Below are 114122 nucleotides of genomic sequence, written 5' to 3'. Positions count from 1 at the left end.
AGTACACCTGGCCACCGAACTAGCGACCGTCCCAGCCCCGCCCCCGCCCCGCCCCAGCCCCAGCCCGTCCCTCCCGCCCCACTGACCGAGGAGCCCCATGACCCTCTCGCGCGACCAGGCCGAGTGGTTCCGCCAGACCTTCGACCGGCTGACCGACAACGTCGAGAAGGCGGTGCTCGGCAAGCGGCACGTCATCCGCCTCGCGCTGACCTGCCTGCTCTCGGAGGGGCACCTGCTGCTCGAGGACAACCCGGGCACCGGCAAGACGATGCTGGCCCGGGCGCTGGCCAACACGGTGCAGGGCAGCCACGCCCGCATCCAGTTCACGCCCGACCTGCTGCCCTCCGACGTCACGGGCGTCACCGTCTACGACCAGCACCGCGGCACCTTCGAGTTCCACCCGGGCCCGATCTTCCACACCATCGTGCTGGCCGACGAGATCAACCGCGCCTCGCCCAAGACCCAGGCGGCCCTGCTGGAGGTCATGGAGGAGGGCCGGGTCACCGTCGACGGCGAGCCCCGCCCCGTCGGCCGCCCGTTCATGGTCGTCGCCACCCAGAACCCGATCGAGCAGGCCGGCACCTACCGGCTGCCCGAGGCGCAGCTCGACCGCTTCCTCATGAAGACCTCGGTCGGTTACCCCGACCACGCCTCCACGGTCGCGCTGCTCGTCGACGCCGGCACGCGCGACCGCGCCTCGCTGGTGACCCCGGTCATCACCGCCGAGGTGGTCGCGCAGATGAGCGGGCTCGCCGACCAGGTGTACGTCGACCCCGCCGTCGTCGGGTACGTCGCGGACCTCGCCGAGGAGTCCCGGCGCCTCCCGCACGTGCGCCTCGGCCTCTCGGCGCGCGGCTGCCTGGCGTTCATCCGCGTCGCCAAGACGTGGGCCGCCGCGGACGGCCGCGACCACGTCGTGCCCGACGACGTGAAGGAGCTCGCACAGCCGGTGCTGTGCCACCGCCTGCTGCTCGACGCGGAGGCGCAGTTCGGCGGCGTCACGGTCGACACCGTCATCGGCCGGCTGCTCGACGCGGTCGCGCCCCCGACCGACCGGGTGGCCTGAGACCGGTGCGCGCCCTGCGGTCCCTGCGCCACGCCCTCGCGGTCGTCGACCCCCTGGGGTGGGCGGTCGCGTGCCTCGGCGTGCTCGCCGGGGTCGTCGCGGTCGTCGCGGGCTGGCGCGAGGCCGGGGTCGTCGCCGTCGCCTGCCTGCTGCTGCTCGTGCTGGCCGCGCCGTTCGTGCTGGGGCGCACCCGGGTGCGGGTGGACGTCACCGCGGAGCCGCGGCGGGTGGTCGCCGGGGCCAGCGTCGCGGTGGGCGTCGTGGTCACCAACACCGCGTCCCGGCGGCTGCTGCCGGTGACGCTCGCGCTGCCGGTCGGCGCGTCGGTGCACCGCTACGCCCTGCCCGCGCTGCGCCCGGGGGCCGCGCACCTGGAGGACCTGCTGCTGCGCACCGAGCGGCGCGGCGTCGTCGCCGTCGGCCCCGCCTCCACCCGCCGCGGCGACCCGGTCGGCGTGTTCTCGCGCGACGTGGTGTGGACCGACGTCCAGGAGGTGCTCGTGCGGCCCGTGATGGTGCCGCTGGAGTCCCTCGGCGCGGGGCTGCTGCGTGACCTGGAGGGCGTCACCACCGACGCGGTCACGTCGAGCGACCTCGCCTTCCACGCGCTGCGGGAGTACGCGCCGGGCGACGACCTGCGCCACGTCCACTGGCGCTCCTCGGCCAAGGTGGGTCAGCTCCTGGTGCGGCAGTACCAGGACACGCGCCGCTCCCACGCCACCGTCGTGGTCGACGACGACCCGGCCGCGTGGGGTGACGACGACGAGCTGGAGACCGCGATGGGCGTCGCCGCCTCGATCGTCGCCCGCGCCACGCTCGACGACTTCGCGGCCACGTTCGTGTGCGGGCGCCAGGTGGTGACGGGCACCGACGGCAACCAGGTGCTCGACGCCGTCTGCCGCGCCGCGACGGAGGGCCGCGGGCTGCTCGCCGGCGCCCAGGAGGCCGCCCGGGTCGCCCCCGACACCAGCCTGCTGTTCCTGCTCGGCGGCACCGGCACGTCGTTCGCCACGCTGACGCGCGCGGCCGCGACCCACGGCCCGCAGGTGCGCCGCCTCGGCCTGCTCGTCGACCCCGCCGCGCGTGCGCACGTGCGCGAGGCGGGCGACGTGCCCGTGCTGACCCTGGCCCGCCGCGACGACCTCGCGCCGCTGCTGCGCTGGGGGGCGTCGTGAGTGCGGCCCGGCGCTCGCGCCTCACCCGCGGCGACCTCGGCGAGGCCGCCCTGCTCGTCGTGCTCGTCGTCGTCGCCCTCTCCGGCCTGGCCCGCACCTTCACGGGCGCCCAGTTCCTCCTCGTCGGCACGGTCGGGGCGCTGCTGGGCGCCGGGTCCGCGCTGCTGGCGCGCCGTCACCGCTGGCCCCCCGCCCTTCCGGTCCTGCTCGCCGCGGCGGGCGTCGTGCTGCTCGGCGGCCCGCTCTGCCTGCGCGCGGCGGGGGGCACGCCGTACCTGCCGGTGCCCGGCACGCTCGAGCAGCTGGGCGACGCCGTCGTCGGGGGGTGGCGCGACGCACTGACGACCCTGCCGCCGGTGGACGGCGACGGGCCGCTGCTGGTGCTGCCGTTCGTCCTCGGCACGGCGGGCGCGCTCGCTGCCGTGCTCGCCGCCGGGCTGCGCCGCCCGCCGCTCGCGGTGCAGGCCGTGCTCGTCCTCGCCGCGCCCCTCCTCGTGCTCGGCGTGGTGCTGCTGCTGGGCGTGGCCACGCCGGCGTCGGTGCTGCTCCAGGGCGGCGCCGTCGCGGCGCTCGCGCTCGGCGCCGCGGGGCTGCGCGCCCGGCGGGGGGCCGCCCGTGCGGCGGCTGCCGCTCCCGTCGTACCGACCGTGACGGGCGGCACCCGCCCCGCGGCCGGGCGGCTGCGGCGCGGCCTCACGGCGGCCGCCCTCGTCGCCGTGGCGGGCGGGCTCGCCGTACCGGTCGGGTCGTGGGCCGTCGGCGACGACGACCGCTTCGTGCTGCGCGAGCACGTCTCCCCGCCGTTCGAGGTGGGGCAGTACCCCTCACCCCTCGCCGCCTTCCGCCGGTACGTCGAGATGCCCGAGCCCGACGCGGCGAACCGCTACGAGCAGGTGCTGATGACCCTCGACGGCGCGCCCGAGGGCACCCGGGTGCGCTTCGCGGCCCTCGACTCCTACGACGGCGTCGTGTGGGGGGCGGCGGACCGGGCGGCCGGCACGGACGGCGTCGGCGTGACCCGCGCGTCGTTCCAGCGCGTCTCCACCTCGATCGACAACCCCGTCGAGGGCGAGCGGGTGGACGTGCGCGTCGAGCTGGGGGAGGGGTACGACGGCGTGTGGCTGCCGACCGTGGGGGCGCTGACCGAGCTGCGGTTCGCCGGCCCTCGCGCGGACGCGGCCGCGGACTCGTTCCGCTACAACCTGGCGACCTCGACGGGCGTGGTGCCGAGCGGGCTGGCACCGGGTGACGCCTACGTGCTGGAGGCCGTCGTGCCGCCCGCGGGGGCCGACGGCCTCGACGAGGACGACCTGCCGGCCGCCCCGGACCCCGCGCTCGCGTCCGCCGCCTCGTTCCTGGCCACCCAGGCCGTGCAGTGGACGGCCGGCGAGGCCGAGCCCATGGCCCGGGTGCTCGCCGCCGCGCGCCACCTGCGCACCGTCGGCAAGTACACCGACGGCGTGCTCGAGGCCGAGAAGATCTACACCGCGGGGCACTACCGCGGCCGTCTCGGCGAGGGGTTCGTCGACGACGTGGTGATGGCCGGCAACGACGAGCAGTACGCCGCCACGATGGCCCTCGTCGCCAACGCCATCGGCGTGCCCGCCCGGGTCGTCGTCGGCGCGGTCGTCCCGGCCGACGGCGTGGTGCGGGGCGAGCACGTCGAGGCGTGGGTCGAGCTGCAGGTGGCCGACGGGTCGTGGCGCACGCTGCCGACCGAGGCCTTCATGGACTTCGACCGGCCCGCCGAGCGCCCGCCGCTCAACGAGCAGGAGATGTCGGGCACCGTCGTGCCGCCCCCGGCCCCCGTGCCGCCGCCCTCCAGCCTCGCCGACCAGACCGACGCCGAGCTCGACGCCCGCGCAGGCTCGCCCGAGGAGACCGGGTCCGAGCTGCCGGCGTGGGTGCTGTGGGCGCTGGGGATCGTCGGCGGGCCGCTGCTGCTCGTGGCGCTGTGGTTCGCGCTCGTGCTGGGGGCCAAGGCCTGGCGCCGGCGTCGCCGCCGGGGCGCCCCGCGGGCCTCGGCTCGCCTCGTGGGCGCGTGGCGCGAGCTCGTCGACGCCGCTCGCGACCTGGGGACCGGTGTGCCCGTGGCCGCGGGCGTCACGCGGCGCGAGCAGGCCCGGTCGCTGCCGCTGCCGGCCGCCCCGGCGCTGGCGCGCACGGCCGACGGCCACGTCTTCGGTCCGACCCCGCCCGCCGACGGCGTGGCCGCGGACTACTGGGACCAGGTGATGGTGGTACGCCGGGAGCTGCGGGCCGGCGTGCCCTGGCACCGCCGCCTGCGCGCCGCGGCGAGCCTGCGGAGCTTCCGCCGCACCTGACGGCTCCGGCGGCAGGGATCAGGCGCGTCGCGCCAGCAGCGCGGAGGCGCAGGGGAACTCGGCGACCTGGAGCTCCAGCGACGCCCAGACGCCGCGCACCGTGTCACCGTCGCACCCGCGGGCGGAGGCCACCTCGCGCAGCCAGACGCCGGACTGGTCCACGAGCCGCGGGTCGTCGAGCAGCAGGGCCGCGGCGAGCGCGCCCACGACGTGGGGCACCTGGTCCACGATGGCCTCGAGCGCGCCGCGGTTGGCGCTGCGGTCGGCCCGCATCCGCGCCACCACGTCGCCCGCGACCGCGGCGTGCGATGCCATGAGGGTGTGGGCCTCGCGGGGCCCGGGACCGGGCAGGTCCTCGGCGGGCGGGACGGAGGTCGGCAGCGCTGTGAGGACCGCGCCCGTGTCGTCGTCGGGCCCGACCCAGGCGGTCGCCCCGAGGCGGCGGGCGCGGTCGCCGGCCGCGTCGAAGGCGGAGCCGCCCACGACGACGGGCACGCGGACGGCCCGGGCGGCCTCGACGTGGCGGCGCACGTAGACGAGGGAGGAGGAGAGCGAGGCGCTGACGAGCACGGCGCGGGGCCCGGTCTCCATCAGGGCGCCCTGCAGGGCGGCCGTCGACACGTCGGCGCCGAGGTAGTGGACCTGGTGGCCCTCGTGCTCGAGGCGCGCGCTCAGCATGAGGGCGGGCAGGGCGTGCCACTCGCGCTCGGCGCACAGCACCAGCAGCGGACGGCCGCCCCGGGAGTGCGCGCCGTGGCGGGTGCGCTCGCGCAGGCTGTGCACGACGAACTCGCCGACCGCGGTCGCGGCGTGCTCGCGCGCGACGGTCCACTCGGCGCGTTCCCACAGCCGGCCCACCCGGCGCTGGGCCTCGCCCACGAGCCCGTCGAGCACCTGGGGGAGCGTGGCCCCGGCGTCGAGCGCCGCGAGGGCGACGTCGCGGGCGGCCGGGGCGTCGCCCGCGTCGACGGCGGCCCAGTAGCGCTCGGTGGTCGCCGCGCCCAGCGCGTCGGCCGAGCCGTCCTCGAGCCCGGCGGCGGTGGTGGTCACGTCGTCACCTCACCCGCGGCTGCACGGCCACGACGGCGACGTCGTCGCGGTCGTGGGCGTCGCCGTCGACGAACGCGGAGACGCTCACCGCCAGCCGCTCCACGATCGCGCTGCTCGGCGCGCCGCCCAGACCCGCCAGGGCGGCGGCGATGCCGTCCTCACCGAACATGTCCTCGGCGCCGCGCGCCTCGGTGATCCCGTCGGTGTAGCAGACGAGGGTGTCGCCGGGCTGCAGCACGACCCGGGCGGAGGTGTAGGCGGCCTCCTCGAAGACGCCCAGCGCCGGGCCGTTCGACTCGACGTACTCCAGCCGGCCGTCGCGCCGCAGCACGATCGGCGGCGGGTGGCCCGCGTTCGTGAGGTCGAGGTCGACGGCGCCGTCGGGGCGCCGGCGCAGCCGGCCGCAGACGGCGGTCGCGAAGCTCTCGATGGCCGACTCCGCGTCCGCGACGAGCACCTGGTTGGTGAGCCCCAGGATCCGGTCGGGGGCCCGGTCGACGAGGGCCGCGGTGCGCACGGCGGAGCGGATGCGCTTGGCCGCGACGGCCGCGACCACCCCCTTGCCGACGGCGTCGCCGAGCAGCAGCGTCGTGTCGTCGTCCGGCCCGTGCACGTCGATGAAGTCACCGCCCACGGTGACCTCCTCCTGCGCCACGCGGCTGTACGACGCGAGGTCGAGACCCGAGGTGGCGGGGATGGGCGGCGGGAGCAGCGAGGTCCGCAGCGTGGCGGCGACGTGCCGGTTGTCGGCCACGACGACGCAGACGTCGAGGGTGGCCGCGACCCGGTGCGCGACGCCCTCGAGGAACGTCACGTCGTCGGGGCCGAAGTCGTGCGGGCCCCGGCGGGCGAGCGTCAGGAGGCCGATGGCGCGACCGCGGGCCACGAGCGGCACGTTGAGGAGCCCGACGGCGTCGAGCTGCTCGAGCTGGGCGACGAGCGGCGTGCGGCCCAGCAGACGGGCCAGCACCTCGACGCGGTCGGGCGTGTCCGGCGGCAGCACCCAGTGCTCGGGGGAGCGGCGCGCGAGCAGGCCCCGCAGCACCACGGCCTGCTGACGACCGATCGGGTAGCCGTCGTGGTCCACCGGTGCGTGGCCCTCGACCCGGCCGGCGGCGGTCCAGCCCTGGTGGGTGTGCAGCGTGACCTGCGCGAACTCGGTGACGTGGCGCACGAGGGTGTCCGCGACCAGCTCGACCGCGCGGCCCGGGTGGTGGACGCTCGCCGTGACCTCGGCCAGCTGCTCGAGGAACGCGGCGCGCCGCCCGGCCAGCCCGGCGCGGTCGACGCCGTCGAGGTCCGAGCCCGCGGTGAGGAGCCCGGGAGGGGCCTCGCTGCCCGCGGTCACAGGGGGATCCGAGCCGTGAAGGTGGTGCAGCCGGTGCGGTCCAGCGCGAGGTCGGCGCAGATGGCGGCGACCATGGCCAGGCCCCGCCCCCGCAGGCCGTCGGCGGACACGGTGCCCCCGGGGATGTCCGGTCCCTCCCCGGCGTCGACGACCCGCAGGTGCAGGCTGTCGGAGGAGAGGAGCCAGGCGACCTCGATGGTGCCGGCGAGGCGCGGGCGGCCGTGCTCGACCGCGTTGGTGACCAGCTCACCCGCGACGATGATCGCGTCGTTGAGCACGGCCGTCGGCACCTCGAGCGCCCCCAGGTCGTCCCTCAGCGCCGCGCAGGTCCGGCGTGCCGCCTCCGGTGCGTGCGGGAGGTCGAGCACGTGCCAGGACGGCGCGGCGTCGGGGAGGGGGGTCGGTAGTGCCATGGGGGAGCGCCGCTCAGGCGGTGACCTGCTCGTAGGGGATCTTGCACACCGTGAGCACGCGCTGCGGCACGGTGCCCTCGACGGCGACCAGCGTGACGCGGGCGCCGTTCTTCTTCGCCATCACGGTGGCGCGGGCCAGGACGCCGACGATGATGCTCGGCAGGAACGTGACGCCGCGCAGGTCGATCGTCAGGTTCTCGGTGAACGTGGCGCTGGCCTGCTCGATGAGGTCGTTGAGCGCGCGGTGGTCGGCGGCGTCGATGTCGCCCGAGAGCACGAGGGTGCCCGGCTCGGTGGTGGCGGAGAACGATGTTTCGGTCACGGGGCGACGATACGCGACGCCCCGAGCGGGCTGCCTCCCCTCTCGGGGTGGGGCGGGACGAGCCCGGGAGCACCAGCCCGGGAATAGCGCCGCCGAGCAGGCCGTTCCCCCCGCGATGAGCGACCACCCCGCCCCGCGCCTGTCCGTGCTCGACCTGGTGCCCGTCCGCACCGACCAGACGAGCGGGGACGCCGTGGCCGCGTCGCTGTCGCTGGCCCGGGTCGCGGACACGGCGGGCTACGAGCGCTACTGGGTCGCGGAGCACCACAACATGCCGGCGGTCGCGGCCACCAACCCGCCGGTCCTCATCGCGATGATCGCCGGGGCGACGCAGCGCCTGCGCGTGGGCTCGGGCGGCGTGATGCTCCCCAACCACGCGCCCCTGGTGGTCGCGGAGCAGTTCGCGCTGCTGGAGGCGGCGTACCCCGGACGGATCGACCTCGGTCTCGGCCGCGCCCCCGGCTCGGACCCGGTGACGAGCTGGGCGCTGCGCCACGGCGGCCCGGCGGGCACCGACGACGAGGCGGTGGCCCGCTTCGCCGAGCACGTCCGCAACGTCGTCGCGATGCTGTCGCCCGAGGGGGTGGGCCTGCAGCTGTCCGGCCGCACCCACGCGCTGCGCGCCACCCCCGTCGCCCGCTCCGTGCCGACGACCTGGCTGCTCGGCTCGTCCGACTACTCCGCGCGGCTCGCCGCGCAGCGCGGCATGCCCTACGTCTTCGCCCACCACTTCAGCGGCGAGGGCACCGAGCGGGCGCTGCACCTGTACCGCTCGACGTTCGAGCCCTCGCCCGAGCTCGCCGCGCCGCGCACCTTCCTGACCGTCAACGCGGTGGTCGCCGCGACCGAGGAGGAGGCGCGGCGCCGCGCCCGCCCGCAGCAGCTCGCGATGCTCGCGCTGCGCACCGGCCAGCCGCTGCGCCCGCAGCCGACCGTCGAGGAGGCGCTCGAGGTGGAGCTGCCCCCGGCCCACCAGCAGCTGGTCGACGCGATGCTGGCCCGCTGGGTGGTCGGCGACCCCGCGCAGGCCCGCGCGCAGGTGGCGGCGCTCGCGGCGGCCCACGGGGTCGACGAGGTGATGGTGCACCCGGTCCCGGGGGAGACCGCGGGCACGCCCGCCGGCTCCTCGCCCGCGCGCGAGGAGACCCTGCGCCTGCTCGGCGCCGGCGCCTGAGGCGCCCGGAGGCGCTCGGAGGCACCCGGTCGGGGGCCGGTCGAGGCCCGACGGACGGATTAGGAATCGTTGGGCAGCTCACCTAGACTGGTGCGTCGGCCCAACGTGGGTCTGCTTCGTGGTGCCTCGCGGCTGTCCGGTTCTCCGGGATGAGGTCCACCGAGCGGCTGCACGAGGTCCACTGCCACCCCGGCCCGTCCGGGACCGGCAGGCGGTTCCCGGGCCGGCCGACCGATCGCCCCCACGGGGTCGGGCGGTGCAGCAACGGTAGACGAGACGACCACGGCCGGTACGCCGGCACGACGGATTGTGAGGACATGGCCAAGAAGGAAGGCGTCATCGAGATCGAGGGCTCCGTCATCGAGGCTCTCCCCAACGCGATGTTCCGCGTGGAGTTGAGCAACGGGCACAAGGTCCTCGCGCACATCAGCGGCAAGATGCGGCAGCACTACATCCGGATCCTCCCCGAGGACCGCGTGGTGGTGGAGCTCTCGCCGTACGACCTGACGCGCGGCCGCATCGTCTACCGCTACAAGTGACATCAGCCGAGACACGTTGAAAGGACCTCCTCGTGAAGGTCAAGCCGAGCGTCAAGCCCATCTGTGACAAGTGCAAGGTGATCCGCCGGCACTCGCGGGTCATGGTGATCTGCGAGAACCCGCGTCACAAGCAGCGTCAGGGCTGACGGACGGGCCCCGCGCCCGCCAGCAGCACCAGCACCACCCACCACCGTGTTCGCTCAACCCGCGCCTGGCGCGGGGGATGCACCTCCGGAGCAGAGGCCGGAGCCCGGTGGCCCGACAGATCGGGCCGACCGACCGGGGCGCGACACGACCGACACCTCTGTGCACATCGAAGGGAAACACCACGCATGGCACGCCTCGTTGGTGTCGACCTCCCGCGCGACAAGCGCGTCGAGATCGCACTCACCTACATCTACGGCATCGGCCGTACCAGCTCCCAGCAGATCCTCGCGGCCACGGGTGTCGACCCGAACGCCCGCGTGCACACGCTGGGGGACGAGGAGCTGGTGAAGCTCCGCGACGAGATCGAGGCCAACTACAAGTTCGAGGGTGACCTCCGACGCGAGGTCCAGGCCGACATCCGCCGCAAGATCGAGATCGGCAGCTACCAGGGTCGCCGCCACCGCATGGGCCTCCCGGTCCGCGGTCAGCGCACCAAGACCAACGCGCGCACCCGCAAGGGCCCGAAGCGCACCGTCGCCGGCAAGAAGAAGGCTCGCTGATCCCCCCGGGATCGCAGCCCTCCCATCACGAGCTCACCAGACCTTTCAGGAGATAACGCATGCCCCCCAAGGGACGCGCTGCGGCTGGCGCCAAGAAGGTGCGCCGCAAGGAGAAGAAGAACGTCGCCGCAGGCGAGGCTCACATCAAGAGCACGTTCAACAACACGCACGTCACCATCACCGACCCCACGGGTGCGGTGATCTCGTGGGCCTCGGCCGGCACCGTCGGCTTCAAGGGCTCGCGCAAGTCCACGCCGTACGCGGCCCAGATGGCTGCCGAGGCCGCTGGTCGTCGGGCGATGGAGCACGGCATGAAGAAGATCGACGTCTTCGTCAAGGGCCCGGGCTCGGGCCGCGAGACGGCGATCCGGTCCCTGGGTGCGATCGGCCTCGAGGTCGGCACCATCCAGGACGTCACGCCGCAGCCCCACAACGGATGCCGGCCGCCCAAGCGCCGCCGCGTCTGACCCGACACCAGAGACCTAGGAGAGACTGAGACATGGCCCGTTACACCGGCCCCATGACCAAGAAGTCGCGCCGTCTTGGTGTCGACCTCGTCGGTGGCGACGCCGCGTTCGAGCGCCGCCCCTACCCGCCCGGCATGCACGGCCGTGCTCGCGTCAAGGAGAGCGAGTACCGCGCCCAGCTGCAGGAGAAGCAGAAGGCGCGCATCAGCTACGGCGTGCTCGAGCGGCAGTTCTACAACTACTACGTCGAGGCCTCGCGCCGCACCGGCAAGACGGGTGACAACCTGCTCGAGCTGCTGGAGTGCCGCCTCGACAACGTGGTGTACCGCGCCGGCTTCGCCCGCACGCGCCGCCACGCCCGCCAGCTGGTGAGCCACGGCCACTTCCTGGTGAACGGCAAGAAGGTCAACATCCCGTCGTACCAGGTGGCGCAGTACGACGTCATCGACGTGCGCGAGAAGTCGCTCGAGATGACGCCGTTCATCGTGGCGCGCGAGACGCACGGCGAGCGCGTCGTGCCGGCGTGGCTCGAGGCCGTCCCGAGCCGCATGCGGATCCTGGTGCACCAGCGCCCGGTCCGCGCGCAGATCGACGTGCCCGTGCAGGAGCAGCTGATCGTCGAGTTCTACTCGAAGAAGTGACCCGGTCGGTGCGGGGCAGCGACCGAGTCGCCGCCCCGCACCGCTGTGTCGTCCCGTTCGTCCCTCGCTCCACGTCGTTCGGCCCCGTCAAATAGTGGGTGGGTCCGGAAAGGAATCAACCAGTGCTCATCGCTCAGCGCCCGACTCTCACCGAGGAGACGGTCGGCGACTTCCGCGCCCGATTCGTCATCGAGCCGCTGGAGCCGGGCTTCGGCTACACGCTCGGCAACTCGCTGCGCCGCACGCTGCTGTCCTCCATCCCGGGGGCGTCGGTCACCAGCATCAAGCTCGACAACGTGCTCCACGAGTTCTCCACGGTCGAGGGGGTCAAGGAGGACGTCACCGAGGTCATCCTCAACCTCAAGGGCCTGGTGGTCTCGTCCGAGCACGACGAGCCCGTCACCATGTACCTGCGCAAGTCGGGTGCCGGTGACGTCACCGCCGCCGACATCGCGCCGCCGGCGGGCGTCGAGGTGCACAACCCCGACCTCAAGATCGCGACGCTGTCCGACAAGGGCAAGCTCGAGATGGAGCTCGTCGTCGAGCGCGGCCGCGGCTACGTCTCCGCCGTGCAGAACAAGGGCGCCGACAACGAGATCGGCCGCATCCCGGTCGACTCGATCTACAGCCCCGTCCTCAAGGTGACCTACAAGGTCGAGGCCACCCGTGTCGAGCAGCGCACCGACTTCGACAAGCTGATCATCGACGTCGAGACCAAGCCGTCCATCCGCCCGCGCGACGCCATCGCCTCGGCCGGCAAGACGCTGGTGGAGCTCTTCGGCCTCGCCCGTGAGCTCAACGTCGAGGCCGAGGGCATCGACATCGGCCCGTCGCCGGTGGACGAGCAGCTCGCGGCGGACCTCGCCCTCCCGGTCGAGGACCTGCAGCTCACGGTGCGCTCGTACAACTGCCTCAAGCGCGAGGGCATCCACACCGTGGGTGAGCTCATCGCGCGCTCGGAGCAGGACCTGCTCGACATCCGCAACTTCGGCGCCAAGTCGATCGACGAGGTCAAGGCCAAGCTGGTCGAGATGGGCCTGTCCCTCAAGGACAGCGCGCCCGGCTTCGACCCGGCGACCGCCCTCGCGGCGTACGGCGACGACGACGACGACGCGTTCGTCGAGGACGAGCAGTACTGATCGACCCGTGACCGCACCGGCCCTGGGGCCGGTGCGGTCGACCCTGCTGCGGCGGCGACCGCCGCCGCAGCACCGTCTACCCCGGTACCTCGCACGGCCGGGGAGGAGAGAGAAGAACCATGCCCACCCCGAAGAAGGGTCCCCGCCTCGGCGGCAGCCCGTCCCACCAGCGGCTGATCCTGTCGAACCTGGCCACCCAGCTCTTCGAGCACGGCCGGATCGTCACCACCGAGTCGCGTGCGCGCACGCTGCGCCCCGTGGCGGAGAAGCTCATCACCAAGGCCGTCAAGGCCCACAACGGTGAGAACCCGTTGCACCAGCGCCGCGAGGTGCTGAAGTCGATCCGCGACAAGGGTGTCGTGCACGCCCTCTTCACGGAGATCGCCCCGACCTTCGCCGAGCGCCCGGGCGGCTACACCCGCATCACGAAGCTCAACCCCCGCAAGGGCGACAACGCCCCCATGGCGGTCATCGAGCTCGTGACCGAGGCGTACGTCGCGAAGGCGACGACCGGCCCCGCCACCACCGGTGCGGCCACCGCCGCCCCGGCCGCCCCCGCGGAGGAGGTCGAGGAGGCGCCCGCCGCCGAGACCGACGTCGAGGGCACCGAGGCCACCGAGGGAACCGAGGAGGCTCCCGCCGAGGAGACCACCGAGGAGACCACGGCGGAGACCGAGGCCACGGACGAGTCCGCGGACGACGCCAAGGCCTGAGCGCACCCGCTCGAGGAGCAGCCCGTCACCCCACCGGGGTGGCGGGCTGCTCTGCGTCGCGGGCTGCGTCGCCGGCTGCGTCGCGGGCTGCGTCGCGGGCTGTGCCGGGGGGTCTACGTTGGGGGGTCATGAGCACCGAGAAGGCACCCGCCGAGCAGCTGAGGACCGAGAACCCCGACACCGAGCCCACCCTCGAGGGCGACGCCCGCGAGGCGGAGGCGGGTCAGCACGTCTCCGGCGCGGAGGAGGAGCCCGACGGCGGCGCCGGGCCGACGCCCGGCGCGGACGACGTCGCCCCGACCACCGAGGACCCCAGCGTGGCCGCGGCCCAGGAGGAGTCCGCGGGCGAGCACATCATCGACGAGCGCCAGTAGGTCGCGCTCAGCGCGAGGTGCCCGGGCCCCAGGCCCGCTCGAGGGCCCGGGTCGCCTCGGCCAGCGACAGCCCGGCGCGGCGGGCGGCCGCCGCGTACCCCCGAGCGGCGGGGTCCGCGTCGCCCGCCGCCGCCGTCGACGCGACGAACGTGCCGGACCGGCCACGGGTGACGACGACCCCGTCGGCCTCGAGCTCGCGGTAGACGCGGGCGACGGTGCCGGCCGCGAGGCCGAGGTCCGCGGCCAGCGCCCGCACCGTGGGGAGCCGCTCGCCCGGCGGCAGTTCGCCCGCCGCGACGCGGCTCGCGAGCTGGGCGCGCAGCTGCTCGAACGGCGGCGTGGCGGACGACGGGTCGGGCGGGTCGAGCGGGGGCGCGGGCACGTCGCCACCCTAGGCCCGTCGTGTGGTGGGGTGGGTCCATGCAGCAGCCGGCCGACGCGACGCAGCCCGCACCCCCGACCCCGCCCGCCGCGGACGGAGGGCCCACCACCCCCGGGACGGTCGCCCTCGTGGCGGGGGAGTCCCTCGTCGACGTCGTGCGGCGCCCCGACGGCACCGTCGAGGAGCGGGCCGGCGGCAGCGCCGCGAACGTGGCCGTCGCGCTCGTCCGCCTCGGCCGGCCGACCTGGTTCGCGACCGCGCTGGCCGACGACCGGCTCGGCGGCATCCTCGCGGCGCACCTCGGCCGTGACGGCGTGCGCCTCGCCGCCGACCCGGAGGTCGTGGGACGCACCTCGAGCGCCGTCGCGACGATCGACGCGGACGGCGCGGCGTCGTACGAGTTCGACCTCGAGTGGCGCCTCGGGGCGGTGCACGTGCCCGAGGGGGAGCCGGGCTGGCTCCACGTGTGCTCGATCGGCGCCGTGCTCCCGCCCGGCGCCGCCGACGTGCTCGACCTCGCGCGCCGGGAGCGCCGGCGGGCGCTCGTCAGCTACGACGTCAACGCCCGCCCCGCCATCACCGGCACGGGGCCGGAGATGGTCGCGCAGGTCGAGGCGGTCGTCGCGGAGGCCGACGTCGTCAAGGCGTCCGACGAGGACCTCGCCGCGCTGTGGCCCGACCTCGACGAGGCGGCGGCCGTCGCGCGGCTGCGGGCGCTGGGGCCCACCCTCGTCGTCGTCACCCGGGGCGCCGCGGGCGCCTCCTGCCACCACCCGGGCGGGGAGGTCGCCGTGCCCGCCGTGCGCGACCTGGTGGTGGTCGACACGATCGGCGCCGGCGACACCCTCGCTGCGGCGTTCATCAGCGCCCTGTGGGACCTCGGAGTGGTCGGGGCGGGGGCGCGCGACCGGCTGGCCGGGCTCGGGGAGGACGCGCTGCGCGGTGCCCTGGGGTACGCCGCCCGCGCGGCCGCCGTGACCGTGTCGCGGCCCGGGGCGGACCCGCCGTACCTCGCGGAGGTGGCGGGCGCCGCCGGCTCGTAGGATCACCCGGTGCGCCTGCGGATCGACCTCGCCTACGACGGCACCGACTTCCACGGCTGGGCGACCCAGCCGACGCTGCGCACCGTGCAGGGGGAGCTCGAGGCGGCCCTCGCGACCGTCGTCCGGAGCCCCGAGCGGCCCGCCGTCGTGGTGGCCGGGCGCACCGACGCCGGGGTGCACGCCCGCGGCCAGGTGGTGCACGTCGACCTCGACGACGACCTCGTCGCCCGCAGCGCCGGGCGGGGGGTCGACGACCCGGTCCCCGCCCTGACCCGCCGCCTCAACGGGGTGCTGCCGGGCGACGTGCGGGTGCACCGCACCCGGGTGGCCCCCGAGGGGTTCGACGCCCGGTTCTCGGCGCTGTGGCGCCGCTACGCCTACCGGGTGGCCGACCGTGCCGGTCTCGCCGACCCGCTGACGCGCCGGCACGTGCTCGCGTGGGGCCAGCCGGTCGACGAGGAGGCGATGAACGCCGCCGCCGCGCCCCTCGTCGGGGTGCAGGACTTCGCCGCGTTCTGCAAGAAGCGGCCGGGAGCGACGACGATCCGCACGCTGCTCGAGCTCTCCTGGGCCCGCGACCACGACGGCGTGCTCGTGGGCACGGTCGTGGCCGACGCGTTCTGCCACAACATGGTGCGGGCCCTCGTCGGCTGCCTGCTGACGGTGGGGGAGGGCCGCCGTCCGGCGTCCTGGGCCCACGACGTGCTCGTCGGCGGCCGTCGCGACCCCGCTGTCACCGTGGTGCACCCGCACGGCCTGGTGCTGGAGGAGGTCGGCTACCCCGACGACACCGAGCTCGCGCAGCGCGCCGAGCAGACCAGGAACAGGCGGACCCGTGACTGAGCACCCCCCGACCGCCCCGGACCCGGACCCGGACCCGGGCGAGCACTACTTCACGGCGGACCCCTCCGTGCCCTTCACCCGCGAGCCGGTCGAGGTCGAGGTGTGGGGCCGGCGCCTGCCCCTGGTCACGGGGACGGGCGTGTTCGCCCGGGGCCGCCTCGACGTGGGCACGGCGGCGCTCTTCCGCACGACCGACCCGCCGAGCGGAGTGCGGCGGGTGCTCGACCTGGGCTGCGGGTACGGCGTCATCGGCCTCGCCGTCGCGTTGGCCGTCCCCGACGCGCAGGTCGTCGGGGTCGACGTCAACGCCCGCGCGCTCCTCCTGGCCGACGAGAACGCCCGCGCGCTCGGGGTGGCGGGGCGCTACCGCGCGGTGCTGCCCGACGCCGTACCGGACGGGGCGTTCGACGAGATCTGGTCGAACCCGCCCATCCGCATCGGCAAGGCCGCCCTGCACGACCTGCTGCTCCGCTGGCTGCCGCGCCTCGCCCCCGGCGGGCGCGCCGTGCTCGTGGTGGGCAAGAACCTGGGTGCGGACTCGCTCGCCCGCTGGCTCGACGAGCAGGGCTGGCCGACGACGCGCCTGGCGAGCGCCAAGGGCTTCCGCGTGCTGGAGGTACGGCGCGCCCCCTGAGGGCTCGCCGGGTGCCTCAGCCGCCGAGGGCGGCGAACGCCGCACGGGTCGCGTCGGCGACGAGCGCGTCGTGGGTCGGCGCGTCCTCGGCGTCCCCGCCGGTCATGACGACGACCACGACCGGCGACGTCCGGTCGGCGTCGGCGGGCGGCCAGGCGACGGCCACGTCGTTGCGCGTGCCCCACGAAGCCGACCCCGTCTTGTCCCCGACGGTCCAGCCGTCGGGCACCCCGGCCCGCACGAGGGCGTCGCCGGTGGTGTTGCGCCGCAGCAGGTCGACGAGCAGCGCCCGGCGCTCGGGGGTCAGCACGTCGCCCAGCGCGTAGGCCTGCAACGTGGCCGCCATCGCCCGCGGCGTGGTGGTGTCGCGCTCGTCGCCGGGCACGGCGGTGTTCAGCTCCGGCTCGACCCGCACGGGATTCGTCGTCGTGTCGCCGACCCCGCGCAGCCGCTCGCCGAGGCCGGCCGGGCCCCCGAGCTCCGCGAACAGCAGGTTGGCGGCGGTGTTGTCGCTGAACCGCACGGCGGCGTCCGCGAGCTCGAGGACGGTGAGCCCGTCGGCGACGTACTGCTCGGTGACGGGTGAGTACGTCACGAGGTCGGCCTCCGTCCAGGTGACGCGGCGCTGCAGGTCCGCGTCCGTGGCGGTCTCGAGCAGCGCGCCCACCTGCAGCGCCTTGATGGTCGAGGCGAACGCGAACCGTTCGTCGGCCCGGTGCGCCACCGTGCGGCCCGTGCCGACCTCGACGGCCAGCACGCCGAGGCGCGCGTCGTACTGCTCCTCGAGGGCGGCCAGCGCGGCCGAGGCGTCGACGGGCGTGGCCGTCCCGGTGGTGGTGGCGCTGGTGCTCGCGCTGCGGCCCGGCGCGGCGGAGGGGCCGTCGCCGGCGCAGCCGGTGAACGCGAGGGTGGAGGCGAGCGCGAGGCCCAGGGCGCGGGCGGCGAGGGCGGTACGGCGGGGGAGCGGTGTCGTCACGGGAGGACCTTCCGGGCGGGGACGGGACGCTCCGCAGCCTGGCCGGGGGCCACCCATGCCGTCCAAGACCGCGACGCGTCGTCCCATGCCCGAGACGCATGGGTGTGCCATCCTCCTCGGGTGGACCTCGTCGCCGCGTGCCGCCTCCTCGTCGCCGTGGGCGAGCGCGGGAGCGTGACGGAGGCCGCGGCCGCGGCCGGTGTCGCGCAGTCCGTGGCCAGCCGGCGCGTGGCGGCCCTGGAGCAGCGCCTCGACGTCGTGCTGCTCGACCGCTCCGCCCGCCGGGCGCGGCTCACCGGCGCCGGCCGGCACCTCCTGCCCGCGGCACGGCGGGTGGTCGTGGCGGCCGAGGAGCTCGAGGCCGCGGCGGCCCGGGCGGGCCGGGGACCGGTCGGCGTCGCCGTCCCCGCCGGCCCGGCGGTGCTCGACCGCTCCCGGGCCGAGGTCGTGGCCGCCGGGGCCCGGGCGGGGCTGGAGATCGACCTGGTGACGGCGGCCCCGCACCGCCGCACCGAGCTCGTGGACGAGCGGGTCGTGCAGGCGGCGGTCGTGCCCAGCGCCCCGGACGACGCCACGTGGCGGGTGCCGCTCGGGGTGGGTACGGCGCGGGTCGGCCCGGGTGCCGTCGTGCGTCTCGCGTCGCTGCGGGTCGGGCGGGGGCGAGGGGGCGCCACCGTCGCGCCGGGCAGCGCCCCCCGGTGCCTGTGGCTGCTCCCCGAGGACGACGTGCCCCACGTGCGCGACCCCCTGCTGCGGCTGCGCGACCGGCTGGGGCTGCGGCCCGCCCAGGTCGCAGTCGCCGGGTCGAGCACCGCGGCGCTGGCCGCCGTGCTGGCGGGCGACCTGCTGCTCTGCACGCCCGCCGAGGCCCGCGCCGCGGAGCTGCACTGGCGCCCGCTCGGCGACGTCCCGACCGACCGTCCCCTCGAGCGCACGCACGCCCTCACCGCCACGTCGCGCGACGCGGCCGCCCGTGTGCTGGCCGCCGTCGGCCCGGCGCTCGCCGACCTCCTCGGGGTCGACGGCGGGGTCGACGGCGGGGTCGACGGCGGGATCGGCGGGGTCGGCGGCGGGGTCGACGGCGGGGTGGGCGGGGAGGGGCGCACGTGAGCACGCGGGTGCTGCGCGAGGTGCGGGAGCGGCTCGACGCGGCCGGGCTGGTGGGGTCGTTCGTCGTGCGCGACCTCGTCACGGGGGAGCAGGTCGCCCTCGACCCCACCCGCCGCTACGCCGCCGCCTCGCTGGTGAAGGTCCCGCTCGCCCTCGCGGTCCTCGAGCGGGTGGCGCGCGGGGAGCTGGACCCCGCGCGCCCGGTCGAGGTGCTGCCCGGCACGAACGGTCCGGCGGACCGCGCGGGCGCCCCGGGGCTCGGCCGCTTCCGCCACCCGGCCACGGTGGCCGTGGACGACCTGCTCTACCTGGCCGTCGCGCTGAGCGACTCGGCGGCGGCGGACGCGCTCTTCGCGCTGGTGCCCCCGGCCGAGGTCGCCCGGCACCTCGACGACCTCGGCCTCGGCGGCATCGCGGTGCGCCACACCCTCGCCCCGCTCGTCGGGACCGCCGTGGAGCGGCTCGCGCCGGAGGACGCCCACCTGGCGCACCGGCTCGCGACCGCGCTCGGCACCCCGGGCGGTGGTCATCCCGTCGAGCAGCTCGACGTCGGCCTCGCCAGCTCGGCCGCGGCGGGCGCGCTGGCGGACCTGCTGCAGGAGGTGTGGCGGCCCACCCGCGTGCGCCCGGAGGTGGCCGCGCGCGTGCGCACGCTGATGGGGCACAACGTGCTGCGCCAGCGGCTCGCCCCCGACTTCACCAGCGACGCCGAGCGCTGGTCCTCCAAGACCGGCACGATCCTCAACCAGCGCCACGAGATGGGGGTCGTCGAGCACGAGGACGGCGGCTGCCTCGCGGTCGTCGCGCTCACCGAGTCGCGGGTGGCGGCCGCGGCCCAGCCGGGCGCCGAGGCGGTCATGGGTGACGTCGCCCGGACGCTGCACGACCTGCTGCGCGCCGGCTGAGGATCAGGACGGACGGGGGCGCCACCGCCGCCACGTCGCCTCCGCCTCGGCCCGCACCTTGCCGTCGTGCTCGAGACGCACGTGGGCGGTGATCGCGTCGTACGACGCGTCGCGCACCTCGGCCACGAGGCCCACGGTGGCCGCCAGCGGGGCCGGGCGCCGGTAGCGCACGTCGAGGCCGGCCGTCACGTAGGGCAGCGGCACCCCGGGGTCGGCGGGCCAGCCGCGCTCGTGCGCGGCGTGCGTGACGGCCGCGGCCGAGTGGCAGTCCAGGACCGTGGCGATGATGCCGCCGTTGAGGAAGCCCAGGCCGTTGTCGTGCTCCGGCGACGGGGTGAAGGTGGCGACGACCGGTCCGCCGTCGTCCGGCGCGAAGCTGCGCAGCCGCAGCCCCCGCGGGTTCGCGGGCCCGCACCCGAAGCAGGGGAGCCCCGGGAAGTAGCGGTCCTGCAGGCTCGGGTCCCCGGCCGGCGAGCCGGGCGCGGAGGTGCTGGTCGACGTCATGACCTCAGCCTGCCAGGGCGGGCGCGGGCGGCCGCGGGCGCGTCACCCAGGCGACGAGCAGCCCCACCGCGATGCCCAGGAGCGTCTCGACGAGGCGGTCGACGACGAGGTCGGCGACGGGTTCGGGGTGGGCCAGGTGGCCCATCAGCAGGGCCAGGGGCGTGATGAACACCAGCGCGGCGCCGTAGTTGCGCACCACCAGCAGCTCGGCCACCCCCTGCAGCGCGGCGGCCACGAGCACGGCCGCCAGCGGCGACAGCGGCACCGACAGGAGGACGGCAGCGAGCCCGATGCCGACGGTGGTGCCGAGCGCGCGCTGCAGCGCGCGCACCACCTGCGCCCGCAACCGCGGGACGGCGAGGGGCACCACCGCGGCCACAATCGCCCAGTAGGGGTGGCCGATGCCGCTCGCCGTGGCGAGCGCCCCGGCCACCGCGACGGCCACGGCGACGCGGGCGACGTGGAGGCGGCGACGGCCCGTCGTCACCGGTGCGGGGCGGGTGGCCGGGAGCGCTGCGGGGGCCGGGGCCCGGCCGGCCCGGCGCTCGTCGAGCGCGCCGAGGGCCAGGGCGAGGACGGCCGTGCCGCCGGCGATGCCGAGCGCCACCGGCACCTCGTGCGGCTGCGTGGGCCGGGCGGAGCAGGCGCCGACGGCGAAGACGACGAAGAGGGGACCGGGCGGCACCCAGCGGCGGTGGTCCGACGCGTGGGTCGCGAGCGCCGCCCAGGCCGCGGCGACGGGCACGGCGAGCCACGCGCGGTGCTCCGAGAGCGCCACGACGGCACCGGTCGTGCTGGCGGCCACGAGCAGCGAGCCCGCGTGGGCCTGCACCCGCCAGCGGCCCCGGGCGGCGGTGCTGCCGCCGTACACCGCGGCGAAGGCGCCGAACACGGCGTAGAGGCCCCAGGTCAGCCGGTCGGCCGCCGCGAGGAGCAGCAGGGGCACGAGGATCGTCGTGCCCGCCCGCAGCGCGACCACCCGGGTGCCGGTCGCCGGGTGCACGTGCAGCAGGTCCGCCACCACCGTCCTCGCGTGCCCCACCGCCCCAGGATCGCAGGGCCCGCCGCCCACGCGCGTGGCAGGCTCGACCCCATGACCCACGTCACTCCGCCCGCGCCGGACGGCGACGACGCCCTCGAGCTCGCGGGCCACGCGGGCACCCTCGCCGGACGCCGTTGGAGCGGCCCCGACCCGTCGTACGTCGTGCTGCTGTGCCACGGGTACGGCGAGCACGTCGGCCGCTACACCTGGGTCGCGGAGCGGCTCGTCGCGGACGGGGCCGTGGTGTACGGCGTCGACCACCGCGGCCACGGCCGCAGCGCCGGGGAGCGGGTGCTGGTGCCCGACTTCGAGGCCGTCGTGGACGACCTCCACCTGCTCGAGCAGGCCGCCCGGACGGACCACCCCGGCCTGCCGGTCGTGCTGCTCGGCCACTCGATGGGCGGCATGATCGCCGCCCGCCACGCCCAGCGGCACGGCGACGGCCTGGCCTGCGTCGTGCTGAGCGGACCGGTGCTCGGCCGCTGGGAGGCGGCCGAGGCGCTGCTCGGCCTGCCCGAGATCCCCGACGTGCCGATCGACCCGGCCACGCTGTCGCGCGACCCGGCGGTGGGGGAGGCGTACGTCGCCGACCCGCTGGTCTGGCACGGCCCGTTCAAGCGCACGACCGTCGAGGCGCTCGTCGCGTGCCTCGGCACCATCGCGGCCGCCGGCCCCGTCACGTCGACCCCGCTGCTGCACCTGCACGGCGCCGACGACGCCCTCGTGCCGCCCGGCCCGTCGCGCGCGGGCTTCGCTGCGATCGCCGCGCCGGGCGGGTCGGAGTCGCGGGAGTACGCCGGGGCGCGCCACGAGATCCTCAACGAGACCAACCGCGACGAGGTGCTCGCCGACGTGCTGGAGTTCGTGCACCGCCACGTCTGACCGGGGCGCGCGGCCGCGCGGGCCGGGCGGGGCGGGCGGCTCAGCCCGGGTCGACCAGCCCCCGGTGGCCCAGCAGCCGCAGGGAGGTCGTGAACGCGCGCGCGACGGCGTCGAGCACCTCGTCGGGCCCGTCCGAGGGCCCGTCCGCCGGCTCCTCGGCCCGCAGCTCGGTGAAGCAGTGCACCGCGAGCTCGGAGCCGTCGGCGAGCACGAGCAGACCGCCGTCGTGGCGCACGCCGCCGGACGTGGCGCGGGCGTGCCACAGGGTGGGGCCGACCTCGGCGGCGCCCTCCGGGGCCAGGGCCGCGGCCAGGCCCGCGGAGCGGTGGCCGAGCAGCACGGTGCGGGCGTCGGCGTACGCCGGGTTCCCCGTCAGCGCCGCGACGGCCTCGGCGTGCTCGGCGGGCACCACGCTGCTCGACCCGTCGGCGTGGGCCCGGGTCGCGTTCCCGCCCCGGCGCAGCCGCTCGTTGACGGCGTCGGCGCCGCCGAGCACCTCGAGCACGGTGCGCACGCCGTCGAGGTCGGAGCGCGCTCCCCGGGCGAGGGCCAGCAGCACGCCGACCGTGGCGAGGTCGCGCTCCACCACCTGCAGGGCGAGGAAGGGGGCGAGGGTGCCGCCACCGTCGTACGCGTCGCGCTCGGCACGGGCCAGCTCGACGTCCCCGGCGGACAGCAGCAGCGACCAGCGCGCGACCCGGGGCTCGAGCTCGGCGGCCCATGCCGCACCGATGGCCCGGGCGAGCTCCACGCGGTCGGGGGGAATGGGCACGACTGATCCAACCACCCCGGCGGACCGGGCGTGGCCGAATCGTGGTCCGGGGACCGTCGCGGCCGCGTCAGCGCAGGGAGTACGTCGCGAGCGAGACCCCGACGTAGTGGGCGGCGAACGCCAGGATCGTGAAGGTGTGGAAGACCTCGTGGAAGCCGAACCAGCGCGGCGAGGGGTTGGGGCGCTTCAGGCCGTAGACGACGCCGCCGAGGGTGTAGAGCCCGCCGCCGACGCAGATCATCACGAAGACGGCCACCCCGACGCCGGTGCCGTAGCGGGCCAGCGCCCCGTCGTGGAAGTCCGGGATGAAGAACACGGCCGCCCAGCCCAGGGCCAGGTAGATGGGGGCGTTCAGCCAGCGGGGGGCACCCCGCCAGAGCACCTTGAGCGCGACGCCGGCCAGGGCGCCCGACCACACGACGACCAGCAGCACGGTGCGTTGGGTGCCCTCGAGCAGGAGCAGCGTGAAGGGCGTGTAGGAGCCCGCGATGAGCAGGAAGATGTTGGCGTGGTCGAAGCGCTTGAGGAACGACCACGTGCGCGGCGACCACGTGCCGCGGTGGTAGACCGCCGAGACCGTGAACAGCAGCAGGGCGGTCAGGGTGAAGATCGTCGACCCCACGCGCGTCGTCGCGTCGGGGGAGAGCGCGACGAGCACGAGGCCGGCCGCGAGCGCGAGGGGGGCGGTGCCGAGGTGCAGCCAGCCACGCAGGTGCGGCTTGACGTCGTCGATCACCTCGCGGACCTGCTTGCCGGCGGCATCGAGACGCTCGCCGGCGGCGCCACGGAGCTCGGCGATGCGCTGGGAGGGAGCGTTCATGGGGTCAATGTAGTCGCCGTCGCGGGGGCCGCCGCCCACGGTGAGCCCCCCGCTCCGCCCGGACCGCTCGCCACTAGCATCGTCGGGTGGCCAGGAGCTGGAAGTCCGTCGTGCGCCGTGCGCTCTACCCGGCGTACGAGGCGCGGATGGTGCGGCGTCTCCCGGCCTCCCGCGTGCCGGCCCACGTCGGCGTGATGCTCGACGGCAACCGGCGCTGGGCGCGGGCCGTCGGCGCGGACACGGCGCACGGCCACCGGGCCGGGGCGGCGAACATCGAGCCGCTGCTCGGCTGGTGCGAGGAGATCGGGGTGGAGGTCGTCACCCTGTGGCTGCTCTCGACCGACAACCTCAACCGCTCCGCCGACGAGCTCGAGCCGCTGCTGGAGATCATCGCCGACGCCGTCGACAGCCTCGCCGACCAGCGCCGCTGGCGCCTGCACCCGGTCGGGGCGCTGGACCTGCTGCCGCCCGAGACGTCCGCGCGGCTGCGCGCGGCCGCGGCGGCGACCGCCGACGTGGACGGCATCCTCGTCAACGTCGCGGTCGGGTACGGCGGACGCCACGAGATCGTGGACGCCGTGCGGTCGCTGCTGCTCGAGCACGCGCGCCGCGGCACGACGCTGGAGGAGCTGGCCGCCCAGGTCGACGTCGCGATGATCGGCGACCACCTCTACACCAAGGGCCAGCCCGACCCCGACCTCGTCATCCGCACGTCGGGGGAGCAGCGGCTCGGCGGCTTCCTGCTGTGGCAGAGCGCCGGCAGCGAGTTCTACTTCTGCGAGGCCTTCTGGCCCGACTTCCGGCGCGTCGACTTCCTCCGCGCCATCCGCGCGTACGGCGAGCGCGAGCGGCGCCACGGGCGCTGACCTCTCCGCCGTACGACGGCCTGCGCGGTGCTGGTGGGGCTGGTGTGACGGGTGGTCGAGCCGGTAACGCACCGTTCACCTCGCATCCGCGCGTGTCGCCACGGGCGGACCGTGCCCCGGCGTAACTTCGGCTCATCGGCGGGTGGGGAAGCCCGCCGTACCCAGGAGGCCCGATCGTGGACGACCACGACTGCACCGTGCGGCAGTGCCGCTGCGCGGGAGGAGGCGGGCACTCCCGTCTTCGGGCGACGCCTGAGTCCACCAGCTGCAGCTAGGGCCGGGCGACGAGTGCGCGTGCCGGTTCGTGAGGGGTAGACCGTGGCCTCGAACCCGACGCGCGAGACGTCCGTCCGCACCTACGTGCTCGACACCAGCGTTCTGCTGGCCGACCCCGGCGCCCTGCGCCGGTTCGACGAGCACGAGGTGGTCCTCCCGGTGGTGGTGATCACCGAGCTGGAGGGCAAGCGGCACCACCCCGAGCTGGGGTACTTCGCGCGCACCGCGCTCCGCACGCTCGACGAGCTGCGCGTCACCAACGGCCGGCTGGACCAGCCGGTGCCCGTCGGTGACCTGGGCGGCACGTTGCGCGTGGAGCTGAACCACACCGACCCGGGAGCCCTGCCCTCGGGCTTCCGGCTCGGCGACAACGACACCCGCATCCTCGCCGTGGCCCGCAACCTGGCCGACGAGGGCCGCGCCGTCACGCTGGTCTCCAAGGACCTGCCGCTGCGCATCAAGGCCTCGGCCGTGGGCCTCGACGCGGAGGAGTACCGCGGCGAGGCCGTCAGCGACTCGGAGGTCGGCTACACCGGCATGGCCGAGCTCGAGGTCCCGGCCGACGTGCTCGACGACCTCTACGACCACGGCACGACCGACCTGGCCGAGGCCCGCGACCTCGTGTGCCACCAGGGGCTCGTGCTGCTCTCGGACCGGGGTACGGCGCTGGGCCGCGTGGGCGCCGACAAGCGGGTCCACCTCGTGCGCGGGGACCGGGACGCGTTCGGCATCCACGGCCGCTCGGCCGAGCAGCGCATCGCGCTGGAGATGCTGCTCGACCCCGAGGTCGGCATCGTCTCGCTCGGCGGCCGGGCGGGCACGGGCAAGTCGGCCCTCGCGCTCTGCGCCGGCCTCGAGACCGTGCTCGAGCGGCGCCAGCACAAGAAGGTCGTCGTCTTCCGCCCGCTGTTCGCGGTCGGGGGCCAGGAGCTGGGCTACCTGCCCGGCAGCGAGAGCGAGAAGATGTCGCCGTGGGCCCAGGCGGTCTTCGACACCCTCGGCGCCCTCACGTCGCGCGACGTGATCGACGAGGTCCTCGACCGCGGCATGCTCGAGGTGCTGCCGCTCACCCACATCCGCGGACGCTCCCTGCACGACGCGTTCGTCATCGTGGACGAGGCCCAGTCGCTGGAGCGCAACGTGCTGCTCACCGTGCTCTCGCGCATCGGCGCCAACTCGAAGGTGGTGCTCACCCACGACGTCGCCCAGCGCGACAACCTGCGCGTGGGCCGGCACGACGGCGTCGTCGCGGTGGTGGACAAGCTCAAGGGCCACCCGCTGTTCGCGCACGTCACCCTGACGCGCTCGGAGCGCTCGCCGATCGCCGCGCTGGTCACCGAGATGCTGGAGAACGTCGCGCTGTAGGAACGCACCCCGGGTGCCGCGTGACGCGGCCGGTGGACCGCGGGTTTGCCTCGTCCGAGCACCTCGGGCAGGCTGTCCCGCGGTCCCCGGCCCCTCACGTGAGCATCGAGCACTTGACGAAGCAGAAGTACGAGCCCCGGCACCGGCAGGCGAAGCACCGCGCCCCCGGTCGCGCCGTCCTCCCGCTGGACCCCTCGAAGGCCCTGCGCTCCACCGTCGTCCTCACCTCGGTCGCCGCCGCGGCGACCGGTGTGGTCGTGGGCGGAGGCGTGCTGACGGCCGGCGGCGTGTCCGCCGCGGACGGCCGCCTCGCGTCGGCCTCGGTGGCCGAGGGCGCGGAGGCCGCCACGACGTCGAGCCCGGCCGCCGACGACGTCGCGACCGAGGAGCTGCTGGCGGAGCGCGCCGACGCCGCGACCTCCCGCTCCGACACCCGCGCCGCGGTCGACCCGGCGAAGGCGGTGGCCCTCTCCGGTGCCGCCGGCCCCGCGGTCGCGCAGGCGGAGGACGCCTCCGACCTGGACCCCCGCGAGGTGGGGCGCATGCTGCTGACCGAGGCCGGCTTCGGCGCCGACCAGTGGGAGTGCCTCGACTCGCTGTGGACCAAGGAGTCCGGTTGGGACGTCACGGCCGACAACCCGACGTCCTCGGCCTACGGCATCCCGCAGTCGCTGCCCGGCTCCAAGATGGCCTCGGCCGGCGACGACTGGGAGACCAACCCGGCGACCCAGATCCGCTGGGGCCTGGGCTACATCGAGGACCGCTACGGCACCCCCTGCTCGGCCTGGGCGCACAGCCAGGCCGTCAACTGGTACTGAGTCGGCTCCGGGCCGGCTCCGGGGCGACCCGAGCCCGGCACGACGCACGAGGGCCGGTACGGCGGGGAGTCCCGCCGTACCGGCCCTCGTCGCGTCCACGGCCCCGCGGGCCCCGGCACACCGGGTCAGGGGTGCGTCATCGACTCCAGGTCGAGGGCGGCGTCGAGCTGCTCCTCGGTGAGCTCGCCGCGCTCGACGTAGCCCATCGCGATGACCGTCTCGCGGATGGTGGCGCCGTCGGCGAGCGCCTTCTTCGCGATCTTCGCCGCGGCCTCGTAGCCCACGTGCTTGTTCAGCGGCGTGACCACGGACGGCGACGACGCGGCGTACCGGCGCATGCGCTCGGCGTCGGCGGTGATGCCGTCGATGCAGCGCTCGGCGAGCAGCACGGACGAGGTCGAGAGCAGGCGCACCGACTCGAGGACGTTGCGCGCCATCACCGGCAGCATCACGTTGAGCTCGAAGTTGCCCGACAGGCCGGCCACCGTCATGGCGGCGTCGTTGCCGATGACCTGGGCGCACACCATGAGCGTGGCCTCGGGCAGGACGGGGTTCACCTTGCCCGGCATGATCGAGGAGCCCGGCTGCAGGTCGGGCAGGTGGATCTCGGCGAGGCCGGTGGTCGGGCCCGAGCTCATCCAGCGCAGGTCGTTGCAGATCTTCGTCAGCCCGACGGCGATGGTGCGCAGCACGCCGGAGAGCTCGACGAGGGAGTCGCGGGTGCCCTGGGCCTCGAAGTGGTTGCGGGCCTCGGTGAACGGCTGGCCGGTCGCGTCGCCGAGCGCGGCGATGGCGGCGGCCGCGAAGCCCTGCGGGGTGTTGATGCCGGTGCCGACCGCGGTGCCGCCCAGGGGCAGCTCGCGCACGCGGGGGAGCACCGACTCGAGGCGCTCGACGCCGTAGCGGATGGTCGCGGCGTACCCGCCCAGCTCCTGGCCGAGCATGACGGGGGTGGCGTCCATGAGGTGGGTGCGGCCGGACTTCACCAGGCCGGCGAACTCCTCGGCCTTGTCCTCCAGCGAGGTGGCGAGCACGCCGAGCGCCGGGACGAGGTCCTCCACGACCGCCAGGGTGGCGGCGACGTGGATCGACGTGGGGAAGGTGTCGTTGCTCGACTGGCTCGCGTTCACGTGGTCGTTGGGGTGCACCTCCGTGCCCGCGTCGCGCGCCAGGGACGCGATGACCTCGTTGGTGTTCATGTTCGAGCTCGTGCCCGAGCCCGTCTGGAACACGTCGAGCGGGAAGTGGGCGTCGACGTCGCCGGCCGCGATCGTGGCGCAGGCGGCGGCGATGGCCTCGCCCTGCTCGGACGTCACGACCCCGAGGTCGGTGTTCACCCGCGCCGCGGCCGCCTTCACCAGGGCCATCGCCTGGATGTGGCGGCGCTCGAGCGTCGTCCCGGAGATCGGGAAGTTCTCGATCGCCCGCTGCGTCTGCGCGCGCCACAGGGCCTCGCGCGGGACCTTCACCTCGCCCATGGAGTCGTGCTCGACGCGGAACTCTTCGTGGTTCTCAGCCATGCCCGCGAGGCTACCCCCGCCGCTGCACGGGTCCGCGCCTCAGCGGCGGGCCGAGTGCAGCCAGTAGGAGCCGACGCGGCCGTGGCCGGGGACCGCCACCTCCTGCACGGTCGCGGCGCCGAGCACGTCGACCAGGGCCTGCTCCAGGGCGGCGGAGTGCGTCGCCGACCAGACGGCGACGGTGCCGCCGGGGGCGAGCACCCGCCGTACCCCCGCGAGCAGCGGCGGCGTGTAGAGCGCCGCGTTGGGCGCGTGCACGAGGTTGTCGGGGCCGTTGTCGACGTCGAGGAGCACCAGGTCGTAGGCGCCGTCGGGGGTGTCGGCGAGCGTCACCGCGACGTCCGCCTCGACGACGCGCAGCCGCTCGTCGGCTAGGTACGCCGGCCCGTGCGGCACCGTGCCGTCGCGCATCCAGGCGACGACGGCGGGCTCGATCTCGACGACGTCGATCCGGCGCACCCGGGCGTCGGCGAGCACGGCGTGCGCGGTGAAGCCGAGCCCCAGGCCGCCGACGAGCACCCGCTCGGGGCGCGCGCACGCGGCCAGTGCCGCGTCGGCCAGCAGCCGCTCGCTGGTGGTCTCGAGGGTGTCCATGACGAAGACGCCGTTCACCCGCAGCTCGAGCGCGCCGTCGTCGCGGCGGCGCAGCGCGACCTCGCCGCGCTCCGAGCGGGCGCGGGCGACGTCACCGGGGGCGGGGGGCTGGTCCACGGCCGGGAGCCTAGTGGGGCGCGGCGTACCGTCGCCGCATGAGACCGCCGCGCCCCCTGCTCCCGCTGCGCGAGGACCGGGGGGCCGCGCTGCGGGCGCAGGCGCCGACGTACGACGCCCTCCTGCGCGGGCGCACGCTCGCCGCGGGCGCCGCCCCGGCCAGGTACGCGGGCGTCGAGCGGGAGCAGGTGGTCGGCCGCGGCGGGGCCGCGTTCGCCCGGGCCGCCACCGCGCTCGGCGCCTGGGAGGTGCAGCGGCGGGCGGGCGTGGGGGTGCGGGCCGACGGACCCGCCACCGCCGAGGGCAGCGTCGCCGAGCTGCTCCTGGGCGCGGGACCCCTCGGGGTGCGGGCGCCGGTGCTCGTCGTGGCCGCGGAGGCGACGCCGCGGCGCGTCGGGTACGCCTACGGGACCCTGCCCGGCCACCCCGAGGAGGGGGAGGAGGCGTTCGTCGTCGAGCACCGCGCCGACGACACCGTGGTGCTCGTCGTGCGGGCGTTCTCCCGGCCCGCGACGTGGTGGTCGCGCCTCGGCGCCCCGGTGACCGCGGTGGTGCAGCGGCGGGTGACCGACCGCTACCTCGCGGCGCTGACGGGGGGCACCGGGATCACTGGGCCGAGCGGACCCTGATCCCGGTGAGCGGCACGGTCACCGCGCCGGAGGGGTCGGTGAAGAAGTCGTTGCCCTGGTCGTCGACCACGATGAACGCCGGGAAGTCCTCGACCTCGATCTTCCACACGGCCTCCATGCCGAGCTCGGGGTACTCCAGCACCTCCTGGCTCTTGATGCAGTCCTGCGCCAGCCGCGCGGCGGGCCCGCCGATCGAGCCGAGGTAGAAGCCGCCGAACTCGGCGCAGGCCTCGGTGACCTGCTTGCTGCGGTTGCCCTTGGCGAGCATCACCATCGAGCCGCCGGCCGCCTGGAACGAGCGCACGTAGGAGTCCATCCGACCTGCCGTGGTGGGGCCGAACGAGCCCGACGCCATGCCCTCGGGGGTCTTGGCCGGGCCGGCGTAGTAGACGGGGTGGTCGCGCAGGTACGCCGGCATCTCCTCGCCCGCGTCGAGCCGCTCCTGGATCTTGGCGTGGGCGATGTCGCGCGCCACCACGAGCGGGCCGGTGAGCGACAGCCGCGTCTTGACGGGGTGTCGGCGCAGCTCGGCGAGGATGTCGGCCATCGGCTGGTTGAGGTCGATGCGCACGACCTCGCCGCCCTGGATGAGCTGCTCCGCGGTGGTGTCGGGCAGGTAGCGCGCGGGGTCGGTCTCGAGCTGCTCGAGGAAGACGCCCTCGGGCGTGATCTTGCCGAGCGCCTGGCGGTCGGCGGAGCAGGAGACCGCGATCGCGACGGGGCACGACGCCCCGTGGCGCGGCAGGCGCACGACGCGGACGTCGTGGCAGAAGTACTTGCCGCCGAACTGCGCGCCGATCCCGAACCCCTGGGTCAGCTCGAAGACCTGCTGCTCCAGCTCGAGGTCGCGGAAGCCGTGCGCCGCCATCGAGCCCTCGGTGGGCAGCGCGTCGAGGTAGTGCGCGCTCGCGTACTTCGCCGTCTTCAGCGCGAACTCCGCGCTCGTGCCGCCGATGACGACCGCGAGGTGGTACGGCGGGCACGCCGCCGTGCCGAGGCTGCGGATCTTCTCGTCGAGGAACTCCAGCAGGCGCTTCGGGTTGAGGATCGCCTTCGTCTCCTGGAACAGGAACGACTTGTTGGCGCTGCCGCCGCCCTTGGCCATGAACAGGAACTTGTACTCCGGCTTCCCCGACGTCTGCGGGGTCGAGTAGATCTCGACCTGCGCCGGGAGGTTCGTGCCGGTGTTCTTCTCGTCGTACGTCGTCAGCGGCGCGAGCTGGGAGTAGCGCAGGTTGAGGCGGGTGTACGCGTCGTACACGCCCGCGCTGATCGCCTCGCCGTCGTCGGCCCCGGTGAGCACGCCCTCCGACTTCTTGCCCATGACGATCGCCGTGCCCGTGTCCTGGCACATCGGCAGCACGCCGCCGGCGGAGATGTTGACGTTCTTCAGCAGGTCGAGCGCCACGAACCGGTCGTTGCCGCTGGCCTCGGGGTCGTCGATGATCCGGCGCAGCTGCGCGAGGTGGGCGGGGCGCAGGTAGTGGGCGATGTCGTGCATGGCCTCGCGGGTCAGCGTGCGGATCGCCTCGGGCGCGACCTCGAGGAACGTGCGCCCGCTGGCCTCGAAGCTCGAGACGCCCTCGGTCGTCACCAGCCGGTACGGCGTGGCGTCGGGCCCCAGGGGCAGCAGGTCGGAGTAGCGGAAGTCGTCGCCCAGCGGTGCGCTCACGGACACGCACCGTAGACGGGGGTCACACCCGCGGGCCGCAGCGGGTCCCCTTCCCCTCGCCGGGCTGGCGCCGCAGGGCGGGGTTGCGGTCGTCGCGACGACGAGTACGGTGGGCGGCATCCACCACGGGAGTCCACGGCAGTGGGCTGAGATGGGGCTGAGACCGCCCCGACCGTCGAACCTGATCCGGGTCATGCCGGCGCAGGAAGTGAGGAGCGTTCTCGTGCCTGCTGTCACCAGCGGCGCGGCCACCGGTGTGCCGCGCCTGTTCTGCCTCGTCGACCTCCACGACGACCTCGCGCTGCTGCCGGCGCTCGCCGCACGGGGGGTGGACGGCTTCCAGGTGCGGGCGAAGACCGCCACGACCGCCGCGCTGGTCGACCTGACCCACCGCGCGGTCGCGGCCGTGCGCCCCCACGGTGCCCGGGTCGTGGTGAACGACCGCCTCGACGTGGCGCTGGCGGCGTCCGCCGACGGGGTGCACCTCGGCGCGGACGACCTCCCCGTGCCCGCCGCGCGCCGCATCGCCGACGCGCTCGACCTCCCGGGCTTCCTCGTGGGGGCCACCTGCCGCGACCGCCCGGCGGTCGCGGCGGCGGCGGCCGCCGGCGCCGACTACGCGGGGTTCGGTCCCGTGGCGCCCTCGGCGTCGAAGGCCGGGCTGCCGGCCCCCCGCGGCGTCGACGGGCTCGCCGCGGCGGTGGGCCCCCTGCCGCTCGTCGCGATCGGTGGCATGACGCCCGCCCTCGCCGCGGACGCCTGGGCCGCCGGCGCCCACGGCGTCGCCGTCATCGGGGCGATCTGGCGACAACCCGACCCCCTGGCCGCAGCGGAGGACCTCCTGGCCGCCCGCTGATGGCGCGGGTGCTCGTGCGGGGCGCCGGCATCGTCGGCCTCGCCGTCGCCGAGGAGCTGCAGCGCCGCGGTCACGTGGTGCTGGTGGTCGACCCGGCACCGGGCTCCGGCGCCTCCCACGCGGCCGCCGGCATGCTCGCGCCCGGCAGCGAGGTCTGGTGGGGCGAGGAGGGGCTGCTCGCCCTGACCCTGCGCAGCGCCGCGCTGTGGCCGGCGTACGCGGCCCGTCTCGGCGTCCCGCTCCACCGCGCCGGCACGCTGCTCGTCGGCCACGACCGCGGCGACCTGCAGGACGTGGAGCGCCAGGTCGCCCTCCTGCGCTCGCTGGGCGGGACCGCCACGCTCCTCGACCGTGCCGCGCTGCGCCGTGCGGAGCCCTCGCTCGGGCGGGTCGCCGGCGGCGCCCTGCTGCCCGACGACCGGGCCGGGGACCCGCGGCGGGTGGTCGCGGCCCTGCGCGCGCGGGTGCGGGTCGAGCCCGCCGCGACGGGGTGGGACCACGACGTCGCGGTGGTGGCGACCGGGGCCCGCCTCCCGCCCCCGCACGCCCACCTCGTGCGCGGCGTCCGCGGCGAGGTGCTCCGGCTGCGCACCGACGACCCGCCGCGCCACGTGGTGCGTGGGTGGGTGGCGGGGGAGCCCGTGTACGTCGTGCCCCGCCCGCGCGAGCCCGGGGCGCCGGACCCCGGCGTCGAGGTGGTCGTCGGTGCCACGAGCGAGGAGCACGACGGTCCACCGGTCGTCACGGCCGGCGGCGTCGCCCGCCTGCTCGAGGCCGCCCGGGTGCTGCTCCCGGGCCTGGACCGGGCCGAGCTCGTCGAGGCCACCGCGCGCGACCGCCCGACGAGCGCCGACCACCTGCCGCTCGTCGGGCCGGCGCCGCCCGCCGACGGTCCCGTCCCGGCCGTCCCCGTCGTGCTGGCCGCCGGCCACTTCCGCCACGGGGTGCTGCTCGCCCCCCTGACCGCACGGCTCGTCGCCGACCACCTCGCGACCGGGCACGTCGAGCCGCTGCTCGACCCCCGCCGTACCGACCACCACGCCCGCACCGACCCCGAGGAGCGCCATGCCCCACCTCACCGTCAACGGTGAACCCGTCCCCACGCCGGCCCGCACCGTCGCCGAGCTCGTGGCCGCCCACGTCGGGGATCCCGCCGGGCACGCCGTGGCGGTCAACGGCACCGTCGTGCGTCGCGCCGCGCACGCCACCACGCCCCTGGGCGACGGCGACGTCGTCGAGATCGTGACGGCGGTGCAGGGCGGATGAGCGGCCCGGAGCGCGACGGCCCCGTCGTCGCCGGCGAGCGGCTCGACTCACGGCTCCTGCTCGGCACGGGTGGGCTGCCGCGCCCCGCGCTGCTCGACCCCGTGCTCGACGCCGCCGCGCCGGCCCTCGTCACGGTCAGCGTCCGCCGGACGTCCGCGAGCGCGGCGGGCGGCCTGCTGGCGACGCTGCGCCGCCGCGGGGTGCGCGTGCTGCCCAACACGGCGGGCTGTCGCAGCGCCCACGAGGCGGTGCTGACCGCGGAGCTGGCCCGCGAGGCGCTCGGCACCGACTGGGTGAAGCTGGAGGTCGTCACGGACGACCGGACGCTGCTGCCCGACGTCGTCGAGCTCGTCGACGCGGCCGAGCGGCTCGTCGCCCGCGGCTTCGTCGTGCTGCCCTACACGACCGCCGACGCGGGGATCGCGCGCCGGCTGCTCGACGCCGGCTGCGCGGCCGTCATGCCGCTCGGGTCGCCGATCGGGTCGGGTCTCGGCGTGCTCGACCCGCACGCCGTCGAGGCCCTCGTCGCGACCGTGGACGGGGCGGTCCCCGTGGTGCTGGACGCCGGGGTCGGCACCGCCAGTGACGCCTGCACGGCCCTGGAGCTGGGCTGCGACGCCGTCCTGGCGGCGAGTGCGGTGACCCGGGCCGCGGACCCCGTGGCGATGGCCCGGGCGCTGCGGCTCGCGGTGGAGGCCGGGTGGGCCGCGCGCGGCGCCGGCCGGATCCCACGCCGCTCCGTGGCCCGCGCGTCGAGTCCGTCGACCGGCCGGGTGAGCGCGTGAGGACCGACGTCGTGCTGCTCACGGACCGCTCCCAGCTGTCGCTGGGACGGGGACTGGTCCGCACCGTCCGGGAGTGCGCCGCGGCTGGCCTGCGCACCGTGGTGGTGCGCGAGCTGGACCTCGACGTGCCCGCTCGCACCGCGCTCGTCGCCCGGCTGCGCGAGGTCTCGGACCTCACCGTGCTGACCGCGCGCGTGCCGCTGCCCGGGGCGCACGGGGTGCACCTCGCCGCCCACCAGGCCGCCGAGGGCACGGGCGGGGCCGGTCTCCACGCCCGCTCCTGCCACGACGTCGCGGAGGTCGCGCGCGCGGCCGGACAGGGCGCGGCGTACGTGACGCTCTCCCCGTTCGCCCCCACCGCGAGCAAGCCGGGCCACGGTCCGGCGCTGCCCCCCGCGGTGTACGGCGAGGCCCGCCGCCGCTGCGCCGGCGCGGCGACCCGGGTGCTCGCCCTCGGCGGGATCGACGCCCGCACCGCGGCGGACGCGGTGCACGCCGGCGCCCACGGTGTCGCCGTCATGGGCGCGGTGATGCGCGCCCCGGACCCCGGCGTCGAGGTCGCCGCCCTCCTCGCGGCGGTCGACGCCGCCACCGCGGCGGGGCCGGGGGACGGACGATGACGTCGTCGTCACCGCCGTCCGCCACGCCGCCCGTCGTCCTCACCGTCGCGGGCACCGACTCCGGGGGCGCCGCGGGTGTGGCCGCCGACCTCACGACGTTCGCCGCCCACGGCGTGCACGGCGCCTGCGTCGTCACGGCGGTGACGGCCCAGGACACCACCGGCGTGCACGCCGTGCACGTCCCCCCGCCCGGCATCGTGGCCGCGCAGCTGGACGCCGTGCTCGGGGACCTGCCGGTCGGTGCCGTCAAGACCGGGGTCCTCGGCTCGCCGGAGGTCGTCCGCCTCGTCGCCGACCGGCTCGGGGGGCACCCCGACCGCCCGCTCGTCGTCGACCCGGTGCTCGTGGCGACCTCGGGCGCCGTGCTCGGCGACGCGGCGGTCGCCGCGGCGTACGCCGACGTCCTGCTGCCCCGCGCGAGCGTCGTGACGCCCAACGCCGACGAGGCCCGCGCCCTCCTGCGCCTCGCGCCCGACGACGCCACGCCCGCGCCCCGCCTCGCTGCGGCCCTCGCGCAGGCCGGCTGCGCCGTCGTGCTCACCGGCGGGCCCGCTCCCGGGTCCGACCCGGGGGCGACCTGCACCGACTGGCTCGCCCGGCCGGGCCGGAGCCCGGTGCCGCTCGCCCACCCGTGCGTCCGCACCGAGAACGACCACGGGTCCGGCTGCACCTTCTCCGCCGCGCTGGCCGCCGCGCTCGCCGGGGGCGCGGACCTCGAGCCCGCCGTGGGCGCGGCCGCCCGCTACGTGGCCCGCCAGCTCGCACGCTCGGCGCGCTGGACCCTCGGCCGCGGCCGCGGGCCCGTCGCCCACACCGTCGACCCCCACCCGTCCCACCGAACCGAGGAGACCCCATGACCACCACCGACCCGTCCACCGAGCCCGCCGAGCCCGCCGAGCCCGCCCCCTCGACCCCGGCCGGTCCGGTGCACCCGGCGCACGCGCGCGTGCTGCTCGACGGCCCGCCCGGCCCCGACGGCACGCCGCTGCGCGTGCCCGTGACCCGGGTGGCGCTGACCGACGGCAGCACGTTCGACCGCTACACCACGGCGGGCCCCGGCTCCGCGCCCGAGGTCGGCCTGCCGCCGCTGCGGACCCCGTGGCTGGACGCCCGCGGCGACACCGCGCCGTACCCGGGCCGCGTCCCGGGCCTCCGCGACGACGGCCCCGCCGCCGTGCGCCGCGGCGAGGTGCGCACGCAGTGGCGTGGCGAGCGGCGGGACCCCCGCAGGGCCCTCCCCGGGCGGCGCCCCACCCAGCTCCACCTGGCACGGCAGGGAGTCGTGACGGCGGAGATGGCCTACGCGGCCGCCCGGGAGGGGTGCGACCCGGAGCTGGTGCGCAGCGAGGTCGCCGCGGGCCGCGCCATCGTCCCGGCCAACGTCAACCACCCCGAGCTGGAGCCGATGGTCATCGGCCGCCGCTTCCTCGTGAAGGTGAACGCGAACATCGGCAACTCGGCCGTGACCTCGTCGGTCGCGGAGGAGGTGGAGAAGCTGACCTGGGCCGTCACCTGGGGTGCCGACACCGTCATGGACCTCTCGACCGGGGACGACATCCACACCACGCGCGAGTGGGTGGTGCGGAACTCGCCCGTGCCGATCGGCACGGTGCCGCTCTACCAGGCGCTCGAGAAGGTCGGGGGCGACGCGGCCGCGCTGACGTGGGAGGTCTACCGCGACACCGTGGTCGAGCAGTGCGAGCAGGGCGTCGACTACATGACCGTGCACGCCGGCGTGCTCCTCGAGCACGTGCCGCTCACCGCGGACCGGGTGACGGGCATCGTGTCGCGAGGCGGCTCGATCATGGCGGGCTGGTGCCTGGCCCACCACCAGCAGAACTTCCTGCACACCCACTTCGACGAGCTCTGCGAGCTGCTCGCCGCGTACGACGTCAGCTTCAGCCTGGGCGACGGCCTGCGGCCGGGGTCGGTCGCCGACGCCAACGACGCGGCCCAGCTCGCCGAGCTGCGCACCCTGGCGGACCTGACGGTCCGCGCCTGGGACCACGACGTTCAGGTGATGGTCGAGGGGCCGGGGCACGTGCCGCTCGACCTCGTGGAGGAGAACGTGCGCCTGCAGCAGGAGTGGTGCCACGGTGCGCCCTTCTACACGCTCGGCCCGCTGGCGACCGACGTGGCGCCGGGCTACGACCACATCACGTCCGCCATCGGCGCGGCGGCCATCGCGATGCACGGCACGGCGATGCTCTGCTACGTCACCCCGAAGGAGCACCTGGGCCTGCCCGACCGCGACGACGTCAAGACGGGCGTGGTGACCTACAAGCTGTGCGCCCACGCCGCCGACGTCGCGAAGGGCCACCCCCGGGCGCGGGAGTGGGACGACGCCCTGTCCCGGGCCCGCTTCGAGTTCCGCTGGCACGACCAGTTCGCCCTCTCCCTCGACCCGGTCACCGCGCAGGCGCTGCACGACGAGACGCTCCCGGCCGAGGCGGCCAAGACCGCGCACTTCTGCTCGATGTGCGGCCCGCGGTTCTGCTCGATGCGGATCAGCCACGACGTCCGCGAGCGGTTCGCGGGGATGCAGGAGAAGTCCCGCGAGTTCGTCGAGCTCGGCGGCACGGTGTACGTCGAGCCCCACTGACCCCCGGAGCCCCGGAGCCCCGGAGCCCCGGACCCCCGGAGCCCTCACCCGCACGCTCGCGCCCGCCGACCCCGACCTTCGTCGGGTCCCGGCACCGGCCCACGACACCTAGGCTGGGGCGCGTGAGCGATCCGTCCCAGCTGCGCATCTCCGACGCCGACCGGCACAAGGTGGCCGACCTGCTCCGCGACGCGGCGGGGGAGGGCCGCCTCGAGCCCGACGAGCTCGACGAGCGGCTCGAGGCCGCGTACGGCGCCAAGATCTACGCCGACCTCGTGCCGCTGCTGGCCGACCTCCCCGGCGAGGCGCCCACGGGGGGCGGGCTCGCCGTACCGGGGGCGGCGGCGCCGTCGCCCGTCTCGTTCACGAAGTCGACGGGCGGCGCGCCCGTGCCCGCCGACCACTACGCGGTGAGCGTCGCGGTGATGAGCGGGGTCTCGCGCAAGGGCGTGTGGGAGGTCGGGCCGACGCACAACGCGTTCGCCCTCATGGGCGGGGTCGAGCTCGACCTGCGGGAGGCGCGCTTCGCGTCGCGCGAGGTCGTCATCATCGCCAACGCGCTGATGGGCGGGGTCGACATCACCGTGAACGCCTGGACCCGGGTCGTCATCGACGGCGTCGGCATCATGGGCGGCTTCGAGCAGGGCCGCGACCGCGTCGAGGCGCAGTACGACGAGCACTCGCCCGTCGTGCGGGTCCGCGGGGTCGCGCTCATGGGCGGCGTGAGCGTCACCCGCAAGGCCATGCCGGGGGAGCGCAGGCGGAAGCGCAAGCTCCTCGAGTGAGACGCCGACGGCCCCCGGTCCTGGTGGACCGGGGGCCGTCGTGCGTCCGGGGCGGTGCCCGGGTCGCGGTTCGCGGTGGGTCAGGCGGTGGTGCGGGTGGCGGGGCCGTCCAGCTCCGGGATGCGCCCGGCGCGGGTGCGGTCCACCGTCAGGTTCTCGCCCGTCGCGGGGTCGAACAGGTGCATCTGCGAGGTGTCCACCCAGATCTCCGCCTCGTCGCCCTCGCGGACGCGGCTCGCGCCGTCCAGGCTGATGACGAGCTGCGTGCGCAGCTGGTCGCCGTCGAGGTCCTTCTCCAACTGCTCGAGCTGCTTCTGGACCTCCGGCGGCGCCTCGAACGGCAGGTAGGCGTAGGTCTCGTTGCCGAGCCACTCGACGACCTCGACCTTGGCCCGGAACGTCGAGCCCGTCGGCGCCTTCGCCTCGTCGACGAGCGACGCGTCCTCGAAGGCCCCGGGGCGGATGCCCGCGATGAGCAGGCCCCGGCCGGCGACCTTCTCGGCCCGGTCGGCCGGGATCTCGACGGTGCCGAACGGCAGCTGCACCTTCGTGCCGTCCACCTCGGCCGGCAGGAAGTTCATCGGCGGGGAGCCGATGAAGCCAGCGACGAAGAGGTTGCCGGGGTTCTCGTAGAGCTCCCGCGGCGACGCGAGCTGCTGCAGCACGCCCCGCTTGAGGACCGCGACGCGGTCGCCGAGCGTCATGGCCTCCGTCTGGTCGTGCGTGACGTAGACGGTGGTGATGCCCAGCTTCTTCTGCAGCCGCGCGATCTCCGTGCGCATCTGGCCGCGGAGCTTGGCGTCGAGGTTCGACAGCGGCTCGTCGAAGAGGAACGCGTCGGCGTCGCGCACGATGGCGCGGCCCATGGCCACGCGCTGGCGCTGACCGCCCGACAGGTTGCCGGGCTTGCGGTCGAGGTGCTCGTCGAGCTCCAGCGTCGCCGATGCCTCACGGACCTTCGCGTCGACGTCGGCGTCGGAGGCGCCCGCCAGCCGCAGCGGGAACGCGATGTTCTCGTAGACGGTGAGGTGGGGGTAGAGCGCGTAGTTCTGGAACACCATCGCCAGGTTGCGGTCGCGGGGAGCCAGGTCGTTGACGCGCTTCTCGCCGATGACCATGTCCCCGGAGGTGATGTCCTCCAGGCCCACGATCATCCGCAGCAGCGTCGACTTCCCGCACCCCGACGGCCCCACGAGGATCACGAACTCGCCGTCCGCGATGTCGATGGAGACGTCGTTCACCGCGGGGAAGCCGTCGCCGTACTTCTTGACGATGTTCTTCATCTGGATGCCGGCCACGGAATCATCCCTTCACTGCGCCGGACGTGAGCCCGGCGACGATCTTGCGCTGGAAGACCAGCACGATGACGATGATCGGGATCGTCGCGATGACGGCTCCCGCGGCCAGCAGGGACGCCGGCCGGTTGAACGGATCTGCCCCGACGAAGAACGACAGCGACGCGGGGATCGGTCGCGCGGCCTCGGTGGAGGTCAGCGAGATCCCGAAGACGAAGTCGTTCCAGGCGAAGAAGAACGTGAGGATCGCGGCGGTGAACACGCCGGGTGCCGCCAGCGGCACGATCACCTTGCGGAAGGCCTGCCACGACGTGGCGCCGTCGACCTGGGCGGCCTGCTCCATCTCCCACGGGATCTCCCGGAAGAAGGCGGACAGGGTCCAGATCGCCAGCGGCAGCGTGAAGGACATGTACGGGATGATCAGGCCGGGCCACGTGTCGTAGAGCCCGATCGCCCGCCACAGGTCGAACAGCGGGCCGACGAGCGAGACCACCGGGAACATGGCGATCGCCAGTGCCGTGGTGAGCACGAGCTTCTTGCCCTTGAACTCCAGCCGCGCGATCGCGTACGCCGCGAGCGTGGCCACGATCACCGACAGCAGCGTCGCGATGAGCGAGATGCCGATCGAGTTGAAGATGGCCCGGCGGAACTGGTCGTTCTCCCAGGCGGCCACGTAGTTGTCCCAGCCGGCGAACCCGCCGTCGGCGGGGAAGAACCCGGGGCTGCCGTTGGTGATCGACTCCTGCGACTTGAAGGAGAGCGAGATGATCCAGGCGACCGGCAGCAGGCACCAGACGAGGATCAGCAGTGCGCCGACGGCGATGCCGGCCTTGCGGAGCGCGGAACCGTTACCCATCGCTCATCCCTCCTGCCGGGCCGCGGCGAGGTCGACGCGGAAGAGCTTGACGATGAGGAAGGCGATCACGAGCACCGAGAGGAACAGCAGCACCGACAGTGCCGAGCCCATGCCGATCTGGAACTGCTCGATCACCTGGCGGTAGGTGAGGAACGAGACCGACTCGGTGCCCACCGCGCCCGCCGTCATCACGAAGATGTTGTCGAAGATGCGGAACGCGTCGAGGGCGCGGAACAGGATCGCGACCATGATCGCGGCCCGCATGTTCGGCAGGATCACCCGGAACAGGCGCTGCCACCACGTGGCGCCGTCGACCTTGGCGGCCTCGATCATGTCCTCCGACACCTGCGCCAGACCGGCGAGGAGCAGCAGCGACATGAACGGCGTGGTCTTCCAGATCTCGGAGACGCAGATCGCGAAGAGCGCCGGGAACTGCTCGCCGAACCAGTTGAAGTTGCCCTCGACGAACGGCAGCCACAGGTTCACGAACCCGTTCGTGCCGCTGAAGGCGAACTGCCAGGCGAAGCCCGAGACGACCGTGATGATGCCGTAGGGGATGAGGATCGACGTGCGGATGATGCCGCGCGCGAAGATCACCCGGTGCATCACCAGGGCGAACACGAACCCGATGATCAGCTCGAAGAACACCGTGACGATCATGATGCCGACCGTCACGGCCATCGTGCGCCAGAACAGCGGGTCGGTCAGGGCGGTCACGTAGTTCTGCAGGCCCACGAAGGACCGGTCGTCCGGCGCCGTGAGGGCGTAGTTCGACAGCGAGAGCCACAGCGCCTGGAGCATCGGGAACGCCGTGACGAGGAGCATGACGACGAGAGCCGGGGCGACCAGCTTCATGCCGAGCTTGTTCTCGGCCACGGCCCGGTCGCTGGCCTTCTTCCGCTGCGCCTCCGGGGCGGGTGCGGTCACGGTGTGGGTCACAGCAGGGCCTCCCCTCTCAGGACCTCGCGCAGGTACTCCGCCGACTCGCGCGGGGTGCTCTCGGGGTCGACGTCGAAGGGCGAGTGCCACTGCGACTGCACGGCGCCCGAGATCTGGTTGTAGAACGCGCTCTTCGGGCGGGGGCCGCCCTCCTCGACGCTCGTGCGGAACAGCTCGAGCAGCGTGGGGTCGTAGGCGTCGACGAGCTCCTGCTCGTCGTACACCGACGCCCGGGCGGGCATGAGGCCGTCGGTGACCGCGAGCGCCAGCTGGGCCTCGGGGTCGGTGACGCACTGGGCGGCCTCGAGGGCGTGGTCCTGGTGCTCGGTGAAGGCCCCGACCCCGATGTTGATGCCGCCGACGGGGGGCTTGGACGCCTCGCCCTCGACGGTGCGCGGGTAGCGGGCCCACGCGAGGTCCCCGAACTGCTCCTCGGTGACGACCGTGTTGGTCTCGCTGGGCTCGTAGTTCTTGTAGACGAACGTCCAGTTGGTCATGAACTCGCCCGGGCTGCCCTCGGCGAACATGGCGCCGAGCGAGGTGCCCTCGCGGGAGACGGAGAGGTCGGACTGCGCGGCCTCGGAGTCGGCGAGCTGCTGGACGACCGCGGCGGCCGCCCGTCCGGCCTCGGAGTCGATCTCGACCTCGGCGTCGACGCCGGCCTCGGTGTTGCTGACGATCTCGCCGCCGGCGCCCTGCACCAGCGCGTTGATCCACACCATGTAGGCCTCGTAGCGGTCGGCCTGCACCCCCACGGTCGCGCCGTTCTCGGACGCGGCGGTGATGACCTGCTCCCAGGTCGCGGTGCCGGCCTCGAGGTCCTCGGAGATGCCGGCCGCGTCGGCGAGCGACTGGCGGTACCAGAGCACCTGCGTGTTCGCCCACTGCGGCGCGGCGTAGACGCCGTCCTCCCAGGTCACGGTCTCCGCGGGACCGGCGAGGACGTCGTCGTCGACGACGGCCGAGGCCACGTCCTCGGGCAGCTCCAGGAGCCAGCCGGCGCTCGCGAACTCCGGCACGAAGACCGGGTCGAGGCTCATCAGGTCCGTCGAGCTGTCCGACGCGGCGAGCCGGCGCGCGAGCTGCGTGCGCTGGTCCGTGGCGCCCGTGGGCAACAGCTGGATCTCGATGTCGTAGTCGTCCGTGCTGCACCGCTCGGCCAGCGACGTCAAGGTCGCCTGGCCGTCGGGGTTGATGTACCAGTTCAGCGTCGGCTTGCCGGAGCTGCCGCACGCGGTGAGCGTGCTCGCCGCCAGCACGAGCGTCGCCGCCGCGCCGACCCTCCGTCCGAGACGGGGATGGGGGCCACCCATGTGCCACTCCCTCTCCATTGAGTTGTGTGGCCCTCAGGTCTAGACCTTCGCGGCGGCGTTGTCCAGCACCCCGGCCGCCCCTGGTGCCACGGAACGTCTCGTGAGCGTAACCCCAGGTCAGAAAGGGGGTCGGGCGGTGCGGAGGGGGTATGTGCGGACCAGGGATGGGTACGGCGCGCCCCCCGCCCCCTCAGGGGCGCCTCAGGCGGTCCTCAGGCGGTGGCGCGGGTCGCCCGACGGGCCGTGCTGGTGATGGCGTCGGCGAACGAGGGGAAGAGACCGCGGGGGAGGTCGTGGCCCATCCCGGCGACGAGCACGAGCCGCGCGCCGGGAACGGCCGCGGCGGTCGCCCGCCCGCCCGAGGGGTGCACCATCCGGTCCTGCTTGCCGTGCAGCACGGTGACGGGCACCCGCACCTCGCGCAGCTTCGCCGTGCGGTCGGGCTGCGTGAGGATCGCCCCCATCTGCCGCAGGATCCCGGACCCGCTGACGCCCCGCCCGTGGGTCTCCACGGCCCGCGAGCGCACTGCGTCGTCGGTGTCGGTGTAGGCCGGCGAGCCGATGAGGCGGGCCATCATGGCGGTGCTCGCGACGTACGACTCCAGGTCGGGGCGGCGCGGGGCGACGAGCACGGGCAGCAGCCGCGGGTGCTGCCAGCCCACACGGCGGTTGCCGGTCGTGGACATGATCGAGGTCAGCGACAGCACCCGCTCCGGGTGGTCGACCGTCAGGGTCTGGGCGATCATGCCGCCCATCGAGACCCCCGCCACGTGCGCCCGGTCGATGCCGAGGTGGTCGAGGAGCAGCACGGCGTCCTCGGCCAGGTCGGCCATCGTGTAGGGCACGTGCACCGGCAGGCCGAGGAAGGCGCGCACGATCGCGGCCTTGCCCACGCGCTCGGCCACCCGGGTCGACCGGCCGACGTCCCGGTTGTCGTAGCGCACGACGAAGTAGCCCTCGGCCGCGATCATCCGGCACAGCTCGTCGGGCCACCACGTCATGTGGCCGCCGAGCCCCATGACGAGGAGCACCGGCGGGTCCCCGGTGTCGCCGTACGTCTGGTAGCAGAGCTCGAGGTCGTCGCGCACCGGCGCGAACGACTCCGGCGAGCGGGGTACGGCGGCCAGCCCGGGCGGCAGGTCGGTCCCCGGCTCCACGTCCTCCGGCTCGGGCGCCAGACCGGCGTCGAGGTGCTCCTCCGCCCCGACGTCCGCCGCTGTCTCGTCGGCGGTCTCGGGGGCGGTCTCGGGGGCGGTCTCGGGGGCGGTCTCGGGGGCGGTCTCGGGGGTGCGGGCGGGGTCGTCCGGGGCCATGCCCGCCATGATGACAGCCGCTCCCGACGGGCTCAGCGCTCGAAGTCGATGGCGGAGTAGGCGCGCAGCTTGCTGAGCCGGTGCTCGGAGACGACCTGGCGGATGGTGCCGCTGCGCGAACGCATGACGAGCGAGTCGGTGGTGGCCCCGCCGCCGGAGTAGCGCACGCCGCGCATGAGCTCGCCGTCGGTGATGCCCGTGGCCACGAAGAAGCAGTCGTCGCCCGTGACGAGGTCGTCGGTGTGGAGCACGTGGTCGGGGTCCAGGTCGTGCCCGGCGTCGAGGGCGCGCTGGCGCTCCTCGTCGTCGGTGGGCCACAGGCGGCCCTGGATGGTGCCGCCCAGGCACTTCATCGCGCAGGCCGTGATGATGCCCTCGGGGGTGCCGCCGACGCCGAGGAGGAGGTCGACGCCGGAGCCGGGCCGGGCAGCGGCGATGGCGCCGGCGACGTCGCCGTCGGTGATGAACTTGATGCGGGCCCCGGCGTCGCGGATCTCCTGCGCCATCTGCTCGTGGCGCGGGCGGTCCAGCAGCACGACGGTGACGTCCTCGACGCCCGAGCGCTTGGCCTTCGCGACGCGGGCGATGTTCTCGGCGACGGGGAGGCGGATGTCGACGACGTCGGCGGCCTCGGGGCCCGTCACCAGCTTCTCCATGTAGAAGACGGCGGAGGGGTCGTACATCGACCCGCGCGGGGCGACGGCCAGCACGGCGACGGCGTTGGCCATGCCCTTCGCGGTCAGGGTGGTGCCGTCGATCGGGTCGACGGCCACGTCGCACTCCGGGCCGGTGCCGTTGCCGACGCGCTCGCCGTTGTAGAGCATCGGGGCGTCGTCCTTCTCGCCCTCGCCGATGACGACCGTGCCGTTCATGCCGACGCTCGAGATCATGACGCGCATGGCGTTGACGGCGACGCCGTCGGCGCCGTTCTTGTCGCCCTTGCCGACCCAGCGCCCCGCCGCCATGGCGGCCGCCTCCGTGACCCGCACGAGCTCGAGCGCGAGGTTGCGGTCGGGCGCCTCCGGCTCGACCCGCAGGTCTTCGGGCAGGTCGGACACCGTCGAGGGATCAGTCGCCATGGCCGGATCGTAGCGTCGGGGCGGCGTCGTCGGCGGCACCGGCCGGGTAGCGGGTCACGGCCGTCTCCTTCGCGCTCGCCCAGACCTCGACCCCCGGGTGCAGGCCCAGCTCGGCCACCGCGGCGGCCGTGACGTCGGCCAGGAGGGCGTCCGGTCCGTCGCCGGAGGTGCGCACGGACACGCGGACCCCGTCGCCGTACGGGACGACCTGCTCGACCCGCCCGCGCCAGCGCAGGCGCGCCGAGCCCGACGGCGCGGTGGGGGCGCCGGGTGACAGCGTGACGGCGCTGGGCCGGAAGGCCGCGAGCCCGGCCGGCCCGGCGGGCACCAGGTTGAGGCCCACGAGCCGGGCCACGTGGTCGGTGCGGGGACGGGCGGCCACCTCGGCCGGCGTGCCCTCCTGCGCCACGCGGCCGTCCTCGAGCACCAGCATCCGCGTGCCGAGGGCGAGCGCGTCGACGGCGTCGTGGGTGACGAGGACGGTGGTGCCGCCGTACGTCGCGAGGTGGCGGGCGAGCTCCACCCGCAGGGTGGCGGCCACCCCGACGTCGAGGCCGGCGAACGGCTCGTCGAGGAGCAGGAGCTCGGGGTCGGTGGCCAGGGCCCGCGCGATCGCGACCCGCTGCGCCTGGCCCCCGGAGAGCTCGCCGGGCCGCCGCTCGGCGAGGTGCCCGACGCCGAGCCGCTCGAGCTCGGCGTCGGCCCGGTCGCGGGCCGCGCGGCGCTCCACCCCGCGGGCGCGCAGCCCGAAGGCCACGTTCTCCCGGGCGTCGAGGTGCGGGAAGAGGGCCTGGCCCTGCACGACGTACCCGACCCGCCGGTCGCGGGGGAGCAGCAGGGGGGAGGTCCAGCAACGGCCGCCCACGGCGACCGCCACCTCGGCGGGGCCACCGGGGAGCAGGCCGGCGAGGCAGCGCAGCAGGGTCGTCTTCCCCGACCCGTTGGGGCCGACGACGACGAGCACGTCACCCTCCTCCGCCCGTACGGCGGCCCGCAGCCGCCCGGGCACGTCGAGGTCGGCGACCAGCCCGCTCACGCCACTACCCCCGTCCCGACCCGTGGGGCGGCGCCGGTTGTGAGCCACCGGTTGCGCAGCAGCGCGAGCACCCCCACCGACACGAGCAGCAGGATCATCGCGAGCGTGCGCGCCGCCTCGGGGTCGGCGAGGTAGACCGCGTAGATGCGCGACGGCATCGTCTGGGTGGTGCCGGGGTAGTTGCCGGCGAACGTCACGGTGGCGCCGAACTCGCCGAGCGAGCGCGCCCAGGCGAGCACCGACCCGGCGACGACGCCGGGCAGGGCCAGCGGGAGCGTGACGCGGCGGAAGGTGTACCACCGGGTCGCGCCGAGGCCGGCGGCCACCTCGTCGAAGCCCTCCCCGGCGGAGCGCAGGGCCCCCTCGACGCTGATGACGTAGAAGGGCAGCGACACGAACGTGTGCGCCACCACGACCGCGGCGGTGGTGAAGGGCAGGGTCAGCCCCGTGGCCGCGTCGAGCGGCCCGCCGACCAGGCCGCTGCGTCCCAGCGCCGCGATGAGGGCGACGCCGGCGACGACGGGCGGGAGCACGAGGGGGACGGTGACGAGCGCCCGCACGAGGCCGCGGCCGGGGAAGTCGACACGGGCCAGCACCCACGCCAGGGGAGTGCCGAGCACCAGGCACGCGACGACCGTGGCCAGCGAGGTCTGCGCGCTCAGCCGCAGGGCGGCGAGCACGTCGGGGGAGCGCAGGTCGGCGAGCAGGGACGACCAGGGCGTCGCGAGCACGAGGGCGAGCAGCGGCACGGCCAGGAAGACCACCGCCAGCGCGGCGGGCACCCACAGCAGCGCCGGCGGCCGTCCCAGGGTCGCCCGGTCGCTCACGGGGGCCCGAACCCGGCGGCGCCCAGCACGTCGGCGCCGGCCTCGGACAGGACCAGGTCGACGAACTCCGCCGCCAGGTCGGGATGGGCGCTCTGCGCCAGCGTGGTGACGGGGTACGCGGTGACGAGGGACCCCGGGAGGTCGAACGTCGCGACGTCGGCGCCGGCGGCGCGGGCGTCGGTGCGGTAGACCAGCCCGGCGTCGGCCTCGTCCTCGCTCACCCGCGCCAGCGTGGCCTTGACGTCGCGCTCCAGGCTCGCCGGCTCGCGCGTGACGCCCGCGTCGGCCAGCGCCTGCGCGGCGAGGACCCCGCAGGGGGCGGTCTCGACGCACACGACGTAGGTGACGGCGTCGTCGTCGAGGGACGCGATGCCCGTGACGCCGGCCGGGTTCGCGGCGGGGGTGACGAGCACCAGCTCGTTCGTGGCGAAGACGGCCGGGTCGTCGGCCCGGGCGTCCCCGGCGCGCTCCATCGAGGCGGTGTCGGCCGTCGCCAGCACGTCGCCCGGCGCGCCTTGCGCGGCCTGGTCCGCCAGGGTGCCCGAGGAGTCGAGCACCAGGTCGACGCTGACGCCCTCGTGCTCGGCCTCGAACTGCTCGGCCAGCTCGGTGAAGGTGCCCGTCAGGGACGCGGCCGCGAGGACGGTGAGGGTGCGCGCGTCGTCGCCCCCCGTCGTACCTGCGTCGGAGCCGCACGCCGCGAGGGGGAGCACCACGAGCGCGGCGAGGGCGGCGCCGAGCGGGCGGCGGGTGCGGGGGAGGGGCACGAGGGCTCCGATCGGTCGGCCGGTGGGAGGCGGGGCCGGGCGCATCAGGGGCGCTCGACGACGACGGTGGTGGACTTGACCGACGCGACGGCGCGGGCGCCGGGCTCGAGGCCCAGCTCGCGGGCCGCCTCGGCGCTCATCAGCGACACGACCCGGAAGGGCCCGCAGACCATCTCGACCTGTGCCATCACCGTGTCGGCGACGACCCGCGTGACGATGCCCGGCAGCCGGTTGCGGGCGCTCACCGCGCCGGCGCGGGCGTCGTCGGGCTGCTGGTCGGCCTCGCGGGCGGCGTACGCCGCGAGCTCCGGGCCGTCGACCACCGTCCGGCCGCCCTCGCGCCGCGCGGGCAGGCGCCCGGCGTCGATCCAGCGGCGCACGGTGTCGTCGCTCACGCCGAGGAGGGCGGCGGCCTCGGCCACGCGGTAGGTGTCCACGAGGAGCCATCATGCCGCAGGTGCGGTGAGTAGCAGCGTGATCGGGCGGATCCGCGGGTCTGGGCGGCCCCGGCGCCCGCATCCGCGGAACCACGGCCCCGCGGATGCTGGCGCCCGGGCGGCGGCTGCGGGACGTCGCGCCGCGGGTGGGAGGATGGGCGCCGTGAGCGAACCCTCCCGACCCGCCCCCGTGGGCAAGCCCGGCCGGTACGAGCGCAACGTCGGGGGACTCGTCGGGTCGATGATCGTGCTGGTGCTGGCGGTCGTGGCGTTCGTCGTCTTCCGCGACTTCTTCCGCGCCGAGCCCGAGTCCGTCGCGCCCGTGGAGGAGGTCGACTACCTCTCGGCGGTGCGCGCCGGCCAGGAGTCGGGCTTCCCCGTGCTCTACCCGGCCGAGCTGCCCGACGGGTGGCAGGCCACCTCCGCCCGGCTCCCCTTCGGCGACGAGCCGGAGTGGACCCTCGGCATGCTCGTCGACGGCGAGCGCTTCGCCGGGGTCAAGGTGACGCTCGCCGACCAGGAGGCGGTGCTCGACACCGTGCTCGGCGAGGACCGCGAGGCGGACGGGAGCGTCGAGGTGTCCTCCTCCACCACCGCGGTCGCCGGAGGGTGGGGCGTGTGGACCGAGGGCTCGGACACCGCCCTCGTGCGGGCCCTGCCCGCCGCCGAGGCCGAGGCGCCGGCGGTGGCCGTGGTCTACGGCAGCCTCGACGAGGACGAGCTGGTCGACCTCGCCGGCTCCCTGACCGACGCGCCGCTGTCCCGGGGCTGACCCGCGGCCACCCGCAGCCGGTTCATCCACGGGTCGTCCCAGGGTCACGCGGGCGCCACCGCGGTGACCGGGCTGCGTCGCCCGGCTGCGTTCGGGTGGACCGCATGACCTCTCGGAACCCCTCTCGCACCCTGCCGCGGGCCCTGTCGCGGGCCCTGCGCACCGCCACGCCGGCCGTCGTCGCCACGGCCGCTCTCGCCCTCGTCGCCCCCACCGCACCCGCCGGTGCCGCCACCCCCGCGCAGGCCGCCGACCGCGGCCACGGGAACGGCCACGGGAACGGCCACGGGAACGGCCACGGGAACGGCCGCCACGACCAGCCCGAGGTCTTCGGGCACCGTGGCGCCTCCGGCTACCGCCCCGAGCACACGCTGGCGGCCTACGAGCTCGCCATCGCCCAGGGCGCCGACGCCATCGAGCCCGACCTCGTCAGCACCCGCGACGGCGTGCTGGTCGCGCGCCACGAGAACGAGATCAGCGGCACGACGGACGTCGCCGACCACCCGGAGTTCGCCGACCGTCGCACCACGAAGACCATCGACGGCCGGGCCGTCACCGGCTGGTTCACCGAGGACTTCACCCTCGCCGAGCTCAAGACGCTCCGCGCGGTCGAGCGGCTGCCGCAGGTGCGGCCGGGGAACACGGCGTACGACGGCCTCTACGAGGTGCCCACGCTCGACGAGGTGCTGACCTTCGTGGCCGCGGAGTCCCGCGAGGTGGGCCGCGACATCACGGTCGCGCCGGAGACCAAGCACCCGACGTACTTCGACTCCATCGGCCTCAGCCTCGAGGAGCCGCTGGTGGCCACGCTCGACGAGCACGGCCTCGACAGCCGCCGCGACGACGTGGTCGTGCAGTCGTTCGAGACGCAGAACCTGCGCGACCTCGACCGCCTCACCGACGTGCCCCTGGCCCAGCTCGTCGACGCCGCCGGCGCGCCGTACGACCTGGTCGCGGCCGGGGACCCCCGCACGTACGACGACCTCGTCACCCCGGCCGGTCTCCGCCAGATCGCCCGGTACGCCGAGCACGTCGCGCCGCACAAGGACCGCGTGCTGCCGCGGAACCCCGCGACGGGCGCGACGGGTGCCCCGAGCTCGCTGGTGCGCGACGCGCACCGCGCCCGGCTCGAGGTCGTCGTGTGGACCCTGCGGGCGGAGAACCAGTTCATGGCGACGAACTTCCGGATCGGCACCGACCCGAACGCCCACGGCGACCTCGCGGCCGAGTCGCGGGCGTTCCTCGACGCGGGCGTCGACGTGCTGTTCGCCGACCACCCCGACATCGCGGTCCGGGCCCGCGACGCCTGGGTGGCCGAGCAGCCGCGCCGGCGGCGCTGAGTCAGCGGTGCCGGCGGGCCGCCACCACGGTGGCGGCCATGCCGGCGCCCCCGGCCGCGAGCCACGGCAGCGGCAGCAGCCAGCGGGCGTCCACCGCCTCGACCGCGCCGGAGACCAGCAGCGCCCACACCAGGGTGAGGCCCAGGAACGCCACCCCCATGACGAGGTGGCCGACGTTCACCGGGTGCCGCCCGGCCTCCAGCCAGGTGCCGGCCGGCTGCTCGGCCCCCTCCATCCGCTCGGTCCCCTCGGTCTGGTCGGACCCGTCGGTCGCGGTGGGAGTGGCCACGGTCGTCTCCGTCCTGCTCGTGCTGCTCGTCGTCAGCGGCTGGGTGTGGTCCGGCTCGGGGAGCGGCGGGTGCGGGGCGCTCACGGGGTCACCACCACGACGTCGCCGAGCCCGAGGCTGATGTCGAGGCCGAGGGCCTCCTCGGTGCGCACCCCGGGTGTCGTGCCGGGCGCGTCGTGGGCCTCGCGCAGCTGCACGCCCGGCCCGTCCTCGACCCGCCCGAGCACGTCGGCGCCGCCCAGGCCGACGTCGACGAAGACCTCGGCGTCGAGCCCGGCCGGCAGGACCACCTCGACCCGCCCGGCCCCCGCCTCGATCCGCACGGTGCGCCCGGCCAGCCGGTCGGCGTCCCGCACGCCGGACAGGTCGACCCGCAGGTCGCCCGCTCCCTGCCGGTAGCGGTCCTGGACCCCGTCGGCGCCCGACGGCACGACCACGCGCTCCCCGGCGCTGGCCTCCTCGGCCGCGGCCGTCACGGCCGTGACCCCGGCCAGGACGAGGCCGACCAGGACGAGCCCGCCGGCGCGGCCGTAGAACGCCCCGACCACCAGCATCGTGCCGACCACGGCGAGTGCGAGGGCCGGGTAGGCCGACGGCGTCACGGCGAGGCCCGCGACGTCGACCAGGGCCAGGAGCCCCACGCCGAACGTCACGAGCGCGCCGGTGAACCAGAACAGCAGGGGGCCGCGGCGCAGCGGGTTCCGCGGACGCTGCGGCGCGACGTACCGCGGCACGGACGGGTACGGCGGGTGCCCGGCCGCGGCGTCGCCCCCGGGGTGGGTCCCCGGGTACGGCGTGCCCGTGGTGGTCGCGGGGCCGGAGCCGGGCGTGCGGGCGGTCGAGCGGCGCTGGTGGCCGCCCACCACGAGCGCGACGACGAGCAGCACCAGTAGCAAGGGCCAGGGCACCCAGCCCTCGACGAGGTCGCCGAGGAGGGCGAGCGCCGCCAGGGCCCCCGCGACGGCGAGCGCGACCGCGCGGCTGCGGTCGTCGAGCGGGACGACCGCCTCCTCGGTGTCGTCCGAGGGCACCAGCAGCCACAGGGCGCCGTACAGCAGCAGACCGCTGCCGCCGAACAGCACGAGCACGGCCAGCGCGACACGCAGGACGAGGGGGTCGAGGTCGAGGTGGCGGGCCAGCCCGCCCGCGACCCCGGCCACGTAGCGGTCGTCCCGGCAGCGCCGCAGCCGGCGCAGGTCGCGCACCTGCGCCCCCGTCACGCGGGGGCCGTGGTCGTGGGCGTCGCCGGGCCGGGGCCCGCCGGGGGAGGCGGGTGCCTCGTCGTGTGTCGTCGTCATGCGTCCCAGCCTCGTGCGCCGCGGGTCTCCCGACCATCGGGGACGCCCCTGATCCTGCCCCGGGGATGGGCCGGGCGTCGCCTCCCGCGGGTCGGGGTTGGCTCGGGGATCGTCCCGATGTGCGGGGCGGCGCGCCCGTGTGACGATGGCTCCGCCATGCCCGACCCCTTCCCCGCCACCGCCGGCCCGGCCGCCGCCGCACCCGCATCCGCCACCGGTGCCGCGCCCGCCGCCGGCGCCGCCGCCGCACCCGTGCCCGGCGCCGAGACGGCGTCGGTGCGCCGGGCGCGCCGCGACCTCGAGAACGGCCTCGTCGGAGGGGTCGCCGCGGGGCTCGCCGCGCACCTCGCGGTGCCGCTCCTGGCCCTGCGGGTCTTCTTCGCGGTGGCGACGCTGCCGGGCGGTCTCGGCGTCGTGCTGTACGGCGCGTACTGGATGCTCCTGCCCCCCGCGACGGCCCCGGGTCCCGGCGCCCCCGGGCTGGCCGGAGCCACCCGCGACGGCCGCCGCCCCCGGCGTGCCCGGCACGTCGCCAACGTCGGCCAGGCCGCCGTGGTCGGCTCCGTCGCGGTCGGTTGCGTGCTGGTGGTCGAGGCGGCGGTCGGGCGCGGCACCCTCGTGTGGGCGCTCGCGCTCGTCGCGGGCGGCGTCGCGCTGCTGTGGCGCCAGGCCGACGAGGCGCAGCGGGAGCGGTGGCTGGAGCGCACCGAGTCCCTCGACCCGGTCGGCATGGTGCTGGGGTCCGGCGGCTGGGCGGCCTACGCGCGCCTCGCCGCCGGCGGCCTCCTGCTGGCCGGCGGCCTGCTCGTGCTCGTGCTCCGCGACGGCGGGCTCGCGGCGGCGCGCGAGGTGGTGCTGGCGGTGCTGCTGGGCATCGGCGGGCTCGCGGTGGTCGTCGGCCCGTGGGTCGTGCGACTGGTCAGCGACCTGGGCGAGGAGCGCGCCGAGCGGGTGCGCAGCCAGGAGCGCGCCGACGTCGCCGCCCACCTCCACGACTCGGTGCTGCAGACCCTCGCGCTGATCCAGAAGAACGCCCACGACCCGGTCGCGGTCGCGCGGCTGGCCCGCAGCCAGGAGCGCGACCTGCGCGGCTGGCTGTTCGCCGACGAGCGGACCGAGGCGAGCACCCTGGCCGGCGCGGTGCGGGCGGCCGCGGCGGCCGTCGAGGACGACCACGGGGTCGAGGTCGAGGTCGTCACGGTGGGGGACGCGCCGTACGACGAGCGGCTCGCCCCGGTCGTCGCCGCGACGCGGGAGGCCGTGGTCAACGCCGCGAAGCACGCGGGGACGGGGCGGGTGGACGTGTACGTCGAGGTGATCGGCGGCTCCGTCGACGTGTTCGTCCGGGACCGGGGCGCCGGGTTCGCCCCCGACGCCCTGCCGGCGGACCGGCACGGCGTGCGCGGCAGCATCGTCGAGAGGATGGGCCGGCACGGGGGCTGGGCGCGCGTGCGCTCCGCGCCGGGCGAGGGCACGGAGGTGCGCCTGCACCTGCCGGCGCCGACAGCGGGCCAGTCGGGCCAGTCGGGCCAGTCGGGCCAGTCGAGGGAGGACGGACAGTGAGCGACGAGGGCCGGGCGGTGCCGGTGCGGGTGGTGGTGGTCGACGACCACCACATGTTCCGCGCGGGCGTGCGCAGCGAGCTGGCGACCGCGGGCGTCGGGCGGGTCGAGGTGGTCGGCGAGGCCGCCGACGTGGACGAGGCGGTCGCCGTCGTCGCCCGCACACGGCCGGACGTGGTGCTGCTCGACGTCCACCTGCCCGGCGGTGGCGGGGTCGAGGTGGTGCGCCGCAGCGTCACGTCCGCCCCGGGCACCCGCTACCTCGCGCTCAGCGTCAGCGACGCGGCGGACGACGTCATCGGCACGATCCGCGGCGGCGCACGGGGCTACGTGACGAAGACGATCAGCGCGGGAGAGCTGGTCGACGCCATCGGCCGGGTGGCCGACGGTGACGCCGTCTTCTCCCCGCGCCTCGCGGGCTTCGTGCTCGACGCCTTCGCCGGCGCGATCCCGGTGGCGGACGTCGACGCGGACCTCGACCTGCTCTCCGAGCGGGAGCGGGAGGTGATGCGGCTCATCGCCCGCGGCTACGCCTACAAGGAGGTCGCCCGCGAGCTGTTCATCTCGGTCAAGACCGTCGAGACCCACATGTCGAGCGTGCTCCGCAAGCTGCAGCTCTCGTCGCGCCACGAGCTGGCCCGGTGGGCCTCGGACCGGCGCCTGCTCTGAGCGCGGGGGCCGGGCGGGGGGTTGGGCGGGCCCCCACGGGGTAACGGCAGGGATCGGGCGCCCCCAGGCGCTCCCGTGCACGGGAGGTACGACGAGATGACCGATCCCGCACCACCGGCCGCCCTCGGCGCCGAGGCTGCGCGGGCGCCGGACGACGGGCCCGACGACCTGCACCGCGCCATCACCGGCCGGCTGCTCTTCTTCTAGGTCCTCGGCGACGTCCTCGGCTCCGGCATCTACGTCCTCATCGGCGCGGTGGCCGCCGCGGTCGGCGGGGCCTTCTGGCTCGCGTTCATGGCCGGCGTCACCGTGGCCACCCTGACCGGGCTGGCCTACGCCGAGCTCGTCACGAAGTACCCGCAGGCAGCCGGCGCCGCGCTCTACGTCGGCAAGGCGTTCCGCTCGCCCGCGTTCACCTTCCTCGTCACCATCAGCATGCTCTCGGCGACCTTCGCGGCCGCGGGGTCGCTGGCGACGGGCTTCTCGACGTACTTCGCCGCGGTCTGGGACGCCCCGCCCGCGCTGCTGGTGTCGGTCGTCTTCGTCTGCCTGCTGGCGCTCGTCAACTTCATCGGCATCACCGAGTCCGTCGCCGCGAACCTCGTGATGACGGTGGTGGAGGTCTCGGGCCTCGTCATCATCGTGGTCATCGGCGTCGCCCACGTGGCGAGCGGCGAGGCGGACGCGGGGGTGCTCACCAGCTTCGAGGCCGACGGCAACCCCGTGTGGGCGCTGGTCGCCGGCGTCGCGCTCGCCTTCTTCGCCATGACGGGGTTCGAGAACGCGGCCAACGTCGCCGAGGAGACGGTCGACCCGCGGCGCACCTTCCCCCGCGCGCTGGTGGGCGGCATGGTCGGCGCCGGCATCGTCTACGTGCTCGTGGCCGTCAGCGCCGCGCTCGTCGTGCCGTTCGACCGCCTCGTCGCCACCGACGGCGACCCCGCGCTGCTGCAGGTGGTGCAGGCGGACGTCGTGCCCGTCCCCGACGGCACGATGGTGACGCTGTTCTCGATCATCGCCATGGTCGCGATCACGAACACGACCCTCGTCGCGATCGTGACGCAGTCGCGCATCCTCTTCGGCATGGCCCGCGAGGACGTCGTGCCCGGGGTGTTCGCGCGGGTGCACGCCACCCGGCGCAGCCCGTGGGTGGCCCTGGTCTTCGCCGCGGTGGTCGTCGTGGCCCTGCTGTGCGTGGGCACGCTGGTCGACCGCGCCGGGTGGGGCGGCAGCGATGGGCTCGTGACCACGCTCGCCAACGTCACGGTCGTGCTCCTGCTGTTCATCTACGGCCTCGTGATCGTCTCCGCGCTCCGGCTGCGCGGGACGGACGAGGGCCCGGGGACGTTCCGGGCGCCGACGGCGCTGCTCGTGCTCGGGCTGGCGGGCAACGCGGCGCTGCTCGTCTACGTCGTGGTGGACGACTGGACCTCGCTCGTGTGGTGTGCGGGGCTGCTCGGCCTGGGCGTCCTGCTCTACCTGTGCGAACGGGTGCTGGGACGGCGCCGGGACGGGGGTGCGTGATGCACGTCGTCGTCGCCACCGACGGGTCCCGGCAGTCGCTCGCCGCCGCCCGCCACCTGCGCTCGTTCGCCGACCCCGGCGCCCTCACGACGATCACGGTCCTCGCCGTGGTGCGGCCGCTGGCCGCGGTGTCGTTCGTCAACGAGCTCGACCCCGGCCCGCGGGAGTCGGCGACGCAGGAGGTGGCGTCGTTCCGCGACGCGGCCCGCGCCGCCACCGCGGCGGTCGCCGCCGTGTTCGCGGACTGGGGGCCCGAGGTCGCACGCCGGGTCCGCAGCGGCTCGCCGGGCGCCGAGATCATCCGGTTCGCCGAGGAGGTCGACGCCGGGCTGGTCGTCGTCGCCAGCGGCGGGCGGGGGCTCTCGGACCGGGTGCTCCTGGGCAGCACCGCCCAGCGGGTGCAGCAGTACGCGCCGTGCCCCGTGCTGGTGGTCCGTCCCCAGCCGCGTCGCAAGCGCTGAGGGCGGCGGCAGCACCGGCGCCGGCCGCGCCGGCGGGGACTACGCTGCGGGCCGTGGAGATCCTGCGCCTCGTCCTCCTGCTGCTGCACGTGCTCGGCTTCGCGGCCCTCATCGGCGGGCTGCTCGCCCAGGTGCGCGACCCCGAGAAGCGCATCACCCCGCCCGTGCGGGACGGGGTGGGTACGGCGTTCGTCGCCGGCCTGCTCCTCGTGGGCGTGCTCGAGGCCGGCGACGCCGCGGTCGACCACGGCAAGATCGCGGTCAAGTTGGGGATCGGCCTCGTGCTGCTGGTGCTGGTGATGGCCAACACCCGCAAGCCCCGCATCCCCGACGGGCTCTTCCTCGGGCTGCTCGTGCTCTCGGTGGTGCAGGTGGTCGTCGCCCTGTTCTGGTCGCCGGTGCACACCTTCGACTGAGCCGCCCGGGGCGGGTGCCCCGACCGTGACGGGGGGTGGCGGTGCGTACCCTTGACGCCACGATGTCCTCACCCTCCGTCCCCCCGGTCGACACCTTCGTCCTGCCCGGTCTCGAGCACCTCCAGGCCCGTCCCGAGCCCCCGTCGCGGGGCGCGGGGCGCGGTGCCGCACCCGCCGACGACGGCGCCGCCGAGCGCGCCGCCCTGCTCGAGGGCCTCAACGAGCCGCAGCGCCAGGCCGTCGTCCACGCCGGCAAGCCCCTCCTCGTGGTCGCGGGCGCCGGCTCGGGCAAGACCCGCGTGCTGACGCGGCGCATCGCCTGGCTGGTCTCGCAGCGGGGCGCGCACCCCGGCTCGATCCTCGCCATCACGTTCACCAACAAGGCGGCGGCCGAGATGAAGGAGCGCGTCGAGGCGCTCGTCGGTCGCCGGGCCCGCGTCATGTGGGTCTCGACGTTCCACTCCGCCTGCGTGCGGATCCTGCGCAAGGAGATCGACCGGCTGGGCTACTCGTCGAGCTTCTCGATCTACGACTCCGCCGACTCCCAGCGGCTCATGGGCCTCGTGCTCAGCGACCTCGAGCTGGACCCGAAGCGCTACCAGCCGCGCGCCGTGCTCGCCTGGGTCTCCAACGCCAAGAACGAGCTGAAGGACCCCGAGCAGGCCGCGGCCGACGCCAGCAACGGGCTCGAGGAGGCCTACGCGGCGGCGTACACGCAGTACCAGCGGCGCCTGCGCGACGCCAACGCGCTCGACTTCGACGACCTGATCATGACGACGGTGCACCTGTTCTCGGCGTACCCGGAGGTCCGGGAGGTCTACCGCCGCCGGTTCCGGCACGTCCTCGTGGACGAGTACCAGGACACCAACCACGCGCAGTACGCGCTCATCCACCAGCTGTGCGCCGACGACCCGGAGGCGGCGCGCGACTCCGGCACGCCGGTGCCGGGCGACGTCGGTGGCTCGGCGGGGGAGCGCGTCGGGCCCAGCGAGCTGATGGTGGTGGGCGACGCCGACCAGTCGATCTACGCGTTCCGCGGGGCCAACATCCGCAACATCCTCGACTTCGAGCAGGACTTCCCCGACGCCACGACGGTGATGCTCGAGCAGAACTACCGCTCGACGCAGACCATCCTCACCGCCGCCAACGCGGTGATCGGCAACAACGAGGGCCGCAAGCCCAAGCGGCTGTGGTCGGACGCGGGCGACGGCGAGCCGATCGTGGGGTACGTCGCGGACGACGAGCACGACGAGGCCCGCTTCGTCGCCGACGAGATCGACACCCTCACCGACGACCACGGGGTGCGCCCCGCCGACGTCGCGGTCTTCTACCGCACCAACGCGCAGTCGCGGGTGTTCGAGGAGATCTTCGTGCGGGTGGGGATGCCCTACAAGGTCGTCGGCGGCGTCCGCTTCTACGAGCGGCGCGAGGTGCGCGACGCCCTGGCCTACCTGCGGATGCTGGCCAACCCGGCCGACGAGGTGTCGCTGCGCCGGGTGGTCAACACGCCGAAGCGGGGGATCGGCGACCGGGCGCAGGCCTGCGTCGCCGCGCTCGCGGCGCGGGACGGCTCGACGTACTGGGAGGCGCTGCGCGTCGCCCACCGCGCCGACGGCATCGCCACGCGCTCGCTCAACTCGATCCGTGCGTTCGTGGACGTGGTGGAGCAGCTGCAGCAGATGGTGGCGGCCGACGAGCGGCCCGACGTCATCCTGGAGGCGGCGCTCGACCGCTCGGGCTACCTCGCGGAGCTCGAGGAGTCCGACGACCCGCAGGACCAGACGCGGCTGGAGAACCTGGCCGAGCTGGTGGCCGTGGCGCGGGAGTTCGCCGACGACCCGCAGGCGGGACCCTCCGCGGACCCCGACGACGTCGAGGCGGGCACCGTGACGCCGGGCCTCACCGACTTCCTCGAGCGGGTCGCGCTCGTCGCCGACGCCGACCAGATCCCCGACGACGACGGCACGGGCGGGGGCGTCGTCACCCTCATGACGCTGCACACGGCCAAGGGGCTGGAGTTCCCCGTCGTGTTCCTCACCGGCATGGAGGACGGGGTCTTCCCGCACATGCGCACGCTGGGCGACCGCAAGGAGCTGGAGGAGGAGCGCCGGCTGGCGTACGTCGGGCTGACCCGCGCCGAGCAGCGCCTCTACATCTCGCGCGCCGTGGTGCGCTCGGCCTGGGGCGCCCCGTCGCACAACCCGGCGTCCCGGTTCCTCGACGAGCTGCCGGTCGACCTCGTGGAGTGGCGGCGCACGGCCGCCGCCATGACGTCGTGGACGCGCTCCGACCTCGGGTCGGGCAACGCGGCGGCCGGCACCCGCCCGGGCGGCGGCTCGACGACACCGCTCGGGCTGCCCACCGCCGCCGGGCGCCGCAACTTCTCCGCGGCGGCCGCCCGCGCCGACGCCGCCGCGAAGGCGAAGAAGAACCGTCCGGTGCCGTCGCTGGCGCCCGGTGACCGGGTGGTGCACGACGCCTTCGGCATGGGCTCCGTCGTCACGGTGGAGGGGGCGGCCGAGAAGGCCGTGGCCTCCATCGACTTCGGGTCCCAGGGCGTCAAGCGCCTGCTGCTGCGCTACGCGCCGGTCGAGAAGCTCTGAGGAAGGCGAACGGCCCCGACGCGAGGCGTCGGGGCCGTTCGTGCGGGAGGCGCGGGGGCCGCCGGGTCTAGCTCAGGGGGTGACGCCGTTCTGCGCCATCGCGGCGGCCGGGTCGACCGGGTCGCCGGCACCGGGGCGCACCTCGAGGTGGAGGTGGGGACCGGAGCTGTTGCCGGTCGAGCCGACGTACCCGATGACGTCGCCGGCGGCGACCTCGGTGCCCGACGAGACGCTGATCGAGGACTGGTGGGCGTACCACATCTCCGTGCCGTCCTCGAGCGTGATGACGGTCTTGTTGCCGTAGCTGCCGGCGTACCCCGTCTCCGTGACCCGGCCGCCCGCGACGGCGCGGATGGGCGTGCCGGACGGGGCCGCGAAGTCGAGGCCGGTGTGGTAGCCCGACGCGTAGTAGGACTCGGCCTGACCGAACCGGTTGGTGAGGCGGTAGTTGTCGACCGGCAGCACCCAGGCGTTCAGCGCGAGCAGCTCCGCCTGCTCCTCCGCGGAGCTGGCGAGCAGCTGCAGCTCGGTCGAGCGGCGCTGCGCCTGGGCCTCGGTCTCGGCGATGGTCGCCTCGTCGGCGGCGTCCACGAGCGCGTCGCGCTCGGAGTCGCGGCTGACGGCGCGGGTGCGCTCGGTCAGCAGGTCGCTGCTGGAGGCCACCGTGGTGCCGGACATCGCGTTGCTGGCCGAGAGCCGGTACGACGCGGGGTCGACCTCGGCCGTCGGGCTGGCGCCACCCGCGGTGACGGCGCCGCCGGCGGAGATCGCCAGCACGGCGACGCCCGCCAGGACGGGAGCGGAGGGACGGATCGGCAGGCGCAGACCCGTCGGGGCGGCGGGCTCCTTCGCGCGGACCGCCTTGCGGCGCCCGGGCGTGGCGCTCGCGCCGGCCCGGCGCTCGGCGCGCGCCTGCGCGGCGAAACCGCGGACGTCGTACGTCGTCGCAGGGGACGCCTCGGTCGGCACGGCCGGCAGCGTGAGCGTGGTGTCCTCGAACGAGACCTCGGAGCGCACGCCGTGGTCGGCGGCGGCAGCGACGGACGGGAGCACCGTCTGCGGCGAGGGCGTGGTGGGTACCAGGGCCTCGCGGGCGGCCTCGTCGGCCAGCGCGGCCAGGGCCGGCGCGGCGGTCTCGGGGGACTCGTCGACCGGGTGCGCCTCGGTGGCCTCCGGCTCCGTGACGGGGCTGCGGCGCGGGGCGGGACGGGCGGCGCGCTTGCCTCCGGCAGGGCGAGGGGCGTCGGCGGTCGACGAGCCTGCGCGGCGGGGGCCGCGACGTTCGGCTCGGTGGTTGCCCATCTACCTCGTGTTCCTCGTTCGGTTCGGCAGGCGGGGGCCTGCGTTGACGTGCTCGGAAGGTCAGCGCCCGACTGTAACGGACGGACGCCGTCCGCCGGAATCCCGGGTTCGCGCCACCTGTGGATCGTGCCGCTGTGCCCCGGCGCGGACCCGGCGCGTGTGGCCGACGTCACGTCGTACCGGCCGGTGCGAGACCCCTGTGCTGCCGCGGACCGGGCGGGTCTATCGTGCCGCGAGGAATCCGGACTCTCACCTCACACAAAAAGGACTGGTCGGATCGTGGACCTGATGGAGTACCAGGCGAAGCAGCTCTTCGCGAAGCACGGCGTGGCCGTGACCGAGGGCATCGTGGCGAACACGCCCGACGAGGCCCGAGCGGCGGCCGAGCAGCTCGGCGTCGTCGTCGTCAAGGCGCAGGTGAAGGCCGGCGGACGGGGCAAGGCGGGCGGCGTCAAGCTCGCCAAGACGCCCGACGAGGCGCACGAGCACGCGTCGAACATCCTCGGCATGGAGATCAAGGGCCTCACGGTCAACCGGGTCCTCGTCGCCCCGGCCGCGAGCATCCAGGAGGAGTACTACTTCTCCTTCCTGCTCGACCGGGCCAACCGGCAGTACCTCTGCATCGCGTCCGTCGAGGGTGGTGTCGAGATCGAGGAGGTCGCGAGGACCAACCCCGAGGCCGTGCGACAGATCGCCATCGACCCGGGCACGGGCGTGGACGAGGCCAAGGCGCGCGCGATCGTGGCGGAGGCCAAGTTCCCCGAGGCCCTCACCGACCAGGCCGTGCAGATGATCCTGGCGCTGTGGAAGGTCTTCGTCGAGGAGGACGCCACCCTCGTCGAGGTCAACCCGCTCGCCCGTCTCGAGGGCGACGTCCTCGAGGCGCTCGACGGCAAGGTGTCGCTCGACGAGAACGCCGAGTTCCGTCACTCCGAGCACTCCGAGTTCGAGGACAAGGCCGCGGCCGACCCCCTCGAGGCGAAGGCCAAGGAGAAGGGCCTCAACTACGTCAAGCTCGACGGCGAGGTCGGCATCATCGGCAACGGCGCGGGTCTCGTGATGAGCACCCTCGACGTGGTCGCGTACGCCGGTGAGGCGCACGGCGGCGTGAAGCCCGCCAACTTCCTCGACATCGGCGGCGGCGCCTCGGCGCAGGTCATGGCCGACGGCCTCGACGTGATCCTCAACGACCCGCAGGTCAAGAGCGTCTTCGTCAACGTGTTCGGCGGCATCACCTCGTGCGACGCGGTGGCCAACGGCATCGTGGGCGCGCTCGACATCCTCGGCGACGAGGCCACCAAGCCGCTCGTCGTCCGCCTCGACGGCAACAACGTCGAGGAGGGCCGCCGGATCCTCGCGGAGCGCGACCACCCGCTGGTGACGGTCGTGCCGACGATGGACGGTGCGGCCGACAAGGCCGCCGAGCTGGCGAACGCCTGAGACGGGACGGAGAGAGAACATGTCGATCTACCTCAACAAGGACTCCAAGGTCATCGTCCAGGGCATCACGGGCGGTGAGGGCACCAAGCACACCGCCCTCATGCTCAAGTCCGGCACGAACGTCGTGGGCGGCGTCAACGCCCGCAAGGCGGGCACGACCGTCAGCCACTTGGACAAGGACGGCAACGCCGTCGAGCTGCCCGTGTTCGCCTCCGTCGCGGAGGCGATGAAGGAGACGGGCGCCGACGTGTCCGTCGCGTTCGTCCCGCCGGCGTTCACCAAGGACGCGGCCATCGAGGCCATCGACGCGGGCATCGGCCTGCTCGTGGTCATCACCGAGGGCGTGCCCGTGCAGGACACGGCCGAGGTGTGGGCGTACCTGGACGGCAAGTCCACCCGGATGATCGGTCCCAACTGCCCCGGCATCATCACGCCGGGCGAGGCGCTCGCCGGCATCACGCCGGCGACGATCGCGGGCAAGGGCCCCGTCGGCCTCGTGTCGAAGTCGGGCACGCTGACCTACCAGATGATGTTCGAGCTGCGCGACTACGGCTTCTCGACCGCCATCGGCATCGGCGGCGACCCGATCGTCGGGACCACCCACATCGACGCCCTCGCGGCGTTCGAGGCGGACCCGGAGACGAAGGCCATCGTCATGATCGGCGAGATCGGCGGCGACGCCGAGGAGCGGGCCGCGGCGTACATCAAGGACAACGTGACGAAGCCGGTCGTCGGCTACGTCGCGGGCTTCACGGCCCCCGAGGGCAAGACGATGGGCCACGCCGGCGCCATCGTCTCGGGATCCTCGGGCACCGCCCAGGCGAAGAAGGAGGCCCTCGAGGCCGTCGGCGTCAAGGTCGGCAAGACGCCGTCCGAGACCGCTCGCCTCATGCGGGAGATCCTCGACGCGCTCTGAGTCGCACCGCACGCCCGACAGGGCCCGCCCCCGCGAGGGGGCGGGCCCTGTTCGCGTCCGGGGGCGGGGGTCGCGGACCGAACCCACCGCTTCCGGTGGAAAGGTCGGCACCGGAAGTGACGGGTTCCCCGGTGCACCGGGGAACCCGCCACCCCCGGCGCTCAGCCCTCGGAGGGGGCGGGGGTCGCGGGGGCCGCGGGCTCGGCGGGGGCGCTGGGCGCCGCGGTGGTGGCCGGGTCGGCGGGCGCGGCGGCGGCGCTGGCGTTGACCTGGGCCAGGCGCTGGCGGGCGCGGTCGACGACGGCGACGAACTCCTCGTCCTCGAGCGTCGCGTCGCCGGCGGGCACGAGGTTGACCTGGGTGACCAGGGCGCCGGCGCGGGCGACCCCCATGAGCATGCGCACGGTGGAGTCCTCGCCGACGCGCACGTCGATGCTCCACACGAGCAGGCGGCCGTCGTCGTACGTCTCGTCGCCGATCAGCTCGGCGCCGGTGACGAGGTCCTTCTCCTGGCAGTCGGCGACCAGGCCCTCGATGGCGCCCACGAAGCCCTGGGCGACCTGGGCGTCGGCGAACGTGCCGGTCGACTGGCTGAGCCCGAAGGTGTCGGGCAGCCCGGCGTCGGTGATGAGGAAGGTGCGGGTGACCGGGGACGCGATGCCCGCGTTGACGAAGTTCGCGTTGTCGCAGACGGTGGCCGACTCGGTGCCGGTGGTGGGTGCGGCGGGCCGCGTCCCCGACCAGGGCAGCTCGACGCCGGGCACGGGGGGCAGGTCGACCACGTCGAGCAGGTACGGGTCGTCGCCGACGGGCAGGGGCAGTCGCGGCACCAGGGCGGGGTCGCTCGCGCACTCCCCGCCGCCCTCGGTCTCGCAGATCCGGTTGACGCCGGTGGCCAGCAGGTTCGCCACGGTCGGGCCCGCGTCCTCCTCCGCGCCGGCGACGTCCGCGACGGTGACGGTGGTGATGTCGCCCGTGCGGGCCACGCCGGCCGTGACGATGCCGGCCTCCTCGCCGCTGCGCCGCAGCACGAAGGCGACGGCCTCGTCGCCGACGCCCTCCACGGCGTACGTCGCCACGAGCTGCGTGCGCGGGATCGAGCAGCCCGCGAGCCACGAGGCCCACTCGCCGTAGGCACCGCCGGCGGCCTCGGCCGACCGCGAGAGCTCGCTGGCCTGGAACGCCTGGAGCAACCGGCCGTCGGTGGTGGTGGCCCGGAAGGTGCGCACGAAGCCGGCGAGCCCGTCGGTGTCGGCGTACCGCGCCTCCTGGCACGGCAGCACGAGGCCGTCGCCCGGGGTGTTGTCCGTGGTCGTGGTGGTCCACGTCAGGTCCGGGCCCAGCACCTCCACGTCGGCGGTCGGCAGGAGCGTGTCGACGGTCAGGCTGTCCGCGAGCTCCGGCGAGGTCAGCGTCGGCGGGCTGCCCGGCACCGGGATGTCGCGGTCCACCGAGCGCGCGAGCGAGGTCGGGGTGCCCGTCTCGTCGTGCACCACGAACCCGGACGCCCCGACGGCGACGACCGCGAGCGCGGCGCCGACGACGGCGTGGGTGCGGCGCCGACGGGAGCCGGCCCGCCGCAGGATCGAGGGCCGGGGCCACCGCGCGTCGGCCGTCGCGGCCGCGGCGGCGACACCGAGGGTGGCCGTCACCTCCTCGGGCGTGACCAGGCCGAGGGCCTCGGCGTACTCCGCCCGGCCGACGGCGAGGTGGCGCGCCCCCTCCTCGAGCGTCACACCGGCCTCGCGGGCGGCGTCGCCCAGCGCGAGGTCGGCGAGCTCGGAGAGCAGCAGCAACCGGCGCGGGGCGCCGTCCAGGGCGGCGAGCGCCTCGAGGGTCGCGGTCACCTCGGGCGCGAGGCCCTTCTCGCGGTGCCAGGGGCGCGTCGTGGCGCGGCGCTGGGCCTGGGCCCAGGTGCGCGGCCGCACCTCCGCCTCCGGGTCGCCGGACGCGGCGACCTTCGACCAGCGGTGCCACGCCGCCACGAACGCCTCGCGCACGGCGCTGCGGGCCGCCGGCAGGTCACCGGTGAGGAGGTAGGTCTGGGCCAGCAACCGGTCGCGGGCGTCCTTGTAGAACGCGTCGAACGCATCGGAGTCGGCCATGGCGGCGTCCACGGTAGCCGACGGCCCGGGTGCCCGGGACCGGCACCCGACCCCGCCCGAGCCGGGTGCGGCGTGTCGGGCGAGGGCTCCCCGGTCGTCGCCCCGGGCGCGGCGAGGATGGGTGCGATGACTTCCGTGCTCCCCGGCCTCCGGTCCCGCCCGCCCGCCGCGCCGGCACCGCGCAGCCTCGTGCTCGTCGCCTCGGCCGGCGGCGCCGTGGCGGCGCTGTCGACGCTCGTGGTGGCCCTCGCGGTGGGTGTCGTCGGCTGGTTCGTCACCGACGCCGGCGCCCACGGGCGGCCCTCCGGCGCGCTGCGCGTGGGGGCGCTGGGCTGGCTGACGGGCCACGGCTCGGGGGTCGACGTGCAGGGCACGCCCGTGACGATGGTGCCGCTGGGCATCACGCTGGTCTGCGCCGTCGTCTGCTGGCGGCTGGGGCTGCGCACGGGCGAGACGCTCGCCCCCCACGGCCCGGACGCCCGGGCGATCGCCGCGGGGGAGCGGGACCTCGTCGTGCCCACGGCCGTGGGGCTGTTCGCCGCGGCGTACGTCGTGGCCGCCCTGCTGGTCGCCGTGCTGGCCTCGGGCCCGGGCGACGGGGTCTCGCTCGCCGGCGTGCTCACCTGGTCCCTCCTGCTGGCCGGCGGCGTCGGCGGGGCGGGCGTCGCCGTCGGCTCCGGGCGCGCCGCCGTGTGGGCGGACCTCGTGCCCGTCGACGTCCGCGACGGCCTCGCCGCCGCCGTGGCCCTCGTCCTCGCCTGGACCGTCGTGGCGGGTCTGCTGGCCGCGACCGGCCTCGCGCTCGGCCTCTCCGACGCCGCGTCGACGTTGTCGCGGCTCGAGACCGGCCCCGGTACGGCGGTGCTCGTCGTCGGGCTCGCCCTGCTGCTCGTGCCGAACATGGTCGTCATGGCCGGCGCCTACGGCCTGGGCCCGGGCTTCGCGCTGGGGACGGGCACGGTCGTGGCCCCGTCCGCGGTCGCGCTCGGGCCCGTCCCGGTGTTCCCGCTCGTCGCCGCCACGCCGGCCGCGCCGGTCCCCGGGTGGCTCGCGACCGCCCTGCTCCTCGCCCCGTTCGTGCTCGCGGCCGTCGTGGTCGCCCTGGTGCAGCGCGTCCGGCCCACCACCCGCCTCGAGGTCGGGGCGGTGCGCGGCGGGGCGGCCGGCGTGCTCGCCGGTCTCGCCCTCGGCGTGGTGGCCCGCCTGGCGGGCGGGGCCGTGGGCCCGGGCCGCATGGCCGAGGTGGGCCCCTTCGCGGGGGACGTCACCGTGCACGCCGTCGTCGCGTTCGCGACCGGCGGTCTCGTGGGCGGTCTCCTCATGACGCTGCTCCAGCGCCGCCGTCTCCCGGCGGCCTGAGCGGCCGCGCGCCCACCGCGCGCCCGGCCCCTAGACTCCCGGCCGTGCCCGACCAGCCCGCCCGCCTCGTCGTCCTCGTCTCCGGCTCCGGGACCAACCTGCAGGCGCTCCTCGACGCCGCCGCCGACCCGGCGTACGGCGCGCGCGTGGTCGCCGTCGGGGCCGACCGGGACGGCGTGGAAGGCTTGCGCCGGGCCGAGCGGGCCGGCGTACCGACCTTCGTCGAGCGGCTGCGCGACCACCCCGACCGGGCGGCGTGGGACGCCGCGCTCGCCGACGCGGTCGCGGGCCACGCCCCCGACTGGGTGGTGCTGGCGGGCTTCATGAAGCTCGTCGGCCCCGCGTTCCTCGACCGCCTCGGGGGCCGCGTCGTCAACACCCACCCCGCGCTGAGCCCCAGCTTCCCGGGGATGCACGGGCCGGCCGACGCGCTCGCGTACGGCGTCAAGGTCAGCGGCGCGACCCTCTTCGTGGTCGACGCGGGCGTCGACACCGGCGTCATCCTCGCCCAGAGCGCGGTGCCCGTCCTCGACACCGACGACGCCGACGCGCTGCACGAGCGCATCAAGGTCGCCGAGCGGGCGATGCTCGTCGACACCGTCGGACGCCTCGCGCGCGAGGGGCTGCACGTCGAGGGCCGCACCGCCCGCTTCGGCGCGGCGCCCGGAGTCGCACCCACCCCCGCCGTCGAGTAGCCGTCGACTAGCCTGGGCCCCACACGACTGGCGCAGGTGGTCGACCACCAGGGAGTGCAGCAGCGTGCGCATCGACCGCCTGGGTGCGCACCGGATGTCCGCCTTCGTCCCCACGAGGAGTTCCACCGTGAGCAGTCCCGACCAGGTCCCCGTGCGCCGCGCGCTCGTCTCCGTCTTCGACAAGACGGGGCTCGAGACCCTCGTCCGCGGCCTCGCCGACGCGGGCGTCGAGCTCGTCTCCACCGGCGGCTCCGCCGCCCTCATCGCCGGCCTCGGCCTCCCCGTCACCAAGGTCGAGGACCTGACGGGCTTCCCCGAGTGCCTCGACGGCCGCGTGAAGACCCTGCACCCCCGCGTGCACGCCGGCATCCTGGCCGACCGCCGCCTCGACTCCCACGTCGCGCAGCTGGCCGACCTCGGCGTCGAGCCGTTCGACCTCGTGGTCGTCAACCTCTACCCGTTCCGCCAGACCGTCGCGTCGGGCGCGTCGCCCGACGAGTGCGTCGAGCAGATCGACATCGGCGGCCCGTCGATGGTCCGCGCGGCCGCGAAGAACCACCCGTCCGTCGCCGTGCTGACCTCTCCTGCGGCGTACGACGAGGCGCTCGCCGCCGTCGCCGCAGGCGGCTTCACGCTGGCCCAGCGCCGGCAGCTGGCCGCGCAGGCGTTCGCCCACACGGCGGCCTACGACGTCGCCGTGGCCGAGTGGTTCGCGGGTGACTACACCGCCGCCACCGACGCCGACGGCGCGGGCTGGCCCGCGTTCACCGGCTCGGCCCTCACCCGCTCGGCCGTGCTGCGCTACGGCGAGAACCCGCACCAGTCGGCGGCGCTCTACGTCGACGGCACCGGCGGGCTCGCCGAGGCCGACCAGCTGCACGGCAAGGAGATGTCCTACAACAACTACGTCGACACCGACGCCGCCCGGCGGGCGGCCGCCGACTTCGACGAGCCGGCCGTCGCCATCATCAAGCACGCCAACCCGTGCGGCATCGCGGTCGGCGCCGACGTGGCCGAGGCCCACGCCCGCGCCCACGCCTGCGACCCGGTCTCCGCGTTCGGCGGCGTCATCGCCGCCAACCGCCCGGTCTCCGTGGCGATGGCCGAGCAGGTCGCCGAGGTCTTCACCGAGGTCGTCGTCGCCCCCGACTTCGAGCCCGGCGCCCTCGAGGTGCTGACCCGCAAGAAGAACATCCGCGTCCTGCGCTGCGCCGCCGACGTCGAGCGCCCCCCGCTCGAGGTGCGCCCCGTCTCCGGCGGCCAGCTCGTGCAGCAGGCCGACCGCCTGCAGGCCGAGGGGGACGACCCGTCGACGTGGACGCTGGCCACCGGCGAGGCCGCCTCGCCCGAGCTGCTCGCCGACCTCGCCTTCGCCTGGCGCGCGGTGCGCGGCGTGAAGTCGAACGCGATCCTGCTCGCGAAGGACGGCGCCTCGGTGGGCGTCGGCATGGGCCAGGTCAACCGCGTCGACTCCTGCCGCCTCGCCGTCGAGCGGGCCGGCGACCGGGCCCGCGGCTCGGTGGCCGCCTCCGACGCGTTCTTCCCCTTCGAGGACGGGCCGCAGATCCTCATCGACGCGGGCGTCGCGGCGATCGTGCAGCCCGGCGGCTCGGTGCGCGACGAGCTCACCATCGAGGCGGCGAAGGCCGCGGGCGTGACGATGTACCTCACCGGCACCCGCCACTTCGCCCACTGAGCGGCCGACGAGACCCGACGACGAGACCCGACGACGAGGACGAGGACGACATGACCGCGCAGAAGCTCGACGGCAGCGCCACCGCGAGGGCCATCAAGGGCGAGGTGGCGTCGCGCGTCGCCGCCCTGGCGGAGAAGGGCGTGGTGCCCGGCCTGGGCACCGTGCTGGTCGGCGACGACCCCGGCAGCCGCTGGTACGTCAACGGCAAGCACAAGGACTGCGCCGAGGTGGGCATCGCGTCCATCCGCGTCGACCTGCCCGCCACCGCCACGCAGGCCGAGATCGAGGACGCCGTCCGCGGCCTCAACGAGGACCCGGCGTGCACCGGCTACATCGTGCAGCTCCCCCTGCCGAAGGGCATCGACGAGAACCGCGTGCTCGGGCTCGTCGACCCGGCCAAGGACGCCGACGGCCTGCACCCGACCAACCTCGGCTGGCTCGTGCTGGGCGAGGACGCGCCGCTGCCCTGCACGCCCTACGGCATCGTCGAGCTGCTGCGCCGCCACGGCGTGGAGATCGCCGGCGCCGAGGTCGTCGTCGTGGGTCGCGGCGTGACCGTGGGCCGCCCGCTCGGGCTGCTGCTCACCCGCCGCAGCGAGAACGCGACGGTGACGCTGTGCCACACCGGCACCCGCGACCTGGCGGCGCACGTGCGGCAGGCCGACGTCGTGGTCGCCGCGGCCGGCGTGCCCGGGATCATCACGGCCGACATGGTCAAGCCCGGCGCCGCCGTGCTCGACGTCGGCGTCTCCCGCGTCGACGGCAAGATCGCCGGCGACGTGGCCGACGACGTGTGGGAGGTGGCGGGCTGGGTCTCGCCCAACCCGGGCGGCGTGGGCCCGATGACGCGCGCGATGCTGCTGGCGAACGTGGTGTCGCTGGCCGAGAGCCGGGTCTGAGGCTCGTGGTCCTGCCGGGCTCCCGCGCCGACGACGGTACGCCGGACCGCGCGCGCCGCCGGTTCCTGCCGGCGCACCTCGGGGGGTACGCCTACCTCGCCGTGATGCTCCTGTGCGGCATCGGCCTGTGGGTCGTCGTCACGGGGGACTGGCGCGCGGGCGTCCGGTGGATCGCCGCCGCCCTGCTGGGCGGGGGCGCGGCCCGGCTCGTGCTGCCGGCGGGTCAGGCCGGCATGCTCGGCGTGCGCAACCGGTTCACCGACGCCAGCCTGCTGCTGGCCGTGGGTGCGGCGCTGCTCCTGTTGGCCGAGGACATCCCGGAGCAGCCGGGCGCCTGAGCGCCCGGCCGCTCCGGGGGCGGCGGCAGGCCGTGGGCCCGGTGGGGGCCAGGAGGCTCAGACCAGCCCGAGCTCGGTGACCGCCTGGCGCTCCTCCTCGAGCTCGGCGACCGAGGCGTCGATGCGCGCACGCGAGAAGTCGTCGATCTCGAGGCCCTGGACGATCTCCCAGTCGCCGTCGCGCGTCGTCACGGGGAACGACGACACGAGGCCCTCGGGCACGCCGTACGAGCCGTCGGAGACGACCGCCATCGACACCCAGTCGTCGGCGGCGGAGCCGGACAGCCAGTCGCGGGCGGCGTCGATGGTGGCGGAGGCGGCCGAGGCCGCCGACGACGAGCCGCGCGCCTCGATGATCGCGGCGCCGCGCTTGGCCACCGTCGGGATGAACGTGTCCGCGATCCAGGCCTGGTCGTCGACGACCTCGGCCGCGTTGCGCCCGCCGATCTCGGCGTGGAACAGGTCGGGGTACTGCGTGGCGGAGTGGTTGCCCCAGATCGTCATGCGGCGGATCTCGGAGACGGGCGACCCCGTGCGCCGCGCCAGCTGGGCGAGCGCGCGGTTGTGGTCGAGGCGCGTCAGCGCAGTGAAGCGCTCGGCGGGGATGTCGGGGGCGTTGCGCTGGGCGATGAGCGCGTTCGTGTTCGCGGGGTTGCCGGTCACGCCGATGCGCACGCCGTCGGCGGCCACCTCGTTGAGGGCCTTGCCCTGCTCGGTGAAGATCGCGCCGTTGGCCGAGAGCAGGTCGCCGCGCTCCATCCCCTTGGTGCGCGGGCGCGCGCCGACCAGCAGCGCGAGGTCGACCCCGTCGAAGACCTTCCGGGGGTCGTCGCCGATCTCGACGCCGGCCAGGCCCGGGAACGCGCAGTCGTCGAGCTCCATCACGACGCCCTCGAGCGCCCCCAGCGCGGGCGTGATCTCCAGCAGGCGCAGCTCGACCGGCCGGTCGCCCGTCAGCGCCCCGCTGGCGAGCCGGAACAGCAGGCTGTAGCCGATCTGGCCGGCGGCCCCGGTGACGGCGACCTTGAGGGGGGACGTGCTCACGTGGACTCCTGGGGTGCGAGGCGGCGGGACGGGCGGGACGGGCGGCACGGGCGCGCCCGGTCGCGACGCTAGCAGCGTCCCGGGAGGACGGCGAGACCTGCGTCACACGTCCGGGGGCGCTGGCATGCTGGCCCCCATGACCCCTCCCGTGTCGCGGCGGCGCCTCCTGACCGCCGCGGTCGCGACGCCCCCGGCCGTGCTGCTGGGCGCCTGCGGGACTGGTCCGGCGACGGCCCCGCCGTCCGGGGTCGACGAGCTGACGGTGCCCACGCCGACGCCCGACCCGGCCGACTTCGTGGCCGACGTCGACAACCCGTGGTGGCCGCTGGTGGGCGGCACGACCCGGGTGTACGGCGACGCGACGGGCCGGCGGCTCCGGCGCACGGTCGGCGGCGCCCCGGAGCGGGTCGGCGGCGTGCCCGCGACCGGCGTGCGCACCGAGGCGGTCGCCGCCACGTGGGGCACGCGGGCGCTGCCGTCGGAGCGCACGTCGTGGTTCGCGCAGGACCGTCGGCGCAACGTCTGGCTGGTCGGTGGCACCCTCGCCGACGGGTCGCGCTGGGAGGCCGGCGTCGACGGGGCCGAGGCGGGCCTGGTCGTCACCGGCGTGCCGCGGGTGGGGGACGGTTACGTGCGCCTGGCCGTGCCGGGCCTGGCCGCGGAGCGGGTGCGCGTGCGGGAGGTGGGGGAGGTCGCCCCGGTCGCCGGCCAGGACCTCGAGGTGCTGCTGCTCGAGGTCACGACCGGTGGCCCGACGCGGGACGAGGGCCGGCCCCGCGCCGCCCGCCGCGGCGAGGAGCTCCTGGCCCGCGGCGTCGGCCTGGCCCGCTTCGACGAGCCCGGAGCGACCTGGACGCTGCGGGGGCCGTGACACCTCGGGGGCGACCTGCGACGCTGGCCACCGGGCGTCAGGTGCCAGTGCGCGTCAGGTATCTTGACGTCGAGAGATTCTTCCGACCGCCTCGAGAGCTCAGGAGTCGACCACGCCCATGGCCAAGATCATCTACACCCACACCGACGAGGCGCCGCTGCTCGCGACGTACTCCTTCCTGCCGATCGTCGAGGCCTACGCCGCGACCGCGGGAGTGGACGTGGAGACGCGCGACATCTCGCTGGCGGGCCGCATCATCGCCCAGTTCCCCGAGCGCCTGACCGAGGAGCAGCGTCTCGACGACGCCCTCGCCGAGCTGGGCCAGCTGGCCACGCAGCCCGAGGCCAACATCATCAAGCTGCCCAACATCTCCGCCTCCATCCCGCAGCTGAAGGCCGCGGTCAAGGAGCTGCAGGAGCAGGGCTACGACCTGCCGGCGTACCCGGAGAACCCGACCACGGACGAGGAGCGGGAGATCCGCGCCAAGTACGACAAGGTCAAGGGCTCCGCCGTGAACCCCGTGCTGCGCGAGGGCAACTCCGACCGCCGCGCGCCCGCGTCGGTCAAGGGCTACGCCAAGGCCCACCCGCACCGCATGGGGGCGTGGAGCGCGGACTCGAAGACGAACGTCGCGACGATGGGCAAGGACGACTTCCGCTCCAACGAGAAGTCGGTCGTCATCCCCGCCGACGACACGCTGCAGATCGTGCACGTCGGCACCGACGGGTCCGAGACCGTGCTCAAGGACGCGGTGGAGGTCCTCGCGGGCGAGGTCGTCGACGCGACCTTCATGGACGTCGCCGCGCTGCGCCGCTTCCTCGCCGAGCAGGTCGCGCGCGCCAAGGCCGAGGGCATCCTCTTCTCCGCCCACCTCAAGGCCACGATGATGAAGGTCTCGGACCCGATCATCTTCGGCCACGTCGTGCAGGCGTTCCTCCCGACCCTCTTCGAGCAGTACGGCGAGCAGCTGCGGGCCGCGGGCATCTCCCCGAACGACGGCCTCGGCGGCCTGCTGAGCGCCGTCGAGAGCCTGCCCGAGGGCGAGGCCATCAAGGCCGCCGTGCAGCAGGGACTGGCCGACGGCCCGGCGCTGGCGATGGTGGACTCCGACAAGGGCATCACCAACCTGCACGTGCCGAGCGACGTCATCATCGACGCGTCCATGCCGGCCATGATCCGCACGTCGGGTCACATGTGGGGCCCGGACGGCGAGGAGGCCGACACCCTCGCGGTGATCCCCGACTCGTCCTACGCAGGCGTCTACCAGACCGTCATCGACGACTGCCGGGCCAACGGCGCCTTCGACCCCGCGACCATGGGCTCGGTGCCCAACGTGGGCCTGATGGCGAAGGCTGCGGAGGAGTACGGCTCCCACGACAAGACCTTCGAGATCCCGGCCGCCGGCACCGTCGAGGTGCGCAACGGCGCGGGCGAGGTGCTGCTGAGCCACGACGTGCAGCCGGGCGACATCTGGCGCGCCTGCCAGACCAAGGACGCGCCCATCCGCGACTGGGTGAAGCTGGCCGTGACCCGCGCCCGCGCCACCGGCGCCCCGGCCGTGTTCTGGCTCGACCAGACCCGCGCCCACGACGCCAACCTCATCGCGCTGGTGGAGAAGTACCTGCCCGAGCACGACACCGAGGGCCTGACGATCGAGATCATGGCGCCGGCGGAGGCGACGGCGTACTCGCTCGAGCGCATCCGCCGCGGCGAGGACACCATCTCGGTGACCGGCAACGTGCTGCGCGACTACAACACCGACCTGTTCCCGATCCTCGAGCTCGGCACGTCGGCCAAGATGCTCTCGGTCGTGCCGCTGATGAACGGCGGCGGCCTCTTCGAGACCGGCGCCGGCGGCTCCGCGCCGAAGCACGTGCAGCAGCTGGTCAAGGAGAACTACCTGCGCTGGGACAGCCTCGGCGAGTTCTTCGCGCTGGCGGCCTCCTTCGAGCACCTGGCCACGTCGACCGGCAACGCCCGCGCCCAGGTGCTGGCCGACACCCTCGACCGCGCCACGGGCACGTTCCTCAACGAGGACAAGTCGCCCACCCGCCGGGTCGGCGGGATCGACAACCGCGGCTCGCACTTCTACCTGGCGCTGTACTGGGCCGAGGAGCTGGCCGCGCAGAGCGAGGACGCCGAGCTGGCCTCCGCGTTCTCCGCCCTCGCCACGTCGCTGCGCGCCGACGAGGAGAAGATCGTGGGCGAGCTGGCGGCGGTGCAGGGCAGCCCGGCCGACATCGGGGGCTACTTCCGTCCCGACCCGGCCAAGGCCGAGGCCGTCATGCGCCCCAGCACGACGCTGAACGCCGCGATCGCGACGCTCTGACCCGTCCCCGGCAGCCCTCCGGGGCGCCGTACGACGCACTCCACCGGGTGCGGTCCGCAGCCGCGGGCCGCACCCGGTGGTGCGTCCGGGCTGGAGCGGTCGGGGATGATGGCCGGGTGAGCCTGCGTCGTACCGCCCCGTTCCTGCCCGCCCTGGCCCTGGGCCTCGTCGCCCTCGCCGGGTGCTCCGAGGTCGAGACGGCCGTCCGCGACGCCGCCTCCGACGCCGGCTGCAGCCTCGCGCAGGACGCCGTCGACGGCGTCACCGGTCAGGCGCACGCGGCCGCCGACCAGCTGGGCGTCGACCCCGCCGGCGCCGAGCGCGAGCTGACCGCCCTGCGCGACGGTCTCGCCACCGCCGAGCAGGGCCTCTCGGGCGAGCTGCGCGGCCACGTGGAGGACGCGCGCACCGCCCTCGACGCCCTCGTCACCCAGGCCCGCGCGGCCGCTGACGGGACCGTCGACCAGCAGGCGGTCGCCGAGGCCGAGGCGCAGCTCGACACGGCGGTCCAGGAGCTCACCACCGTCTGCTGAGCCGCTGGGTGGGCCGGCGGGTCGAAAAGGGGAGGCGGAGCGTCGGTGCTCCCGCCTACGGTCGACCCGACATGAGCGGCGCCGACACCTCCACCTCCCCTCCCGCGACCCACCCGGGTCGCCCCGCCGGCGGTCCCGGCCACCCCGGCGACCCCGGTGGTCCCGCGCCCGACCGGTCCCCGGGCCCCGCGTCCGGTCGGTCGCGCTCGCGGGGCGGGAGCCGGGCGCCCGTGTCCCGCACGGTCGACGCGCGCCGGCTGCGGGCGCCCGCCACGGTGGTCGCCCTCGCGCTCTCGTTCCTCGGCGCGGTGGGGGAGACGTTGGGCACGGTGGTCGCCGGACGCCTCGCGGCGGGTCCGAGCGGCGTGCTGCTGGCGCTGCTGGCCGCCTGCCTGGTGGGCGGCGCGGCGCTGGACTCCGTGGGTCGCGTGCTGTGGGCCGGTGTGGCGGACCGCGCCGAGGGCCGACTGCGCGACGACCTCCTCGACGCCGCGCTCCACCAACCGCTCGCGACGTTGTCGGAGCAGGCGGTGGGCGAGGTGCTCGACCGGGTGGACGACGACACCCACGACGTCGGCACGCTGGTGCGCCGCCAGGTCTGGGAGGCGCTGCGGACCGTCTTCGCCGCGCTGCCCATGTGGGTCGTCGCCGGGCTGACGTGGTGGCCGGCCTGGTTCCTGTTCCCGCTCGTCGGCACGCTCGCGGTGCTCTCCGTCCGGCCGCTGCTGGCCGACCTGACGCGCCGGAAGGTCGAGGAGGAGGTCGCCTGGACCGACCACGCCGCCGCCTTCGAGGAGGGCGTCGCCGCCCGCGACGACCTGCGCACCTCGCTGGGCCAGGCCCACGTGCTGCGCCGCACGAGCGAGCTGGCCGCGCGGGTGCACCGCACGATGGCCGCGGTGGTGGCCAGCCAGGCCGCGATCGCGCTGCGCACGGGGTGCTGCTGCACGCCCTGCTGGCCGGCACGGCGATCACCGGCGTCGCGCTCGTCGTCGACGACTCCCTCTCGGTCGGTCGGGTCGTCACGCTCTTCCTCGTCACGACCACCTTCGTCGGCCAGGTCGACCAGATGGCGCGCCACATCCCCGACCTGCAGGCCGGCCTCGGTGCGCTCGTGCGGCTGCGACAGCTGCTGGGTGCGGAGCGGGAGCCGGAGGGCGGCGCCCCGGTGCCCGCCGAGGCGGACCTCGAGCTGCGCCACCTGACGTTCGCCTACGAGGAGGGCACCTTCGCCCTCGCCGACGTCTCCCTGCGCGTGCCGACGGGGCGCACGTGCGCGCTGGTGGGCCGCTCCGGCTCCGGCAAGTCCACCCTCGCGGCCCTGGTCTCGCGGGCCCACGAGCCGCCGCGGGGCAGCGTGCTGCTCGGCGGCGCGGACGTGCGCGACCTCGACCTGGAGGACTTGCGCCGCCGGGTCGGCGTCGTCACGCAGCGCACCGAGATCCTGGCCGGCACGCTGGCCGAGAACATCGCGCTGTTCGCCGACGTCCCGCGCCGGCAGCTTGAGGCGGCGGTGGACGAGCTCGGTCTCGGCGCCTGGGTGGCCGGGCTGCCCGCGGGCCTCGACACGCCCCTGGGCCCCGGTGGCACGAGCCTGTCGGCGGGCGAGGAGCAGCTCGTCGCCTTCGCGCGGCTGCTCGTGCGTGACGTGCGCGTCGTCGTGCTCGACGAGGCGACGGCGCGGATGGACCCGGTGACCGAGGAGACCGTCGTGCGCGCCGCCGACCGGCTGCTCGCGGGCCGCACCGGCCTGCTGGTGGCCCACCGGCTCTCCACCATCGCGCGGGCCGACCTCGTCGCCGTGCTCGAGCGTGGCCGTGTCGTGCAGCAGGGGGAGCGGCGCACGCTCGCCCGGCAGCCCGGGCCCTTCCACGACCTGCTCGAGGCGGCGCAGGAGACGGTGCAGGAGACGGAGCAGGAGACGGTGCCCCAGGAGGGGGCGGCCGAGGGGGCGGTCGGGGTGGCCACGCCGGACGTCGCACCCGCCCCGGTGGGCGGCGTACGACGGCAGGGGGAGCCGCTGGGACGGCCCGAGCCCGGCGAGGGGCCGAGCCTGGCGCGCGGCATCCTGTCGGCGATCGCGGTGCGGCCGGCCTGGGGCCTGTTCGCGGCGGTCCTCTTCCTGCTGTCCGCGCTGACGGGGGCGTTCGGCGCGGTCAGCGCGTTCCTGTGGGGCCGGGTCGTGCAGGACGTGGCCGGGGACGGCGGCGGGGTCCCGTGGCTGCTGGTGGCCCTGCTGGTCGTCAGCCTGCTCGCCGGCCCGCTGCTGCTCACCGACGCCGTGCGCCGCTACCCCCGCTGGTGGATCGAGGTGCTGCTGCGGGTCCGCACGACGGTGCTCCTCGGGCAGACCGCCCAGGAGCGCCTGCCGCGCACGCCGCCCGGGGAGGTGGCGGGCCGCGCCCTCGACGCCGACCGCTACGCCCGGTACGCCGACCGCTGGGTCGACCTCGTCAACGCCCTCGTCATCGTGGTCGTCACCACCGTGCTCGGCGGGAGCCTGCTGGCGGGCGCCGTGCTCCTGGCCGTCATGGTGGCCTCGTCGCTCGCGTCCTCGCTCGGGCGCCCGCTGGCCGGGCGGTCGGCGGCGGCTGCGGCCACCGCCCGCGCGGGCTTCGGGCGCTCGCTCGTCTCGGCGCTCGACGCCGCACGCACGGTCAAGCTCGCCGCCGCCACGCCGGCCGTGCAGCGCCACCTGCGCGCGGTCGACGGGGGGCGGGTGGACGCCGCCGTGCGCGAGCACCGGGTGCAGGCCGCGCTAGACGGCGTGCCCCTCGTCGTGGTGCAGGGCGGGGTCGTGGCCGCCTGGGGCATCCACCTCGCCGGGGGCTGGGACCTGGCGACGGCGCTGCTGGTGTCCGCGGCCGTCACCGGCTTCGACTACTTCGGCCTGGTCGCCGGGTGGGTGATCACCGAGGCCCCCGGCACCCGGGCGTGGCAGCGTGCCACGAGCCGGTTCGCCGGCGGGGTGGACCTCGTGCGGCTCCCGCCGGGCGTCGACCTCGTGCGGGGTACGGCGCCCCCGCCGCCGCCCGTGGTCCGCGAGCCGCTGCGCACCCTCGAGCTGCAGGGGCTCGCGGCCGTCCACGACGACGGCACGCGCGGCGTCGTCGACGTCGACCTCACGGTGCGGGCCGGTGAGCTGGTGCTGCTGCTGGGCCAGGTGGGGTCCGGGAAGTCGAGCCTGCTGGGAGCCGTGGCGGGCCTCGTCGACCACACGGGCACGCTGCGGTGGAACGGCCGCCCGGTCACCGACCCGGAGCACTTCCTGCGCCCCGCGCAGGTGGCCCACGTCGCCCAGGTGCCGCGCGTGCTGTCGGGCACGTTCGACGACAACGTGCGGCTCGACCACGACCGGGCCGTCGGCCCGGCGGTGACGGCGGCGCGCCTGGGGGCCGACGTCGAGGCGGCGGGCGGACCGGACGCGCTGGTCGGGCACCGCGGCGTACGCCTGTCCGGGGGGCAGGTGCAGCGCCTGGCCCTGGCCCGCGCGCTGGCCTGCGAGCCCGAGCTGCTCGTCGCCGACGACGTGTCGAGCGCGCTCGACGCCCGCACGGAGGTCGAGCTGTGGCGGGGGCTGCGTGCGCAGGGCACCACGGTGCTCGGCGCCACCTCGAAGCGCGCGGCGCTCGTGCAGGCGCACCGGGTCGTCGTGCTCGTCGACGGGGCGGTGGTCGCGGACGGGCCGTGGGCGGAGCTGTCCGCCCGGTGGGGCCACCTCGCGGGATGAGGCACGGCACGGGTGCCCGGGCGCCGACCGGTGGTGCAGGTCACCGGGGCGGCGAGGAATCGCCGCGACCGCCCGTCGAGTTGCAGCATGAGTGCCGATGACGACCTCGACCTCCCCCCCGCCGCCGTCCGACCGCGCCCGCGACCCCGAGGGCGCGGCCGACGGCACCGTCGTCGACGCCGGCCCCGCCGGGCCCGCCGGGCCCGCCGGCCCCGCCGCGGCCGCCCCCGCGACGGACGTCGCGCTGTCCGGTGGGCGTCTCGCGCTCGCCATCGTGGCGCTGGCCATGGGCGGCTTCGCGATCGGCACCACCGAGTTCGTGACGATGGGCCTGCTGCCCGACATCGCGCGCGGCATCGACGAGTCGATCCCGACGACGGGGCACATCATCACGTCGTACGCCCTGGGCGTCGTCGTGGGCGCCCCCCTGATCGTCGCCCTCGGCGCCCGCCTGCCGCGGCGCGAGCTGGCCGTCGGCCTCGTGCTGGCGCTGGGCCTGGGCAGCGCGTTGACCGCGCTGGCCAGCGGCTACCTGCCGGTGCTGCTCGCCCGGTTCGTCGCCGGCCTGCCCCACGGCGCGTACTTCGGCGTCGCCTCCCTCATCGCCGCCTCGCTGGTGCGGCCCGACCAGCAGGGCCGCGCGATCAGCGGCGTGATGGTCGGCCTGTCGGTCGGCACGGTGGCGGGGGTGCCCGCCAGCACCTGGCTCGGCCAGGAGGTCGGGTGGCGCAGCGCCTACTGGTTCGTGCTCGCCCTGACGATCGTCACCGCCGTCCTCGTCCTCCTCGCCGTGCCCCACACCCCGGGTGACCGCACCGCCACGGTGCGCCGGGAGCTGTCCGCGCTGCGCCGTCCCGCGGTCCTGTACGCCGTCGCCACCGGCATGGTGGGCTTCGGCGGCATCTTCGCGATGTACAGCTACGTCGCGCCGCTCGTCACCGACGAGACCGGGCTGGCGGACAGCGCCGTCCCGGCGTTCCTGCTGGCGTTCGGCGTGGGCTCGGTGCTGGGCTCCTGGTTGGCCGGCGTCCTGGCGGACTGGGACGTGGAACGGTCGGTCGTCGGGGCCTTCGTCGCCTCCGTCGTCGTGCTGGCCCTCGTGGTGCCGCTCGCGGGCAGCGTGGTCGCGATGGTGGCGATCGTCTTCGTCGTCGGCCTGCTCGGCTCCGTGCTGGCGATCAACCTGCAGGTGCGCCTCATGCAGTCGGCCGGCGACGCGCAGATGCTCGGCGCGGCCCTCAACCACTCGGCGCTCAACATCGCCAACGGCCTGGGGGCCTTCCTCGGCGGCCTCGTGATCGACGCGGGCCACGGCTACCGCGCGCCGAGCCTCGTCGGCGCCGGTCTCGCGGCGGGCGGGCTGCTCATCTTCTGCTGGTCCCTGCTGGCCCGGCGCCGGGCGACGACCGCCACCTGACCCGGTGCGGGCCGCCCGCGCCCGGGTGGTTGAATCGTGCGCATGTCTGCGCAGACCCAGGAAGCATCCTCCTCGGGCGGGTCGCTGCCGCGGGTCCTCTCGGGGATCCAGCCGACGGCCGACTCGTTCCACTTCGGGAACTACCTCGGTGCGCTGCGGCAGTGGGTGAGCCTGCAGGACGACCACGAGCCGTTCTACATGGTCGTGGACCTGCACGCGATCACGGTCGAGCACGACCCGCGGCTGCTGCGCGAGCGCACCTACCGCTCCGCCGCGCAGCTGCTCGCCATGGGCGTGGACCCGGCGCGCTCGTCGCTCTTCGTGCAGTCGCACGTGCCCGCCCACGCCCAGCTGGCGTGGGTGCTCAACAGCATCACGGCCTTCGGCGAGGCGCGCCGCATGACGCAGTTTAAGGACAAGTCGGCGAAGGGTGGCGAGGGCGCGGCCAGCGTCGGCCTGTTCACCTACCCGATCCTCCAGGCCGCTGACATCCTGCTGTACCGCCCGGCGTACGTGCCGGTGGGGGAGGACCAGCGCCAGCACCTCGAGCTGACCCGCGACCTCGCGCACCGGTTCAACACGCGCTACAAGAAGACGTTCCGCCTGCCGGAGCCCTACATCCTGCGCGAGACCGCCAAGATCTACGACCTGCAGAACCCGACCGCCAAGATGAGCAAGTCGGCCTCCTCGCCCGCCGGCATCATCGACCTGCTGGACGAGCCGCGGGTCAGTGCGAAGAAGATCCGCTCCGCGGTGACCGACTCCGAGGCCGTCGTGGCGTTCGACCCCGAGGCCAAGCCGGGCGTGTCGAACCTGCTGTCGATCTTCTCCGCCCTGACGGGGCGCGGCGTGGCCGAGATCGCCGCCGACTACACGGGGCGGGGGTACGGCGACCTCAAGGGCGACCTGGCCGACGTCGTCGTCGACGTGGTGACGCCGCTGCGCGAGCGCACCCTCGAGCTGCTCGACGACCGCGCCGGGCTCGACGAGGTGCTCGCCGCCGGTGCGCGACGCGCCCGCGAGGTCGCGGACCGCACGCTCGCGGACGTCTACGAGCGCGTCGGCTTCGTGCGCCCCCTCGGCTAGGGTCGACGCCGTGCCCACGATCGGAGTAGCCCTCGCGATCCCGGAGCCCTGGGGAGCCCAGCTCCAGGACTACCGCCGCTCCCTGGGGGACGCCACCGCGGACCTCATCCCGACCCACGTCACCCTCATCCCGCCGACCGAGGTCGCCGAGGACGAGCTGGCCGCGGTGTCGGCCCACCTCGCCGCCGTGGCGACGCAGCACCACGGGTTCCGGGTGCACCTGCGGGGCACGGGCACCTTCCGGCCGGTCTCGCCGGTCGTGTTCGTGACGGTCGCGGAGGGCATCGCGGAGACCGAGCAGCTGGCCGCCTCGCTGCGGCGGGGCCCGCTCGAGGTGGACCTCAGCTTCCCCTACCACCCGCACGTCACGGTGGCCCACCACCTCGACGACGACCGCCTCGACCGGGCGTTCCAGGAGCTGGCGGCCTTCGAGTGCGTCTTCGAGGTGGCGCGGTTCCACCTCTACGTCCACGACGAGGGCACCGGCTGGCGCCGCACCGACGACTTCGCCCTGCAGCGGCGGGAGGGCTGAGGTGGCCGGCCCGAAGGAGCGGGTCGTCGTCTGGTTCGCCGAGCAGCGCACGGCCCACCCGTGGCTCGACCACGTGGTGCGGATGCAGCAGCACTACGGGGCGGTGAAGGGCAACACCCAGGCCGGCGCGGTCACGTTCTTCGGGTTCCTGTCCTTCTTCCCCCTGCTGGCGCTCGCGTTCTTCCTCGTCGGCTACCTGGCGCGGATCTACCCCGACGCGCAGCAGGACCTGGTCGACGCCATCTCGAGCATCTTCCCCGGCATGATCGGCTCGGACGAGGGCCAGATCTCCATCGCCGACTTCGAGGAGGTGGCGGGCACCGCCGGGGTCATCGGCCTCCTCGGTGTCCTCTACTCGGGGCTGGGCTGGCTGTCGGGGCTGCGCGAGTCGCTCGTCGTGGTCTTCGAGGAGCCCGCCAAGGAGCAGCCCAACTTCCTCAAGGGCAAGCTGCGGGACCTGCTCACCCTCCCGGCGATCGGCATCATCCTGCTCACCAGCGTCGCGATCTCCAGCGGCGTCAACGCCTTCTCCTCGCAGGTGCTCGACCTCGTCGGGCTCGGCGACGAGCTCTCGTGGCTGCTGCGCGTCATCACGGTCGTGATCGGCATCGGCGCCAGCTCGCTGCTGTTCTCGGCGATCTTCACGCTGCTCGCCAAGCCCGACATCCCGCGCTTCGACCTGTGGAAGGGCGCCCTGCTGGGCGCCGTGGGCTTCGAGGTGCTCAAGCAGGTCGCCGGCGTGCTCCTCAGCTCGACCAAGGGCCAGCCCGCCTTCCAGGCCTTCGGCATCGCGCTGATCCTCGTGGTCTGGATCAACTACTTCTCCCGCGTGGTCATGTACGCCGCCTCCTGGGCCCACACGTCCACCTCGGCCCGGCTGCGGCGCGAGCACCTGGCCGCGCTCGAGGAGGCGCGCCTGGCCGCCCTGCGGGTGGACCTCGACAAGGACGACGAGGTCGAGCTGACCACCAACCAGGTCGCGGCGCGCTCCTTCGCCCTCGGCGCCGGCACCGTGCTGGGCTTCCTCACCCTGCTGCGGCGCGCCCGCTGACGCGTGGGAGGATGGCCCCTCCGACGAGGTGAGGGGTCCGGGTGAGGTTCGAGCGCAAGCACGCGGTGCTGCTGCTGGCGGTGGCGGTGTGGAACGTCGTCACGTTCGGCAACTTCGCCCGCAACCTGGCCTCGGCGTGGTCCGCGGGGGAGGAGCGCGCGACCGGCTACTGGGTGGCCCACTCCGTGCTCGTCGTGGTGAACGTGCTCATCGCGGTCGTCCTCGGACGCCTCGGACTGCAGGCGCTGCGCGCCACCCGCCGCGACGCCGTGACCTCCTCGTGACCTTCGTGACCGTTCCGTGACCTGAGCGTCGCCACACGGCGGCTGTGCGCGCGCCGCACGAGGCACGCCGTACCCCACGAGGCGCCGTACCCCCCCGGGACGCCGAACGGCCCGCCCGGGGAGTCCCGGGCGGGCCGAACGTCACGTCGTACGACGGGGGAGCAGGCTCAGCGGCCCTTGACCATCGCGGTGCGGAGGTCCTTGTTGAGCTGGCTGATGACGTCCAGCGGGATCTCCTTGGGGCACGCCGCGGCACACTCGCCGATGTTGGTGCACCCGCCGAAGCCGTCGTGGTCGTGCTGGCCGACCATGCCGACCACGCGGGAGTAGCGCTCCGGCTGGCCCTGCGGCAGCTCACCGAGGTGGGTGATCTTGGCGCCGAGGAACAGCGACGCCGAGCCGTTGGGGCAGGCCGCGACGCAGGCGCCGCAGCTGATGCAGGTGGCGACGTCGAAGGCGCGGTCGGCCTTCTTCTTCTCCACCGGGGCGGCGTGCGCGTCGGGCGCGGAGCCCGTGTTGGCGGAGATGTAGCCGCCGGCCTGCACCATCCGGTCGAGCGCCGAGCGGTCCACGCACAGGTCCTTGAGCACGGGGAACGAGTCCGCGCGCCAGGGCTCGATGGTGATCTCGTCGCCGTCCTTGAAGGACCGCATGTGCAGCTGGCAGGTCGTGGTGACCTCCGGGCCGTGCGCCTGACCGTTGATCATCAGGCCGCACATGCCGCAGATGCCCTCGCGACAGTCGGAGTCGAACGCGATCGGCTCCTCGCCGGACGTGTTCAGCTTCTCGTTGAGGACGTCGAGCATCTCCAGGAAGCTCATGTCCTCGGAGACGCCATCGAGCTCGTAGGTGTGCATCGCTCCAGCGGTCGCCGGGTTGGGCTGGCGCCAGATCTTCAGGGTCAACTTCACTTGTAGCTCCGCTGCTTCATCTCGATGGCGGTGTAGATCAGGTCTTCCTTGTGGAGCACGGGCTGGCCGTCCTCGCCACCCCACTCCCAGGCGGCGACGTAGGCGAACTCGTCGTCGTGACGCAGCGCCTCGCCGTCCTCGGTCTGGGACTCCCCGCGGAAGTGGCCGCCGCAGGACTCGCGGCGGTTGAGGGCGTCGACGCACATGAGCTCACCGAGCTCGATGAAGTCGGCGACGCGGCCGGCCTTCTCGAGGCTCTGGTTGATGCCGTCCGCCGTGCCGAGCACCCTGAGGTTGCTCCAGAAGTCGGCCTTGAGCTCGCGGATCATGTCGATCGCCTTGCGCAGGCCCTCCTCCGTGCGCTCCATGCCGCAGTACTCCCACATGATGTTGCCGAGCTCCTTGTGGTAGCTGTCGGCGGAGCGGGTGCCGTTCATCGACATGAACGTGTTGATGCGGGCCTCGACCGACTCCCGCGCCGCGACGACCTCGGGGTGGTCCTCGGCGACCTTCGGGAACGGGCCGTCCGCGAGGTAGTCGCGGATGGTGTTCGGCAGCACGAAGTAGCCGTCGGCCAGGCCCTGCATGAGGGCGGAGGCACCGAGGCGGTTCGCGCCGTGGTCGGAGAAGTTGGCCTCGCCGGTCACGTAGAGCCCGGTGATGTTCGACTGCAGGTCGTAGTCGACCCACAGGCCGCCCATGACGTAGTGGACCGCCGGGTAGATGCGCATCGGCACCTCGTACGGGTCCTCGCCGGTGATGCGGGCGTACATGTCGAACAGGTTGCCGTACTTCGTCTCGACCGCCTGGCGCCCCATGCGGGCGATGGCGTCGGCGAAGTCGAGGTAGACGCCGCGGCGGAAGTCGCCCACGACCGGGCCGACACCGCGACCCTCGTCGCAGACGTTCTTGGCCTGACGCGAGGCGATGTCGCGGGGGACCAGGTTGCCGAAGCTCGGGTAGATCCGCTCCAGGTAGTAGTCGCGGTCCTCCTCCGGGATGTCCCGCGGGTCCTTGTCGCAGTCCTCGCGGTTCTTCGGCACCCAGATGCGGCCGTCGTTGCGCAGCGACTCGCTCATCAGGGTCAGCTTCGACTGGAAGTCGCCCGAGACCGGGATGCACGTGGGGTGGATCTGCGTGTAGCAGGGGTTGGCCATGTAGGCGCCCTTGCGGTGCGCACGCCACGTGGCGGTGACGTTCGACCCCATCGCGTTCGTCGACAGGTAGAAGACGTTGCCGTAGCCGCCGGTCGCGAGCACCACGACGTCGGCGAGGTGCGTCTCGATCTCGCCGGTCACCATGTCGCGCGCGATGATGCCGCGGGCGCGGCCGTCGACGACGATCAGCTCGAGCATCTCGTGGCGCGTGTACTGCTTCACCGTGCCCGCCGCGACCTGGCGCTCCATGGCCTGGTAGGCGCCGATGAGCAGCTGCTGGCCCGTCTGGCCGCGGGCGTAGAACGTGCGGGACACCTGCACGCCGCCGAACGAGCGGTTGTCGAGCAGGCCGCCGTACTCGCGGGCGAAGGGCACGCCCTGCGCGACGCACTGGTCGATGATGTTCGCGCTGACCTCGGCCAGGCGGTAGACGTTCGACTCGCGGCTGCGGTAGTCGCCGCCCTTCACCGTGTCGTAGAAGAGGCGGAACGTGGAGTCGCCGTCCTCCTTGTAGTTCTTCGCCGCGTTGATGCCGCCCTGGGCCGCGATCGAGTGGGCGCGGCGCGGGGAGTCCTGGTAGCAGAAGGACTTCACGTTGTAGCCGGCCTCGCCGAGCGTCGCGGCGGCGGCACCGCCGGCCAGGCCCGTGCCGACCATGATGATGTCGAGCTTGCGGCGGTTGGCCGGGTTGACCAGGCGGTTCTCGAACTTGCGGGTGGTCCAGCGGTCCTTGATGGGACCCGTCGGGGCCTTCGCGTCGACCAGCTTGTCGCCGAGCACGTAGTAGCCGTGGGCGTCGTCCGACTTCTGCTCGGACGCGACGTTGAGCGGGGCGAGGCCCTCGTGGAGGGTGGATCCAGCCATGGTCGGGACTCCCTTACTTCTCGATGATGCCGACGAGCACGGCGAGCGGGACGAGCGAGAAGCCGCCGGCGACGACGACGGCCAGCAGCCAGCCGGCCTGCTTCGCGCGGCGGCGCGACGCGGCCGTGTTGGTGAAGCCGAGCGTCTGCATCGCGCTCCAGGTGCCGTGGTGGAGGTGGAGCGCGAGCGCCACCATCGCGACCAGGTAGATCACCGTCAGCCACCAGACCTCGAACGACCCGACCATCAGCGTGTAGGGGTCGCCCGCGGCGCTGCCGGTCTCGCCGGTCGCCACGTTCACCTTCCCGAAGCTGAAGTTCACGAGGTGCCAGATGATGAAGAGCAGCAGCGCGGCCCCGCCCCAGCGCATGGTGCGCGAGGACAGCGAGGACGCCACGTTCTTCTTGACCTGGTAACGGGTGGTGCGGGCCCGGCGGTTGCGGTTCGTCAGCAGCACGGCGGCCACCACGTGCGCCACGAGGGCCACGAGCAGCACGGTCCGGGCGATCCAGAGGAAGCCCTCGTACGGGAGGATCGGCTCGCCGAGCTCGCGCAGGTGGTGCGCGTAGTCGTTGAACTTGTCCTGGCCGGAGAACGCCTTCAGGTTCCCGTACATGTGCGCGAGCACGTACGCGACGAAGAGGAGCCCGCTGGTCGCCATCACCAGCTTCAGCGCGATGGTCGAGCGTGTCGACCGGGGAGGAGAGACAAGGGTCGGGGTTGCCACGACCGGCACGCTACTCCCCCTACCAGGAGGGCAGTAACGAAGGTCGACCTCACCTCGTGTGACATATCCCCTGTTACCGCCACGTTAACGACGGGGTACCGGACGGGCCCTCCCGCGGGTCTCGCCGGGGCGGTGGACGGTGGCGTCCGGTCAGGCCGGCGCGAGGTGCGGGGCGGCCAGCACCGCGTCGTAGTGGTGCTCCACGAGCTCGTCGACGGCGTCGTGCCACGACCGCTGCAGGGCCAGCTCGCGGCCGTGGGCGCCCATGAGTCCCCGGTGCCGGTCGGCGGCGACGGCCTCGACGGCGTCGCGCAGGCCGCGCGGCGTGGCGGGGTCGAACAGCAGGCCCGACTCCAGGTGGGCGACGACGTCGCGGGCCCCGCCGGTCCGCGCGGCGACGACCGGTACGCCGGACGCGGCCGCCTCACGCAGGGTGTGGGCGCACGTGAGGTGCTCGCCCGGGTGCACGAGCACGTCGAGCGACGCGACGGCGGTGGTGAGGTCGCCGGCCGTCAGCGGACCGGCGAGCTTCGCGCCGGGCCCGGCGACCCCGGCCAGGCGGTGGGCGAGCCACTCCCGCTGGGAGCCCTGGCCCACGACGACGAGGCGGGTGCCGGGGACGGCGGCGACCTCGGGCAGCCGCCGTACCCCGTGGTCCTTCTCGAGCGCCCCCACGTAGCCGACGACGACCCGCGGGCCGCCCTTGGCCCGCGCCTTCGCCCACTTGTCGTGCAGCCACGCGTCGCGCAGGGCGGGAGTGAAGGCGGCGGTGTCGACGCCGGGGGACCACAGCCGGGCGTCGACGTCGAGGGCGGCGAGCCGGTCGACCATCCAGCGGGCGGTGACGAGCACGCGGTCGGCACGCTCGGCGACCTTGGCCTGCCACAGGGGCGCGGCCAGGTCGCTCACCGGCGTCTGCTGCACCACGACGGTCGGCACGTCGAGCCGCCGGGCGTGCTTGAGGGCCTTCCGGCCGATGGTCGGCCCGAGCTCGAGGCTCGAGGTGACGTGCACGAGGTCGGGCGCGAAGCCCTCCAGGGCGGCCCGCACCTGGCGGCCCGGCTTGTCCAGGGCGCGCACCCGCACGATCTCGACCCCGCGGTACGACGTCAGCCCCGGCGCCGGCGCGACGAGGCGCACCGTGTGACCCCGGTCGACGAGCCGGTCGAGGAGGTTGCGCACCGTGGTGGTCGTGCCGTCGGTGGCCGGGTAGAAGGACTCGGTCACGAGCGCGATCCGCATGGGTCCGAGGGTGGGAGGACGCCGCGACGGGGGAGTGGCCGCGGCGTGGCCGCCGGGTGAACGGGCCCGCGGGCCGCGGTGCCTGATTCGTGGGACCCGGTGTCGCGACGTCCGTCACACCTTCTATGGTTCGCAGCATGACCGAAGTGGAGGGTGGGCTCGACGAGCCGACCGAGCTGCAACCGGAGCAGGGCGCCCTCGCGCTCGCCGACGCCGCGACCGACCGGTGGACGCGCGCGGACTGGGAGGCCGAGGCCGCCCGCGTGCTGCGCAAGGCCCGCCGCCTTGGCGAGGACGACCCCGACGAGCTGGTCTGGCAGCGGCTGACGCGCCGCACCCTGGACGGCATCGAGGTCACCCCGCTGGGCACCCCGGAGTCGGTGGCCGACCTGGCGACGCAGGGCCGACCCACCCGTACCGGCCCGTGGGACGTCCGGGCCCACCTCGGAGCGGTGGGCCTCGACGCCCGGGCCGGCAACGAGACGCTGCTCGCCGACCTCGAGGGCGGCGTGACGTCGCTGTGGCTCACGCTCGAGCCCGGCACGGACCTCGCGGTCCTGCTGGCCGGCGTCTACCTCGACCTGGCGCCCGTCGTGCTCGACGCCCCGGGCGACCCGGTGGGCGCGGCCCGTGCGTTCCTCGCGCACCTCGAGGCCACGGAGCCGGCTGCCGGCACCAACCTCGGCGTGGGCGCCCTGGCCCCCGAGGACGTGCTCCTGGAGGTCGTCGGCCTCGCCCGGGAGGCCGGCGTGCTGGGGGTCGTCGTCGACGCCACCGCCGTGCACGACCGCGGTGCCTCCGACGCGCAGGAGCTGGCCTGGTCGCTGGCCGCCGGCGCCCGCGTCCTGCGGGTGCTCACCGGCGCCGGCGTGCCGCTGGCCGAGGCCGCCGGCCTCGTCGAGTTCCGCTACGCCGTCACCGACGAGCAGTTCCCCGGCATCGCCAAGCTGCGCGCCGCGCGCCGCCTGTGGGCCCGCCTCGTCGAGCTGAGCGAGGACGTCGAGGGCGAGGCCGCCGCGGTGCAGCAGCGCCAGCACGCGGTGACCAGCCGGCCGATGATGAGCCGCTACGACCCCTACGTCAACATGCTGCGCACGACGGTCGCGGCCTTCGCGGCCGGCGTCGGCGGGGCCGAGTCGGTCACGGTGCTGCCCTTCGACTCCCCGCTCGGCCGCCCGGAGGCCTTCGGCCGGCGGATCGCGCGCAACACCTCCCACCTGCTCATCGACGAGTCGCACCTGGGCAAGGTGGCCGACCTCGCGGGCGGCGCCTACGCGGTCGAGCGCCTCACCGACGACCTGGCTCGTGCGGCGTGGACGCTGCTGCCCCGCCTCGACGCCGCGCTGCAGGACGGCGGGGTCGACGGGCTGGACGCCGTCGTCGGCGAGCTGGTCGCGGCGACGGTCGCCGAGCGCGAGCGGCAGGTCGCGACGCGCAAGCGCCCGCTGACCGGGCTCACGGAGTTCCCGAACCCCGCCGAGGTGCTCCCGGAGCGCGAGCCCGACGGCGCGTGGGAGGGCGTGCGCCCGTACGGCGCGAGCTTCGAGGCGCTGCGGGACGCCCCGGCGCCGCGCCCGGTCTTCCTCGCCACGCTGGGCACGGTCGCGGCCCACACCGCCCGGGCCACCTTCGCGAGCAACCTGCTCGCCGCCGGCGGCATCCCCGTCGAGGTGGCGGGACCGACCGACGGGCCGGACGCGCTCGTCGCGGCGTACACGGCTGCGGGCAGCCCGGCCGTGGTGTGCCTGGCCGGGTCGGACGCGACGTACGCGGAGTGGGGGGAGCAGGCCACCGCGGCGCTGCGGGAGGCCGGCGCCACCCACGTCGTCATCGCGGGGAAGCCGACCGACCACACCGACGACTCCTGCGCGGTGGGCGTGGACGCCCTCGCGTTCCTCACGCGGACGAGGGAGCACCTGGCATGAGCGTTCCGAAGAGCTTCGAGGGCCTCGACCTGCGCGGCGGGCGGGCCGTCGCGCCGCCCACCGACGGCGAGGCGTGGACCTCGCCGGAGGGCATCGAGGTGAAGCCGGCCTACGGCCCCGAGGACGTCGCGGGCCTCGACGCGCTCGACACGTGGCCGGGCCTCAGCCCGTTCCTGCGCGGGCCCTACCCGACGATGTACACCACGCAGCCGTGGACCATCCGGCAGTACGCCGGGTTCTCGACCGCCGAGGAGTCGAACGCCTTCTACCGCCGCAACCTCGCGGCCGGCCAGAAGGGGCTCTCGGTCGCGTTCGACCTCGCCACCCACCGCGGCTACGACTCCGACCACCCGCGGGTGCGCGGCGACGTCGGCATGGCCGGCGTGGCGATCGACTCCATCTACGACACCCGCACCCTCTTCGACGGCATCCCGCTCGACGAGATGAGCGTGTCGATGACCATGAACGGCGCCGTGCTGCCGGTGCTGGCCCTCTACATCGTCGCGGCCGAGGAGCAGGGGGTGGCGCCGGAGAAGCTGGCCGGGACCATCCAGAACGACATCCTCAAGGAGTTCATGGTCCGCAACACCTACATCTACCCGCCGTCGCCGTCGATGCGGATCATCTCCGACATCTTCAGCTTCACGTCGGCGCGGATGCCGCGGTTCAACTCGATCTCCATCTCGGGCTACCACATGCAGGAGGCCGGGGCGACCGCCGACCTCGAGCTCGCCTACACGCTGGCAGACGGGGTGGAGTACATCCGTGCGGGCCTCGAGGCGGGGCTCGACATCGACGTGTTCGCGCCGCGGCTCTCCTTCTTCTGGGCCATCGGCATGAACTTCTCGATGGAGGTCGCGAAGCTGCGCGCGGCCCGCGCCCTGTGGGCCCGGCTCGTGCGGCAGTTCGACCCGAAGAACCCCAAGTCGCTGTCGCTGCGCACGCACTCGCAGACCTCCGGCTGGTCGCTGACCGCGCAGGACGTGTTCAACAACGTGGGCCGCACCTGCATCGAGGCCATGGCCTCGACCCAGGGGCACACGCAGAGCCTGCACACGAACGCGCTCGACGAGGCCATCGCCCTGCCCACCGACTTCTCCGCGCGCATCGCGCGCAACACCCAGCTGCTGCTGCAGCAGGAGTCGGGCACGACGGGCACGATCGACCCGTGGGCCGGCTCCTACTACCTGGAGCGCCTCACCCACGACCTCGCGGAGCGGGCCTGGGCCCACATCTCCGAGGCCGAGGCCGCCGGCGGCATGGCCCAGGCCATCGAGCAGGGCATCCCGAAGATGCGCATCGAGGAGGCGGCGGCCCGCACCCAGGCACGCATCGACGCCGGCGCCCAGAAGGTCATCGGCGTCAACACGCACCGCCTCGCCGCGGAGGACAGGCTCGACGTCCTCAAGGTCGACAACGACGACGTCTACCGCCGCCAGGTCGCCAAGCTCGAGCGCCTGCGCGCCGAGCGCGACGACGACGCGGTGCGGCGCTCGCTGGAGGCGCTCACCAACGCCGCCGGCTCGGAACCGGGCCCGGCGCTCGAGGGGAACCTGCTCGCGCTCGCCGTGGACGCGGCCCGGGCCAAGGCGACGGTCGGGGAGATCTCGGACGCGCTCGAGAAGGTCTACGGGCGCCACCAGGCCGTCATCCGTACGATCTCGGGCGTGTACCGCGACGAGTCGACGCTGGGCGAGGACGGCGGCGGGCCCGTGCGGCGCGTGCTCGACGAGACCGCCGAGTTCGAGGAGGCGGAGGGCCGCCGCCCCCGCATCCTCGTCGCCAAGATGGGCCAGGACGGGCACGACCGCGGCCAGAAGGTGATCGTCTCCGCGTTCGCCGACATGGGCTTCGACGTCGACGTGGGGCCGCTGTTCTCCACCCCCGAGGAGGTCGCCCAGCAGGCGGTGGACGCCGACGTGCACATCGTCGGCGTCAGCTCGCTCGCGGCCGGCCACCTCGTGCTCCTGCCGGCGCTGCGCGCAGCGCTCGCCGAGCAGGGCCGCGACGACATCATGGTCGTCATCGGGGGCGTCATCCCGCCCGACGACGTGCCGACGCTGAAGGAGATGGGCGCGGCCTCGGTGTTCCTGCCGGGCACGGTCATCGCCGAGTCGGCGCTCGACCTGCTGGCCCGGCTGCGCGAGCAGCTCGGTCACGGCTGAGGCGGCGTGCCCTCCGTCGAGGAGCTGCTCGAGGGCATCCGCTCGGGGCGCCGCGCCGCGGTGTCCCGGGCGATCACCCTGGTCGAGTCGTCCCGGCCGCAGCACCGGGAGCAGGCGCGCGAGCTGCTGACCGCGCTCGCCGGCGAGGCGGGCGCGGCGGGTGCGGGCGTCGTACGGGTCGGCATCTCGGGCGTGCCCGGGGTGGGCAAGTCCACCTTCATCGAGGCGCTGGGCTCGCGGCTGACCGCCGCGGGCCACCGCGTGGGCGTGCTGGCGGTGGACCCCTCCAGCGTGCGCACGGGCGGCTCCGTGCTGGGGGACAAGACGCGCATGGGGCGCCTCGCGGCCGACCCGGGTGCCTTCATCCGCCCGTCCCCGTCTGCCGGGACGCTCGGTGGCGTCGCGCGGGCGACCGTGCAGGCCATGGCCGTGCTGGAGGCGGCCGGGTACGACGTGGTGCTCGTCGAGACGGTCGGCGTCGGGCAGTCCGAGATCACCGTGGCGGGGATGGTCGACACCTTCCTGTTCCTCACCCTCGCGCGCACCGGCGACCAGCTGCAGGGCATCAAGAAGGGCATCCTCGAGATCGCCGACGTCATCGCGGTCAACAAGGCGGACGGCGACCGCGAGCAGGAGGCCCGTGTCGCGGCCCGCGAGCTCGCCGGCGCGCTGCGCCTCGTGCGGGGGCACGACGAGTGGGCGCCCCCCGTCGTGACGTGCTCCGGCCTGACCGACGTGGGCGTGGACGACCTGTGGCAGCGGGTGCTCGGGCACCGCGACCACCTGGGCCCCGACGGGCTGGGGCGCAAGCGCGCGGAGCAGCAGCTGGAGTTCACGTGGGCCCTCGTGCGCGACGAGCTCGAGCAGCGGCTGCGCCACTCGCCGGAGGTCCGGGCCGTGCGCGACGACGTCCGCGCGGCCGTCCTCGCGGGCGACCTGCCGGCCACCGTCGCGGCCGACCGGATCCTGGCGGCGTACGACGCCTGAGGGCGCGACGCTAGGGTCAGCCCTCGTGCACGCGACCTCCCAGATCCTGACGGCCCTCGCCGACGAGCTGGTGGCACTGCGCCGGGACATCCACGCCCACCCCGAGCTCTCGTGGAACGAGCAGCGCACGACCTCCCTGGTGGCCGACCGCCTGGCCGCGGCCGGCATCCGCCACGAGCGCCTGTCCCGCACGGGCGTCATCGCCGAGGTCGGCAGCGAGGGCCCCGTGGTCGCGCTGCGCGGCGACCTGGACGCCCTGCCGCTGGAGGACCGCTCGGGCCTGCCGTGGGCCAGCACCGTCACCGGCGTCGCCCACGCCTGCGGCCACGACGTGCACACCTCGGCCCTGCTCGGGGCGGCCCTGACGCTGCAGGGGCTGCACGAACGCGGCGAGCTGCGCGGCCGGGTCCGGCTGTTCTTCCAGCCGGCCGAGGAGGTCATGCCCGGCGGTGCGCTGGAGGTGGTGGCGGCGGGCGGGCTGGAGGACGTGGTCTCGGTCTTCGCGCTGCACTGCGACCCCTCCGTCGACGTCGGCCAGGTGGGGCTGCGCGAGGGGCCCGTCACCGGGGCGGCCGACTCGCTCGTCGTGCACCTCAGCGGGCGCGGGGGCCACAGCTCCCGCCCGCACCTCACCGAGGACCTGACCTTCGCGCTGGGCAAGCTGCTCACGGAGCTGCCCGCCGTCCTCTCGCGCCGCATCGACCCCCGGGCCGGGGCGAGCGTCGTGTGGGGCCACGTCGAGGCCGGCGTCGCACCCAACGTGATCCCCGTCGAGGGCCGGATGTCCGGCACGGTCCGGATGCTCGACGTGCAGGCGTGGGCGAGCGCCGAGGAGGTGGTGCGCCGCGCCGTCGGCCAGCTGGCGGAGCCGTACGGCGTGGAGGCGGTCGTGCACTACACCCGCGGCGTCCCGCCCGTCGACAACGACCCGGCCGCCACCGCCGTGCTGCGCCGGGCGGCGCTGACCGTGCTGGGCCCCGACGGGGCCGTCCCCACCGTGCAGAGCCTCGGGGGAGAGGACTTCGGGTGGTACCTGCGCCACGTGCCCGGCGCGCTCGCCCGGCTCGGCACCCGCACGCCCGGCGGGCGCACCTACGACCTGCACCAGGGTGACCTGGTCGTCGACGAGCGCGCCATCGGGATCGGCGCGGCGCTGCTGGCCGAGACGGCCGTCGAGGCCCTCGCCGCGGCCTCCGCCTGACCCCCGGCGCGATCACGGCCGGCGCCCCCAGGTAACAGTTCGATGGAGAACCCCGGATCGGTCGTGGGTGCGCTCCGCGCGCCGTTAGGGTGTCGGCGTCGCGCCCGACCCGGTGGCGCGCACCCGATCTTCAAGAGGAGGCTTCGTGAGGCGCACGAAGTTCACCGCGGCCCTGGCCGTGAGCATCCTGGCCCTGGCCGGCTGCGGTAGCAGCGGCTCGGACGACGGCGACAGCGGCAGCGGCAACGGCGGCGGCGGCGGCGAGGGCGACATCAAGGTCGGCCTGGCCTACGACGTCGGCGGCCGCGGCGACCAGTCCTTCAACGACTCCGCGGCTGCCGGTCTCGACCGCGCGGCCGACGAGTTCAGCATCTCCTCCGACGAGTCGGAGGCCGAGGACGGCGAGGCCGAGGCGGCCCGCGAGGAGCGCCTGCGCACCTTCGCCGAGAACGACTACGACGTGGTCATCGCGGTCGGCTTCGCCTACGCGACCGCCATCGGCGCCGTGGCCCCGGACTACCCGGAGGTCGAGTTCGCCGTCATCGACGACTCGACGAACGAGTTCGACAACGTGACCAACCTGGTCTTCGCCGAGGAGCAGGGCTCGTTCCTGGTCGGCGCCGCGGCCGCCCTCACCAGCGAGTCGAACCACGTCGGCTTCGTCGGCGGCGTGCAGACCCCCCTCATCGAGAAGTTCGAGGCGGGCTACACGGCGGGCGCGCAGGCGGTCAACCCCGACGTGCAGGTCGACGTCACCTACCTGACGCAGCCGCCGGACTTCACCGGCTTCGCCGACCCGGCTCGCGGCAAGACCGCGGCGCAGGGCATGTTCGACGCCGGCGCCGACGTGGTCTACCACGCCGCGGGCGGCTCGGGCGGCGGCGTCTTCGAGGCGGCGCAGGAGGCCGGCGGTCGCGCGATCGGCGTCGACTCCGACCAGTACAACACCGCCGACGAGGCGGTCCGCGACGTGATCCTCACGTCGATGCTGAAGAACGTCGACGTCGCGGTGTACGAGTTCCTCTCGGACATCGACGCCGGCGAGGACCCGAGCGGCACGGTCACCTACGACCTCGAGGCGGACGGCGTGGGCTACTCCACGAGCGGCGACTTCCTCACCCCGGAGGTGATCGAGCAGCTCGAGGGCTTCAAGGAGCAGATCATCGCGGGCGAGATCGAGGTCCCGACCGCCCCGTGACGCACCGGCGCGCCCGCCCCACCCGGGCGGGCGCGTCCGCGTCACCCGTGCCACCATCGTCCGCGCCGGTGCGCGAACGAGACCGGCACCCGTCTCCATCGCAGTGCGAACGGGCCCGTGGACGACCTGGTCGTCCACGGGCCCCTCGCCCGTCCGGAAGGCTCCAGCCTCGTGACCTCGCTCTCCAGGGATGCGTCCGCGGCCACCGGTGAGGTGGCCGTCCGCCTCCGCGGGATCGGCAAGCGGTTCCCCGGCGTCATCGCCAACGACGACATCAACATCGACGTCGCCCGCGGCTCCATCCACGCCGTCGTGGGGGAGAACGGCGCCGGCAAGTCGACCCTCATGAAGATCCTGTACGGCGTGCAGCCGCCCGACTCCGGGACGATCGAGGTGAACGGCACCGAGCTCGCGCTGTCGACGCCGGCCGACGCGATCAAGGCCGGCATCGGCATGGTCTTCCAGCACTTCATGCTGGCCGACAACCTGACGGTGCTCGAGAACGTCGTGCTGGGCGCGGAGTCGCTGCACGGCATCGGCGGGGCGGCCCGGGCGAAGGTCGCGGAGATCTCCGCGGCGTACGGGCTGGGGATCGACCCCGACCGACGGGTGGAGGACCTCGGCGTCGGGGCGCGCCAGCGCGTGGAGATCCTCAAGGTCCTCTACCGCGGCGCCCGCATCATCATCCTCGACGAGCCCACGGCGGTGCTCGTGCCGCAGGAGGTCGACGAGCTGTTCGGCAACCTGCGCGAGCTCAAGCGCGAGGGCCTGTCGGTCATCTTCATCTCCCACAAGCTCGACGAGGTGCTGTCGGTCGCCGACGAGATCACCGTGATCCGGCGCGGCACGACGGTCGCGACCGTCGACCCGCGCTCGGTGACGTCCCGGCAGCTGGCGGAGCTCATGGTCGGCTCCGAGCTGCCCACGCCGCAGACCGAGGCCTCGACGGTCACCGACGAGGTCATGCTGTCCGTGCGCGGGCTCGGCCTGCGCGGCCCGGACGGCCGCGCGGTCCTCGACGACATCTCCTTCGACATCCACCGCGGCGAGATCCTCGGCATCGCAGGCGTCGAGGGCAACGGTCAGTCCGAGCTGGTCGAGGCCGTGATGGGCATGCGCGGTGGCGCCGAGGGCGCCGTCGTGCTGTCGGGTCGCGACATCGCGGGGCTGAGCACCCGGGCGCGGCGCGAGGCCGGCATCGGCTACGTGCCCGAGGACCGCCACCGCCACGGCCTCCTGCTCGACGCCCCGCTGTGGGAGAACCGCGTGCTGGGGCACCAGACCCGCGAGCCCAGCGCCCGCCGCGGCGTCATCCGCCGTCGCGCGGCCCGGGCCGACACCCAGCGCATCATCGACGCGTACGACGTGCGCACCCCCGGCACGGAGGTGCCCGCGCGGGCCCTGTCGGGCGGCAACCAGCAGAAGCTCATCGTCGGGCGCGAGATGAGCGCCGACCCCGTGCTGCTCATCGCGTCGCACCCGACCCGCGGCGTCGACGTCGGCGCCCAGGGCGCCATCTGGGACCACATCAAGCGCGCCCGTCGCGAGGGTCTCGCCGTGCTGCTCATCTCGGCGGACCTCGACGAGCTGATCGGCCTGTCCGACCGCATCGAGGTCGTCCTGCGCGGACGGCTGGTCGGCACCTTCGACCCCTCCGCGGTCACCCCCGAGGAGCTCGGGTCCGCGATGACCGGGGCCGGCGACGCCGCGCCCACCACGACCACCGAGGAGACCCGCGGGTGAACGTGCGACTCACGAAGGTCGCGCTGGCGATCGGGGCCCCGCTCCTCGCCCTGGCGCTGGCCTTCGCCATCACGAGCCTGGTGCTCCTCGCCGCGGGGGACCCCGTGGGGGAGGTGTGGGCGCAGATCATCTCGTGGCCCGAGGCCCGCAACCAGGTCAACATCCTCAACAACGCGACGGTGCTGTTCCTGTCCGGTCTCGCCGTCTCCATCGGCTTCCGGATGAACCTGTTCAACATCGGCGTCGACGGGCAGTACCGGGTGGCGGTCTTCGCCGCGGCGGCGGTCGCCGGCGAGGGCTGGCTGCCCGGCTACCTCAACACCGCGCTGGCCATCGTCTGCGCCATGCTCGCGGGCGCGGCCTGGGCCGGCATCGCGGGCGTGCTCAAGGCGACCCGCGGCGTCAGCGAGGTCATCGCGACCATCATGCTGAACTTCATCGCGACCGCGCTCGTGGCCTACCTGCTCGCGAAGGTCGCCGTGCGCGAGGAGGGCAGCAACGTCATCGGCACCGCGCCGGTGCCGGAGGGCTCCCGCATCCCGGGCATCCAGATGTGGAGCGACATCCCGACCGAGATCTACGGGTTCATCGTCTTCGCCGTGCTCGTGGGGGTGGCCTACTGGTTCACCCTCAACAAGACGCGCTTCGGCTTCGAGCTGCGGGCCACCGGTCGCTCGGCGTCCGCGGCCGTGGCCAGCGGCATCTCGGTGCGGCGCATGACCATCACGACGATGATGCTCTCGGGCGCCGTCGCCGGTCTCGTCGGCCTGCCGATCCTCTTCGGCACGAGCCCGTACAACTACGGCTCGACGTTCCAGTCGGGGCTCGGCTTCGCCGGCATCGCCATCGCCCTGCTGGGTCGCAACCACCCCGTCGGCATCGCCCTGGGCGCCCTGCTCTTCGCGTTCCTCGACGAGCAGTCGAACCCGCTGCAGATCCTCGTGGGCGTCTCTCCCGACATCGTGGCCATCACCCAGGGCGTCATCGTCCTCACCGTGGTCGTCTCCTACGAGCTGGTCCGGCGGTACGGCGCGCGCCTCGAGCAGCGCCGCGTCGCCGCGCAGCTGGCCCGGGAGTCGGCCGCCGCGAAGGATCCGCGCCCCACGACGAAGGAGGCGGCTCGATGAGCACCGTCGACAAGGTCACCGCACGCACGCCGGTCGCCGCCCGCACGCGGCGCTGGCGCTGGGTGCTCGTGGGCGTGCTGGGCGTCCTCCTCGCGCTCTCCCTGCTCCAGGTGGTCACGGGCGCGGACGACCTCACGTCGTCCGGCGCCATCGCGGCGACCCTCATCGCGATCATGCCGATCCTGCTGGCGGGCCTCGGCGGCCTGTGGGCCGAGCGCGCGGGCGTGGTCAACATCGGTCTCGAGGGCATGATGATCCTCGGCACCTACGGCGCGGGCTTCTTCGGCTACCACTACGGGCCCTGGGTCGGCGTGCTCGGCGCCGTGCTCATGGGCGTCCTCGGCGGCCTGGTGCACGCGGTGGCGACCGTCGTCTTCGGCGTCGACCACATCATCTCGGGTGTCGCCATCAACATCATCGCGCTCGGCGCGGTGCAGTACCTGGCGGCGCAGACCTTCACCGACCTGCCCGGTGGCGGCCAGACGCAGTCGCCCAACATCGGCGACGTGCCGGCCATCACCATCGGCCCGCTGAGCGACCTGTTCGGCGACGTCGAGGGCGCGGACATCTTCTTCGTCTCCCAGGTCGCGGCGGTGCTGCGGGCACTCACGACCAACCTCTCGCTGCTGGTCGTGATCGGCTTCCTCCTCGTGCTCGCCACGTGGTGGCTGCTGTGGCGCACCGCGTTCGGCCTGCGGCTGCGCGCCTGCGGCGAGAGCCCGGCGGCGGCCGAGACGCTCGGTGTGGCCGTGCTGCGCTACAAGTTCATCGCCGTCCTCGTCTCGGGCGGCCTCGCCGGCCTCGCCGGCGGGTTCCTCGCCATCGTCGCGTCGAGCAACTACCGCGACGGCCAGACCGGCGGCCGCGGCTACATCGGCCTCGCCGCCATGATCTTCGGCAACTGGCGGCCCGGCGGCCTGCTGGCGGGCTCGGGCCTGTTCGGCTACACGGAGACCCTCGGCCTGCGCCAGGGCGGTACGTCGGTGCACGCGCTGCTGCTGCTCGTGTCCGTCCTGGCCATCGGGTTCGCGCTGTGGCAGCTGCGCCGCGGCACCGCGTCGCGCGTCGGGGTCGCCGCGATGGTGCTCGGCGGGGTCGCGGCCCTCGCGCTCTACCTCGCCATCGACGAGGTGCCGGGCGACTTCACCCGCATGACGCCGTACGTGATCACCCTGCTCGTGCTCGCCGTGGCCTCCCAACGACTGCGAGCCCCGGCGGCGGTGGGCGAGATCTACCGCAAGGGGTCGGCCGGGTGAGCCCGGACGACCCGCACGGGGCAGCGGGGGCGGACGGGCCGTCGTACCCGACCGGGGAGGAGTGGGCCGAGCTGCGGGCCGCGGCGCACGACGCGGCCGGGCGGGCGTACGCGCCGTACTCGGGCTACGCGGTGGGTGCCGCGGCGATCGTGGACGACGGGCGGCTCGTCACGGGCTGCAACGTCGAGAACGCCTCCTACGGCGTCGGCCTGTGCGCGGAGTGCGGCCTCGTCTCGCAGCTGCACCTCACGGGCGGCGGCATCCTGCGGCGCTTCGTCTGCGTCAACGGAGCGGGCGAGGTGATCATGCCGTGCGGCCGCTGCCGCCAGCTGCTGTTCGAGAACGGCGGGCGGGACCTGGTCCTGCTCACCGTGTCCGGTGCCCGCACGATGGACGAGGTCCTGCCTGATGCCTTCGGTCCCGACGACCTCGCTTGACCTGACCTCGGCCGCGCTGGTCGAGGACCCCTACCCCCTGCTCGCCGCCGAGCGCGAGCGCCACCCGGTGGCGTGGCACGAGGAGCGGGGCACCTGGCTCGCCTTCGACCACGCCGCCGTCGGCGCGGTGCTGCGCAACCGGCGGCTCGGGCGGATCTGGCGCGACCGGGAGCCGGCGGCCTACCTCGAGCCGTTCAACCTGCTCCACCGCAACCAGATGATGGAGAACGAGCCGCCCGACCACACGCGGCTGCGTCGGCTGGTCGCCGGCGCCTTCGCCCGCGGCCACGTCGAGCGGCTGCGCCCGCGGGTGCGCGAGCTCGCCGCGTCGCTGCTGGACGAGGTCGACCCGGCCGCCGGGTTCGACGTCATCGGCGCCTACGCCGAGCCGCTGCCCGTGCTCGTCATCGCCGAGCTGCTCGGGGTGCCCGTCGAGCTGGCCCCCGACCTGCGCGACTGGTCGCAGGCCATCGTCCGGATGTACGAGCCCGCCCCCGACGAGGCCACGCAGGCCGCGGCCGTCGCGGCCGCCGACGCGTTCGCCGGGGCGGTGCTCGAGCTCGCCCGCGACCGGGCGTCGAGCCCGCGCGACGACCTGCTGAGCGACCTCGTCGCGGCCCGCGAGGGCACGCAGCGGCTCAGCGAGGACGAGGTCGTCGCCTCCGCCGTGCTGCTGCTGAACGCCGGCCACGAGGCGTCCGTCAACGTCTTCGGCAACGGGCTGGTCGCGCTGCTGCGCTCGCCCGCGGCCGACGGGGTGCGTACGGCGGCCCGCGCGGGCGACGTGTCCGGCGTACCGACGCTGGTGGAGGAGATGCTGCGCTTCGACTCCGCCCTCCACCTCTTCGAGCGCACGGCGACGCAGGACGTCGAGGTGGCGGGCGTCCGGGTGGAGGAGGGCCAGCGGATCGCGGCGCTCCTCGGCTCCGCCAACCGCGACCCCGCCGTCTTCGCCGAGGCCGACGTCTTCGACCCCGCGCGGGACCCCAACCCCCACGTCGCGTTCGGGGCGGGCCTGCACTTCTGCCTCGGTGCGCCCCTGGCGCGCATGGAGCTGACCGAGTCGCTCGGCCTCCTGCTGACCCGGCTGCCGTCGCTGGAGCTGGCGGGCGAGCCGGAGTCGCGGGGCACCTTCGTGCTCCGCGGCTACGAGTCGGTCACGGTCGCGACCGCCGGCTCGGCGACGGCGACCGAGGGTGCGTAGGGTGCGACGGTGAGCAGCGCACACGACGTCATCGAGGTCATCACCACCAAGCGCGACCGCGGCGCGCTGAGCGACAGCCAGATCGACTGGGTGGTCGACGCCTACACGCGCGGCGCGGTGGCGGACGAGCAGATGTCGGCGCTGGCGATGGCGATCCTCCTCAACGGCATGGACCGCCGCGAGATCGCCCGCTGGACCGGCGCGATGATCGCCTCGGGGGAGCGGATGGACTTCTCGTCGCTGTCGCGACCGACCAGCGACAAGCACTCGACCGGTGGCGTCGGCGACAAGATCACGCTGCCGCTCGCCCCCCTCGTGGCCGCCTGCGGCGTCGCCGTCCCGCAGCTGTCGGGCCGCGGGCTGGGGCACACGGGCGGCACGCTCGACAAGCTGGAGGCGATCCCGGGCTGGCGCGCCTCGCTGTCGAACGAGGAGATGCTGGCGCAGCTGGAGTCGGTCGGCGCCGTCATCTGCGCCGCGGGCGACGGCCTGGCCCCCGCCGACAAGAAGCTGTACGCGCTGCGCGACGTGACCGGCACGGTCGAGGCGATCCCGCTCATCGCCAGCTCGATCATGAGCAAGAAGATCGCCGAGGGCACCGGTGCGCTCGTGCTCGACGTCAAGGTCGGCAGCGGGGCGTTCATGAAGTCGGTCGAGCGCGCCCGCGAGCTCGCCGAGACGATGGTGGCCCTGGGCACGGACGCGGGCGTCCGCACGGTCGCGCTCCTCACCGACATGAGCACGCCGCTGGGCCGCACCGCCGGCAACGCGATCGAGGTCGCCGAGTCGGTCGAGGTGCTGGCCGGCGGCGGTCCCGCGGACGTCGTCGAGCTCACCGTGGCGCTCGCCCGCGAGATGCTGCTGGCCGCGGGCGTCGACGACGTGGACCCCGCCGACCGGCTCGCCGACGGCTCCGCGATGGACGTGTGGCGGGCCATGATCTCCGCCCAGGGCGGCGACCCCGACGCCCCGCTGCCGATCGCGCGGGAGCAGCACGTCGTCGCTGCGCCGCGCTCCGGCACGCTGACCCGCCTCGACGCGATGGCCGTCGGCCTGGCGGCCTGGCGCCTCGGCGCGGGCCGCGAGCGCAAGGAGGACCCGGTGCAGGCCGGCGCCGGCGTCGTCTGGCACGCCCGCCCCGGCGACCGCGTCGAGGAGGGTGCGCCGCTGTTCACGCTCCTCACCGACACCCCGGAGCGCTTCGACCGCGCGCTGGCCGCCCTGGAGGGCGGGTACGACGTGGGGGACGGCCCGTTCGACCCGTCTCCCCTCGTCATCGACCGCATCGCCTGAGGCGCGCCGCCCGAGCCGCTCCGCCCGAGTGGCGCGGCCCGAGCAGGTCAGTCCTGCTCGGGCAGGCGCCCGGCGCGGCTCAGCGCCTCCCGCAGGGCCATCTCGATCTGGGCGTTCGTCGAGCGCATCTCGTCGGCCGCCCAGCGCCGGAGGGCGTCGGCGACCCGGGGGTCGATGCGGAGCAGGATCTGCGCCCGCTCGCGCTTGCCGGACGGCTCGCGAGGCACGGTGTCCGCCGACTCAGCTGTAGAGCGAGCCGACGTTGACGACCGGCTGCACGCCCGCGCCGCCGACGATGACGGTGAGCAGGTTCGAGGTCATCGCCGCCCGCCGCTCGGGGTCGAGGGCGATGTCGGTGTCCTCCTCGAGCCGGGCCAGGGCGTCGCCGACGATGCCGACGGCGCCGTCGATGACGACGCGCCGGGCGTCGAGCACGGCCTGGGCCTGCTGGCGCTGCAGCATGGCCCCGGCGATCTCCGAGGCGTAGGAGAGGTTCGACAGCCGCACCTCCAGCACGTCGAGCCCGGCCAGGTGCACCCGGGCGTTGACCTCCTCGGCGAGCTCGTCCGCCACCTTCTCGCCGTCCTCGCGCAGGGTGACCTCGTCGCCGTCGACCGGCAGGGCCTCGTCGTCGGCCAGCTCGGGCGAGACGATCGCGGCGATGCGCTCGGTCTGGTGGTCGTAGGGGTGGCGGGCGACGACCTGGCGCAGCGCCGACTCGGCCTGGCTCTCGATGAAGTCGCGGTAGTCGTCGACGGCGAAGTGGGCCTTCGCGGTGTCCTTCACCTGCCACACGACGATCGCCGACACCTGCACCGGCGAGCCGTTGCGCTCGTTGACCTTGAGCGTCTCGGTCTCGAAGTTCAGCACCCGCACCGGCACCTTCGGGCGCAGCGTGAACGGCACCGTCCACGCCAGGCCCGTCCGGCGGATCGTGCCGAGGTAGTTGCCGAAGAAGACGACCACCCGGGTCTCGCCCGGCGCGACGACGGCGAACCCGGTCGACACGACGAGCGCGGCCAGGAGCACCAGGGCGCCCAGCCCGGTGAGCGCGGCACCGGCGACGCCCGGGTCGTCGGCGAGCCGGACCAGCCCGGCGACGAGTGCCGCCGTACCGCCCGCCAGCATCAGCACGAACAGCGCCAGCACCGGCCAGCCGCCGACGGCCGGGCTGCGCCGCTCGTCGATGTCCAGCCGCGTCTCGTCCTCGGTGATCGCCATGGTCGTCCCCCTCCCGGCCGGCGTCCGTCGCCGGCCCTCAAGGAGAATGTAGCAGAGTGATATCACTTTGCTAGTTCCCCGTGGCGGGCGAGGAGGTCAGGGCAGGAGGAGGACGACGGTCTCGGCCACGCACGCGGGCTTGGCCTCGCCCTCGATCTCGATCGTGTAGCGCAGCAGTGCCTGCTTGCCGGCCGGCAGGTCGGCCACGTCGCCGAGCGCGACGTGGGCCCGCACGCGGCGTCCGACCAGCAGCGGCTGGGGGAAGCGCACCTTGTTCACGCCGTAGTTGAGCTTGGCGCCGGGGGTCTCGAACGCGAAGACCAGGCTGCCGAGCCACGGAACGAGGGAGAGGGTGAGGTAGCCGTGGGCGATGGTGCCGCCGAACGGCCCCGCCGCCGCGCGCTCGGCGTCGACGTGGATCCACTGGTGGTCCCCGGTGGCCTCGGCGAAGGTGTCGACCCGCTGCTGGTCGATGGTGACCCACTCGGAGGTGCCGAGTTCCTCGCCGGCGGCGGCGGCGACCTCGTCGAGCGTGGTGAACGTGCGCATGGTGACTCCTGTCGGCGGTGGTGCGGGCGGGTACGGGCGGGCGTGGGGCGGGGTCGTGCGTCGATTCCCGCTCGGGACCCTAGCGGCTGAGAGGATGAGCCATGGCCGAGACCACACCCCCCTCCGCCCCCGCCCCGCTGACCCGGGAGCTGGTGCGCCGCGCCCCCAAGGTGCTGCTCCACGATCACCTCGACGGCGGCCTGCGCCCCGCCACGATCGTCGACCTCGCCGCCGAGATCGGTCACGAGCTGCCGGCCGGCGACCCCGCCGGTCTCGCCGACTGGTTCGCCGAGTCGGCCGACTCCGGCTCGCTGGTGCGCTACCTCGAGACCTTCCGCCACACGGTGGCGGTGATGCAGCGCCGCGACGCGATCACCCGCATCGCCCGGGAGTGCGTCGAGGACCTGTCCGAGGACGGCGTCGTGTACGCCGAGATCCGCTACGCGCCCGAGCTGATGACGGAGCAGGGCCTCACGCCCGACGACGTCGTCGCCGCGGTGCAGGCGGGCTTCGACGAGGGCATGGCGCTCGCGGCCGAGGCCGGGCGCCCGATCGTCGCCCGCCAGATCCTCACCGCCATGCGGCACCAGGCGATGTCGCGGGAGATCGCCGAGCTGGCCGTCGCGTGGCGCGACCGGGGCGTCACCGGGTTCGACATCGCGGGCGCCGAGGCCGGCTACCCGCCCACCCGCCACCTCGACGCGTTCGAGTACCTGCGCCGCGAGAACGCGCACTTCACCATCCACGCCGGCGAGGCCTTCGGGCTGCCGTCGATCTGGGAGGCGCTGCAGTGGTGCGGCGCCGACCGCCTCGGCCACGGCGTCCGGATCATCGACGACGTCGAGGTCGGCCCCGACGGCCAGGTGCGCCTGGGCCGGCTCGCGAGCTACGTGCGCGACAAGCGCATCCCGCTCGAGATGTGCCCGAGCTCCAACGTGCAGACGGGCGCCGCGTCGTCGATCGCCGAGCACCCCATCCGACTGCTCGCCGACCTGCGCTTCCGGGTCACGGTCAACACCGACAACCGGCTCATGAGCCGCACGTCGATGACCGAGGAGATGTGGCTGCTGCACACGGAAGCCGGCTTCGACCTCGGCCGGCTCGAGTGGCTGACGACGAACGCCATGAAGTCGGCGTTCACCCACTACGACAAGCGGTACGCGCTCATCACCGAGGTCATCAAGCCCGGGTACGCGGCACTGCGGTGACGCCGGCCCGGCGGCGCGCCAGGGGGAGGGCGCGCCGTACCGGGGCCCGGCGGGGATCACCACCGGCGGTGAGCGTCGGCAGCACGCCGCCCCACACGTGCGGCCACCCCAGCGCGCGGGCCTCGCTGCGGGTGACCTCCCCGCGGGTGACGCGCACCGTGCCGCCGCGCCCGGGCTGGTAGGCCACGAGGTGGTCGTCGGCCGCGTCGAGCACGAGCACGACGTGGCGCGGCAGGAGGCGGGTGCCGACGTAGAGCGGCACCGGGTGCCCCGCGTCGAGCGCCGCGGTCATCCGCTCCCAGAAGTCGTCGCCGCGCGGGGTCCAGGCGTACGTCGTGCCCGGCCGCCCCGAGACCAGCCGCAGGTGCCGCGCGAGGGCCCAGGGCGCCGTACCGAGCCGGGTCGGCCACGGCACCTGCGTCTCGCCCGCGAGACGGGCGCCGGCCGTCACCCGCTGCACGGCGAGCGCCTCGGCGTGCAGCCGGGGGAGGAGGTCGGCGTCGCCGAGCACCGCGGCGGCGTACGCCGGGGAGTGGTGCAGGTGGGCGGCCACCAGGCAGCAGGACCCGCAGGTCGTGCCGTCGGGCTGGCGGAACAGCTCCAGCGCCGCCCCGAGCGACGACCGCGCCGCCGGCGGGCGGGAGTCGGTGGCCGCGACGAGGTCGCGCAGGGCCGCGAACGCGTCGTGCGTGGAGGCCGGCGTCGCGCCCCGCGCCACCGCGTGGGCGACCACGTCGCGCTGGGCGCGGGCCAGCGCCATGCCCCGACGCAGCAGCACCAGCGGCGGCTTGCGCCGCTCGTGCAGGTCGCGGGTGAGGCGCCGCCAGAAGGTGACGGCGGGCGGCTGGGTGAGGCAGTACGCCGCGGCCAGCAGCCCCCGCTCGGCGCAGGCGGCGATGACGTCGGCGGCGAAGATCCCCTCCGCCACGAAGAGGGGCGACCCGCCGAGGTCGAGCACCCGGGAGCCCGTGCGCCCGTTCGCCGCGATCTCGTAGACGGGCACCTCGGCCCGCCCGTCGCGGCACAGGGCCTCCAGGGCGGCCATGGCGTCGTCGGGCAGCCACGAGTCGGGGTGGTCCCAGTCGACGAGGCCGGCGTTCGCGCCCTCGGTGATGTGCGGCAGGGCGGGGTCGTCACCGTCGCGGTAGAAGTCGTCGAGCCGGAGGACGGGCAGACCCAGGCGCTCGGCCAGGCGCGACTTGCCCGACCCGGAGGGACCGGCGAGCACGACGACCCGGGCGGACGGGGGAGCGGTGGTCACGGGCGGGCGGTGCGGGGGCGGAGGGGTGGTCGGCCGGTCGTCGTCGGTCGGCGCGACTCAGTAGGAGCCGGTGGACGGGCCGCCGCCGAGCAGCGCGCGGCTGCCGGAGACCCCGAGGCGCGTCGCGCCCGCGGCGACCATGGCCCGCGCCTGCTCCAGGGTCCGCACGCCGCCGGACGCCTTCACGCCGACGCCCGGGCCGACGGTCTCGGCCATCAGCCGGACCGCGTGCTCCGTGGCCCCGCCGGAGGGGTGGAAGCCGGTCGAGGTCTTCACGAAGTCGGCGCCCACGCCGGCCGCGACGGTGCAGACCGCGACGATGGCGTCGTCGGGCAGGGCCGCCGACTCGATGATGACCTTGAGCACGGTGGGGGCGGGCACGGCGGCCCGCACGGCCGCGATGTCGGCCCGCACGTCGTCGTACCGGCCCTCGATCGCCGCGCCGACGTCGATGACCATGTCGACCTCGTCGGCGCCGTTGGCGACGGCCTCGGCCGCCTCCGCGGCCTTCACGGTCGAGGTGTGCTTGCCGCTGGGGAAGCCGCAGACGACGGCGACGGCCAGGTCCGCGGGCACCTCGAGGGGGAGCATCGAGGGGGAGACGCAGACCGAGTAGGTGCCCAGCTCGGCGGCCTCGGCCACGAGCGCGTCGACGTCGGCGCGCGTCGCCTCCGGCTTGAGCAGCGTGTGGTCGATGAGGCGGGCGATCTCGGCGGGGCTCGCGGCGGGGGTCTCGGCGGTCACCGGGTCAGCATAGGTGCCCGCGCCGTCGGCCCCGCCGGTCGGGCGCTCAGAGCCCCGCGGCCTCGCGGACGCCCTGCTTGAGCGCGTCGAGACGCTGCGTCGCGACGATCCGGGCGGCCGCGACGCCGTCGCCGGCCCCCTCCTCGACGGGGACGACGACCTCGAGGTAGCACTTGATCTTCGGCTCCGTGCCGCTCGGGCGGACGATGACGCGCGCGCCGTCGGCGAGCCGGTAGCGCAGGCCGTCGGTGGGCGGCAGCTCCGCCGTACCGAGGGACAGGTCGGTGGCCTCGAGCACGGCCAGCCCGCCCAGCTCGACCGGCGGGGTGGTGCGCAGGCGCGCCATCGCGTCGCGGATGACGGCCAGGTCCGCGACCCGCACGGAGAGCTGGTCGGTGGCGTGCAGCCCGTGGGTGCGGGCCAGGTCGTCCAGCGCGTCGAGCAGCGTGCGGCCCTCGGCCTTGAGCGCTGCGGCGAGCTCGCAGAGCAGGAGCAGGGCCGAGACGCCGTCCTTGTCGCGCACCGACGACGGGTCGACGCAGTAGCCCAGCGCCTCCTCGTAGCCGTAGGCGAGCCCCTCGAGCCGGCCGATCCACTTGAAGCCGGTGAGCGTCTCGGCGTGCGGCTGGCCCGCGGCGGCCGCGATCTTGCCCAGCAGCGACGACGAGACGATCGAGCACGCGAAGACGCCCTCGACGCCGCGGGAGAGCAGGTGGGCGGCCAGCAGGGCGCCGACCTCGTCGCCGCGCAGCATGCGCCACGAGCCGGAGCCGGTGCCCGGCACGGGTACGGCGGCGGCGCAGCGGTCGGCGTCGGGGTCGTTGGCCACGACGAGGTCCGCGCCGACGCGCACGGCGAGGTCGAGGGCCAGGTCCATGGCGCCCGGCTCTTCCGGGTTGGGGAACGCCACCGTCGGGAACGCGCCGTCGGGCTCCTCCTGCGCCTCCACCACCGACGGCTCGTCGAAGCCGGCGGTCTCGAGCACCTGGCGCACGGGGACGCCGCCGACGCCGTGCAGCGGCGTGTAGACGATCCGCAGGTCGCGCGGGCCGTCGTCGGGCAGCTGCGCGACCGTGTCGAGGTAGCGGTCCACGACGGCGTCGTCGAGCACCCGGCCGGGGCCCCCGCGCGGCACGTCGGCGAGCGCCCCGACCCGGTCGATCTCGGCCGCGATGCCGCTGTCGGCGGGCGGCACGATCTGCGAGCCGTCGCCGAGGTAGACCTTGTAGCCGTTGTCCTCCGGCGGGTTGTGGCTCGCCGTGACCATCACGCCCGCGACGCAGCCGAGCTCGCGGATCGCGTACGCCAGCAGCGGGGTCGGCAGGGGGCGCGGCAGCAGGAGCGCCTTGAGGCCGGCGCCCGTCACCACCTCCGCGGTGTCCCGGGCGAACACGTCGGAGTTGCGGCGCGCGTCGTACCCGATGACGACCGAGTCCTCGTTGCTGGCGCCGTTGGCCCGCAGGTACGCCGCCAGGCCCGCAGCGGCGCGCAGCACGACGACGCGGTTCATGCGGTTGGGTCCTGCGCCCAGGGCGCCGCGCAGGCCCGCCGTACCGAACTCCAGCGTGCCGTCGAAGCGGTCCGCGAGGTCGGCGGTGGCCGCGGCGTCGCCCTGCTCCGCGGCGTCCAGGACGCCGGCGAGCTCGGCGCGGGTCGCCTCGTCGGGGTCCTCGGCCATCCAGGCCCGGGCCCGGTCGGCGAGGTCGGTGGGGAGCGGCGTCGTCATGGGCGGCACGGTAGCCGGTGCCAGGATGGGCCGGTGCCCTCCTCGACACCCGGTCCCGAGCTCGCCGCCCTCCAGGCCGCCCACGAGGCGCGCCTGGCGGAGGTGGACCCGCTCGTGCGGGTCGCGGAGCTGCCGGAGGGGCGGGTGCTGGTCGACGGCGATGTCGGCGCCGTCGCCACCACGACGACCACCGACTCGCTGTGGGTCGCCCGGCGGAGCCACGCCCTGCACGTGCGCGCCGCGGCCCCTGACGGCGCGGCCTGGGGGCGGGTGCTCGACGCCTGGCTCGCGGAGCTGGCCGGCGACCCGGCCGCCACCGACGACGAGACCGCGGCCGCGGTGACGCTGGCCAGCCGCGACTCCGCCCTCGTGGCGCCGCTCGTGCGGCGCCACTTCGGGCCGGCCTCGGTCCTCGCCGTGCGGATCCTGGACCGGCCCGACCCGGCGGGCTGGCGCACGCCGCCCGACGGGGTGGTGGTGCGGCCGGCCGGCGAGGCGGACGTGCCCTGGCTCCTCGAGCGGACTCTCGACCTGCACCGCTGGGAGACCCGGTTCGGCTCCGTGCCGGAGCGTCCGGACGCCCGGGCCTCGCTGGCCCCCGAGCTCGCGGAGGCGCTGGCACGGGACGAGGGGTGGACGTGGGTCGCGGAGGTCGACGGCTCGCCGCTGGCCTTCTGCCAGGTCAACCCGCCCGAGCCCGCCGCGTGGGCGACCGGGGCCACGTGGCTCGCCCCGGCCGGCTACCTCGTGGGGGCGTACGTCGACCCCGCCCACCGCTCGGCGGGCCTCGGGCGGGTGCTCGCCGCGACCGCGCACGCCCGCGCCGTGGACGAGGGTTGGGCCGCCCTGCTGCTGCACCACGCCGGCGTCAGCCCGTGGTCCGCGCCCTTCTGGGCGTCGGTGGGCTACCGGCCGCTGCTCACGACGTGGCAGCGGCGCCCGGCGCTGCGTCCCGGGCGGGAGGGCTGAGGCGTGGGCGCCTACGTGTTCACCGAGCGGTGGCACCTGCCGCACGCCCCGGAGCGGGTGGCGGCGGTGCTGGGCGACGTCGAGGGGTACGCCGCGTGGTGGCCGCAGGTGCGCGCCGTCGTCCCGCGCGGCCCTGACGACGCGGACGTCGTCGCCCGCTCGACCCTGCCCTACGAGCTCCGCCTGCACCTGCACGCCCGCGTCCGCGAGCCCGACCTGCTCGCCGTGGACGTCGACGGCGACCTCCGGGGCGAGGCGCGGTTCGCGCTCACCCCGGAGGCTGCGGTCGGTGGCGGCCCGGGGTGCCGGGTGGACTACCACCAGGAGGTCGACCTGGCCGGGCGGCCCGGGCGGGTGCCCGCCCCGCTCGTGCGCCTGGCCGACCCGCTGCTGCGGTGGAACCACCACCGGATGATGGAGGGCTGCCGACGGGGCCTGCTGGGACGCCTGTCGGGGACGGACGCGGCCTGAGCCGTCAGGCGTCGATGGTGGACATGTCGCCGTACCGCTGGCCCACGACGGCGTCGCGGGGGACGGCGGCCTCGAGCTCGGCGACGAGGTCGGGGGTCAGGTCGACGGACAGCGCGGCGGTGTTCTCCTCCAGGTAGCGGACCCGCTTCGTGCCCGGGATCGGCGCGACGCCCACCTCGGGGCCCGAGCGGGCGAGCACCCAGGCGAGCGCGAGCTGGCCGGGGGTGCACCCCAGGCGCTCCGCGACCTCCCGGACGCGGGCGACGAGCACCAGGTTGGCGTCGAGCGCGCCGTCGGCGAAGCGGGGGAAGTAGCCCGAGCGCCGGGAGTCGTCCGCCGGCAGGTCGTCGGGGCGCGCGATGGTGCCGGTCAGCAGGCCGCGGCCGAGGGGGGAGTAGGGCACGAGGCCGATGCCGAGCTCGGCCAGGACCGGCCACACGGTGTCCTCGAGGTCGCGGGTGAAGAGGGAGTACTCGCTCTGCAGCGCGGTGATCGGGTGCACGGCGTGGGCGCGGCGGATGGTCTCGGCGCCCGCCTCGGACAGGCCCAGGAAGCGGACCTTGCCGGCCTCGACGAGCTCCTTCATGGCGCCGACGGTCTCCTCGATCGGCACGGAGAAGTCGACGCGGTGCTGGTAGTAGAGGTCGATGTGGTCGACGCCGAGGCGCTGCAGGGAGGCGTCGCAGGCGGCGCGGACGTACTCCGGGCGGCCGTTCACGCCGAGCCCGGTGCCGTCGGGGAGACGCTCGTTGCCGAACTTCGTGGCCAGCTGCACGGCGTCGCGCGGCTGGGGCGCGGAGGCCAGGGCGGCGCCGACGAGCTGCTCGTTGGTGAAGGGGCCGTACATGTCGGCCGTGTCGAGGAACGTGACGCCGAGGTCGAGCGCGCGGTGGATGGTGCGCGTCGCCTCGGCCTCGTCGCCGGTGCCGTAGAACTCCGACATGCCCATGCAGCCCAGGCCGAGGGCGGAGACGGTCAGGGGCGCGGCGGTGCCCAAGGTGGTGAGGGGCGGCGTGGTGGTGGACGGGGTGGTGTTGTCGCTCATGTCCTCCAGTGAAGACCTTCGAGCGCGCTCGAGGTCAAGCGTCCTGCTCGAGCCGGTCGACGTAGATGCCGATCTTGCGGTCGATGGCGCCGAGGTGCTCGGTGGTCTCCGCGAGCTGGCGGAGCACGGCACGGCGGTGGGTGCGCAGCAGCTCGAGCCGCTCGGCCTCGTTGCCGTCGCCGGCGCGCACCAGGTCGGCGTAGCGCCGCACCTCCCGCACGGGCATCCCGGTCGAGCGCAGCCGGGTCACCATCTCGATCCAGCGCAGGTCCTCGGGCCCGTAGCGGCGGTGCCCGGTGCTGGCCCGCCCGACGGGCACGAGCATCAGCCCGTCGCGCTCGTAGTAGCGCAACGTGTGGGTGGTCAGGCCGCTCAGGGCGGCCGCCTCCGCGATCGAGTACGACGTGCTGGTCTCCGGCAGGGCGCTCACCGGCCCAGTGTCGACCTTCGAGTGCGCTCGAGGTCAAGGGCCGACACTCGATCCGTCCTCACCGGCGGGGCCCAGGGTGCGCAGCAGGGCGGCGAGGGGCGGCCAGGTCGCCCGGCCGGTCCGTGTGACCGCGTAGGCCTGGAGCAGCACCTCCGGGTCGCGCAGGGGCACGACGCGCACACCCTCGCGCAGCACCGAGTCCTCGGGGAGCAGGGCGACGCCGAGCCCGGCGGCGACCAGGTCCTGGACGAGGTCGAGGTTGTCGGCGCGGTGGGTGACGTCGGGGAGGAACCCCGCCATCGAGGCGAGCGTGCGGACGACGTCCTCGTCGGCGGTGCCGCGCGAGTTCACGATCCAGGGGGTGGAGCGGAACGCCGTCACGACGTCGGTCGCCGACCCGGTCGGGGGCGCAGTCTCCGCAGGCACGCCGAGCCCCCAGGTGGTCGACCACAGCCGGTGTGCCACGAGCGACCGGTCGAGCGTCGTCGGCGCCAGGTTGTAGTCGTAGGTCAGCGCCAGGTCGAGGTCGTCGCTGAGCAGGAGAGCGTGCGCCTCGCCCGGCTCGTACTCGCTGACGAGGAGCCGCACCCGCGGGCACGTGTCCGCCAGCGTGTGCAGGGCGGGCAGGAGGCTGCGCCGGACGGCCGTCGCGAACCCCCCGGTGCGGAGGGTGCCCGCCGGCTCCGCACCGGGATCGAGAGCGGCCCGTGCCGCTTCGACGGCCGCCAGGATGGTCACGGCGTGCTCGACGAGGCGCCGGCCGGCCGGCGTGAGCCGCACCCGCCGGCCGTGCGGTTCGAGCAGGGGGGCGCCCACCTCGTGAGCGAGCGCCGCGAGCTGCTGCGAGACCGTCGACGTGGTGGACCCGAGCTCGTCGGCGACCTCCCGCATGGACCCCAGGCGGGACAGCGCGACCAGCAGCTCGAGACGGCGTATGTTCACCCACCGATTGTCAGGCATGGACGGACGGTCCGTTCATGATTCTCGCGTGGACGCGGACGGACCGGCTGGATCTACTGGGCGCGTGTCCACCGCTCGCACCGGCGCCTCGCTCGCCCTCGCCTCCATGCTCTGCGTCCAGCTCGGCATCGCCGTCTCGGTCGGCCTCGCCGGGCGCGTCGGTCCGGACGGAGCCGCGTGGCTGCGGCTCGTGTGGGCCGGGCTCATCACCCTCGTGGTGCTGCGCCCTCGGAGGGGATCGATGTCCGGGCGCGCGCTGCGGACCTGCGTCGCGCTCGGTGTCATCACCGCGGGCGTCACGATGCTCTTCATGGTGGCGGTCTCGCGGCTGCCGATGGGCACGGCGAGTGCTCTCGAGTTCCTGGGTCCGCTCTCGGTGGCGGTGCTGCGTGGTCGCGGCGTGGTCGCCCGGCTGGCCTGGCCGCTGCTGGCCGGGGCCGGGGTCCTGCTGCTGACCGAACCGTGGCGCGGCGACGTCGACGTGTTCGGCGTCGCGGCGGCGCTCGCGGCGGCTGCCTGCTGGGCGGGCTACATCGTGCTGACCCAGCGCGTCGGCGACGAGGTCGAGGGCGTGCAGGGCCTGGCGGTCTCGATGCCGGTCGCGGGACTCGTGGCGACCGGCACCGTGCTGGTGCTGCCGGGCAGCGACCTCGCGGGGGTGCTGACCTGGGAGGTCCTGCTGCTCGGCGCCGGCCTGGCCGTCCTGCTGCCGGTGGTGCCCTTCGCGCTCGAGATGGTGGCGCTGCGCCACCTCACCGCAGCGGCCTTCGGCACGATCATGTGCCTGGAACCGGCCATCGCCCTCGTCATCGGACTGGTCCTGCTGGGGCAGCTGCCCGGCCCGGGGGCGGTCGTGGGCCTGGTGCTCGTCGTGGCCGCAGGCCTCGGGGCCGAGCGGTCGGGTGCGCGCGCCGCCGCCGGCGAGGACGACGCAACGGAGCAGGTCGTGGTCAGCGCCTCGGGCGACGAGCCGGGCACCGTCCCGCGGTGACCCGGCGGGGTGCCCGGCGGGATTTCCGGCCGTGGCCCGGCCGACGCGACGCTCATCGATCCACGTCGAGGTCCGCCCGCTCGTCGGGGCTGGTGATGGTTGGATGCCCCGGTGGGCTGGAACTCGCGAGGAGGACTGCTCGTCGTCGCGGCACTGGTGCTGGTCGCGCTCGGCGGGTGCGGGGTCCCCAGCGTCGGGGAGGTGGCCGTCACCCGAGCCGCCGACGGCACGTACGTCGCCCACGTCAAGATCTGCGAGGGCTCGGAACCGGTCGACGGCCTCACGCTCTACGCACTGCCGCAGGACGGCACCGAGGTCGAGGCGGCGGGCGACGGCGCGGAGCTGCAGCAGGAGTCCGACACCCGGGAGCTGGCCGACGTCGACGCGCCCGGCGAGGTCGCCGACGGCAGTTCCTGGCCGCTCCAGGTCCGGGACGACGTCGTGCTCGGTCCGGACGTGGCCTGGGCCGTCTACGGCTGGACCCACACGAACGAGCGGTCGCTCGACGGCCCGTACGCGCGAGCGTCGACCTGGGCGGACCTCGAGGGCGA

General features: G+C 74.9%; 112 protein-coding genes, 1 pseudogene and 1 riboswitch (2 of these 114 running past the window's edge). Of the genes and pseudogenes, 72 read left to right on the top strand and 41 right to left on the bottom strand.

The genetic code is table 11. The features are described from left to right. The 4 genes from INN71_RS08610 to INN71_RS08595 all read left to right on the top strand — a co-directional run. A protein-coding gene (locus INN71_RS08610; protein WP_277501196.1) for an Ig-like domain-containing protein crosses the window boundary here: on the top strand, positions 1-23 show its 3' end. Its footprint begins 6193 nt before the window's first position; 23 of the gene's 6216 nt are visible here — the last part of the coding sequence; its start codon lies beyond the left edge, outside the window; it ends in the stop codon at positions 21-23. Positions 24-97: 74 nt separating this feature from the next. Further along, a complete protein-coding gene (locus tag INN71_RS08605) occupies positions 98-1066 on the top strand; it encodes a MoxR family ATPase (protein WP_277501195.1) in 969 nt (322 codons plus the stop codon). Positions 1067-1071: 5 nt separating this feature from the next. Then, positions 1072-2241: a DUF58 domain-containing protein gene (locus INN71_RS08600; protein ID WP_277501194.1), complete on the top strand. Its 1170-nt coding sequence runs from the start codon at positions 1072-1074 to the stop codon at positions 2239-2241. Next, a complete protein-coding gene (locus tag INN71_RS08595) occupies positions 2238-4565 on the top strand; it encodes a transglutaminase-like domain-containing protein (RefSeq protein ID WP_301800071.1) in 2328 nt (775 codons plus the stop codon). The genes INN71_RS08600 and INN71_RS08595 overlap by 4 nt, the downstream gene beginning before the upstream one ends. A gap of 18 nt (positions 4566-4583) precedes the next feature. Here INN71_RS08595 and INN71_RS08590 read toward each other — a convergent pair whose 3' ends face one another. The 4 genes from INN71_RS08590 to INN71_RS08575 are packed head-to-tail and all read right to left on the bottom strand — an operon-like array spanning position 4584 to position 7698. Continuing rightward, entirely contained in the window at positions 4584-5615 is a 1032-nt protein-coding gene (locus INN71_RS08590; protein WP_277501367.1) for a B12-binding domain-containing protein, read from the bottom strand. A 4-nt stretch (positions 5616-5619) separates the two neighbouring features. Further along, on the bottom strand, positions 5620-6963 hold the full coding sequence (locus INN71_RS08585; protein WP_277501366.1) for a PP2C family protein-serine/threonine phosphatase: 1344 nt from the start codon (positions 6961-6963) through the stop codon (positions 5620-5622). Further along, entirely contained in the window at positions 6960-7376 is a 417-nt protein-coding gene (locus INN71_RS08580; RefSeq protein WP_277501365.1) for an ATP-binding protein, read from the bottom strand. The genes INN71_RS08585 and INN71_RS08580 overlap by 4 nt, the downstream gene beginning before the upstream one ends. Before the next feature lie 13 nt (positions 7377-7389). After that, a complete protein-coding gene (locus tag INN71_RS08575) occupies positions 7390-7698 on the bottom strand; it encodes an STAS domain-containing protein (protein ID WP_277501364.1) in 309 nt (102 codons plus the stop codon). Positions 7699-7813: 115 nt separating this feature from the next. On the opposite strand from INN71_RS08575, the gene INN71_RS08570 reads away from it, so the two are divergent. The 9 genes from INN71_RS08570 (at position 7814) to INN71_RS08530 (ending at position 13452) form a co-directional block, all read left to right on the top strand. Next, positions 7814-8872 (top strand): LLM class flavin-dependent oxidoreductase, encoded by a 1059-nt coding sequence (locus tag INN71_RS08570; protein WP_277501362.1) that lies wholly within the window; start codon positions 7814-7816, stop codon positions 8870-8872. Between the two features lie 317 nt (positions 8873-9189). Further along, positions 9190-9411: a translation initiation factor IF-1 gene (gene infA / locus INN71_RS08565; protein ID WP_028473450.1), complete on the top strand. Its 222-nt coding sequence runs from the start codon at positions 9190-9192 to the stop codon at positions 9409-9411. 32 nt (positions 9412-9443) lie between these two features. Then, positions 9444-9557 (top strand): 50S ribosomal protein L36, encoded by a 114-nt coding sequence (gene rpmJ / locus INN71_RS08560; RefSeq protein WP_277501359.1) that lies wholly within the window; start codon positions 9444-9446, stop codon positions 9555-9557. Positions 9558-9743: 186 nt separating this feature from the next. After that, positions 9744-10118, top strand: coding sequence for a 30S ribosomal protein S13 (gene rpsM, locus INN71_RS08555; RefSeq protein WP_163772482.1), 375 nt, complete (start codon positions 9744-9746; stop codon positions 10116-10118). A 59-nt stretch (positions 10119-10177) separates the two neighbouring features. Then, positions 10178-10585 carry a 30S ribosomal protein S11 gene (gene rpsK, locus INN71_RS08550; protein WP_277501358.1) on the top strand — a complete coding sequence of 136 codons (408 nt, stop codon included), beginning with the start codon at positions 10178-10180 and terminating at the stop codon, positions 10583-10585. Between the two features lie 32 nt (positions 10586-10617). Continuing rightward, positions 10618-11226 carry a 30S ribosomal protein S4 gene (rpsD, locus tag INN71_RS08545; protein WP_277501357.1) on the top strand — a complete coding sequence of 203 codons (609 nt, stop codon included), beginning with the start codon at positions 10618-10620 and terminating at the stop codon, positions 11224-11226. A 122-nt stretch (positions 11227-11348) separates the two neighbouring features. After that, a complete protein-coding gene (locus INN71_RS08540) occupies positions 11349-12365 on the top strand; it encodes a DNA-directed RNA polymerase subunit alpha (protein WP_277501356.1) in 1017 nt (338 codons plus the stop codon). 119 nt (positions 12366-12484) lie between these two features. Further along, a complete protein-coding gene (gene rplQ / locus INN71_RS08535; protein ID WP_277501355.1) occupies positions 12485-13078 on the top strand; it encodes a 50S ribosomal protein L17 in 594 nt (197 codons plus the stop codon). A 128-nt stretch (positions 13079-13206) separates the two neighbouring features. After that, positions 13207-13452, top strand: coding sequence for a hypothetical protein (locus tag INN71_RS08530; RefSeq protein WP_277501354.1), 246 nt, complete (start codon positions 13207-13209; stop codon positions 13450-13452). A 7-nt stretch (positions 13453-13459) separates the two neighbouring features. On the opposite strand, the gene INN71_RS08525 is transcribed toward INN71_RS08530, so the two are convergent. Beyond that, on the bottom strand, positions 13460-13834 hold the full coding sequence (locus tag INN71_RS08525; RefSeq protein ID WP_277501353.1) for a GntR family transcriptional regulator: 375 nt from the start codon (positions 13832-13834) through the stop codon (positions 13460-13462). 38 nt (positions 13835-13872) lie between these two features. Between INN71_RS08525 and INN71_RS08520 the strand changes: the two genes are divergently transcribed. Genes INN71_RS08520 through INN71_RS08510 form a run of 3 tightly spaced genes read left to right on the top strand, consistent with a single transcriptional unit; the run spans position 13873 to position 16354 of the window. After that, entirely contained in the window at positions 13873-14877 is a 1005-nt protein-coding gene (locus INN71_RS08520; RefSeq protein WP_277501352.1) for a PfkB family carbohydrate kinase, read from the top strand. A gap of 9 nt (positions 14878-14886) precedes the next feature. Next, positions 14887-15720: a tRNA pseudouridine(38-40) synthase TruA gene (gene truA / locus INN71_RS08515; RefSeq protein WP_277501351.1), complete on the top strand. Its 834-nt coding sequence runs from the start codon at positions 14887-14889 to the stop codon at positions 15718-15720. Continuing rightward, positions 15713-16354 carry a class I SAM-dependent methyltransferase gene (locus INN71_RS08510; RefSeq protein WP_277501350.1) on the top strand — a complete coding sequence of 214 codons (642 nt, stop codon included), beginning with the start codon at positions 15713-15715 and terminating at the stop codon, positions 16352-16354. Before truA ends, INN71_RS08510 begins: the two co-directional genes overlap by 8 nt. A 16-nt stretch (positions 16355-16370) precedes the next feature. Here INN71_RS08510 and bla read toward each other — a convergent pair whose 3' ends face one another. Next, a complete protein-coding gene (bla, locus tag INN71_RS08505) occupies positions 16371-17330 on the bottom strand; it encodes a class A beta-lactamase (RefSeq protein ID WP_277501349.1) in 960 nt (319 codons plus the stop codon). 120 nt (positions 17331-17450) lie between these two features. Between bla and INN71_RS08500 the strand changes: the two genes are divergently transcribed. Together INN71_RS08500 and INN71_RS08495 are read left to right on the top strand one after the other, a co-directional pair. Then, positions 17451-18440, top strand: a complete 990-nt coding sequence (locus tag INN71_RS08500; protein ID WP_301800066.1) for a LysR family transcriptional regulator — start codon at positions 17451-17453, stop codon at positions 18438-18440. Further along, the gene (locus INN71_RS08495; RefSeq protein ID WP_277500410.1) at positions 18437-19345 is read left to right on the top strand and encodes a serine hydrolase; all 909 of its coding nucleotides are present in this window, start codon (positions 18437-18439) and stop codon (positions 19343-19345) included. Before INN71_RS08500 ends, INN71_RS08495 begins: the two co-directional genes overlap by 4 nt. A 3-nt stretch (positions 19346-19348) precedes the next feature. On the opposite strand, the gene INN71_RS08490 is transcribed toward INN71_RS08495, so the two are convergent. Continuing rightward, positions 19349-19849 (bottom strand): PaaI family thioesterase, encoded by a 501-nt coding sequence (locus tag INN71_RS08490; protein WP_277500409.1) that lies wholly within the window; start codon positions 19847-19849, stop codon positions 19349-19351. A gap of 4 nt (positions 19850-19853) precedes the next feature. Further along, positions 19854-20891, bottom strand: coding sequence for an FUSC family protein (locus tag INN71_RS08485; RefSeq protein ID WP_277500408.1), 1038 nt, complete (start codon positions 20889-20891; stop codon positions 19854-19856). Between the two features lie 51 nt (positions 20892-20942). Here INN71_RS08485 and INN71_RS08480 point away from each other — a divergent pair, with 51 nt between their 5' ends. Next, complete coding sequence (locus tag INN71_RS08480; protein WP_277500407.1) at positions 20943-21773, top strand: alpha/beta hydrolase; 831 nt, start codon at positions 20943-20945, stop codon at positions 21771-21773. A gap of 40 nt (positions 21774-21813) precedes the next feature. Here the strand turns inward: INN71_RS08480 and INN71_RS08475 are convergent, their stop codons facing one another. Together INN71_RS08475 and INN71_RS08470 are read right to left on the bottom strand one after the other, a co-directional pair. Continuing rightward, positions 21814-22545 carry a hypothetical protein gene (locus INN71_RS08475; protein ID WP_277500406.1) on the bottom strand — a complete coding sequence of 244 codons (732 nt, stop codon included), beginning with the start codon at positions 22543-22545 and terminating at the stop codon, positions 21814-21816. 67 nt (positions 22546-22612) lie between these two features. Continuing rightward, positions 22613-23365: a hemolysin III family protein gene (locus INN71_RS08470; protein WP_277500405.1), complete on the bottom strand. Its 753-nt coding sequence runs from the start codon at positions 23363-23365 to the stop codon at positions 22613-22615. 110 nt (positions 23366-23475) lie between these two features. Between INN71_RS08470 and INN71_RS08465 the strand changes: the two genes are divergently transcribed. The 3 genes from INN71_RS08465 to INN71_RS08455 all read left to right on the top strand — a co-directional run bounded on the left by INN71_RS08465 (position 23476) and on the right by INN71_RS08455 (position 26690). Continuing rightward, complete coding sequence (locus INN71_RS08465; RefSeq protein WP_277500413.1) at positions 23476-24231, top strand: isoprenyl transferase; 756 nt, start codon at positions 23476-23478, stop codon at positions 24229-24231. A gap of 318 nt (positions 24232-24549) precedes the next feature. Next, complete coding sequence (locus tag INN71_RS08460; RefSeq protein WP_301800065.1) at positions 24550-25872, top strand: PhoH family protein; 1323 nt, start codon at positions 24550-24552, stop codon at positions 25870-25872. A 113-nt stretch (positions 25873-25985) separates the two neighbouring features. Continuing rightward, positions 25986-26690 (top strand): lytic transglycosylase domain-containing protein, encoded by a 705-nt coding sequence (locus tag INN71_RS08455; RefSeq protein ID WP_301800064.1) that lies wholly within the window; start codon positions 25986-25988, stop codon positions 26688-26690. A gap of 125 nt (positions 26691-26815) precedes the next feature. Here INN71_RS08455 and INN71_RS08450 read toward each other — a convergent pair whose 3' ends face one another. Both INN71_RS08450 and INN71_RS08445 read right to left on the bottom strand, forming a co-directional pair. After that, a complete protein-coding gene (locus INN71_RS08450; RefSeq protein ID WP_301800062.1) occupies positions 26816-28210 on the bottom strand; it encodes a class II fumarate hydratase in 1395 nt (464 codons plus the stop codon). A 39-nt stretch (positions 28211-28249) separates the two neighbouring features. Next, positions 28250-28921 carry a spermidine synthase gene (locus tag INN71_RS08445; protein ID WP_301800061.1) on the bottom strand — a complete coding sequence of 224 codons (672 nt, stop codon included), beginning with the start codon at positions 28919-28921 and terminating at the stop codon, positions 28250-28252. 38 nt (positions 28922-28959) lie between these two features. Between INN71_RS08445 and INN71_RS08440 the strand changes: the two genes are divergently transcribed. Continuing rightward, the gene (locus INN71_RS08440) at positions 28960-29550 is read left to right on the top strand and encodes a DUF1990 family protein (RefSeq protein ID WP_301800060.1); all 591 of its coding nucleotides are present in this window, start codon (positions 28960-28962) and stop codon (positions 29548-29550) included. Here INN71_RS08440 and INN71_RS08435 read toward each other — a convergent pair. Continuing rightward, positions 29528-31210, bottom strand: a complete 1683-nt coding sequence (locus INN71_RS08435; RefSeq protein WP_301800073.1) for a fumarate hydratase — start codon at positions 31208-31210, stop codon at positions 29528-29530. The two genes, INN71_RS08440 and INN71_RS08435, sit on opposite strands and share 23 nt — an antisense overlap. A gap of 127 nt (positions 31211-31337) precedes the next feature. Then, a riboswitch (TPP riboswitch) is annotated at positions 31338-31448 on the top strand. Between INN71_RS08435 and INN71_RS08430 the strand changes: the two genes are divergently transcribed. The 8 genes from INN71_RS08430 to INN71_RS08395 all read left to right on the top strand — a co-directional run bounded on the left by INN71_RS08430 (position 31446) and on the right by INN71_RS08395 (position 38136). After that, entirely contained in the window at positions 31446-32078 is a 633-nt protein-coding gene (locus INN71_RS08430) for a thiamine phosphate synthase (protein WP_301800059.1), read from the top strand. It overlaps the preceding riboswitch by 3 nt. Continuing rightward, positions 32078-33169, top strand: a complete 1092-nt coding sequence (locus tag INN71_RS08425) for an FAD-dependent oxidoreductase (protein ID WP_277500398.1) — start codon at positions 32078-32080, stop codon at positions 33167-33169. Before INN71_RS08430 ends, INN71_RS08425 begins: the two co-directional genes overlap by 1 nt. Further along, complete coding sequence (thiS, locus tag INN71_RS08420) at positions 33144-33344, top strand: sulfur carrier protein ThiS (protein ID WP_277500397.1); 201 nt, start codon at positions 33144-33146, stop codon at positions 33342-33344. Before INN71_RS08425 ends, thiS begins: the two co-directional genes overlap by 26 nt. After that, positions 33341-34129, top strand: coding sequence for a thiazole synthase (locus tag INN71_RS08415; RefSeq protein WP_277500396.1), 789 nt, complete (start codon positions 33341-33343; stop codon positions 34127-34129). The genes thiS and INN71_RS08415 overlap by 4 nt, the downstream gene beginning before the upstream one ends. Further along, the gene (locus tag INN71_RS08410) at positions 34126-34749 is read left to right on the top strand and encodes a thiamine phosphate synthase (protein WP_277500395.1); all 624 of its coding nucleotides are present in this window, start codon (positions 34126-34128) and stop codon (positions 34747-34749) included. Before INN71_RS08415 ends, INN71_RS08410 begins: the two co-directional genes overlap by 4 nt. Further along, a complete protein-coding gene (thiD, locus tag INN71_RS08405; protein WP_277500394.1) occupies positions 34746-35606 on the top strand; it encodes a bifunctional hydroxymethylpyrimidine kinase/phosphomethylpyrimidine kinase in 861 nt (286 codons plus the stop codon). The genes INN71_RS08410 and thiD overlap by 4 nt, the downstream gene beginning before the upstream one ends. After that, positions 35603-37351 carry a phosphomethylpyrimidine synthase ThiC gene (thiC, locus tag INN71_RS08400; RefSeq protein ID WP_277500393.1) on the top strand — a complete coding sequence of 583 codons (1749 nt, stop codon included), beginning with the start codon at positions 35603-35605 and terminating at the stop codon, positions 37349-37351. The genes thiD and thiC overlap by 4 nt, the downstream gene beginning before the upstream one ends. Positions 37352-37473: 122 nt before the next feature. Next, positions 37474-38136 carry a DUF1707 domain-containing protein gene (locus INN71_RS08395; protein WP_277500392.1) on the top strand — a complete coding sequence of 221 codons (663 nt, stop codon included), beginning with the start codon at positions 37474-37476 and terminating at the stop codon, positions 38134-38136. Positions 38137-38216: 80 nt separating this feature from the next. On the opposite strand, the gene INN71_RS08390 is transcribed toward INN71_RS08395, so the two are convergent. The 10 genes from INN71_RS08390 to INN71_RS08345 all read right to left on the bottom strand — a co-directional run bounded on the left by INN71_RS08390 (position 38217) and on the right by INN71_RS08345 (position 47998). Then, entirely contained in the window at positions 38217-39434 is a 1218-nt protein-coding gene (locus tag INN71_RS08390; protein WP_277500391.1) for an ABC transporter ATP-binding protein, read from the bottom strand. 4 nt (positions 39435-39438) lie between these two features. Then, positions 39439-40287 (bottom strand): carbohydrate ABC transporter permease, encoded by an 849-nt coding sequence (locus INN71_RS08385; protein ID WP_277500390.1) that lies wholly within the window; start codon positions 40285-40287, stop codon positions 39439-39441. 3 nt (positions 40288-40290) lie between these two features. Next, the gene (locus tag INN71_RS08380) at positions 40291-41226 is read right to left on the bottom strand and encodes a carbohydrate ABC transporter permease (protein ID WP_277500389.1); all 936 of its coding nucleotides are present in this window, start codon (positions 41224-41226) and stop codon (positions 40291-40293) included. After that, entirely contained in the window at positions 41223-42539 is a 1317-nt protein-coding gene (locus tag INN71_RS08375) for an extracellular solute-binding protein (RefSeq protein ID WP_277500388.1), read from the bottom strand. Before INN71_RS08375 ends, INN71_RS08380 begins: the two co-directional genes overlap by 4 nt. A 212-nt stretch (positions 42540-42751) precedes the next feature. Continuing rightward, entirely contained in the window at positions 42752-43852 is a 1101-nt protein-coding gene (locus INN71_RS08370) for an alpha/beta fold hydrolase (protein WP_277500387.1), read from the bottom strand. A 32-nt stretch (positions 43853-43884) separates the two neighbouring features. Beyond that, positions 43885-44931, bottom strand: coding sequence for a class II fructose-bisphosphatase (gene glpX / locus INN71_RS08365; RefSeq protein WP_277500386.1), 1047 nt, complete (start codon positions 44929-44931; stop codon positions 43885-43887). After that, positions 44921-45967, bottom strand: a complete 1047-nt coding sequence (locus tag INN71_RS08360; RefSeq protein WP_277500385.1) for an ABC transporter ATP-binding protein — start codon at positions 45965-45967, stop codon at positions 44921-44923. The genes glpX and INN71_RS08360 overlap by 11 nt, the downstream gene beginning before the upstream one ends. Further along, positions 45964-46794: an ABC transporter permease gene (locus INN71_RS08355; RefSeq protein ID WP_277500384.1), complete on the bottom strand. Its 831-nt coding sequence runs from the start codon at positions 46792-46794 to the stop codon at positions 45964-45966. The genes INN71_RS08360 and INN71_RS08355 overlap by 4 nt, the downstream gene beginning before the upstream one ends. Continuing rightward, on the bottom strand, positions 46791-47561 hold the full coding sequence (gene modA / locus INN71_RS08350; protein ID WP_277500383.1) for a molybdate ABC transporter substrate-binding protein: 771 nt from the start codon (positions 47559-47561) through the stop codon (positions 46791-46793). Before modA ends, INN71_RS08355 begins: the two co-directional genes overlap by 4 nt. 44 nt (positions 47562-47605) lie before the next feature. After that, positions 47606-47998, bottom strand: a complete 393-nt coding sequence (locus INN71_RS08345; RefSeq protein ID WP_277500382.1) for a molybdopterin-binding protein — start codon at positions 47996-47998, stop codon at positions 47606-47608. Positions 47999-48161: 163 nt separating this feature from the next. Between INN71_RS08345 and INN71_RS08340 the strand changes: the two genes are divergently transcribed. Beyond that, positions 48162-48770: a DUF4245 family protein gene (locus INN71_RS08340; protein ID WP_277500381.1), complete on the top strand. Its 609-nt coding sequence runs from the start codon at positions 48162-48164 to the stop codon at positions 48768-48770. A 104-nt stretch (positions 48771-48874) separates the two neighbouring features. Then, positions 48875-50110 (top strand): glycerophosphodiester phosphodiesterase, encoded by a 1236-nt coding sequence (locus INN71_RS08335; protein WP_277500380.1) that lies wholly within the window; start codon positions 48875-48877, stop codon positions 50108-50110. Position 50111: 1 nt separating this feature from the next. On the opposite strand, the gene INN71_RS08330 is transcribed toward INN71_RS08335, so the two are convergent. Together INN71_RS08330 and INN71_RS08325 are read right to left on the bottom strand one after the other, a co-directional pair. Further along, positions 50112-50483, bottom strand: coding sequence for a hypothetical protein (locus INN71_RS08330; RefSeq protein WP_277500379.1), 372 nt, complete (start codon positions 50481-50483; stop codon positions 50112-50114). Beyond that, positions 50480-51697, bottom strand: a complete 1218-nt coding sequence (locus INN71_RS08325) for a PspC domain-containing protein (protein WP_277500378.1) — start codon at positions 51695-51697, stop codon at positions 50480-50482. The genes INN71_RS08330 and INN71_RS08325 overlap by 4 nt, the downstream gene beginning before the upstream one ends. A gap of 156 nt (positions 51698-51853) precedes the next feature. On the opposite strand from INN71_RS08325, the gene INN71_RS08320 reads away from it, so the two are divergent. The 6 genes and pseudogenes from INN71_RS08320 (at position 51854) to pcrA (ending at position 58932) form a co-directional block, all read left to right on the top strand. Further along, positions 51854-53260: an ATP-binding protein gene (locus tag INN71_RS08320; RefSeq protein ID WP_301800058.1), complete on the top strand. Its 1407-nt coding sequence runs from the start codon at positions 51854-51856 to the stop codon at positions 53258-53260. Continuing rightward, positions 53257-53928, top strand: a complete 672-nt coding sequence (locus INN71_RS08315) for a response regulator transcription factor (RefSeq protein ID WP_277500781.1) — start codon at positions 53257-53259, stop codon at positions 53926-53928. The genes INN71_RS08320 and INN71_RS08315 overlap by 4 nt, the downstream gene beginning before the upstream one ends. Positions 53929-54147: 219 nt before the next feature. Next, a pseudogene (locus INN71_RS08310) lies at positions 54148-55452 on the top strand (APC family permease); the annotation flags it as partial. Next, positions 55452-55913 carry a universal stress protein gene (locus INN71_RS08305; RefSeq protein ID WP_277500783.1) on the top strand — a complete coding sequence of 154 codons (462 nt, stop codon included), beginning with the start codon at positions 55452-55454 and terminating at the stop codon, positions 55911-55913. The pseudogene INN71_RS08310 and the gene INN71_RS08305, both read left to right, overlap by 1 nt. A gap of 53 nt (positions 55914-55966) precedes the next feature. Continuing rightward, on the top strand, positions 55967-56329 hold the full coding sequence (locus INN71_RS08300) for a hypothetical protein (RefSeq protein WP_277500780.1): 363 nt from the start codon (positions 55967-55969) through the stop codon (positions 56327-56329). 62 nt (positions 56330-56391) lie between these two features. After that, on the top strand, positions 56392-58932 hold the full coding sequence (gene pcrA / locus INN71_RS08295; RefSeq protein ID WP_277500779.1) for a DNA helicase PcrA: 2541 nt from the start codon (positions 56392-56394) through the stop codon (positions 58930-58932). Between the two features lie 72 nt (positions 58933-59004). Here pcrA and INN71_RS08290 read toward each other — a convergent pair whose 3' ends face one another. Then, entirely contained in the window at positions 59005-60234 is a 1230-nt protein-coding gene (locus INN71_RS08290; protein WP_277500778.1) for a M23 family metallopeptidase, read from the bottom strand. 279 nt (positions 60235-60513) lie between these two features. On the opposite strand from INN71_RS08290, the gene sucC reads away from it, so the two are divergent. Beyond that, positions 60514-61674, top strand: coding sequence for an ADP-forming succinate--CoA ligase subunit beta (sucC, locus tag INN71_RS08285; protein WP_277500777.1), 1161 nt, complete (start codon positions 60514-60516; stop codon positions 61672-61674). A 19-nt stretch (positions 61675-61693) separates the two neighbouring features. Next, the gene (sucD, locus tag INN71_RS08280) at positions 61694-62590 is read left to right on the top strand and encodes a succinate--CoA ligase subunit alpha (RefSeq protein ID WP_277500776.1); all 897 of its coding nucleotides are present in this window, start codon (positions 61694-61696) and stop codon (positions 62588-62590) included. 161 nt (positions 62591-62751) lie between these two features. Here the strand turns inward: sucD and INN71_RS08275 are convergent, their stop codons facing one another. Beyond that, positions 62752-64695 carry a hypothetical protein gene (locus INN71_RS08275; protein WP_277500775.1) on the bottom strand — a complete coding sequence of 648 codons (1944 nt, stop codon included), beginning with the start codon at positions 64693-64695 and terminating at the stop codon, positions 62752-62754. A 126-nt stretch (positions 64696-64821) separates the two neighbouring features. On the opposite strand from INN71_RS08275, the gene INN71_RS08270 reads away from it, so the two are divergent. The 5 genes from INN71_RS08270 (at position 64822) to INN71_RS08250 (ending at position 69682) form a co-directional block, all read left to right on the top strand. Then, positions 64822-66054 carry a DUF6350 family protein gene (locus INN71_RS08270; protein ID WP_277500774.1) on the top strand — a complete coding sequence of 411 codons (1233 nt, stop codon included), beginning with the start codon at positions 64822-64824 and terminating at the stop codon, positions 66052-66054. A gap of 44 nt (positions 66055-66098) precedes the next feature. Further along, positions 66099-66749, top strand: coding sequence for a phosphoribosylglycinamide formyltransferase (gene purN, locus INN71_RS08265; protein WP_277500773.1), 651 nt, complete (start codon positions 66099-66101; stop codon positions 66747-66749). A gap of 127 nt (positions 66750-66876) precedes the next feature. Continuing rightward, positions 66877-68445, top strand: coding sequence for a bifunctional phosphoribosylaminoimidazolecarboxamide formyltransferase/IMP cyclohydrolase (gene purH / locus INN71_RS08260; RefSeq protein WP_277500772.1), 1569 nt, complete (start codon positions 66877-66879; stop codon positions 68443-68445). Positions 68446-68495: 50 nt separating this feature from the next. After that, complete coding sequence (locus INN71_RS08255) at positions 68496-69344, top strand: bifunctional methylenetetrahydrofolate dehydrogenase/methenyltetrahydrofolate cyclohydrolase (protein WP_277500771.1); 849 nt, start codon at positions 68496-68498, stop codon at positions 69342-69344. 5 nt (positions 69345-69349) lie between these two features. Next, positions 69350-69682, top strand: a complete 333-nt coding sequence (locus tag INN71_RS08250) for a DUF3017 domain-containing protein (protein ID WP_277500770.1) — start codon at positions 69350-69352, stop codon at positions 69680-69682. Between the two features lie 57 nt (positions 69683-69739). Here INN71_RS08250 and INN71_RS08245 read toward each other — a convergent pair whose 3' ends face one another. Beyond that, positions 69740-70726, bottom strand: coding sequence for a malate dehydrogenase (locus INN71_RS08245; RefSeq protein ID WP_277500769.1), 987 nt, complete (start codon positions 70724-70726; stop codon positions 69740-69742). Positions 70727-70862: 136 nt separating this feature from the next. On the opposite strand from INN71_RS08245, the gene INN71_RS08240 reads away from it, so the two are divergent. The 10 genes from INN71_RS08240 to INN71_RS08195 all read left to right on the top strand — a co-directional run bounded on the left by INN71_RS08240 (position 70863) and on the right by INN71_RS08195 (position 82559). After that, a complete protein-coding gene (locus INN71_RS08240) occupies positions 70863-71597 on the top strand; it encodes a hypothetical protein (protein ID WP_277500768.1) in 735 nt (244 codons plus the stop codon). Positions 71598-71715: 118 nt separating this feature from the next. Further along, positions 71716-73926 carry an NADP-dependent isocitrate dehydrogenase gene (locus INN71_RS08235; RefSeq protein WP_277500767.1) on the top strand — a complete coding sequence of 737 codons (2211 nt, stop codon included), beginning with the start codon at positions 71716-71718 and terminating at the stop codon, positions 73924-73926. Positions 73927-74042: 116 nt separating this feature from the next. Beyond that, the gene (locus INN71_RS08230; RefSeq protein ID WP_277500766.1) at positions 74043-74459 is read left to right on the top strand and encodes a hypothetical protein; all 417 of its coding nucleotides are present in this window, start codon (positions 74043-74045) and stop codon (positions 74457-74459) included. Positions 74460-74689: 230 nt separating this feature from the next. Then, positions 74690-75664 carry an ABC transporter transmembrane domain-containing protein gene (locus INN71_RS08225; RefSeq protein ID WP_277500765.1) on the top strand — a complete coding sequence of 325 codons (975 nt, stop codon included), beginning with the start codon at positions 74690-74692 and terminating at the stop codon, positions 75662-75664. Continuing rightward, positions 75574-78189 carry an ATP-binding cassette domain-containing protein gene (locus tag INN71_RS08220; RefSeq protein WP_277500782.1) on the top strand — a complete coding sequence of 872 codons (2616 nt, stop codon included), beginning with the start codon at positions 75574-75576 and terminating at the stop codon, positions 78187-78189. Before INN71_RS08225 ends, INN71_RS08220 begins: the two co-directional genes overlap by 91 nt. A gap of 97 nt (positions 78190-78286) precedes the next feature. Continuing rightward, complete coding sequence (locus tag INN71_RS08215) at positions 78287-79606, top strand: MFS transporter (RefSeq protein WP_301800054.1); 1320 nt, start codon at positions 78287-78289, stop codon at positions 79604-79606. 42 nt (positions 79607-79648) lie between these two features. Then, a complete protein-coding gene (gene trpS / locus INN71_RS08210; RefSeq protein WP_277500201.1) occupies positions 79649-80692 on the top strand; it encodes a tryptophan--tRNA ligase in 1044 nt (347 codons plus the stop codon). 10 nt (positions 80693-80702) lie between these two features. After that, positions 80703-81224, top strand: coding sequence for a 2'-5' RNA ligase family protein (locus INN71_RS08205; protein WP_277500200.1), 522 nt, complete (start codon positions 80703-80705; stop codon positions 81222-81224). A 1-nt stretch (position 81225) separates the two neighbouring features. Further along, positions 81226-82275, top strand: coding sequence for a YihY/virulence factor BrkB family protein (locus INN71_RS08200; protein WP_277500199.1), 1050 nt, complete (start codon positions 81226-81228; stop codon positions 82273-82275). A gap of 41 nt (positions 82276-82316) precedes the next feature. Beyond that, entirely contained in the window at positions 82317-82559 is a 243-nt protein-coding gene (locus tag INN71_RS08195) for an SCO4848 family membrane protein (protein ID WP_277500197.1), read from the top strand. 167 nt (positions 82560-82726) lie between these two features. Here the strand turns inward: INN71_RS08195 and INN71_RS08190 are convergent, their stop codons facing one another. From INN71_RS08190 to INN71_RS08175, 4 genes are all read right to left on the bottom strand, one after another. Then, entirely contained in the window at positions 82727-83470 is a 744-nt protein-coding gene (locus INN71_RS08190; RefSeq protein WP_277500196.1) for a succinate dehydrogenase/fumarate reductase iron-sulfur subunit, read from the bottom strand. Further along, positions 83467-85491, bottom strand: coding sequence for a fumarate reductase/succinate dehydrogenase flavoprotein subunit (locus tag INN71_RS08185; protein WP_277500195.1), 2025 nt, complete (start codon positions 85489-85491; stop codon positions 83467-83469). Before INN71_RS08185 ends, INN71_RS08190 begins: the two co-directional genes overlap by 4 nt. A 13-nt stretch (positions 85492-85504) precedes the next feature. Further along, positions 85505-86218: a succinate dehydrogenase cytochrome b subunit gene (locus tag INN71_RS08180; RefSeq protein ID WP_277500194.1), complete on the bottom strand. Its 714-nt coding sequence runs from the start codon at positions 86216-86218 to the stop codon at positions 85505-85507. Between the two features lie 150 nt (positions 86219-86368). Beyond that, entirely contained in the window at positions 86369-87460 is a 1092-nt protein-coding gene (locus INN71_RS08175) for a glycosyltransferase (RefSeq protein WP_277500193.1), read from the bottom strand. A gap of 137 nt (positions 87461-87597) precedes the next feature. Between INN71_RS08175 and INN71_RS08170 the strand changes: the two genes are divergently transcribed. From INN71_RS08170 to INN71_RS08120, 11 genes are all read left to right on the top strand, one after another. Continuing rightward, positions 87598-89385 (top strand): methylmalonyl-CoA mutase family protein, encoded by a 1788-nt coding sequence (locus tag INN71_RS08170; protein ID WP_277500192.1) that lies wholly within the window; start codon positions 87598-87600, stop codon positions 89383-89385. Continuing rightward, positions 89382-91550, top strand: coding sequence for a methylmalonyl-CoA mutase (gene scpA / locus INN71_RS08165; RefSeq protein ID WP_277500191.1), 2169 nt, complete (start codon positions 89382-89384; stop codon positions 91548-91550). The genes INN71_RS08170 and scpA overlap by 4 nt, the downstream gene beginning before the upstream one ends. A 6-nt stretch (positions 91551-91556) precedes the next feature. Next, entirely contained in the window at positions 91557-92537 is a 981-nt protein-coding gene (gene meaB / locus INN71_RS08160; RefSeq protein ID WP_277500190.1) for a methylmalonyl Co-A mutase-associated GTPase MeaB, read from the top strand. Positions 92538-92562: 25 nt separating this feature from the next. Beyond that, on the top strand, positions 92563-93738 hold the full coding sequence (locus INN71_RS08155; RefSeq protein WP_277500189.1) for an amidohydrolase: 1176 nt from the start codon (positions 92563-92565) through the stop codon (positions 93736-93738). A gap of 145 nt (positions 93739-93883) precedes the next feature. Further along, positions 93884-94936, top strand: a complete 1053-nt coding sequence (locus INN71_RS08150) for a BMP family protein (protein ID WP_277500188.1) — start codon at positions 93884-93886, stop codon at positions 94934-94936. 171 nt (positions 94937-95107) lie between these two features. Further along, positions 95108-96679 (top strand): ABC transporter ATP-binding protein, encoded by a 1572-nt coding sequence (locus tag INN71_RS08145; RefSeq protein ID WP_277500187.1) that lies wholly within the window; start codon positions 95108-95110, stop codon positions 96677-96679. Beyond that, complete coding sequence (locus INN71_RS08140; RefSeq protein ID WP_277500186.1) at positions 96676-97806, top strand: ABC transporter permease; 1131 nt, start codon at positions 96676-96678, stop codon at positions 97804-97806. Before INN71_RS08145 ends, INN71_RS08140 begins: the two co-directional genes overlap by 4 nt. Beyond that, positions 97803-99062: an ABC transporter permease gene (locus INN71_RS08135; protein ID WP_277500185.1), complete on the top strand. Its 1260-nt coding sequence runs from the start codon at positions 97803-97805 to the stop codon at positions 99060-99062. Before INN71_RS08140 ends, INN71_RS08135 begins: the two co-directional genes overlap by 4 nt. A 71-nt stretch (positions 99063-99133) precedes the next feature. Further along, positions 99134-99499, top strand: coding sequence for a cytidine deaminase (locus INN71_RS08130; protein ID WP_277500202.1), 366 nt, complete (start codon positions 99134-99136; stop codon positions 99497-99499). Beyond that, a complete protein-coding gene (locus INN71_RS08125; RefSeq protein WP_277500184.1) occupies positions 99471-100703 on the top strand; it encodes a cytochrome P450 in 1233 nt (410 codons plus the stop codon). Before INN71_RS08130 ends, INN71_RS08125 begins: the two co-directional genes overlap by 29 nt. 9 nt (positions 100704-100712) lie before the next feature. Further along, positions 100713-101996, top strand: coding sequence for a thymidine phosphorylase (locus INN71_RS08120; protein WP_277500183.1), 1284 nt, complete (start codon positions 100713-100715; stop codon positions 101994-101996). 47 nt (positions 101997-102043) lie between these two features. On the opposite strand, the gene INN71_RS08115 is transcribed toward INN71_RS08120, so the two are convergent. The 3 genes from INN71_RS08115 to INN71_RS08105 form a co-directional block, all read right to left on the bottom strand. Next, positions 102044-102223 (bottom strand): hypothetical protein, encoded by a 180-nt coding sequence (locus INN71_RS08115; RefSeq protein ID WP_277500182.1) that lies wholly within the window; start codon positions 102221-102223, stop codon positions 102044-102046. Between the two features lie 13 nt (positions 102224-102236). Further along, positions 102237-103217, bottom strand: a complete 981-nt coding sequence (locus tag INN71_RS08110) for an SPFH domain-containing protein (protein ID WP_277500180.1) — start codon at positions 103215-103217, stop codon at positions 102237-102239. A 96-nt stretch (positions 103218-103313) separates the two neighbouring features. Further along, entirely contained in the window at positions 103314-103766 is a 453-nt protein-coding gene (locus INN71_RS08105) for a MaoC family dehydratase (RefSeq protein ID WP_277500179.1), read from the bottom strand. A gap of 101 nt (positions 103767-103867) precedes the next feature. On the opposite strand from INN71_RS08105, the gene INN71_RS08100 reads away from it, so the two are divergent. Beyond that, positions 103868-104974, top strand: coding sequence for an adenosine deaminase (locus INN71_RS08100; protein WP_277500178.1), 1107 nt, complete (start codon positions 103868-103870; stop codon positions 104972-104974). Here the strand turns inward: INN71_RS08100 and INN71_RS08095 are convergent. Genes INN71_RS08095 through INN71_RS08085 form a run of 3 tightly spaced genes read right to left on the bottom strand, consistent with a single transcriptional unit; the run spans position 104946 to position 108705 of the window. Then, complete coding sequence (locus INN71_RS08095) at positions 104946-106235, bottom strand: hypothetical protein (RefSeq protein WP_277500177.1); 1290 nt, start codon at positions 106233-106235, stop codon at positions 104946-104948. The genes INN71_RS08100 and INN71_RS08095 overlap by 29 nt on opposite strands. Positions 106236-106292: 57 nt before the next feature. Continuing rightward, positions 106293-106979 carry a deoxyribose-phosphate aldolase gene (gene deoC / locus INN71_RS08090; RefSeq protein WP_277500176.1) on the bottom strand — a complete coding sequence of 229 codons (687 nt, stop codon included), beginning with the start codon at positions 106977-106979 and terminating at the stop codon, positions 106293-106295. 46 nt (positions 106980-107025) lie between these two features. Next, positions 107026-108705, bottom strand: a complete 1680-nt coding sequence (locus tag INN71_RS08085; RefSeq protein ID WP_277500175.1) for a phospho-sugar mutase — start codon at positions 108703-108705, stop codon at positions 107026-107028. A gap of 33 nt (positions 108706-108738) precedes the next feature. Here INN71_RS08085 and INN71_RS08080 point away from each other — a divergent pair, with 33 nt between their 5' ends. Then, positions 108739-109674, top strand: a complete 936-nt coding sequence (locus INN71_RS08080; RefSeq protein WP_277500174.1) for a GNAT family N-acetyltransferase — start codon at positions 108739-108741, stop codon at positions 109672-109674. A gap of 3 nt (positions 109675-109677) precedes the next feature. Continuing rightward, positions 109678-110145 (top strand): SRPBCC family protein, encoded by a 468-nt coding sequence (locus INN71_RS08075; RefSeq protein ID WP_277500173.1) that lies wholly within the window; start codon positions 109678-109680, stop codon positions 110143-110145. Between the two features lie 4 nt (positions 110146-110149). On the opposite strand, the gene INN71_RS08070 is transcribed toward INN71_RS08075, so the two are convergent. The 3 genes from INN71_RS08070 to INN71_RS08060 are packed head-to-tail and all read right to left on the bottom strand — an operon-like array spanning position 110150 to position 112580. After that, a complete protein-coding gene (locus tag INN71_RS08070) occupies positions 110150-111190 on the bottom strand; it encodes an aldo/keto reductase (protein WP_277500172.1) in 1041 nt (346 codons plus the stop codon). Between the two features lie 34 nt (positions 111191-111224). Next, positions 111225-111620, bottom strand: coding sequence for a MerR family transcriptional regulator (locus tag INN71_RS08065; RefSeq protein WP_277500171.1), 396 nt, complete (start codon positions 111618-111620; stop codon positions 111225-111227). Positions 111621-111653: 33 nt separating this feature from the next. Beyond that, positions 111654-112580, bottom strand: a complete 927-nt coding sequence (locus tag INN71_RS08060) for a LysR family transcriptional regulator (RefSeq protein WP_277500170.1) — start codon at positions 112578-112580, stop codon at positions 111654-111656. A gap of 64 nt (positions 112581-112644) precedes the next feature. On the opposite strand from INN71_RS08060, the gene INN71_RS08055 reads away from it, so the two are divergent. Then, positions 112645-113571, top strand: coding sequence for a DMT family transporter (locus INN71_RS08055; protein WP_277500169.1), 927 nt, complete (start codon positions 112645-112647; stop codon positions 113569-113571). A gap of 111 nt (positions 113572-113682) precedes the next feature. Beyond that, positions 113683-114122, top strand: the 5' portion of a protein-coding gene (locus tag INN71_RS08050; protein WP_277500168.1) for a hypothetical protein. It continues 94 nt past the right edge of the window; the window shows 440 of its 534 coding nt (coding positions 1-440); it begins with the start codon at positions 113683-113685; its stop codon lies beyond the right edge, outside the window.

Origin of the sequence: Nocardioides sp. ChNu-153 (assembly GCF_030466625.1) — a bacterium.
Lineage (GTDB): Bacteria > Actinomycetota > Actinomycetes > Propionibacteriales > Nocardioidaceae > Nocardioides.
The sequence above is the reverse complement of the archived record's forward strand: the minus strand, read 5'-3'. Positions and strand labels throughout refer to the sequence as shown.

Excerpts from the sequence above, each read along its gene's own strand:
- INN71_RS08235 (WP_277500767.1), top strand. The coding sequence starts at position 71,716 with ATGGCCAAGATCATCTACACCCACACCGACGAGGCGCCGCTGCTCGCG.
- INN71_RS08480 (WP_277500407.1), top strand. The coding sequence starts at position 20,943 with ATGACCCACGTCACTCCGCCCGCGCCGGACGGCGACGACGCCCTCGAG.
- INN71_RS08425 (WP_277500398.1), top strand. The coding sequence starts at position 32,078 with ATGGCGCGGGTGCTCGTGCGGGGCGCCGGCATCGTCGGCCTCGCCGTC.
- INN71_RS08470 (WP_277500405.1), bottom strand. The coding sequence starts at position 23,365 with ATGAACGCTCCCTCCCAGCGCATCGCCGAGCTCCGTGGCGCCGCCGGC.
- INN71_RS08450 (WP_301800062.1), bottom strand. The coding sequence starts at position 28,210 with ATGGCTGAGAACCACGAAGAGTTCCGCGTCGAGCACGACTCCATGGGC.
- INN71_RS08255 (WP_277500771.1), top strand. The coding sequence starts at position 68,496 with ATGACCGCGCAGAAGCTCGACGGCAGCGCCACCGCGAGGGCCATCAAG.
- thiD (WP_277500394.1), top strand. The coding sequence starts at position 34,746 with ATGACGTCGTCGTCACCGCCGTCCGCCACGCCGCCCGTCGTCCTCACC.
- INN71_RS08415 (WP_277500396.1), top strand. The coding sequence starts at position 33,341 with ATGAGCGGCCCGGAGCGCGACGGCCCCGTCGTCGCCGGCGAGCGGCTC.
- INN71_RS08110 (WP_277500180.1), bottom strand. The coding sequence starts at position 103,217 with ATGGCGATCACCGAGGACGAGACGCGGCTGGACATCGACGAGCGGCGC.
- rpsD (WP_277501357.1), top strand. The coding sequence starts at position 10,618 with ATGGCCCGTTACACCGGCCCCATGACCAAGAAGTCGCGCCGTCTTGGT.
- pcrA (WP_277500779.1), top strand. The coding sequence starts at position 56,392 with ATGTCCTCACCCTCCGTCCCCCCGGTCGACACCTTCGTCCTGCCCGGT.
- INN71_RS08490 (WP_277500409.1), bottom strand. The coding sequence starts at position 19,849 with ATGACGTCGACCAGCACCTCCGCGCCCGGCTCGCCGGCCGGGGACCCG.
- INN71_RS08135 (WP_277500185.1), top strand. The coding sequence starts at position 97,803 with ATGAGCACCGTCGACAAGGTCACCGCACGCACGCCGGTCGCCGCCCGC.
- INN71_RS08440 (WP_301800060.1), top strand. The coding sequence starts at position 28,960 with ATGAGACCGCCGCGCCCCCTGCTCCCGCTGCGCGAGGACCGGGGGGCC.
- INN71_RS08530 (WP_277501354.1), top strand. The coding sequence starts at position 13,207 with ATGAGCACCGAGAAGGCACCCGCCGAGCAGCTGAGGACCGAGAACCCC.
- INN71_RS08520 (WP_277501352.1), top strand. The coding sequence starts at position 13,873 with ATGCAGCAGCCGGCCGACGCGACGCAGCCCGCACCCCCGACCCCGCCC.
- thiC (WP_277500393.1), top strand. The coding sequence starts at position 35,603 with ATGACCACCACCGACCCGTCCACCGAGCCCGCCGAGCCCGCCGAGCCC.
- INN71_RS08335 (WP_277500380.1), top strand. The coding sequence starts at position 48,875 with ATGACCTCTCGGAACCCCTCTCGCACCCTGCCGCGGGCCCTGTCGCGG.
- INN71_RS08060 (WP_277500170.1), bottom strand. The coding sequence starts at position 112,580 with ATGCCTGACAATCGGTGGGTGAACATACGCCGTCTCGAGCTGCTGGTC.
- INN71_RS08215 (WP_301800054.1), top strand. The coding sequence starts at position 78,287 with ATGACGACCTCGACCTCCCCCCCGCCGCCGTCCGACCGCGCCCGCGAC.
- trpS (WP_277500201.1), top strand. The coding sequence starts at position 79,649 with ATGTCTGCGCAGACCCAGGAAGCATCCTCCTCGGGCGGGTCGCTGCCG.
- INN71_RS08370 (WP_277500387.1), bottom strand. The coding sequence starts at position 43,852 with ATGGCCCCGGACGACCCCGCCCGCACCCCCGAGACCGCCCCCGAGACC.
- INN71_RS08100 (WP_277500178.1), top strand. The coding sequence starts at position 103,868 with ATGGCCGAGACCACACCCCCCTCCGCCCCCGCCCCGCTGACCCGGGAG.
- rplQ (WP_277501355.1), top strand. The coding sequence starts at position 12,485 with ATGCCCACCCCGAAGAAGGGTCCCCGCCTCGGCGGCAGCCCGTCCCAC.
- thiS (WP_277500397.1), top strand. The coding sequence starts at position 33,144 with ATGCCCCACCTCACCGTCAACGGTGAACCCGTCCCCACGCCGGCCCGC.
- INN71_RS08325 (WP_277500378.1), bottom strand. The coding sequence starts at position 51,697 with ATGACGACGACACACGACGAGGCACCCGCCTCCCCCGGCGGGCCCCGG.
- INN71_RS08240 (WP_277500768.1), top strand. The coding sequence starts at position 70,863 with ATGACCCCTCCCGTGTCGCGGCGGCGCCTCCTGACCGCCGCGGTCGCG.
- INN71_RS08275 (WP_277500775.1), bottom strand. The coding sequence starts at position 64,695 with ATGGCCGACTCCGATGCGTTCGACGCGTTCTACAAGGACGCCCGCGAC.
- rpsK (WP_277501358.1), top strand. The coding sequence starts at position 10,178 with ATGCCCCCCAAGGGACGCGCTGCGGCTGGCGCCAAGAAGGTGCGCCGC.
- rpsM (WP_163772482.1), top strand. The coding sequence starts at position 9,744 with ATGGCACGCCTCGTTGGTGTCGACCTCCCGCGCGACAAGCGCGTCGAG.
- INN71_RS08605 (WP_277501195.1), top strand. The coding sequence starts at position 98 with ATGACCCTCTCGCGCGACCAGGCCGAGTGGTTCCGCCAGACCTTCGAC.
- INN71_RS08170 (WP_277500192.1), top strand. The coding sequence starts at position 87,598 with ATGACCGAAGTGGAGGGTGGGCTCGACGAGCCGACCGAGCTGCAACCG.
- INN71_RS08070 (WP_277500172.1), bottom strand. The coding sequence starts at position 111,190 with ATGAGCGACAACACCACCCCGTCCACCACCACGCCGCCCCTCACCACC.
- INN71_RS08270 (WP_277500774.1), top strand. The coding sequence starts at position 64,822 with ATGACTTCCGTGCTCCCCGGCCTCCGGTCCCGCCCGCCCGCCGCGCCG.
- INN71_RS08375 (WP_277500388.1), bottom strand. The coding sequence starts at position 42,539 with ATGGGTGGCCCCCATCCCCGTCTCGGACGGAGGGTCGGCGCGGCGGCG.
- INN71_RS08290 (WP_277500778.1), bottom strand. The coding sequence starts at position 60,234 with ATGGGCAACCACCGAGCCGAACGTCGCGGCCCCCGCCGCGCAGGCTCG.
- INN71_RS08320 (WP_301800058.1), top strand. The coding sequence starts at position 51,854 with ATGCCCGACCCCTTCCCCGCCACCGCCGGCCCGGCCGCCGCCGCACCC.
- INN71_RS08085 (WP_277500175.1), bottom strand. The coding sequence starts at position 108,705 with ATGACGACGCCGCTCCCCACCGACCTCGCCGACCGGGCCCGGGCCTGG.
- INN71_RS08185 (WP_277500195.1), bottom strand. The coding sequence starts at position 85,491 with ATGGCTGGATCCACCCTCCACGAGGGCCTCGCCCCGCTCAACGTCGCG.
- scpA (WP_277500191.1), top strand. The coding sequence starts at position 89,382 with ATGAGCGTTCCGAAGAGCTTCGAGGGCCTCGACCTGCGCGGCGGGCGG.
- INN71_RS08305 (WP_277500783.1), top strand. The coding sequence starts at position 55,452 with ATGCACGTCGTCGTCGCCACCGACGGGTCCCGGCAGTCGCTCGCCGCC.
- INN71_RS08580 (WP_277501365.1), bottom strand. The coding sequence starts at position 7,376 with ATGGCACTACCGACCCCCCTCCCCGACGCCGCGCCGTCCTGGCACGTG.
- sucD (WP_277500776.1), top strand. The coding sequence starts at position 61,694 with ATGTCGATCTACCTCAACAAGGACTCCAAGGTCATCGTCCAGGGCATC.
- INN71_RS08105 (WP_277500179.1), bottom strand. The coding sequence starts at position 103,766 with ATGCGCACGTTCACCACGCTCGACGAGGTCGCCGCCGCCGCCGGCGAG.
- INN71_RS08125 (WP_277500184.1), top strand. The coding sequence starts at position 99,471 with ATGCCTTCGGTCCCGACGACCTCGCTTGACCTGACCTCGGCCGCGCTG.
- glpX (WP_277500386.1), bottom strand. The coding sequence starts at position 44,931 with ATGGCGACTGATCCCTCGACGGTGTCCGACCTGCCCGAAGACCTGCGG.
- INN71_RS08385 (WP_277500390.1), bottom strand. The coding sequence starts at position 40,287 with ATGGGTAACGGTTCCGCGCTCCGCAAGGCCGGCATCGCCGTCGGCGCA.
- INN71_RS08175 (WP_277500193.1), bottom strand. The coding sequence starts at position 87,460 with ATGCGGATCGCGCTCGTGACCGAGTCCTTCTACCCGGCCACCGACGGC.
- INN71_RS08570 (WP_277501362.1), top strand. The coding sequence starts at position 7,814 with ATGAGCGACCACCCCGCCCCGCGCCTGTCCGTGCTCGACCTGGTGCCC.
- infA (WP_028473450.1), top strand. The coding sequence starts at position 9,190 with ATGGCCAAGAAGGAAGGCGTCATCGAGATCGAGGGCTCCGTCATCGAG.